The sequence below is a fragment of the Paenibacillus sp. GM2FR genome (genome assembly GCF_002803325.1).
GTDB classification, from domain to species: Bacteria; Bacillota; Bacilli; order Paenibacillales; family Paenibacillaceae; genus Paenibacillus_AQ; species Paenibacillus_AQ lautus.
Window position 1 is genome coordinate 288,358 of the sequence record NZ_MKZM01000011.1, and the last position, 115,343, is coordinate 403,700.

At 52.1% G+C, this 115,343-nt stretch carries 102 protein-coding genes and 1 pseudogene (2 of these 103 only partly in view); 39 read left to right on the forward strand and 64 right to left on the reverse strand.

What is annotated here, in order from left to right; translation table 11 throughout:
• The 6 genes from PAEVO_RS29635 to PAEVO_RS33585 form a co-directional block, all read left to right on the forward strand.
• Positions 1–272, forward strand: the 3' end of a protein-coding gene (locus PAEVO_RS29635; protein WP_100541358.1) for a PhoX family protein. 1,354 nt of this gene lie to the left of the window's left edge; 272 of the gene's 1,626 nt are visible here — the last part of the coding sequence; its start codon lies beyond the left edge, outside the window; it ends in the stop codon at positions 270–272.
• Positions 273–296: 24 nt separating this feature from the next.
• On the forward strand, positions 297–518 hold the full coding sequence (tatA, locus tag PAEVO_RS29640; RefSeq protein ID WP_096775768.1) for a twin-arginine translocase TatA/TatE family subunit: 222 nt from the start codon (positions 297–299) through the stop codon (positions 516–518).
• The gene (gene tatC, locus PAEVO_RS29645) at positions 475–1,248 is read left to right on the forward strand and encodes a twin-arginine translocase subunit TatC (protein WP_100541066.1); all 774 of its coding nucleotides are present in this window, start codon (positions 475–477) and stop codon (positions 1,246–1,248) included. The genes tatA and tatC overlap by 44 nt, the downstream gene beginning before the upstream one ends.
• Positions 1,249–1,610: 362 nt before the next feature.
• A complete protein-coding gene (locus PAEVO_RS29650; protein ID WP_100541067.1) occupies positions 1,611–3,188 on the forward strand; it encodes an amidase in 1,578 nt (525 codons plus the stop codon).
• A 435-nt stretch (positions 3,189–3,623) separates the two neighbouring features.
• On the forward strand, positions 3,624–5,921 hold the full coding sequence (locus tag PAEVO_RS29655) for a helix-turn-helix domain-containing protein (protein ID WP_100541068.1): 2,298 nt from the start codon (positions 3,624–3,626) through the stop codon (positions 5,919–5,921).
• A 25-nt stretch (positions 5,922–5,946) separates the two neighbouring features.
• Positions 5,947–6,156 carry a hypothetical protein gene (locus tag PAEVO_RS33585; protein WP_133120362.1) on the forward strand — a complete coding sequence of 70 codons (210 nt, stop codon included), beginning with the start codon at positions 5,947–5,949 and terminating at the stop codon, positions 6,154–6,156.
• 91 nt (positions 6,157–6,247) lie between these two features.
• On the opposite strand, the gene PAEVO_RS29660 is transcribed toward PAEVO_RS33585, so the two are convergent.
• The 8 genes from PAEVO_RS29660 to PAEVO_RS29695 form a co-directional block, all read right to left on the reverse strand.
• Positions 6,248–7,294 carry a glycoside hydrolase family 18 protein gene (locus tag PAEVO_RS29660; RefSeq protein WP_100541069.1) on the reverse strand — a complete coding sequence of 349 codons (1,047 nt, stop codon included), beginning with the start codon at positions 7,292–7,294 and terminating at the stop codon, positions 6,248–6,250.
• A gap of 21 nt (positions 7,295–7,315) precedes the next feature.
• Positions 7,316–9,934 (reverse strand): transglutaminase domain-containing protein, encoded by a 2,619-nt coding sequence (locus tag PAEVO_RS29665; protein ID WP_100541070.1) that lies wholly within the window; start codon positions 9,932–9,934, stop codon positions 7,316–7,318.
• A 7-nt stretch (positions 9,935–9,941) separates the two neighbouring features.
• Positions 9,942–10,964 (reverse strand): carbohydrate-binding family 9-like protein, encoded by a 1,023-nt coding sequence (locus PAEVO_RS29670; protein ID WP_100541071.1) that lies wholly within the window; start codon positions 10,962–10,964, stop codon positions 9,942–9,944.
• Between the two features lie 63 nt (positions 10,965–11,027).
• Positions 11,028–12,314 carry an alpha-L-fucosidase gene (locus PAEVO_RS29675; RefSeq protein WP_100541072.1) on the reverse strand — a complete coding sequence of 429 codons (1,287 nt, stop codon included), beginning with the start codon at positions 12,312–12,314 and terminating at the stop codon, positions 11,028–11,030.
• Positions 12,315–12,378: 64 nt separating this feature from the next.
• On the reverse strand, positions 12,379–13,764 hold the full coding sequence (locus PAEVO_RS29680; protein ID WP_100541073.1) for an alpha-L-fucosidase: 1,386 nt from the start codon (positions 13,762–13,764) through the stop codon (positions 12,379–12,381).
• A 148-nt stretch (positions 13,765–13,912) separates the two neighbouring features.
• Entirely contained in the window at positions 13,913–15,523 is a 1,611-nt protein-coding gene (locus tag PAEVO_RS29685) for an extracellular solute-binding protein (RefSeq protein ID WP_071218757.1), read from the reverse strand.
• Positions 15,524–15,566: 43 nt separating this feature from the next.
• Entirely contained in the window at positions 15,567–16,475 is a 909-nt protein-coding gene (locus PAEVO_RS29690) for a carbohydrate ABC transporter permease (protein ID WP_071218756.1), read from the reverse strand.
• A 15-nt stretch (positions 16,476–16,490) separates the two neighbouring features.
• Positions 16,491–17,462 (reverse strand): ABC transporter permease, encoded by a 972-nt coding sequence (locus PAEVO_RS29695; RefSeq protein ID WP_100541074.1) that lies wholly within the window; start codon positions 17,460–17,462, stop codon positions 16,491–16,493.
• A gap of 421 nt (positions 17,463–17,883) precedes the next feature.
• Here PAEVO_RS29695 and PAEVO_RS29700 point away from each other — a divergent pair, with 421 nt between their 5' ends.
• On the forward strand, positions 17,884–18,948 hold the full coding sequence (locus PAEVO_RS29700; RefSeq protein WP_100541075.1) for a glycoside hydrolase family 18 protein: 1,065 nt from the start codon (positions 17,884–17,886) through the stop codon (positions 18,946–18,948).
• Between the two features lie 433 nt (positions 18,949–19,381).
• Here PAEVO_RS29700 and PAEVO_RS29705 read toward each other — a convergent pair whose 3' ends face one another.
• Positions 19,382–19,600: a DUF378 domain-containing protein gene (locus PAEVO_RS29705; RefSeq protein ID WP_100541076.1), complete on the reverse strand. Its 219-nt coding sequence runs from the start codon at positions 19,598–19,600 to the stop codon at positions 19,382–19,384.
• Positions 19,601–19,764: 164 nt separating this feature from the next.
• Entirely contained in the window at positions 19,765–20,661 is an 897-nt protein-coding gene (locus tag PAEVO_RS29710) for a LysR family transcriptional regulator (RefSeq protein ID WP_100541077.1), read from the reverse strand.
• A gap of 159 nt (positions 20,662–20,820) precedes the next feature.
• On the opposite strand from PAEVO_RS29710, the gene PAEVO_RS29715 reads away from it, so the two are divergent.
• The gene (locus PAEVO_RS29715) at positions 20,821–21,864 is read left to right on the forward strand and encodes a YeiH family protein (protein ID WP_100541078.1); all 1,044 of its coding nucleotides are present in this window, start codon (positions 20,821–20,823) and stop codon (positions 21,862–21,864) included.
• Between the two features lie 307 nt (positions 21,865–22,171).
• Positions 22,172–23,641: an alpha-amylase gene (locus PAEVO_RS29720; protein WP_100541079.1), complete on the forward strand. Its 1,470-nt coding sequence runs from the start codon at positions 22,172–22,174 to the stop codon at positions 23,639–23,641.
• A 128-nt stretch (positions 23,642–23,769) separates the two neighbouring features.
• Here PAEVO_RS29720 and PAEVO_RS29725 read toward each other — a convergent pair whose 3' ends face one another.
• Together PAEVO_RS29725 and PAEVO_RS29730 are read right to left on the reverse strand one after the other, a co-directional pair.
• Positions 23,770–24,669: an ABC transporter permease subunit gene (locus tag PAEVO_RS29725; protein WP_100541080.1), complete on the reverse strand. Its 900-nt coding sequence runs from the start codon at positions 24,667–24,669 to the stop codon at positions 23,770–23,772.
• 19 nt (positions 24,670–24,688) lie between these two features.
• A complete protein-coding gene (locus tag PAEVO_RS29730) occupies positions 24,689–25,597 on the reverse strand; it encodes an ABC transporter permease subunit (protein ID WP_100541081.1) in 909 nt (302 codons plus the stop codon).
• Positions 25,598–25,863: 266 nt separating this feature from the next.
• On the opposite strand from PAEVO_RS29730, the gene PAEVO_RS29735 reads away from it, so the two are divergent.
• Positions 25,864–26,340, forward strand: coding sequence for a glutathione peroxidase (locus tag PAEVO_RS29735; RefSeq protein WP_009592987.1), 477 nt, complete (start codon positions 25,864–25,866; stop codon positions 26,338–26,340).
• A 176-nt stretch (positions 26,341–26,516) separates the two neighbouring features.
• Here PAEVO_RS29735 and PAEVO_RS29740 read toward each other — a convergent pair whose 3' ends face one another.
• The gene (locus tag PAEVO_RS29740; RefSeq protein WP_100541082.1) at positions 26,517–28,490 is read right to left on the reverse strand and encodes a glycoside hydrolase family 127 protein; all 1,974 of its coding nucleotides are present in this window, start codon (positions 28,488–28,490) and stop codon (positions 26,517–26,519) included.
• A gap of 138 nt (positions 28,491–28,628) precedes the next feature.
• On the opposite strand from PAEVO_RS29740, the gene PAEVO_RS29745 reads away from it, so the two are divergent.
• Complete coding sequence (locus PAEVO_RS29745; RefSeq protein ID WP_100541083.1) at positions 28,629–29,453, forward strand: helix-turn-helix transcriptional regulator; 825 nt, start codon at positions 28,629–28,631, stop codon at positions 29,451–29,453.
• A gap of 170 nt (positions 29,454–29,623) precedes the next feature.
• On the opposite strand, the gene PAEVO_RS29750 is transcribed toward PAEVO_RS29745, so the two are convergent.
• The 4 genes from PAEVO_RS29750 to PAEVO_RS29765 form a co-directional block, all read right to left on the reverse strand.
• Entirely contained in the window at positions 29,624–30,025 is a 402-nt protein-coding gene (locus PAEVO_RS29750) for a VOC family protein (protein WP_100541084.1), read from the reverse strand.
• 29 nt (positions 30,026–30,054) lie between these two features.
• Positions 30,055–30,552 (reverse strand): SRPBCC family protein, encoded by a 498-nt coding sequence (locus tag PAEVO_RS29755; protein ID WP_100541085.1) that lies wholly within the window; start codon positions 30,550–30,552, stop codon positions 30,055–30,057.
• 85 nt (positions 30,553–30,637) lie between these two features.
• Complete coding sequence (locus PAEVO_RS29760; protein WP_100541086.1) at positions 30,638–30,982, reverse strand: ArsR/SmtB family transcription factor; 345 nt, start codon at positions 30,980–30,982, stop codon at positions 30,638–30,640.
• A gap of 154 nt (positions 30,983–31,136) precedes the next feature.
• Positions 31,137–31,877, reverse strand: a complete 741-nt coding sequence (locus PAEVO_RS29765; protein WP_100541087.1) for an HAD family hydrolase — start codon at positions 31,875–31,877, stop codon at positions 31,137–31,139.
• A gap of 201 nt (positions 31,878–32,078) precedes the next feature.
• Here PAEVO_RS29765 and PAEVO_RS29770 point away from each other — a divergent pair, with 201 nt between their 5' ends.
• Entirely contained in the window at positions 32,079–32,963 is an 885-nt protein-coding gene (locus PAEVO_RS29770) for a class I SAM-dependent methyltransferase (RefSeq protein WP_100541359.1), read from the forward strand.
• A gap of 306 nt (positions 32,964–33,269) precedes the next feature.
• Here PAEVO_RS29770 and PAEVO_RS29775 read toward each other — a convergent pair.
• The 9 genes and pseudogenes from PAEVO_RS29775 to PAEVO_RS29815 all read right to left on the reverse strand — a co-directional run.
• Positions 33,270–33,468 (reverse strand): annotated as a pseudogene (locus PAEVO_RS29775) (glycerate kinase); the annotation flags it as partial.
• A gap of 19 nt (positions 33,469–33,487) precedes the next feature.
• A complete protein-coding gene (locus PAEVO_RS29780; protein WP_100541088.1) occupies positions 33,488–35,026 on the reverse strand; it encodes a solute symporter family protein in 1,539 nt (512 codons plus the stop codon).
• Positions 35,027–35,164: 138 nt separating this feature from the next.
• On the reverse strand, positions 35,165–36,676 hold the full coding sequence (locus tag PAEVO_RS29785) for a solute symporter family protein (RefSeq protein ID WP_100541089.1): 1,512 nt from the start codon (positions 36,674–36,676) through the stop codon (positions 35,165–35,167).
• Between the two features lie 6 nt (positions 36,677–36,682).
• The gene (locus PAEVO_RS29790; RefSeq protein WP_009593006.1) at positions 36,683–36,982 is read right to left on the reverse strand and encodes a DUF485 domain-containing protein; all 300 of its coding nucleotides are present in this window, start codon (positions 36,980–36,982) and stop codon (positions 36,683–36,685) included.
• A gap of 189 nt (positions 36,983–37,171) precedes the next feature.
• Positions 37,172–37,969, reverse strand: a complete 798-nt coding sequence (locus PAEVO_RS29795) for a LytR/AlgR family response regulator transcription factor (protein WP_100541090.1) — start codon at positions 37,967–37,969, stop codon at positions 37,172–37,174.
• Positions 37,956–39,722 (reverse strand): LytS/YhcK type 5TM receptor domain-containing protein, encoded by a 1,767-nt coding sequence (locus PAEVO_RS29800; RefSeq protein WP_100541091.1) that lies wholly within the window; start codon positions 39,720–39,722, stop codon positions 37,956–37,958. The genes PAEVO_RS29795 and PAEVO_RS29800 overlap by 14 nt, the downstream gene beginning before the upstream one ends.
• Positions 39,723–40,040: 318 nt before the next feature.
• On the reverse strand, positions 40,041–40,520 hold the full coding sequence (locus tag PAEVO_RS29805) for a threonine/serine exporter family protein (RefSeq protein ID WP_076323830.1): 480 nt from the start codon (positions 40,518–40,520) through the stop codon (positions 40,041–40,043).
• 23 nt (positions 40,521–40,543) lie between these two features.
• Complete coding sequence (locus PAEVO_RS29810) at positions 40,544–41,299, reverse strand: threonine/serine exporter family protein (RefSeq protein ID WP_100541092.1); 756 nt, start codon at positions 41,297–41,299, stop codon at positions 40,544–40,546.
• Positions 41,300–41,498: 199 nt separating this feature from the next.
• The gene (locus PAEVO_RS29815) at positions 41,499–42,482 is read right to left on the reverse strand and encodes an aldo/keto reductase (protein ID WP_100541093.1); all 984 of its coding nucleotides are present in this window, start codon (positions 42,480–42,482) and stop codon (positions 41,499–41,501) included.
• Positions 42,483–42,702: 220 nt separating this feature from the next.
• Between PAEVO_RS29815 and PAEVO_RS29820 the strand changes: the two genes are divergently transcribed.
• From PAEVO_RS29820 to PAEVO_RS29835, 3 genes are all read left to right on the forward strand, one after another.
• A complete protein-coding gene (locus PAEVO_RS29820; protein ID WP_100541094.1) occupies positions 42,703–43,227 on the forward strand; it encodes a PadR family transcriptional regulator in 525 nt (174 codons plus the stop codon).
• Between the two features lie 486 nt (positions 43,228–43,713).
• Positions 43,714–45,015 carry a serine--tRNA ligase gene (serS, locus tag PAEVO_RS29830; RefSeq protein ID WP_100541096.1) on the forward strand — a complete coding sequence of 434 codons (1,302 nt, stop codon included), beginning with the start codon at positions 43,714–43,716 and terminating at the stop codon, positions 45,013–45,015.
• Positions 45,016–45,459: 444 nt separating this feature from the next.
• Positions 45,460–46,497 (forward strand): LLM class flavin-dependent oxidoreductase, encoded by a 1,038-nt coding sequence (locus PAEVO_RS29835; RefSeq protein WP_100541097.1) that lies wholly within the window; start codon positions 45,460–45,462, stop codon positions 46,495–46,497.
• Between the two features lie 69 nt (positions 46,498–46,566).
• On the opposite strand, the gene PAEVO_RS29840 is transcribed toward PAEVO_RS29835, so the two are convergent.
• The 7 genes from PAEVO_RS29840 to PAEVO_RS29870 all read right to left on the reverse strand — a co-directional run bounded on the left by PAEVO_RS29840 (position 46,567) and on the right by PAEVO_RS29870 (position 53,231).
• Positions 46,567–47,325, reverse strand: coding sequence for an SDR family NAD(P)-dependent oxidoreductase (locus PAEVO_RS29840; protein WP_100541098.1), 759 nt, complete (start codon positions 47,323–47,325; stop codon positions 46,567–46,569).
• A gap of 105 nt (positions 47,326–47,430) precedes the next feature.
• A complete protein-coding gene (locus PAEVO_RS29845; protein WP_100541099.1) occupies positions 47,431–48,183 on the reverse strand; it encodes an SDR family NAD(P)-dependent oxidoreductase in 753 nt (250 codons plus the stop codon).
• A 19-nt stretch (positions 48,184–48,202) separates the two neighbouring features.
• Positions 48,203–48,634 (reverse strand): MarR family winged helix-turn-helix transcriptional regulator, encoded by a 432-nt coding sequence (locus PAEVO_RS29850; protein ID WP_100541100.1) that lies wholly within the window; start codon positions 48,632–48,634, stop codon positions 48,203–48,205.
• Between the two features lie 586 nt (positions 48,635–49,220).
• Positions 49,221–49,862 carry an NAD(P)/FAD-dependent oxidoreductase gene (locus PAEVO_RS29855; protein WP_100541101.1) on the reverse strand — a complete coding sequence of 214 codons (642 nt, stop codon included), beginning with the start codon at positions 49,860–49,862 and terminating at the stop codon, positions 49,221–49,223.
• Positions 49,863–49,948: 86 nt separating this feature from the next.
• Positions 49,949–52,381 (reverse strand): heavy metal translocating P-type ATPase, encoded by a 2,433-nt coding sequence (locus tag PAEVO_RS29860; protein ID WP_100541102.1) that lies wholly within the window; start codon positions 52,379–52,381, stop codon positions 49,949–49,951.
• A 36-nt stretch (positions 52,382–52,417) separates the two neighbouring features.
• Positions 52,418–52,618, reverse strand: coding sequence for a cation transporter (locus PAEVO_RS29865; protein ID WP_100541103.1), 201 nt, complete (start codon positions 52,616–52,618; stop codon positions 52,418–52,420).
• 289 nt (positions 52,619–52,907) lie between these two features.
• A complete protein-coding gene (locus PAEVO_RS29870) occupies positions 52,908–53,231 on the reverse strand; it encodes a metal-sensitive transcriptional regulator (protein ID WP_100541104.1) in 324 nt (107 codons plus the stop codon).
• Positions 53,232–53,442: 211 nt separating this feature from the next.
• Between PAEVO_RS29870 and PAEVO_RS29875 the strand changes: the two genes are divergently transcribed.
• Both PAEVO_RS29875 and PAEVO_RS29880 read left to right on the forward strand, forming a co-directional pair.
• Positions 53,443–54,141, forward strand: coding sequence for a response regulator transcription factor (locus tag PAEVO_RS29875; protein WP_100541105.1), 699 nt, complete (start codon positions 53,443–53,445; stop codon positions 54,139–54,141).
• Positions 54,134–55,237 carry a HAMP domain-containing sensor histidine kinase gene (locus tag PAEVO_RS29880; protein WP_100541106.1) on the forward strand — a complete coding sequence of 368 codons (1,104 nt, stop codon included), beginning with the start codon at positions 54,134–54,136 and terminating at the stop codon, positions 55,235–55,237. Before PAEVO_RS29875 ends, PAEVO_RS29880 begins: the two co-directional genes overlap by 8 nt.
• 243 nt (positions 55,238–55,480) lie before the next feature.
• Here PAEVO_RS29880 and PAEVO_RS29885 read toward each other — a convergent pair whose 3' ends face one another.
• The 9 genes from PAEVO_RS29885 to uxaC form a co-directional block, all read right to left on the reverse strand.
• Positions 55,481–56,014 (reverse strand): hypothetical protein, encoded by a 534-nt coding sequence (locus tag PAEVO_RS29885; protein ID WP_100541107.1) that lies wholly within the window; start codon positions 56,012–56,014, stop codon positions 55,481–55,483.
• Between the two features lie 211 nt (positions 56,015–56,225).
• A complete protein-coding gene (locus PAEVO_RS29890; RefSeq protein ID WP_100541108.1) occupies positions 56,226–58,310 on the reverse strand; it encodes an alpha-glucuronidase family glycosyl hydrolase in 2,085 nt (694 codons plus the stop codon).
• A 43-nt stretch (positions 58,311–58,353) separates the two neighbouring features.
• Entirely contained in the window at positions 58,354–59,370 is a 1,017-nt protein-coding gene (locus PAEVO_RS29895) for an endo-1,4-beta-xylanase (RefSeq protein ID WP_100541109.1), read from the reverse strand.
• Positions 59,371–59,458: 88 nt separating this feature from the next.
• Positions 59,459–60,394: a carbohydrate ABC transporter permease gene (locus PAEVO_RS29900; protein WP_100541110.1), complete on the reverse strand. Its 936-nt coding sequence runs from the start codon at positions 60,392–60,394 to the stop codon at positions 59,459–59,461.
• A 52-nt stretch (positions 60,395–60,446) separates the two neighbouring features.
• Positions 60,447–61,487: an ABC transporter permease gene (locus tag PAEVO_RS29905; RefSeq protein ID WP_100541111.1), complete on the reverse strand. Its 1,041-nt coding sequence runs from the start codon at positions 61,485–61,487 to the stop codon at positions 60,447–60,449.
• Positions 61,488–61,579: 92 nt separating this feature from the next.
• The gene (locus PAEVO_RS29910) at positions 61,580–63,268 is read right to left on the reverse strand and encodes an ABC transporter substrate-binding protein (protein ID WP_100541112.1); all 1,689 of its coding nucleotides are present in this window, start codon (positions 63,266–63,268) and stop codon (positions 61,580–61,582) included.
• A 240-nt stretch (positions 63,269–63,508) separates the two neighbouring features.
• On the reverse strand, positions 63,509–65,251 hold the full coding sequence (locus PAEVO_RS29915; protein WP_100541113.1) for a sensor histidine kinase: 1,743 nt from the start codon (positions 65,249–65,251) through the stop codon (positions 63,509–63,511).
• Positions 65,248–66,855 carry a response regulator transcription factor gene (locus tag PAEVO_RS29920; RefSeq protein WP_100541114.1) on the reverse strand — a complete coding sequence of 536 codons (1,608 nt, stop codon included), beginning with the start codon at positions 66,853–66,855 and terminating at the stop codon, positions 65,248–65,250. Before PAEVO_RS29920 ends, PAEVO_RS29915 begins: the two co-directional genes overlap by 4 nt.
• Positions 66,856–66,967: 112 nt before the next feature.
• Positions 66,968–68,371 carry a glucuronate isomerase gene (uxaC, locus tag PAEVO_RS29925; protein WP_100541115.1) on the reverse strand — a complete coding sequence of 468 codons (1,404 nt, stop codon included), beginning with the start codon at positions 68,369–68,371 and terminating at the stop codon, positions 66,968–66,970.
• A gap of 87 nt (positions 68,372–68,458) precedes the next feature.
• Here uxaC and PAEVO_RS29930 point away from each other — a divergent pair, with 87 nt between their 5' ends.
• The 3 genes from PAEVO_RS29930 to PAEVO_RS29940 all read left to right on the forward strand — a co-directional run bounded on the left by PAEVO_RS29930 (position 68,459) and on the right by PAEVO_RS29940 (position 71,285).
• Entirely contained in the window at positions 68,459–69,136 is a 678-nt protein-coding gene (locus tag PAEVO_RS29930) for a GntR family transcriptional regulator (RefSeq protein ID WP_100541116.1), read from the forward strand.
• A 119-nt stretch (positions 69,137–69,255) separates the two neighbouring features.
• Positions 69,256–70,353, forward strand: a complete 1,098-nt coding sequence (gene uxuA, locus PAEVO_RS29935; protein WP_100541117.1) for a mannonate dehydratase — start codon at positions 69,256–69,258, stop codon at positions 70,351–70,353.
• A complete protein-coding gene (locus PAEVO_RS29940; protein ID WP_100541118.1) occupies positions 70,350–71,285 on the forward strand; it encodes an SDR family oxidoreductase in 936 nt (311 codons plus the stop codon). Before uxuA ends, PAEVO_RS29940 begins: the two co-directional genes overlap by 4 nt.
• A gap of 186 nt (positions 71,286–71,471) precedes the next feature.
• On the opposite strand, the gene PAEVO_RS29945 is transcribed toward PAEVO_RS29940, so the two are convergent.
• The 6 genes from PAEVO_RS29945 to PAEVO_RS29970 all read right to left on the reverse strand — a co-directional run bounded on the left by PAEVO_RS29945 (position 71,472) and on the right by PAEVO_RS29970 (position 78,504).
• Positions 71,472–72,344 (reverse strand): RNA polymerase sigma-70 factor, encoded by an 873-nt coding sequence (locus PAEVO_RS29945; protein ID WP_165789779.1) that lies wholly within the window; start codon positions 72,342–72,344, stop codon positions 71,472–71,474.
• Positions 72,322–73,623 carry a phytoene desaturase family protein gene (locus tag PAEVO_RS29950; protein ID WP_100541120.1) on the reverse strand — a complete coding sequence of 434 codons (1,302 nt, stop codon included), beginning with the start codon at positions 73,621–73,623 and terminating at the stop codon, positions 72,322–72,324. Before PAEVO_RS29950 ends, PAEVO_RS29945 begins: the two co-directional genes overlap by 23 nt.
• A 192-nt stretch (positions 73,624–73,815) precedes the next feature.
• Positions 73,816–75,132: a 6-phospho-beta-glucosidase gene (locus PAEVO_RS29955; RefSeq protein WP_100541121.1), complete on the reverse strand. Its 1,317-nt coding sequence runs from the start codon at positions 75,130–75,132 to the stop codon at positions 73,816–73,818.
• Between the two features lie 65 nt (positions 75,133–75,197).
• A complete protein-coding gene (locus PAEVO_RS29960) occupies positions 75,198–76,181 on the reverse strand; it encodes an N-acetylglucosamine kinase (RefSeq protein WP_100541122.1) in 984 nt (327 codons plus the stop codon).
• Positions 76,182–76,290: 109 nt separating this feature from the next.
• Positions 76,291–77,187 carry an AraC family transcriptional regulator gene (locus PAEVO_RS29965; protein WP_100541123.1) on the reverse strand — a complete coding sequence of 299 codons (897 nt, stop codon included), beginning with the start codon at positions 77,185–77,187 and terminating at the stop codon, positions 76,291–76,293.
• Positions 77,188–77,427: 240 nt separating this feature from the next.
• A complete protein-coding gene (locus tag PAEVO_RS29970; protein ID WP_100541124.1) occupies positions 77,428–78,504 on the reverse strand; it encodes a branched-chain amino acid aminotransferase in 1,077 nt (358 codons plus the stop codon).
• A gap of 122 nt (positions 78,505–78,626) precedes the next feature.
• Between PAEVO_RS29970 and PAEVO_RS29975 the strand changes: the two genes are divergently transcribed.
• A complete protein-coding gene (locus tag PAEVO_RS29975; protein ID WP_100541125.1) occupies positions 78,627–79,517 on the forward strand; it encodes a LysR family transcriptional regulator in 891 nt (296 codons plus the stop codon).
• A gap of 69 nt (positions 79,518–79,586) precedes the next feature.
• Here PAEVO_RS29975 and PAEVO_RS29980 read toward each other — a convergent pair whose 3' ends face one another.
• The 4 genes from PAEVO_RS29980 to PAEVO_RS29995 form a co-directional block, all read right to left on the reverse strand.
• Positions 79,587–80,405 (reverse strand): GNAT family N-acetyltransferase, encoded by an 819-nt coding sequence (locus PAEVO_RS29980; RefSeq protein ID WP_100541126.1) that lies wholly within the window; start codon positions 80,403–80,405, stop codon positions 79,587–79,589.
• Positions 80,406–80,861: 456 nt separating this feature from the next.
• Positions 80,862–81,398, reverse strand: a complete 537-nt coding sequence (locus PAEVO_RS29985) for a GNAT family N-acetyltransferase (protein WP_015737925.1) — start codon at positions 81,396–81,398, stop codon at positions 80,862–80,864.
• A 328-nt stretch (positions 81,399–81,726) separates the two neighbouring features.
• The gene (mphI, locus tag PAEVO_RS29990; protein ID WP_100541127.1) at positions 81,727–82,653 is read right to left on the reverse strand and encodes a macrolide 2'-phosphotransferase MphI; all 927 of its coding nucleotides are present in this window, start codon (positions 82,651–82,653) and stop codon (positions 81,727–81,729) included.
• Between the two features lie 510 nt (positions 82,654–83,163).
• Positions 83,164–83,454, reverse strand: coding sequence for a DUF6509 family protein (locus PAEVO_RS29995; RefSeq protein ID WP_100541128.1), 291 nt, complete (start codon positions 83,452–83,454; stop codon positions 83,164–83,166).
• A gap of 199 nt (positions 83,455–83,653) precedes the next feature.
• Between PAEVO_RS29995 and PAEVO_RS30000 the strand changes: the two genes are divergently transcribed.
• On the forward strand, positions 83,654–84,286 hold the full coding sequence (locus PAEVO_RS30000; RefSeq protein ID WP_243390989.1) for a hypothetical protein: 633 nt from the start codon (positions 83,654–83,656) through the stop codon (positions 84,284–84,286).
• A 94-nt stretch (positions 84,287–84,380) separates the two neighbouring features.
• Here PAEVO_RS30000 and PAEVO_RS30005 read toward each other — a convergent pair whose 3' ends face one another.
• Both PAEVO_RS30005 and rlmN read right to left on the reverse strand, forming a co-directional pair.
• Complete coding sequence (locus PAEVO_RS30005) at positions 84,381–84,851, reverse strand: DUF3052 domain-containing protein (RefSeq protein ID WP_100541129.1); 471 nt, start codon at positions 84,849–84,851, stop codon at positions 84,381–84,383.
• Positions 84,852–85,000: 149 nt separating this feature from the next.
• The gene (rlmN, locus tag PAEVO_RS30010; protein ID WP_100541130.1) at positions 85,001–86,062 is read right to left on the reverse strand and encodes a dual-specificity RNA methyltransferase RlmN; all 1,062 of its coding nucleotides are present in this window, start codon (positions 86,060–86,062) and stop codon (positions 85,001–85,003) included.
• A gap of 311 nt (positions 86,063–86,373) precedes the next feature.
• Between rlmN and PAEVO_RS30015 the strand changes: the two genes are divergently transcribed.
• Together PAEVO_RS30015 and PAEVO_RS30020 are read left to right on the forward strand one after the other, a co-directional pair.
• Positions 86,374–87,855 (forward strand): NAD(P)/FAD-dependent oxidoreductase, encoded by a 1,482-nt coding sequence (locus tag PAEVO_RS30015; protein WP_100541131.1) that lies wholly within the window; start codon positions 86,374–86,376, stop codon positions 87,853–87,855.
• Between the two features lie 57 nt (positions 87,856–87,912).
• Positions 87,913–88,518 (forward strand): TetR/AcrR family transcriptional regulator, encoded by a 606-nt coding sequence (locus tag PAEVO_RS30020; RefSeq protein WP_100541132.1) that lies wholly within the window; start codon positions 87,913–87,915, stop codon positions 88,516–88,518.
• Between the two features lie 293 nt (positions 88,519–88,811).
• On the opposite strand, the gene PAEVO_RS30025 is transcribed toward PAEVO_RS30020, so the two are convergent.
• Positions 88,812–89,771 (reverse strand): metallophosphoesterase family protein, encoded by a 960-nt coding sequence (locus PAEVO_RS30025; protein ID WP_100541360.1) that lies wholly within the window; start codon positions 89,769–89,771, stop codon positions 88,812–88,814.
• A gap of 191 nt (positions 89,772–89,962) precedes the next feature.
• On the opposite strand from PAEVO_RS30025, the gene PAEVO_RS30030 reads away from it, so the two are divergent.
• The 3 genes from PAEVO_RS30030 to PAEVO_RS30040 all read left to right on the forward strand — a co-directional run bounded on the left by PAEVO_RS30030 (position 89,963) and on the right by PAEVO_RS30040 (position 92,495).
• Entirely contained in the window at positions 89,963–90,736 is a 774-nt protein-coding gene (locus tag PAEVO_RS30030; protein WP_100541133.1) for a DeoR/GlpR family DNA-binding transcription regulator, read from the forward strand.
• Positions 90,736–91,587: a DMT family transporter gene (locus PAEVO_RS30035; RefSeq protein WP_100541134.1), complete on the forward strand. Its 852-nt coding sequence runs from the start codon at positions 90,736–90,738 to the stop codon at positions 91,585–91,587. Before PAEVO_RS30030 ends, PAEVO_RS30035 begins: the two co-directional genes overlap by 1 nt.
• 104 nt (positions 91,588–91,691) lie before the next feature.
• Positions 91,692–92,495, forward strand: coding sequence for an alkaline phosphatase family protein (locus tag PAEVO_RS30040; RefSeq protein WP_100541135.1), 804 nt, complete (start codon positions 91,692–91,694; stop codon positions 92,493–92,495).
• A 100-nt stretch (positions 92,496–92,595) separates the two neighbouring features.
• On the opposite strand, the gene PAEVO_RS30045 is transcribed toward PAEVO_RS30040, so the two are convergent.
• Together PAEVO_RS30045 and PAEVO_RS30050 are read right to left on the reverse strand one after the other, a co-directional pair.
• On the reverse strand, positions 92,596–93,126 hold the full coding sequence (locus PAEVO_RS30045) for a cysteine hydrolase family protein (RefSeq protein ID WP_100541136.1): 531 nt from the start codon (positions 93,124–93,126) through the stop codon (positions 92,596–92,598).
• Between the two features lie 159 nt (positions 93,127–93,285).
• Positions 93,286–93,765 carry a MarR family winged helix-turn-helix transcriptional regulator gene (locus PAEVO_RS30050; RefSeq protein ID WP_100541137.1) on the reverse strand — a complete coding sequence of 160 codons (480 nt, stop codon included), beginning with the start codon at positions 93,763–93,765 and terminating at the stop codon, positions 93,286–93,288.
• A gap of 351 nt (positions 93,766–94,116) precedes the next feature.
• Between PAEVO_RS30050 and PAEVO_RS30055 the strand changes: the two genes are divergently transcribed.
• The 5 genes from PAEVO_RS30055 (at position 94,117) to PAEVO_RS30075 (ending at position 101,685) form a co-directional block, all read left to right on the forward strand.
• A complete protein-coding gene (locus PAEVO_RS30055; RefSeq protein ID WP_100541138.1) occupies positions 94,117–95,211 on the forward strand; it encodes a GntR family transcriptional regulator in 1,095 nt (364 codons plus the stop codon).
• A 33-nt stretch (positions 95,212–95,244) separates the two neighbouring features.
• Positions 95,245–97,437 (forward strand): GH92 family glycosyl hydrolase, encoded by a 2,193-nt coding sequence (locus tag PAEVO_RS30060; protein WP_100541139.1) that lies wholly within the window; start codon positions 95,245–95,247, stop codon positions 97,435–97,437.
• Positions 97,438–97,675: 238 nt separating this feature from the next.
• A complete protein-coding gene (locus PAEVO_RS30065; RefSeq protein WP_100541140.1) occupies positions 97,676–99,343 on the forward strand; it encodes a spore germination protein in 1,668 nt (555 codons plus the stop codon).
• Positions 99,344–99,373: 30 nt separating this feature from the next.
• Positions 99,374–100,483, forward strand: coding sequence for a spore germination protein (locus PAEVO_RS30070; RefSeq protein ID WP_100541141.1), 1,110 nt, complete (start codon positions 99,374–99,376; stop codon positions 100,481–100,483).
• Positions 100,480–101,685 (forward strand): Ger(x)C family spore germination protein, encoded by a 1,206-nt coding sequence (locus PAEVO_RS30075; protein WP_100541142.1) that lies wholly within the window; start codon positions 100,480–100,482, stop codon positions 101,683–101,685. The genes PAEVO_RS30070 and PAEVO_RS30075 overlap by 4 nt, the downstream gene beginning before the upstream one ends.
• A gap of 43 nt (positions 101,686–101,728) precedes the next feature.
• Here PAEVO_RS30075 and PAEVO_RS30080 read toward each other — a convergent pair whose 3' ends face one another.
• On the reverse strand, positions 101,729–103,144 hold the full coding sequence (locus PAEVO_RS30080; RefSeq protein WP_100541143.1) for a hypothetical protein: 1,416 nt from the start codon (positions 103,142–103,144) through the stop codon (positions 101,729–101,731).
• A 195-nt stretch (positions 103,145–103,339) separates the two neighbouring features.
• Between PAEVO_RS30080 and PAEVO_RS30085 the strand changes: the two genes are divergently transcribed.
• From PAEVO_RS30085 to PAEVO_RS30105, 5 genes are all read left to right on the forward strand, one after another.
• Positions 103,340–104,041 carry a response regulator transcription factor gene (locus PAEVO_RS30085; RefSeq protein ID WP_100541144.1) on the forward strand — a complete coding sequence of 234 codons (702 nt, stop codon included), beginning with the start codon at positions 103,340–103,342 and terminating at the stop codon, positions 104,039–104,041.
• Positions 104,038–105,048: a sensor histidine kinase gene (locus PAEVO_RS30090; protein WP_100541145.1), complete on the forward strand. Its 1,011-nt coding sequence runs from the start codon at positions 104,038–104,040 to the stop codon at positions 105,046–105,048. The genes PAEVO_RS30085 and PAEVO_RS30090 overlap by 4 nt, the downstream gene beginning before the upstream one ends.
• 465 nt (positions 105,049–105,513) lie before the next feature.
• A complete protein-coding gene (locus PAEVO_RS30095; RefSeq protein ID WP_100541146.1) occupies positions 105,514–106,284 on the forward strand; it encodes an ABC transporter ATP-binding protein in 771 nt (256 codons plus the stop codon).
• Positions 106,259–108,190: an ABC transporter permease gene (locus PAEVO_RS30100; protein ID WP_100541147.1), complete on the forward strand. Its 1,932-nt coding sequence runs from the start codon at positions 106,259–106,261 to the stop codon at positions 108,188–108,190. The genes PAEVO_RS30095 and PAEVO_RS30100 overlap by 26 nt, the downstream gene beginning before the upstream one ends.
• 2 nt (positions 108,191–108,192) lie before the next feature.
• Positions 108,193–109,281 carry a DUF418 domain-containing protein gene (locus PAEVO_RS30105; protein ID WP_100541148.1) on the forward strand — a complete coding sequence of 363 codons (1,089 nt, stop codon included), beginning with the start codon at positions 108,193–108,195 and terminating at the stop codon, positions 109,279–109,281.
• Here the strand turns inward: PAEVO_RS30105 and PAEVO_RS30110 are convergent.
• The 4 genes from PAEVO_RS30110 to PAEVO_RS34765 form a co-directional block, all read right to left on the reverse strand.
• Positions 109,276–109,965 (reverse strand): hypothetical protein, encoded by a 690-nt coding sequence (locus PAEVO_RS30110; protein WP_100541149.1) that lies wholly within the window; start codon positions 109,963–109,965, stop codon positions 109,276–109,278. The genes PAEVO_RS30105 and PAEVO_RS30110 overlap by 6 nt on opposite strands.
• Before the next feature lie 244 nt (positions 109,966–110,209).
• The gene (locus PAEVO_RS30115; RefSeq protein WP_100541150.1) at positions 110,210–111,016 is read right to left on the reverse strand and encodes a phosphotransferase family protein; all 807 of its coding nucleotides are present in this window, start codon (positions 111,014–111,016) and stop codon (positions 110,210–110,212) included.
• A gap of 22 nt (positions 111,017–111,038) precedes the next feature.
• Positions 111,039–111,494, reverse strand: coding sequence for an SgcJ/EcaC family oxidoreductase (locus PAEVO_RS30120; protein WP_100541361.1), 456 nt, complete (start codon positions 111,492–111,494; stop codon positions 111,039–111,041).
• 38 nt (positions 111,495–111,532) lie between these two features.
• Entirely contained in the window at positions 111,533–111,661 is a 129-nt protein-coding gene (locus tag PAEVO_RS34765; RefSeq protein ID WP_279300490.1) for a hypothetical protein, read from the reverse strand.
• 15 nt (positions 111,662–111,676) lie between these two features.
• On the opposite strand from PAEVO_RS34765, the gene PAEVO_RS30125 reads away from it, so the two are divergent.
• A complete protein-coding gene (locus tag PAEVO_RS30125) occupies positions 111,677–112,555 on the forward strand; it encodes a MerR family transcriptional regulator (protein ID WP_100541151.1) in 879 nt (292 codons plus the stop codon).
• A gap of 181 nt (positions 112,556–112,736) precedes the next feature.
• Positions 112,737–113,501: an SDR family oxidoreductase gene (locus PAEVO_RS30130; RefSeq protein ID WP_100541152.1), complete on the forward strand. Its 765-nt coding sequence runs from the start codon at positions 112,737–112,739 to the stop codon at positions 113,499–113,501.
• Between the two features lie 182 nt (positions 113,502–113,683).
• Here the strand turns inward: PAEVO_RS30130 and PAEVO_RS30135 are convergent, their stop codons facing one another.
• Positions 113,684–115,264, reverse strand: a complete 1,581-nt coding sequence (locus PAEVO_RS30135) for a sigma-70 family RNA polymerase sigma factor (protein WP_481856507.1) — start codon at positions 115,262–115,264, stop codon at positions 113,684–113,686.
• A 66-nt stretch (positions 115,265–115,330) separates the two neighbouring features.
• A protein-coding gene (locus PAEVO_RS30140) for a hypothetical protein (protein WP_100541153.1) crosses the window boundary here: on the reverse strand, positions 115,331–115,343 show its 3' end. The gene runs 962 nt beyond the window's last position; the window shows 13 of its 975 coding nt (coding positions 963–975); the start codon falls outside the window, past its right edge — the gene reads right to left on this strand; it ends in the stop codon at positions 115,331–115,333.

Below are 115,343 nucleotides of genomic sequence, written 5' to 3' on the forward strand. Positions count from 1 at the left end.
TTCACAAATCCTTTATGAACAACGGACTGTTTGTGATTCCAACCAGCGGACCGGATCAAGGGGTCGCACTGCAATTCGCCTCCGGCCCGGTGGAATCCGAGCTTACAGGTCCTTTCTTCACCCCCGACGAGCAGACGCTCTTCCTGTCCGTTCAACACCCGGGCGAGAATACGGAGGACCTCAGTAAACCAACCAGCACATGGCCTCACCGCTCCGGCGAGAACATGGCGCGCTGCGCCGTCGTGGCGATTAGCGGCTTCAAACTGGAATAATACCAATCGAAAGGAGCGAGGATCATGCCGTTTGGCAATATTGGAATCGGTGGTTTAATTCTTATTTTGATTATCGCACTCATCATATTCGGTCCCTCCAAGCTTCCCGAGCTCGGTCGCGCTTTCGGGCGGACCTTAAGCGAATTTAAGGGCGCAACCCGCGGCTTGATGAACGGAGACGACGAGAATGGGAAAAAAGACGATGCTCCGCAAACTGCTGCAGCGGTCAATAAGCAGCACAGCTAATCCGAACGACCAGAGCGCGATCGAGCATCTGGAAGAAATGCGGAAGCGCCTGATCCGCACCCTGCTTGCGTTTCTCGTCGCGATGGTGGCCGCCTTCATCTACGTCGAGAAGATCTACCACTGGCTGGTACGAGGCATGGACAAGCAGCTCGTTCTGCTCGGTCCCTCCGAAGTAATGTGGGTGTATATGATCATTGCGGGCGTTGTGGCCGTCACCGTCACACTTCCCATTGCCGCTTATCAAATATGGCGGTTTGTGCAACCGGCGCTGCCTGATGGGACTCACCGCTCGGCTGTGCTGCTCATTCCCGTTATCAGCGTATTATTCATTGCTGGCATCTGTTTTGGATACTTCGTGCTGTTCCCGATGGTGCTGCAGTTCATGCAGCGTATGGCCGAAGGGACATTCCAAACGATGTATACCGCGCAAAAATACTTCACGTTCATGATCCATATGACCGTACCGTTCGGATTCCTGTTCGAAATGCCCGCCATCGTCGTTTTTCTGACGAAGCTCGGCATCGTGAATCCGCATCGGCTGGCCAAGATGCGCAAATCAGCCTACTTCCTGCTTTGCATCGTGGCTGTCACCATCACGCCGCCGGATATCATGTCCGATCTGATCGTGATCGTCCCGCTGTTCCTGCTGTACGAAATCAGCGTTTCGATCTCCAGATTCATCTATCGCAAGCAGCTGCAGCTCTCTCAAGCGGAGGGCAGCGCAACCTAATCCACGTCCGTTTCCCCCGAAGCTGGACGGAACCTTCAAGAACCCGTGACTAGACAGCCTAAGCAAGCAGGTTGTCATGAACACGGGTTCTATTTTGTGTAAGATTATCTAACATAATATTTTATAAAAATCTCATAAAACGATTGACACCTTCAAAAAAAACCATTAACTTTACTAATTAACAAAGAATTCAACACCATCTTGTCATTAATATGTTATGAATCAGGAGGTGAAATGTTCTAAACCACTTATAATTTGTCATATTTATGTTATAAACACTTACATTCACACGGTTCAGTTCCTTGATAGCCTCTAAAACCGCATGGGAGATGCGAGAAAACGACGAATGGGGGAAATGATGAATGATGAAAAAACAAACCAAGATGTTCAAACGCGTGTTGTCCATGGCGCTCCTGCTTGGATTGGCCATGAACAGCATAACCACTGCGGCAGCTGAACGGTTTGCCTATGAAGAAATTACATTGAAAGAGCTTGAGAAGGGTTACACGGAGGGAACGTTCAAGACCGAAGAGGTTGTGAAGGCATACCTCGACCGGATCGGCATCTACGAATCCAATTACAATGCGTTCACCATGATGAATGCCGGCGCGCTTCAGGAAGCCCGCGAGGTTGACCGGCGCCGGGCGGCGGGCGAGAAGCTCGGCCCCCTTGCAGGTGTGCCGATTGTCATCAAAGAAGCCGTCGACGTCGCCGGCTTCCCGTCCACCTTCGGCTGGGCTCCGCTCAGCAAGGAGCTCGGCGGAATCGAGCTGATCCCGGAGAAGGACGCCCCCGTCGTTGCCCGCTTGAAGGCGGCCGGCGCCATTATACTGGGCAAGACCAATATCCCGGCATTCAGCTCCGACGGTACGCGCGCCAGCTCCAGCTGGGCTGGCGACACCTATAACGCCATTGATCGGAAGCTGGTCCCGGGCGCCAGCAGCTCCGGCACGGCGATGTCCATATCAGGCAACTTTGCCGTGCTCGGCATTGCCGAAGAAACCGGCGGATCGATCCAGAATCCGGCGGCAGCGCAAGCGCTGGTCGGCATCAAGCCAACCTTCGGATTAGTGCCAAATGCCGGGGTCGTCCCTCTCGCGGGAAGCACCAGAGACGTTGTCGGCCCGCATGCCCGGACGGTTCACGACGCCGCCGTCATGCTGGACGTCATCTCAGGCTATACGGCCGAGGATGCCAAGACCGTTGCATCGATCGGCAACATTCCCAAGAAAGGCTACACCTCCAAGCTGAATCCGTTGGGCCTCAAGAACAAACGCATCGGACTCTATGGCCCGGGGTGGCTTGGCGAAGAACTGACGGCGGAGACCCAAAAACTATATGACCGAGCCGTGAAGGAACTGGAGAGTCAGGGAGCCATCGTGGTCACCGATCCGTTCGCCGATACGGAATTCGCCGAATTTGCCAAGTCGTCAGGCTCCATCGGCATTGAATCGATCGTGTACGATATGGAGCAGTATCTGAAGCACCTGGGTCCGAATGCCGCCATTCAGTCGGTGGATGAGCTGATCGAGAAGACGGGCGAGACCCCATCGGCGCTCGCCAGGTATCCGGAAGCCTTGAAAAATCCTGGTGCCGTCCCTGATCTCTCAAAATTCACGGAAATCCGAACGAAATATCTCCATATTTTTAACGATGTGATGGATCAACACAATCTGGACGCACTTGTATTCCCTCAAATGTATAAGGAAACGCCGCTGCTTCACAGCGAGGACAAAATCGCTGACACTACCGTTCCCGAGATCAACATCGCGGGCGTTCCTCTCGTCACGGTGCCAGCTGGATATTATAAGAGCGGTTCTCCGTTCTCCATCGCCTTTGTCGGCAAAATGTGGAGCGAAGCCGACTTGCTCGGCATGGCCTACGATTACGAGCAGGCGACGAAGCATCGCGTCGCCCCAACGCTTGTCGCCAAGCCTTAAATGCCTGCCTTCTAAGCCTAACCCAAATCAACCGGAGCCGCAGCGGCTCCGGTTTTTTCAAGCAACGTATGCAATGATAAGACAAGCCCGTCCATTGAGGCAACCCGGCAACGGCATGCATTACCTTTGTTATTTACATTCCGATTTTGAATTTTTGGCATGTTTCCAATTAATTTTAGCAATGATCCATTGATTTATTAGTCAAGTTCTCCTAGTATTTTCATTAGGAACATCCGGCGGCTATTTATGAAAGCTACAGCCTTGCCTTTATTTATGATAGCGCTATCAGAAGGTACAAAAGGTCAAACGTCTATCGACGTACCTTCACAGATGATAGACTTATGCCCAGAGGAGTTTTTCTTGCGATTATCGAATGGTTCAGCTTCGCTGTAAACTTATCATTCCATAATCTTAAAATACCGGGAGGTTGCAGATATGAAATGGAATCACTTCAAGTCCAAGCTTCTGCTTAAATACACACTGTCCTACATATCCATTTTCCTGATACCTCTTGTTATATTAACCATCATCATTTACCACAATGCCGTGGATACGCTCCGTTCCGAGATTGAGCAGACCAACGTCAATCAACTGACCCAGGCTAAAACCGTCATCGACGAGCGTATGAAAGAACTACAGGACATCGCCTTTCGAATCGCCTATGACGAGCAGCTGACCCGCTATTGGACTCACCATCCTTACTACAGCCGGGAATCCATCGGAGCCTTGGTCAAATACAAAGCCACCAGTTCCATCATCGATGAGCTATTCCTGTTCTTCCGCGGAGATAACAGCATTTACTCGTCCCAGGGCTTTGAGAATCTGAACGTCTTTACCGACCGCTACAAATTCAAGAGCTGGAACGAAACGGAGATGGTCCGGGATTTAAACTCCGTCCAGATCCCGACCATGCGTCCGGCGGAACAAGTCGTGCAAGGGACCAAAACCCAGAATTCCATGCTGGCATACCTTGTGCCGATCGCACCCAACAATACGCCGGCTCACGGCACCGTCATGTACTTTATCCACGAATCCAATCTGACGGGATTGATCGACTCCATCCTCAGCGATTATCATGGGATGACTTATATTTTCGATAATTACGGACAAGTCCTGGCTGCCAATTACAAAGGAGAGACCATTACCGAGCAGGAAGTCAACGCGCTGTTCTCGCTTGAGCCGGGAACGCACAGCCTTTCGTTGAACCAAGAGCCCCATTCGGTTGTGTCCGTCAAATCCGACACGGGCTGGACTTATGTCACCGCGATGCCAAGCAACCAATTTTTCGGCCGCATCGTTCATATTCGCACTTTTATCGTTCTGGTATTCTCCTTCGTGGTGATGATGGGCACCATTCTGGCGATTATGCTGGCCCGCAGGCAATACCATCCGATTTCGGATTTGATGGAATTCATTCGCTTGAAGAATGATCCCGAACCGTCCACACCCAGTAACGAGCTGGAATGGATCAAGAAGACGCTGCATGATTACAGCCAGCGCGTCGATCTCCAAGAGCCCTATGCCCGAAATCATATTCTGCTCATGCTGCTGAAGCACGGCCATACCGGGGAGTTCCCGGCCGAGTATACGGAGAAGCTGGGCATTCGCTTCAGCCGCTCCCATTATTTTGTTGTAACCATGGGCTGGGAGGCGCACGCCCTTCCCATTGGTGACAATCCGGAACGGCGGCCTGTCATGCAGCTGATGAACGATGTGGAGCTGACGGCATTTTCCGCATACGCCTATGGAGTGGAGCTGCCGCAGCCTGATCAGCTGGCCCTCATCGTCGGATTTGATGCGGAAACCGGGCATGAGGCGAGCCTTAACGCCCGGATGGAGCCGATCGCCCTGGCCCTGCAATCGATCGCTGCCGAGCACACCGGCGTCTCTCCCGCGATCGGGGTAGGCAACCGCTACAGCTACCCGGAGCAGTTGAATCAATCCTTCATTGAGGCAACGACCGCGCTGGAAGCATCCATGCTGCATGGACAGGGCAGCAGCACCTTCTTCAACGCTCTTTCGGGTTCCGGTGCGCAGGATTCGTCCTTCTGGGTCCCTAAGGATGTGCTGCTGAAGCTGGTTCAGAGCTTGAAGCAGGGCAGTTACGATGTGGCGGTTCAGATGGTATCCACCGCATTGAATAACCTGAAGACGGAAATGCCGTCCGTACCGCTGCTGCGCTGCATTTGCTTCGATATTCTGAATACGATGCTGAAGACCGCGTCCGAGCTTGGCATCCATCATGTAGTCAATCAACTGCCACGGGTCACTTCCTATGACTCGCTGGAGGATTTGGAGAAGAAGCTGGCAGGCCTTGCCGCGGAAATCTGCGCCCATGTCGAGGCGAAAAGCGAGACGGAAGAGAGCTCCCTGATGGATGAAATCGTCGCTTATATCGACGCTAATTTCACCGATTACGACCTCAGCCTGGGCACGATCTCGTCCAAATTCTCTATCTCTTCATCGTATTTCAGTCGCTCCTTCAAGGAGAAGATCGGCATGAATTTCACCCAATATATCTGGCAGAAACGAATCGATGAGGTCATCCGGCTGCTGCTGCACACAACCGATCCATTGAAGGATATCATCACCCGGGTCGGTTACCTGGATACGCCGAACTTCATTCGTAAATTCAAGAAAGAAACAGGTTACACGCCTGGCCAATATCGCAAAATGCACAGCCCCAACGCTGCCGACTCCGCGGATGATGACGACGAGGAGTACATCGGATAACGGTTTCCGACGTTGGCGTCGAGGAATGCGTCGGATAACGACTTCGGACGTCGGCGTCGTGGAGTGCGTTGGATTACGGCTTCGGACGTCGGCGTCGTGGAGTGCGTTGGATTACGACTTCGGACGTCGGCGTCGTGGAGTGCGTTGGATTACGACTTCGGACGTTGGCGTCGTGGAGTGCGTTGGATTACGACTTCGGACGTTGGCGAATAAGAGTGCCGGTTTTGCCGGATAAAACAGAAACCTCCCCTGAGCAATCAGGGGAGGTTTTCGTATGTTTTAAACTCATATCGAGCGATCCGATGATCACGCACCGCCAGCTTTTCCTATTTCCCAACAGGGTTGCTCTGAAGTCCTTGATGCATAGCGCCCAACAGGCGATGGGTCGGGTCGCATCCGTATTCCCAGAACATAATCCCGGCCAAGCCTTGTTCCTTCACATAATCGCATTTGCACCGAATCGATTCCTCATCGTCATAAGAAATCAGGCTGGAGCCATTAAAGAGGTACGGTGCACAGGCTTCCTCATCCCAATAACGAACGTAGCCGTTCTTGTTGATGTAATCCGCAGTCAGCTCGGCAAAGGCCGGACCATAGCCGCCCGTGCTGCCGGCCATTTGGTGAAGGCCGTTGTTCCGGTCCGGCACTTCATTCCATACGCGGGAGTAGAATGCGGCACCGATGACAATCTTCTCCTTAGGGACACCGGCACGGACGAACAGGTTCACGGAAGCATCCGTACTGATTCGGAACAGATCACCGGTTGGCGTGTACAGATTCGTATGATGTCCGGTCAGGACCTGAAATCCGCCTCGCATATCATAGGTCATCAGCTGTACAAAATCCAGGTACCGCTGCACCTCGGCCATCTCTGTGCCATCTACATAGTACTGGTCAGCCCCCGCCGCAATCGTAAGCAGATAATGCCGGCCATCCTGGGAGCCCTTGGCATCCAGCGCCTCCCGGATCGTCTGGAGCAGCAGGGTGAAATTCCGTTTATCGTCCGGGCTGGACGCTATGCCGGCCTCGCCGTAACAAGGATACTCCCAGTCCAGGTCGATCCCGTCAAAAGGGTATTCCTCCAGCACCCGTATGGCGGAAGCGGCCATGCTGCCCCTTCCCGTTTCGGTTGAGGCAGCTTCCGAGAAACCGCCCGCACTCCAGCCGCCAACGGACAGCAGCACTGTAAGATCCGGGTGCTCCCGTTTGATGTTCCGGACAACCTCGCCATTCCTCAGATGCTCGGTCGTGATTTCATCGTTCTTGACATGGCCGAAAGCCACGTTCAAATGCGTCAACTTCGATAGATCCTCATGCGTCATGTCGGGAAGAACCGAATCGACGGCGTATCCCGCCGTAATATACTTCGTCATTACTCTTCACTCCGATCCCTTCTAGGGTTGTAATATCGCGGATGCAATCTGCAGGGCTTCCTTCCCGGTGCCGATCTTGTATCCGGAAGCCGTATAACGGATTTGCTCCTGACGGTCCAGGACGAACAGATGAGGATAACCGGCTTCATGGGCTGCAGGATTCGGGATGAAACCCGACAAGGAAGCGTAACTGGAATCCCGTACAAACATGGTGCGTGCCGGCAGCTTCGGATAGCTTGCCGGATCAAAGGAAGCCGTCCATTCCGCATCCCCGATTACCAGCACAATCGGCAATCCCAGCTTATCCAGCGGCTCGGCCAGCTCGCTGAGCTCGCGGAACAGATGCTTGGTCGGCTCCCGCTCCGGTTCGATCCAGGCAGCGATAGCGCCCTCGGACCCCAGAAGATCCTTAAGATCCGCTCCCGTTCCGTCTAATCGGGTAAGCGTACTGCCCGGCGCCAGTTTGCCCAGCACCGGAATGTCGACCGCCGTCTCACGATAGGTCAGCGCCACGCGCGTGGTGTCTCCGGCACGAACGGTAAAGTACGTGAAGCGCACTCTTACCGTTCCGTCCTTCAGCCGGATGCCCGACGTTAGACGGTACGAACCCGGCTCAACCTCATACGGCTCGTCGTAAACGTCGGTGCTGCCATAAGGATACACCAGCGTTTTGTACACGCCGTCTTCCAGGCGGGCGAAGGTAAAGTTCTCGGCATAGGATGCGGCCGGCGTATCCTGCGAAACCTCCGGATCCCTGAGAAGCTGCAGCATCCCCCAGCTTGAGCTCTCCTGATTCCGAGGGGAGTCCAGACGGAAGGCTGCATCTTCCCAGCTTCCATCACGTAAGTACTGCGGCTTCTGCTCGCTCGGATGCAGTCGGGCGGGAATCCCCAGACTACGGCATACAGCCACAAACAGAATGTCCAGCGACTGCTCGTCTCCCTTCATGAGACTGTACGTGCCTGCCGGATTTCCCTTACCCTTCAGGTTGGGAAGGTCCTCAGCATAGGCATAGCCCTGCTCCAAATGCCCGGCAACCGTAGAAGGATCCTTCCTGAATGCCGCAGTCTCCGCCTCCGTAAAGGCATCAACGAATACACGGCGATACGGAACCAGCATTTCATAAGAAACCCGCGGACACAGGATGTACTTCACGAAGGTATCCTCATCCCACTGTCCACGCTGTGAGAGGGCACCCATCAGATGATCATCCAGCGTAGGCCGGAAGGTATCAATCAAATCCTTTTCGTTCAGCGACTCCAGCAGCCGCAGCGGCCACTCGCCATATTCGCCGGAACGCTCCTCCAGGAACGCGGCGATTTCCTTGCTGTTGCCTCTGGCTTTTCGAAGGACGTCCCACACCCGCTCGGGAGGCAGTCCTGATGACTGGGCTAGTGTGAACGCCTCTTCTTCGCTCAGGAATGTACCCTCATATTCAGTCCGGACCTTCGTCCCTTCCTCCAGACGGTGGTTATGAGCCTGGCTCTTCTCCTCGGATAACGCCGTCGCGGCGTCCCCTTCTCCTTCCGGTGGAGGAACCATATCGAAATCCACGATCCCTGACGGCTGTTCGGATGAATCAAGGACAAGTTCGATATGTCCGCCGTCCTGGGCCTTGAACAGGACTTCACTCCACTTGCCGCCGCTGACCGCACGAACCAAGAGGTCGCCATAACCGGTCTTAAAGGAAGCCTTCCCTTGCTCATCGGTCTTGATTTCGGCAATCGGATAAAACTCAGCCATATTATACAGCTCAAATCGAATGCTTGCGCCGGATACAGGCCCTCCCTGCTTATCCTTCACGCTCACGTAAAGGGTTCGAGCCGGTGCATAGTTCTCCAGCAAATTAATCTCCGTAAACCCCTTTTCGCATAGGGTAATATCCTCCGGACCGGGGTAATCGGCAAAAATTCGCGTATTGATCAGCATCGCCCTGCGTGCCGGCGGACTGAACCAGCCTTGATTCAAGCGGGCTTCCGGTTCGCATGCCCCGATGTAATACCACTGGCCGTCTGCCCATGCTTCCACCCAGGCATGGTTGCTGTCGCAATGAGCCCAGCGCGGCGTATAGACCTGACGCGCGGGGATGCCGATGCTACGAAGCGCGGCCACCGCCAGGGTGGACTCCTCGCCACAGCGTCCGCGTGCGTTCCGGATCATCGTCAGCGGCGAAATGGTTCGCAGATCGCTGCCGATGTAGGTTGCCTTCTCATGGCACCAATAATTGGTTTCCAGAATGGCATCCGCCATCGATAACTTCGCCGTCCGTTCGGCCAATTCGTTGTAGAGAATACCACGGTAATCCTCAATATTCTCCGTATTAACCCGGTAAGGAAGCACAAAATGCAGGAACAGATGATCCGGCACGCGCTCGCCCCAAGGCACGCGCTTACGGATGTCCAGGGCTTGGCGCACATGATTCAAGAACAATTCTCCATCATAGTCGGCCATGTCGTTCACCGGCATGTAAGCAAACAAATATTTCAGGGCCCAAATCTCTTCATCGGTCAGTTCCTGCTCAAAAACATGAAACAGCTTATCCTTGCGGGCTTCCGCAAAAATGATCTTCTCCTGAAACTTGTGCTCGATCCGCTCCAGCGTCTGCGAATCCAGCGAGAACACCATGGTTTGGCTGGTCATCCTCCGTTCACTCCCTCCATAACTTTCCGTCTTCCCGAATGCAGATTATAGCCGTTCCGTCCGATGAAGGCGCGCTAATCTGGAACAGGCTCCGGGTCGTTTCAATCACGGGCTGGATGCTCCATGAATCCTCGCCCATGAGCTGCTTCGTTTCCTGCGTAAATTCACCATGGGCTTCATAGTAATTACGCTGCCGGTAATAGAGCCTGCGCAGCTCCCATTTGATCCGTTCGTCCTCCGGAAGCTTAAACGGCTGGTGCCCCTCGCCATCGGCGAATACGACGTAACCCCACAGCTCCGGGTAATGCATATTGATGATGCCCATCGGCGACCATACCCAATTATCCTCCGGATAAGGCTTGCCTGTCTCCGGATTCAGCACCTTGCGATATTCGCCGTCCTGTACCTCGGTCTGCCATTCCACGCGCGAGAAGTTGACGCGCCAGAACTCACCCGGCGCAGGACGGCGGCCGCCTTCGGCACATTCCTTGAGACTAGCCCAAGGAATCGCCACCTCCACGCTCCATTTCCGGTTATCGGCGCCCGGTCGGTTCAACTCCCCGTCGATAAACACCGCCGTCTTAAGACCGCTGATGTCCCAGCCGTTGACCGGAGGTCCGCCATCCCGGTACGGTTTCACGAGCAGCAAGTCCCACACGGTGTTCAAGGCATTGATCTCGAATTCATAATATTGATGGCTGTCTCCGTCCGGATCAATGAATATTTCAAAGTCATTATCATAGAAAATAACCGAATCGCGTTCCGTCAACGTCGCCCATATCTGATCCTCGATCAGCTCGGCGGCAAAATAAAAATAGTCGTCGTCCCACAGCATTTTGACCCGGGTCCGTTTTCCCGGCTTCGGACGAAGATCCCCTTCGATATCAACGAAATCGTCGGTCCACTCCGCCGCATCCCAGAACGCCTTATCCACGCGGCCGTCCAGCACGAGCGGCTGCCCCGCACGCTTGCATATATAATGCTTGGGAGCATACTCAATCCTCGGCTCCGGCACTCCACTTCTGTTCATGTCATTCTCTCCGCTTCATGAGGGAGGAATGCGCACTTATCAAGCGCTCCCTCCCCGTGATGGTTAGTTATGCGTGACTACGGCTCCCGAGCCGCCGTACATCTCCAGCTCTTCGTCAAACTCCAGCTTAAGAACCGTCACCTGCTCATGCGCGTCTTCAGGAGTCATCTTGATCCACGTCGTCCCCGGGATATTGAACCAAGGCACACCCCCATGGATCTCGTGGGTAAGCTCTTTGCCGGAATGCAGCACGGTAATTTTCTTGATCGGGTTGCACAGCCCCTTGATGCACACATTCTCTTTCGGATCGTCATAAACAAACAGGTACAATGTCTTTCTGTCCTCGGAAATCGTGCTTCCCCCCAGATAATAGCGGGTCATAATGCCCTCGCCCGTTCCGAATACGGCCTCCTCATGGGTCCGGATCCATGCTCCCAGCCCAAGCAGAATGTCCTCCTGCCTTGGATCGATGGTGCCGTCCTCGCGCGGACCGATATCCAGCAGCATATTGCCGCCCATCGAGATGCAGTCGCAGAACATCCGAATGATCTGGTTCAATGATTTGTATTTATGATCGGTCGGCACATAACCCCACGAACTGTTGATTGTCGTGCAGAATTCCCAAGGTCCCTCCGGTCTCGTGATCGGAATGCCCTGCTCCGGCGTTTTATAATCACCGTGGCCCTGCAGGCGCGAGTTGATAATGATGTCCGGATTGAAGGATTGCAGGTAATGCTTGAACTCCGGCAGATTCCACTGCTCGGCACTCCGTTCCCAATCGCCGTCGAACCACAGCAGATCCACCTTCCCGTAATTCGTCAGGATCTCCCGCAGCTGGTTGTTATTAAACTCCAGGAATTTCTGCCACTTCTCCTGATCCTGAACACCGTCCACGGGACTGGTGTGCGGGTTGACCCCGCTGAGATCCTCCGGTACCCTGCCTCCTTCGAACACGCTCGGATAATCCGGATGCGACCAATCAATCAGAGAGAAGTACATGCCCAGGTGAATCCCCTTCTCCCTGATCGCTTCCGCATACTCCCGCACGATGTCCCGATTTGCCGGCGTCCGCTTGACCACGTTGAGATCGCTGTACTGCGTATCCCACAGCGCAACGCCATCATGGTGCTTCGTTGTCAGCACGGCATACCGGGCACCGGATTTCTCGATCAAATCCGCCCATTTCTCCGCATTGAATTTCGATGCCGTAAAACCGTCCAGCTGCTTCATGTACTCGTCGTAAGTGATCCTCCCATTATAGAAGGACCAGGATTCCGAGACCCCCTCCACAGCATAAATGCCATAGTGAATGAAGATGCCCAGCTTGGCTTCTTCGAACCATTTCTGCATTTTTTGTCCACACCTCTTCTTAAAGTCCTTGGTAAGTGAAAAATACGTTTATATAAACCGCTTCTTAACGAAACCGCAGTACGTGCGCAATCGGCGCCGGCCCCTGACGTTCCTGATCCGGAAGACGAACCGCAACGCCACCGTCCGTGCGACGATAATCCAGCGCCTCCTGACCCCCGACCAGATCAATGCGGCTGAACGCCGTTTGAATTGGAATGTGCAGCTCCTCAGGGACGGCTTCTTGCTCATTTCGATACAGATAGATGGCGTAGGTCGTATCGCCTTTTTGGGTAAACTGGACCGCGCCGGAGGAATACGGCTCGCAGATGCGCGTGCCATAAATGGCTTCTCCATAAACTTTCAGCCACTCTCCCATGCCCTTCATTCGTGAAATGGCTGTCTCGGGCAGCCTTCCGTCCGGCTGCGGACCCACATTGAGCGCGAGGTTTCCGCCTTTGGCCACGATCTCGACCAACAGATGAATGAGCTGACGCACCGTTTTATAACGATCTTCGTAGCGGAAAGAGAAGGAAGTTCCCATCGTGATGCAGCTCTCCCAAGGCACATGAAGGGCTCGCTCAGGGAGGGTCTGCTCCGGCGTAATCAGATTCTCGTAAGGCCCGCCGACCGTACGGTCCGCCGAGAGGAGCCAAGGCTGAATCTCACGCGCCTTCTCTACCACTTCGCCCAGCCGGATATTCTGGTCCCGGTAATCGTTCACCCAGCCTGCATCCAGCCACAGCACATCGATGCGGCCGTAACGGGTCATCAGCTCCATGATCTGCTCATGGGTAAACTGGACAAACTGTTCCCACAGCCACGGGTATTTCTTCGGGTCGTAGCTTGGACCGCGTGACGTAAAGCTTCCGGCCTCCATTCCCGGGGCCCAGTAGTATGGCGTATGCCAGTCGGCCTTCGAGAAATAAGCGGAGATGCCGAGTCCCTTGGCACGAAATGCCTCGAACAGCTCCTTCGTGATATCGGCGTATTTATGCCTATGGAACGGACATTCCGTTCCGGTGACACGGTAATCGGTTGTATGCGTATCCCACATGCAGAATCCGTCATGATGCTTGGTGGTAAAGTTCAAATATTTGAAGCCGTTATCGGCTGCCAGGTCAGCCCACAGATCAGGCTGAAAGCGAAGCGGGTTGAACGTCTTGTTCAGGTCGAAATACTGCCGCTTAAGCTCCTCCGCTTCGATATCCCAGTCAATGCCGTCACGCGACCAATCCGCGTCTTTATCACTCAGTGCCCATGATTCAACAAGGCCCAGCTGGGAATACGGTCCCCAATGCATCATCAGGCCCAGCTTCTGGTCCTTGAACCATTCCAGGCGTTCCAGGAGCAGCGGATCCTCCGGCTTGACCCATTTGTCCTCACTGCTGAAATTGTGCACGCCCTGCTCCACTACCGCTTGTTCTTCCTCTACCAGCTTGTTCTCCGACATGGTGTACCTCCAATAGTCATTTGTTGATAACGATATCTTTGAAGACCGTTGGAACGGGCCTTCGCCTGCCCCCTAAAAACAATAGCCAACCCCCGGTCATGAATCGACCGGGATACGTTGGCTCTTTGTTTTTCATCTATGCATCTGATTATTGCTCGGCATTCCAGCGATCATATGCGCCTTGATAAAGCTCGACGAGACGGTCGCTGCCCATTTTCTTGACTTGTGCTACGTATTTATCCCAATTTTCAAGCGGCTCTTGGCCTGTCACGAATTTGGCTTCCATCTGTTTCACGTACGTTTCCAAATCGGACAACAGCGCGGTTGCCTCGCTTTGCTCTTCATTCGTCAAATAAACGTTAGGGAACGGCGATTTACCGATCGGCACCAGCTTCTCTTGATTCTGCTGATCGATCCACTCATCAAATTCGGTGCGAAGACCTTTCGCAACATCCGGATCATTGACGCCAGGCGTCAAAATACCGTAGTTCGGCGTGATTTTGCCGCGATATTCTTCACGATCTCCGCCGCCTGGCACTGGGAGCCATTCTTTCACGCGGTTTGCCTCATCCTTGAATTTCCACAATGTGCCTTCAGGCCCTTGGTTAAACAGCGTGGCGCCTTCATAGCTGTACAGGTAATCGATCCAGCGCATGGTCGCTTCCGGAGCCGGGTTGCTGCTCGAAATGGCGAAGGTGCCTCTTGCCGACATACCAGGGTGCATACCGTATACAGGAGAGTCGGCGATTTCACTCTTCACCGGCGTCATGAGCGGATGCTCGCTGCTCGGCTCGCCACCGAGCGTGAAGTACGCATGGTAGTCGTTAAACAGGGCCAGCTGATTGTTTTCTCCCTTGGCTTTTTTCTGATCGCCTGTTTGCGAGAAGGTTTCATGATCCAGCAGTTCTTCCTTCCACAGACGGTTCATGAACGTCAGATAGCCTTTATAGCCTTCTTCCTGGTAAGGATAGTGCACTTTTCCGTCCTTGTCGGAATAGATGCCTTCGTTGTACATTCCCCAGAAGCCGAAGAAGTACATACGCAGGTCATCCAGCTTGACCGAAGTCAGCGGAATTTCGTCTTTCTTTCCATTTCCGTTAGGATCTTCTTCCTTGACGCGTTTCAAGAATGTATATAATTCCTCGGTAGTCTTAGGTTCGGACACGTTTAACGCTTTTAGGAACTTGCCGTTGTACCACATCGGGCCTCTGTACCATACGGCAGCCTTATCGACAAACGGCAGGGCATACATATGCCCGTCCGGGGTCGTAAAGGACTTGCGGACATCCGGATTTTCATCCAAAATCTTTTTGATGTTCGGTGCATAGCCTTCGTCAATGTACTTCTCCAGCGGAATGAGGATGCCTTGGCTGCCGTAAGTTACCTGCTCAGCCGGCTTCAGATCCGCCGCATAGAACATATCGGGCAAATCGCCGCTCGCAAACACCAGATTTTTCTTCGTTTCAAAGCTGTCAATCGGAGAAAGCTGATATTCCAGCTTGATGCCTGACAATTTCTCCATCTCTTGTAGTACGGGCATCGTATTCCAATCGGCTACACCGGCATCCTGTGACATGACCGTCAGCGTGATCGGCTCATCCACAATCGGGAAACCTTCCTTTTTTACCCCTTCCGTACTGGCCGTCCCGGACGGTGCTGTAGCAGCGCCGTCTCCTTTCGGTGAACCACAGGCTGCAAGCATGGTTGCTGAGAGGGTGAGGCAGAGTAAAATAGATGATGCCTTGCGAAGCTTTTTCATGACAACAACTCCCCTTTTTTGGTGTGGATTGTATGGTTTAAGATCAGCCCTTAACGGAACCAATCATAACACCCTGCACAAAGTAACGCTGAAGGAACGGATAAACCGCAATAACCGGAAGTGTCGCAACGATAATGACCGCATATTTGACCAGTGCGGCAATTTCCGCTTTGGAATTCATCGCTGCTGCGGATGAGGCGTCAATCGCCCCGCCGCCCTGTGCCGCCATCTCCTGAAGAACCAGGATTTGACGCAGGAAGAGCTGCAGCGGGTACTTCGCGGCATCGTTCAGATAAATCATGGCACTGAAATAACTGTTCCAATGTCCGACGCCGTAGAAAAGTGCCATGACGGCAATAATCGGCATCGAGAGCGGCAGTACGATTTTGATGAATAACCGGAAGTTCGTACAGCCGTCGATATGGGCCGCTTCCTGAAGCTCCTTCGGAATGGTCGATTGGAAGAACGTCCGGGACACAATGATATTCCATATGGACGCAGCTCCCGGCAGAATAAGCGCCCACATGCTGTTGACCATGCCAAGATCTTTAACGAGCAGGTAACTCGGAATCAGTCCCCCGCCGAAAAACATCGTAACCAGGAACACCGCCATAAAAAATCCTCTGCCTACAAAATCGGAGCGGCTTAGCGCATAGGCTGCAGGCAGCGTGACAATCAGATTCACGATCGTACCTATCACTGTATAAATAATCGTGTTCTTGTAGCCAATCCAAATGTTGGCATTCTCAAACACCCGGGCATATCCATCAAACGTGATCCCTTTCGGAATCAACCACATTTCACCTGAGCTTACGTACTTCGGATCACTGATGGAGGCGCTGACAATGTACAGCAGCGGGTACAGTACGATAATCAGTGCAATCGTCAGATAGATGTAGTTGCATAGCAGGAATAATTTATCCCCTTTGCTTTCCCTTACCGTGGATGACATATGTTATTCCCCCTTCTACCACAGGCTGTTTTCGCTGGTGCGACGAGCGATTTGGTTCACCGCAATCAGCAGAATCGCATTAATGACCGAATTGAACAATCCGACGGCGGTAGAGAAGCTGTACTGTGCGTCAACCAGACCGGAGCGATAAACAAAAGTCGAGATGACATCGGAAGAGCTCATATTCAGCGGGTTCTGCAGCAGCAGGATTTTCTCGAATCCGACGCCCAAAATGCTGCCCATGTTCAGAATCAACAGGATGGTGATCGTAGGTACAATCGCCGGAATGTTAATATGCAGAATGCGTTTGAATCGGCTCGCACCGTCCACGACGGCAGCTTCATGCAGCTGCGGATCGACACCCGACAATGCAGCCAGATAGATAATGGTACCCCAGCCCGCGCTCTGCCAGACGCCAGACAGCACGTACACAGTCTTAAACCAAGCGGGATCTGTCAGGAATTGCGGCGGCTGAAAGCCCAGCATTTCCACAAAATTTACGATCATGCCGGACGAAGGCGACAAGAAGGTAATGATCATACCGGACATAACCACGACGGAAATAAAATGCGGCGCATACGTGACGGTCTGTACCGTACGCTTGAAGAATGAATCCTTCACTTCGTTGAAGGCCAATGCCAGAATGATGGGCAGCGGAAATCCGATGGCCAGCTCATACAAGCTGATGCTGAGCGTATTCCAGAGCAAGTCCCAGAAGTAATAAGAGTTAAAGAAGCGTTCGAAGTGGTCGAATCCGACCCACGGACTTCCCGTTATTCCCAACGTCGGGATGAAGTTTTTGAAGGCGATTTGGATCCCGTACATCGGACCATAATGGAAAATGACAAAATACAGAAATGCCGGAGCTATAAACAAATACAGCTCCCAGTTTCGAATCATCCTCCTCCATAATGTATTTTTCTTACGATTCGGCATCGTGTTAACCGATAAGCTTTGCGACAGGGCGGATTGACCATCTTGCTGCATAGGTTGCCCCCTCCTTTTCTAATGAAAATCCGGCCATTTTGTTCGGAAAAGCACCCCTGTTTAATGTATAAGAAAGAGCCTTCCTGACCACTCCTCAGCGTGCGGCTTTCGCCCGCTTTATAAATGTTAACGCTTACATCCCAAGTGTATGGACCGCGGCACCATCCGTAAATATGTCATTTTCAATGGTCTACTCGAAATGGCTCTATGCATTGATATGACGGGCTTTTCACGCCCTTCCCACTCTTGTCATTGTCGTTTTCGGGTAAGAAAACATGTGGTTTTTGACCCCGTTTCCTACGGTAAATTGTCATCTAGACTATTGGGATGATCCTTGACAGATGTCAAATCTGACCGTAAGTTGGAAAAATAAGCCGTAAAAGCAAAACTGACATATTCTAAAAGAAATGAGGTATTACGCATGCAGCCATCATCCTGGTTTTTAGCCGGCTACGCTGGACGCAAGATCTTATCCGAGATCACGGCCGAAGATGCCAAGCGGCTCACTCACTTGAACATCGCTTTCGCCCATATCCAAGAAGACAAGATTACGTATACCGATACGAACACCATTCACGAGATCCAACGCCTGAAATCCATCAATCCCGAATTAACCATACTATTGTCTGTTGGCGGCTGGGGCTCCGACGGATTCTCGAAAGCTGCAGCTACTCCGGAAGGAAGAGAAAGCGTATGTGAATCGGCGATCAAGCTGCTGCAAGAGTTTCCATTCGACGGCATTGACCTGGATTGGGAGTATCCATGCTACTCGATCGCCGGAACGGCGGCATCGCCAAGCGACAAGGAGAACTTCACGCTGCTGCTGAAGGAGCTCCGGGAAACGCTGGATCAATACGGACGGGGCAAGAAGCACTATCTGTTGACCATCGCGGCCGGAGCCGATCAATATTATATCGATGGCACCGAAATAGGCGACATCCACCCCTATCTCGACTTCATTCAGCTGATGACGTACGACATGCGCGGCAATTTCCAGACGCTGACGGGCCACCACACCAACCTGTACACCTCCACCGGCGATCTGTTCCGAATCAGCGTTGATGCTTCCGTCCGTTTGTTTACCCTAGCCGGTGTGCCGCCCGAAAAAATCGTGATCGGCGCCGCATTCTACTCCAGGAAATGGAAGGATGTGCCGGATGTGAACAACGGCTACCTCCAGCTCGCTCCATCCTCCGGTGGTTATGGCCCTACCTATACTCAGCTCGCTGCCGAATATCTCAATAAACCTTCATATAAGCGGTACTGGGACGACGAAGCCAAAGCGCCTTATTTATTCGACGGCAGCAGCTTCATCACTTACGATGATGCCGAGTCCCTGACTCATAAATGCAAATACATACAGGAGCAGGGACTGGCCGGCATCATGTTCTGGGAATACAGCTGTGATGCGACGCACAGCCTGGTGGATGCCATGTACAAAGCATTCCGCGCTCCTAAACAGAGCGGGAACCTGCCTGAGTCGTAACAGCCTCACTCCCCTCCATCATCTCTCTTTATCTAGCTAATCGTTCCGGACTCTTTCCTAATGGTGAAGGAGTCCTTTTTCACTGCTCACGCAAAAAAGAGGCTGACGACAGGTGACGTGTTATGTTATCTGTCATATCATTAACTTCTGATGCTTGCGCTGCAATGGCTTGGCTTTATTTTATGAGTTCCTTCCGAACTCCGTAAATATGTCGTTTTTATCTTTAACTATAGAGCATGCAAAGCCTTATAAACACTGGAAATTTCATACTGTATATGTTGATCTTGCACCTTACATGAGAGTTCCAACTCACCGACAATCTTGGAATTTGACAGAAAAAAAGCCGTTCCCGAATACGGAACGGCTTTTTTTCATCTATGAGAGTATGGATTTTTCTCTTTACTTATGTCATTTATATGTCATTAAATGTAACTTATCTGGCTGTATTTCGATCGTCATTCGTAACATCACCAAAGAAGCGGATCGAGTACAATGCACACAGACCGACAATCGTATAGATAATGCGGGAACCTACGGAGCTCTGTCCTCCAAATAATGCAGCTACCAGGTCGTACTGAAACAGGCCGACCAAAAGCCAGTTAATGCCCCCGATAATCAATAACAGCAAAGCAATTGTATTAAATGTTCTCATCGTTTAACCCCCCTTACGTCCGATTTTCACATCATTCGTTACATGGTTTGTTTTTCTAGGATTTTAGTATCTATTTTTAACCAATTATTGCGTTTGTAATCATGTCCGAATAAAAAAACATCCCCTTAATGGGGATGCTCTTGCACCGAGATCATTCTCTCTCTTTAGACTTCTTTGGGGAAACCGCGTTTATGGTGCAAAAGCTCGAGAAATACCTCAACGGCCTTGGTATGATAAGGTGTCCTCTGTGTAATCCAGGAGAACTGCCGGGCCACCGGCTTGCCGTTCGGTACCAGCATATGCAGCGTCCCAAGCTGAACCTCCTTGCGCACCGCCCATCGAGACAGCAGCGTTACGCCAAGGCCTGCCTCCACGGATTCCTTGATCAGCTGGGTGCTTCCGAACTCCACGATATGCTGAGGGTGAATATGATACCGTGAGAACATCCGCTCCGTTGCCTCGCGGGTGCCTGATCCGGCTTCCCTGACAATCCAGGTCTCATTCGCAAGCTCGGACAGCGGCAGCTCCTGGAGATGGTCATACCGCCCGTCTCGGGGAACCATCACCACCATGTCATCCTCTGCAAAAGCTTCGATATGCAGCTTCTCATCCTGATAATCCCCCTCCACGATCCCGATATCCGCCTCATGGCGCAATATCATCTCCGCCACCTCCGTGGTGTTCCCGATCGTGATCGATGGGCGGATCAAGGGATAATGCTCCCTCATATAAGCGATCATATGCGGCAGCATATATTCCCCGAAGGTGTAGCTGGAGCCAATAGACAGATTGCCGCTTGCCCGATGCATCAAATCGTCCACAAGCGTGTTCATGCGGGTGTACAGACCCAGAATGTCCTTCGCATGATGATACACAATCTCACCGGCTTTCGTCAGCCGGACATATTTATTGGTTCTCTCCAGCAGCTTGGTGCCGACGGACCGCTCGAGCGCTTGGATATATTGACTTACCGCGGGCTGTGTCATCAGCAGCTCCTCGGCTGCACGGGTAAAATTCCCCTTCTCTACCACCGTAACGAATACCTCCAATGGTTGATCCACGCTTTTGGCCTCCTTCGTTCGCAATATTCACGAATGGTTAAGAGTTATATTATCATAACTTTTTACTTATGATGATCATCATAATGATTTATTTTTCTTATCCAATGGAATGAGCTACGATGGGATCATACCAACCGAACGAATCGGAGGTTACATCTTATGACAGAGCCAGCCTATTCCAATTCACAAGAACACGTCCATCGCCTGATCCGATGGACACAGCATACGCTGCCCGCCGCCGCAGGCGGCATTGCCTTTACCTTTGTCATCGCCCTTATCGGTTACGTATTAGCAAGCGTGCCGGGCCTTGGCTACCTTGGCCAGCTCGCCTGGGCGATTCTCATTGCCGCGTTATACCGGCAGCTGCGCGGTTACCCGGAGAGACTGCGCATTGGAATCCAATTCACGGCCAAACGGCTGCTGCGCCTAGCGATCATTCTATATGGCTTAAAGCTGAATATCGGCATCGTGTTCCAGCAAGGCCTCGGTTTAATGATGAGGGATGTAATCAGCGTCGTATTTGCCATCGCTCTTACCCTGCTGATTGCCAAATGGCTGAAGGCCGATATGTCCCTATCCCTCCTGCTCGGCATTGGAACCGGTGTATGCGGTGCGGCGGCCATTGCTGCCGTGTCCCCGATCCTCAAGGCAAAGGAGAAGGACACTGCGCTTGGGGCAGGGCTGATTGCCTTTCTTGGAACCATTGTTGCTATCGGTTATACCGTCGTTCAGCCGCTGCTTCCCTTAACAGACACCCAATACGGCGTGTGGTCGGGCGTAAGTCTTCATGAAATCGCCCATGTGGCACTCGCAGCCGCTCCGGCAGGGGAGGACGCCCTTGCGATTAGCCTGCTTGCCAAGCTGGGACGCGTATTTCTGCTCGTACCGCTCAGTATTGCGCTCATGGTCTGGATGAAGCGTACCGGGCGCTTACAGAGTCAAACACGGATGGAGTTTCCCTGGTTTCTGCTGGGCTTCATGGCAGCGAGTGTACTGGGAAGCTGGGAATTTACCGGACAACCGATCATTCCCCTGCCGATCAAGGATTGGATTTCTCAGGCGGCCTCCTTCATTCTTGCCATGGCCATGGTCGGACTTGGCCTGAATGTCCACTTGAAGGATGTACGCGGTGCCTGGCGTCCGCTGCTGGCCATGTCCATCACCACCGTGCTGCTGATCCTGCTTACTTATGCCATGGCATAAACAAGCGGGATGCGCGGTCGGTATTGTACCAACAGAAAACCATCCCCTGCGTCGGATTCCCCGGCTGGGGATGGTTGTTTGTGATGAAAACCGATGCCCCATTCCTATCCTCTAACGCTGGACCCAAGCTATTTTAGGATGGCTGCCAATACGACAATCCCTGTCTTTTTCTTTCCATTTTAGGGTAAAACTAAATGTATGCGGTCCACCCATTCCAGGTGGAAGGTTTAGCTCCCCTGCTTTCTTGGGTATTTGAGCTTAGTATGCAGTAAATATGCAGAGCTATCATGATAGAGGAGATGGAAGTATGCAACGAAATCATACGATTATGCAATTCTTCGAATGGCATGTTGCAGCCGATGGCTCGCACTGGAACCGACTCAAGAACGCAGCCCCCGAGCTGAGCAAGGCTGGGATCGATGCGGTATGGATTCCTCCGGTGACAAAAGCATCGTCCGCCGAGGATAATGGTTATAGCGTATACGACCTGTATGATCTGGGAGAGTTCGATCAGAAGGGAACGGTTCGCACGAAGTATGGTACCAAGCAGGAATTGATCGATGCCATCGCGGCCTGCCACAAGAACGGAATTGCCGTCTATGTGGATCTGGTCATGAACCATAAGGCGGGTGCTGATGAAACCGAGCGGTTTCGGGTTGTGCAGGTCGACGAGATGGATCGGACCAAGGATATATCCAAGCCATTCGAGATTGAAGGCTGGACCAAGTTCACCTTCCCTGGCCGAGGGGATCAATACTCCTCGTTCCTATGGAATTTCACTCATTTTAACGGTACCGATTACGACGATTTCAGCAAACGTTCCGGCATTTACCGGATCGTCGGCGAGAATAAATCATGGAGTGATAACGTTGACAATGAATTCGGCAATTACGACTACCTGATGTTTGCCAACATTGATTACAGTCATCCGGATGTACGCAAGGAAATGGTTGCTTGGGGCAAGTGGCTGGTGGATACGCTGCAATGCAGCGGATTCCGGCTGGATGCGATCAAGCATATTAACCATGACTTCATTAAAGAATTTGCCACCGCCATGAAGAAAAAGCGCGGAGATGATTTTTACATCGTGGGCGAGTTTTGGAATCCCGAGCTTCAAGACTGTCGAAACTTTCTGGATACGGTAGATTACAAGATCGATCTGTTTGACGTGTCTCTTCACTATAAACTGCAAGCCGCTTCCAAAGCCGGCCGTTCCTTTGATCTGCGGACGATCTTCGACGATACGCTCGTGCAATCACACCCGATGAATGCCGTCACGTTTGTGGACAATCACGACTCGCAGCCGCAGGAATCGCTGGAATCCTGGGTGGAGGATTGGTTCAAGCAGAGCGCTTATGCGTTGATCCTGCTGCGAAAGGACGGTTATCCTTCCGTCTTCTATGGCGATTATTACGGAATCGGCGGCGAGAAACCCATTCCCGGCAAAAGGGAGGCGATCGACCCGCTGCTGTATGCCAGAGCGAATCGGGCGTATGGCGAGCAGGATGATTATTTTGACCATCCGAATACGATAGGCTGGGTTCGCCGCGGCATCCCGGAAATCGAATGTTCCGGCTGCGCGGTGGTCATTACCAATGGCGAAGCCGGCGATAAGCGGATGTTTGTCGGCGAGCATCGAGCCGGAGAGGTATGGGTGGATCTGACCCGTACCCGGAAGGATCGCATTACGATCGGCAAGGATGGTTTCGCTCTTTTTCCGGTGAACGGCGGCAGCGTGTCCGTCTGGGCACACCCGGATATTCCCGTAGAAGCGTAAACAGCGGCATTTTACATGAACAAAAAAAGGCCGGAAGGATCGGTTTCGCCAGGCACTCCTAATGTGTAGGAAAACACCTGCGAAAGCCCTCATCCTTCCGGTTTTTCGCGTTAATGGACACGCATCGATCAGCCTTTAACCTGATAACGGCGGCGCAGACCCTCGCCTAACAGGTTAAACGTGATGATCAGCAGCATCATGGCAAATGCCGGATAGACCACGAATTGGAACTTCCCTAGCCAGATCTCCGCCCGATGCTTGGACAGAATCGTGGCCCAGTTATACCCGGTCTCCACGAATTCCATGACATAATAGTTAACTTCCTTCCACTCATGACCAAGGAAGATGTTCACGATCGCAAGCTGGCCAAGCAGGAGCATGACCTTTCCCATATCCAAACAGAAGTTGACGATCACTTCGGGGAACATGACCGGGATATAGTAATTCTTCGTCAACGTCCTCGTGCGAAGACCTAACGCGGTTCCGGCCTCCATATAAGGCTCGCTTGCCATCTTGTGGGCCTGCTGCTGAATCGTGATGGCCACTCGCCCGGCCTCGACGCTGGCCAGAATCAGAATGGCCCAGCCCATCCGCTGCTGAGAGAAGAGAAAGAACGGAAGCGCAAGCAGCAGGGCCGAGGCAAAGACCGGCGGCAAATAGGAGCACAACTGGTTCCAAAAGGTGATGAGCCGGTGGGTGAACCCCTTTTTCTTGCGGGCAATCAATCCCAGGGGCACCCCGATCGCATATCGGACAGCCGTAATCGCGAGCACCAGCAGGATCGTATCCTTGGCGGTCACAACCAGCTTGCTCAGGTTATCGACCCCCCTCTTATCCGATCCAAGCCAGTTCTTTGAGGAAGGCTTATAGGGCGGAAGGGTCAGCTTCTGCTTCCCGTCCTTCATCACCCATCTGGAGGGTTCATTCTTCAAATCCTTATCGATGAAGGGCATGTAAGGCCCCGCCAGCATAACGAAAACGAAGAAAGCAAGCAAAATACCGCCTATCCATAATGGAAAGTTCTTCAAGACGACTCACCTCGTATCTTTATCGTGGATCAAAGTACTTGCGTGCCGAATGACTGATCCATTGGACGATCATGAACAGCACCATGAAGGAAAATGCGATATAAATAATGACACCCGGTTCATAATTGCCGCCAGTGCCGCTGAACGTATTAAAATCCAGTGCCAGAAACAATCTCCACGCCGCCCCTGGATAGTTGCGGTAATATTCCACCACGAGCAGGTTGGACAAGATGAAGACAAGCAGGCCCGGAAGATGGGTCAGGATGGTCGCGATGCCGTTGCGCAGCATATGTTTGTAGACAACCTTTCGGTCGCTCAGCCCTTTGGCTTTAGCCAGCAGTATGTACATCTTGCCTTCCTGTGCAAGCAGCGAGGCCGACGTGATTCGGGCAATGAAGAAAATCGGGTAAATCGAGACAAGCAGCGAAGGCAGCACGAAGGCCTCCCAGCCGTCAACCGCAAAATAACGGATAGCCGGAACATGCCTAACGAGCACCCACTGCGCGATCAGCATCAGAAAAAAATCCGGAATGGACTGGAACAGCCATGTCGTCCAGTGCCCCAGCACGCTGAATTTGGTCTTGGACAATTTGTAGTCCAGGACTCCCTTCAGAATGCCAAACACGAATCCTATGAGTAAAGCGGATACAATAACGAGCAGGCTTTTGCCGACGGCTCCGAAAGCGGCCGCTTCCGAGGACTGGCCGATATACCGCGTTTCTCCCAGCGTCCCGTTCTGAATGGCATTTGCAAAATAATCGCGAATATACGTAACATACTCACCCAGATCAAAGGAATAGTTTGCCACCACTAAATAGCCGTCCACCGACAGATTCAAATCCCTCGGCACCAGGACGATGAGGACGATGAACATAAAAGCCAGCAGGCTGGTCACCGTCGTTTTGAGCATTTGCGTTTTTAATCTCATACCGTCCTCCCACACATGATTTCAGCAGTACCCCTCTTGGTTCATTCGATTAAGCACTTATTCTACTACTATCATACATCTCCTGAATAAGTCCAGATGAAAATACAAAATTTTACTTTTGATATTTCCGCATCAGGTATTGAAATTCATATATGGCCATGTACCTGCACTCATAAACCCTGGATGTCGCCCTATCAAATTGCAATCCGCCGTAAAAGGATATACTCTGAACGTAATACATCTCATTGGAGGAGGTTTCTACGGCGATGTCGATCTATGAATATGAAGTAAAAACGATACGCGGCGAATCCCAAACGTTGGAATCTTATAAAGGCGATGTCATGCTGATCGTCAATACGGCGACCAAATGCGGCTTTGCCCCTCAATTCGACGGTCTGGAGAAGCTGCACCAAACCTACCGCGACCAGGGATTGGCCGTTCTCGGCTTCCCCAGCAGCCAATTCATGAATCAAGAGCTGGAGGAGGATGCCGCGATCGAAGAGGCCTGCAAGCTCAATCACGGCGTAACATTTCCGCTGTTTTCCAAGATTGATGTGAACGGCACGAACGCTCATCCGCTTTACAAATATCTGACCAGCGAAGCCCCCGGCGCACTGGGCATCAAGGCGATCAAATGGAACTTCACCAAGTTTCTGGTGGACCGCAGCGGCAAGGTGATCAAACGCTTTGCGCCGACGGATACTCCAGAGAAGATGGAAGAGGATATCAAGAAGCTGTTATAAAAGCAGCTTAACACACATCCCATATCCTTTTCGGCTAAAAAAGGGCTTGCCCGAGGTCCATCGACCTTGGGCAAGCCCTTCATGTTATGCGGTTCGGCAGTCAAGCTTTGCCATTGCATCCTTTGTATGCTGGCTGCTCTGCCAACTCCCTATTCGGGGAGCAGACTGTACGATCTTCATACCGTGTGCGGCAGCTCGCGCACCCAGACGGCCATTTCATTCTCACCGCGGTTGCCCCATAAATAGTACGGAATGGCCTTTAATGCCGCGGGAAGCACCTTTTTCGGAGAGGAACGATACAGCTCATCACCCCAATCATCAGACTCTTCAAGCCATCCATCCCCTTCAATGACAACGGCCCCGCCGAGAAGATTCGGATCGAATCGCGAATGAAGCTTTGGATCGCCTGCGAGTGACAGCGAGGATACCGGCGCTCCATGATCGACGCTCTCCAGGCAGTATACGAGCGGCCCGCGCTGAATCGCGGCCTTGCCGGCATTCCCCCGAATGTGGGGATTGGCTCTTACTTGATGGATCTCCATGGAGAAAACCAGTTCCACGGTGTCTCCCGGTGCCCACACTCTCTTCACGTAGGCATAACCGTCTTGGGTAATATCCTCCACGATCACCTCTTGCCCGTTCACCCGCATAATGGCTTTGCCGCGCGACCAGTCCGGAATACGGAGAGCGACGGTCCACTCGGCTGCCTGCTCAGGCTCAATCGTAAGCGTAACATTCCCGTCCCATGGCAGCGCGCTGGTCTGGGTTACCTTCACCGGCACGTCCCCGAACCGGATCTCCGATTCACCGCCGATATACAAATGGGTATACAGCGTATCGTCATTCATCGTATACACGTATTCACCCAGCGACGACAGCAGTCTCGCCACGTTCGGCGGGCAGCAAGCGCAGGCGAACCATCCCGGCCGAACCGGCTTCACATGGAACTTGCCCGGATTATGACGGCAGGCTGTAGGCCATACCTCAAGCGGATTCACATAGAAGAAATGCCGTCCGTCCTGAGCCATGCTGCCAATGACCGTGTTGAACAGCGCACGCTCCATCACGTCCGCATACTCCGATTTGGGTGACAACTGCAGCATACGCTGGGCAAAAAAGATCAACCCGATGGATGCGCAGGTCTCGGAATATACGGTATCGTTCGGCAGATCGTAATCCGTCGTAAACGCCTCGCCATGATGAGTGGAGCCGATCCCACCGGTAATATACATCTGTTTATGGACCATGTTGCGCCACAAGTTATTGCAAGCCTCAAGCAGAGCCGGGTCCTTCGTTCTGGCGGCCAGATCCGCCATCGCCGTGTACATATATACGGCCCGGACCGAATGCCCGACCGCCTCCTTCTGTTCCCTGACCGGCAGGTGGCTCTGATGATAAGCCAAATGCGGTGCGTTCAGTACCGAGCGATAGAAGGATTTCTTCCCTCGCTGTTCCCACTCCTGAAGGAAGAAGTGGGGTTCTGTCCCACGCTCATCTATGAAATACTGACTCAGACTCAAATATCTCGGCTCTTGGGTTACCTCATACAATTTGACAAGTGCCAGCTCAATCTCCTGATGGCCGTCAAACCCATGGATTTTCCCATCCTCGGGTCCAAAGACGGTATCGATGTAATCCGCCAAGCGGCACACCACATCCAGCAGCTTCCGCTTGCCCGTCGCCCGGTAATGCGCAACTCCGGCTTCTATCATGTGGCCGGCGCAGTACAGCTCATGGCAATCCGTCAGATTGGTCCAGCGCTTCTCCGGCTCCTTTACCGTAAAATACGTATTCAGATAGCCATCCGGCTGCTGGGCAGCGGCCACAAGATCGATCAGCTCATCCACCTGCTCCTCCAGCTTCGGATCCGGATGAATGGCAAGCGAATACGCCGCAGCCTCAAGCCATTTCGCGACATCGCTGTCCTGAAACACCATACCGCCAAACTCCCCCTCGTCCCTGCCGGCAGCAATTCGAAAATTGGACACGCCATAACTCGGCTCCACGCCCGGAATTCGATCATGGAGGGCTTCATATTGGTATGGGATTACCACTTCCCTTACCAGCTCTATGTAACGGGACCAGAAAGGATCCGTCAGTTTCACTTGCTTAAGGGGGACGGCAGCTGAACGCGAAGTAAGAGTTATCATCTTGGATACACACTCCTTTTGGAATTCGATAGGATAAAGCCTCGACACTTCCCATTCTACGTTCTATGATAGGATGAAAACGATAACAGAATTGACCTAATTTCTTATACGATTTCACACTTCCCTGGAGGTGTCACTATGACGGAACGGAGTGTTCTTACCTTTCCTTCGCCGCCGCTCCCCTACTTCCTTGAATGCGGAAAAACGCATTATATGCCAGGCGAGTCGCATCCCAACCGGAGAAACCTTGGCGTCTTCGACCTTATCCTCGTTCAACGCGGCTGCTTGTTTCTGGGTGAGGAGGACATGCAGTGGGCACTGCGTGCCGGGGATATGGCCGTATTGATGCCGGACGCGCACCACTACGCTGTACAAGGGTGCCAGGAGGAAACCTCCTTTTATTGGCTGCATTTTCAGTCCGCGGTTTCGAGCACTGCCGATCATGAGTCGATCTCACACAATATCAAGCTGCCAAGACAAGGCCCTGTCCCTTATCCGGAGCAAGCCTATCATCTGTTCGATTCCCTGCACCTGCTGGCAACGGAACCGAGATCCACGGCATTTTGGCGGGAACAAACGCTGTTTATCGAGCTGCTGGAGCTGCTGGACCCGTCGAGATCGGATCAGGAACAATCGCGGGTACGTAAAATCGCGGAGCAGGTGGAGTCCTATATCAAAATGCATTACCGTGAGCCCATCAGCAACGCACGTTTATCGTCCGACCTCCATTTCCACTACAATTACCTGACACGCTGCATGAAAGAATCGCACGGCTTGACGCCAACGGAATACCTGCTGCAATACCGCCTGGACCAGGCGAAGCGGCTGCTGCTGACCACCCAGTGGTCCATGGCGCGTATTGCGGAGCATGTGGGATTTCAATATCCGCCCTATTTCTCGCGCCGCTTCTCCGCGCGTTTCGGCCTATCGCCGCTGCAATTCCGAAAGCAGTACACGGAATAAGAAGCCGTATGGGACCTCGGTCTGCGCCATTTGCAATATTCTGCCGTTCGGTTGACTTTAGGATCCGCGGGGCCTTGAACGCGGAGCAGTGGGCTAGCGATGCGTTATCAGCGCAAAAAGAGACGGATCCCTCGCGGGCCCGTCTCTCATGGATCGATGACGTAACGTTATTACGCTTCATTCGGCAGATTAAGCTGCCAGGATACGCCGAACTTGTCCGCGATCCAGCCGAATTTTTGGCTAAAGCCATAGTTGTCCAGCGGCATCATCGCACCTCCGCCATCCATTAATGCCCCGTACACCTTCTCGATCTCCGCTTCCGATTCGCAAGTCAGATAGATGGAGAAGGAAGGCGTGAACGTGAAATCATGCTTCACATTGCTGTCGATGCACATAAACGTTTGCCCCTTCAACGAAAAGGCGGCATGCATAACGCTTCCCTCAGCTCCCTGCTGATTGGGGCCATAACGGACAATGCTTGTAATTTCGGAATCCTCGATAATGGAAATGTAATGGTTCATGGCTTCTTCGGCATTACCTTGAAACATTAAAAACGGGGTAACACTCTTCATGGCAAAACACTGCTCCCTTGTTCATCAGATTAGGATGGGTAGTTTATCTTTCCTGTCTCAAGCAGCTGCTTCAATCCCTCAAACATATAACCCCATCCATGTTCGGTCTGAGTATGATACTCCGTCAGCGCCTTCTCGATATCCTCTGCGGTCCAATCTTCCTCGTGAGGGACAACGATCTCTTGCGTGAATGTCATTTCGCATCCTGCGTCCACGGCTTTGAACTCGACCGTTATTTGGTCCACAGTTTCGCTGAACTGGGGCATCCTGAAGGTAAGCACCAGCTTGTGGGGCCGATCGATTACAAGATACTCCCCAATGGCCCGGTACTCCTTGCCTTCCCGAACGTCAACAATCTCCCAGGTTCCGCCTACCCGAGGATCATTACGGGCGATCTTGTTCGTCGTTTCCAGCGTAAACAACCATTTGCGCATCATGTCGGGGTTTAACCAGGCATCAAATACTCGTTCCGGCGCTACCTCAAACAAGCGTTTCATGACCAGCGTGGTTGTAGAGGCATTCTCCAATGTTAATCATCCTTCTCATATTCAAAGTGGTATTCCGTCTGTTTCCCTACGTTATCATCGTTGTCCAGTATGTCCAGCCGTATTCCTAATGCTCCTCCTTCTTCGCTTTGTTCAGCTCGCGTTCCAATACATCAAATTGCCGGGTCCAGAATCGTTCGTAGAATTGCAGCCATTCCAGCGCCCTGGACATGACGCCCGGATTGAGGCGACAGGTATGTGTCCGCCCCTGAATGGATCGATCCAGCAGGCCGGAGCGCTCCAGCACCTTGATATGCTTGGAGGCTGCCGCAAGCGACATGTCAAACGGCTCGGCCAGCTCGGATACGGTCATCTCCCGCGCAGCGATCATGCGCACCATCTCTCTTCGGGTCGGATCAGCCAGCGCGTGGAAGATGTGATCCAGTTGTTCTTCGTTATTTTGTTCAACCATATGGTTAACTATAATGAACGGAACTCAGAAAGTCAACCAATCGGTTGAATATTAAGCAGCAAAAAAGCCAAGCCCTCCATTTAAAGGGCATGGCCACGATAATTCTTTAACTTAGTCCTGCTCCGGTAACACTTTACACTCGCCGCAGCATTTTTTATTCGATAACCTCATCAAGCAGCCGCTCCAGCTCGCCATAACTCGTCACGGTATGCTGTGGTTGATGCTCCGATTCCGGCCCTACGCTCCGGTGATTGAACCAAATCACATGCCAGCCCGCAGCCAGGGCGCCAACCACATCATTGCGCCATGAATCCCCGATGTAATAGGAGTCCTCCGGCACCGTTCCGGTCAACCGATTCACATGGTGGAAGATCCGCGGATCGGGCTTGTCCCAGCCCACCGCTCCGGATACGAATAGACGCTCCTCCGGTATGAGATCACCCAGCTGCATCGCTGCGATTTTGTTCATCTGGTGTTCTGCCGGACCATTGGTAATCAAGCCAACGACATGCCCGGTATCCGCCAATTTCTTAAGAAGCTCCCGGGCGCCTTCAAACATCGTGATGTTATACTGCCGGTCCAGATAGGTCTGCTGTACCGCCTCAGCCTCCTCGAGGGTCAGCTGTATGCCGAATTCGGCCAACGCGAATTGGAAACGACGCCTGCGCATATCTTCAACCGCTTCCCCGTAAGCAGCCGTGCCAGCCCCTCCGAGCTCTACGGACAGCTTGTCGCTGTAATAGCGCATCCGGTGATAGGCGGCTTCATAAGGAAACGCGCCATCAGGGCGGGCAACCTTCTGAACGGCATCGCGAAAAGGCGCCAGATGGTCATACAATGTATCATCCACATCGAAGAATATCCCCTTCGGTGATATTGGTGTCTTCATATGCATCCCTCTTCCTCATTCGATCTCTCTATTGTACCCGCATCGGCACTACCCGGGTCAAGCCTATCTGTTAATAAGTTCCTTTCCTATGATATGATGGCATTAAAGAGGCAGGATACATCAACTGGAACGTGCTACTTACCTACGCCAGCCAAGACCTCCAATTGTAATGCCCGATTATGTACCCGGATAAGGAGATGAATAATGATGACCAAGGATATGACCGAAGTGTGGAGTAAGGATTTCGTTCCCGAGGGTAACCGTGCCAGCAACGTGGATCGTTTCACCGGCTTTGAGGATACCTATGATCAGCATCGCCCCGAAGCTCCCCAGGAGGTTGTCGCCCTGCTGACAGGCTATTTAGAGCGCAAGCCTTCTCTCGTTGTCGACTTGGGATGCGGCACGGGACTGTCCTCGTTTGCATGGAAAGACGCAGCGGACCAAGTCATCGGCGTTGAGCCGAATGACGATATGCGGGGCAAGGCTATGGCCAAACTGCAATCGCTGCAGCAAGAGGGCGATGCCACTCACGGTGTGCAGCTTGCCGACATCAAGTTCGTCTCCGGCTACTCGAACCAGTTAGCGCTCCCGGATCAGTCAGCGGACATCATCACCTGTTCCCAGTCCTTTCACTGGATGGACCCGGCCAGCACGTTGAAGGAGGTTTCCCGCGTTCTGCGTGAGGAAGGGATATTCGCGGTATATGATTGCGATTGGCCGCCGAGCCTGACCTGGAAGGTCGAGCAAGCATACCAAGAGCTGATTGAACGGGCAGAGGCTATCATCGACCGCCATGTGGAGACACAGGAGAAGGCTTATAAAGGGAATAAGAACGAGCATCTGAAGCATATCCGGGAGAGCGGGGTATTCCGGTTCTCCAAAGAGATCGTATTCCATCATATGGAGCCGTTCACCGCCGAACGTTATACCGGCCTTGCCGTCAGTCAAGGCGGTATCCAAACCGTGTTCAAGCTGAAACAAACCGAATTGAACGATAAAATCGCACAGTTCCATGCCCTGGTCGAGGAGCACTTCCAAGGGCGGACTCTTCCCGTGATGCTCAGCTACCGTATGCGGCTTGGCATTAAATAAAGCAAGAAGCATCGAAAGGGATAATCCCGAAGTCCTCGCGCATCCTGCGGGGGAAGGGATATGAAGTATAACCGGCGTGTCTGAGAGGTTTGAGGTTCACCGAACCAACTCAGCGCGCCTTTTTCGTTAGCGAATAGGTCAGCCCTTCCCGCATCTACTCCCTATTAAGAATGATTACTTGCACAAGGAAATCATGAGACGGACGATATGCCCCGACGTTCTCTCCACGTTTAGCTGTTCGTTGTCCAGCGCCTCCGCTAGCGTAACAGCGCCTGGCACGATGCCAAAAATAGCGTCTATCCCTTGATCAACCAGGGACTGCATCGTACCCTCACCGCCGTCCGCCATGGGCACATGGATACAGGTCGCCTTCGGATTTCCCTTCTTACATGCCGCGTTCCATCGACTCACAGACTTCTTTGGCGGTCATGCTCTCCTTAAATGATTCGGGCGCGAGTACAATTACACAATCCTGCTTCAGCGTTATCCCCTGCCTCTCATTCATCATTCTTATGTAGGAAACGTTATCCCGGCTCGCGGGTATGAATCTCATCCGGGGCCATATGGGCAATGGCCTGCATCGTCTCAAACTGGCCGCTGGAGCCGACTTTGCCGGATAGCAGAGTACCGAGGATGCCGCCCGCGAAACCAATTGGAATGGACACGATGCCCGGATGCTTGAGCGGGAAGATCGCTTCCGCCCGGATCCAGCCGGCCCCGGGATCCATCACGTTAGGCCCCACGGCCATGAGCAGTAAGGAAGATATCAATCCGGCCGCAATGCTCGACATGGCCCCATACGTATTAAATCTCCGCCAAAATAGCGTGAACAGCAGCACCGGCAGGTTAGCCGAGGCAGCAACCGCGAACGCAAACGAAACGAGGAACGCCACGTTCAGCTTCTGCGCGCCGAGTGCGAGCACAATCGAAGCGGTGCCAACCACGATGGCCGAAAGCTTGGCCACTCTCATCTGCTGTGCCTCGGTCGCCCGTCCCCTTCGGAAAATGCTGCTATAGACGTCATGAGCAAATGCGGAGGATGCCGTCAGCACAAGCCCGGAGATCACGGCCAATATGGTTGCGAAGGCAACAGCCGATACAAAGGCCATTAAGAATTCGCCACCCAAAGCGCTTGCGAGCAGCGGCGCTGCCAGCTCAACACGCTCCGACAAAACGGACCAATCGACGAAGGCAGCCGCCCCAAAGCCAAGAAAAATGGTCATGGCGTAAAAGATGCCGATCGTAAACGTTGCCGTTTTTACCGATGAACGGACCGTACGCGGGTCTCTTACCGTGTAGAAACGCGCAATAATATGCGGAAGTCCCGTTGTCCCTAACACCAGCGCCATATTAAACGACAGCATGTCCAGCGGATGGTCGAACATATTACCCGCCATCAGAAACCGCTCCTGCAATGGGGTCGCCCGCTTCATGGATTCGAATAAGCCGAGCAGATCCCAATCGAACCTTGCCAGTACGATGAGACTCACGATAAAAGTACTGCTGACCAGCAAAATAGACTTGACGATCTGCACCCAGGAAGTCGCGAGCATGCCGCCGAACGTGACGTAGACGGTCATTAAGCCTCCGACCAGCACGATGGCTAGCGACGTTTCCAGCCCGAACAGCAAATGGACGAGCCACCCGGCACCAACGAGCTGGGCAATCATGTAAAAGACGGTGATCATCATGTTGTTGACGGCGATACATCCGCGCAGCCGTTTCTCGCTGAACCGGACCGCCACCGCATCCGCCATCGTGTACCTGCCCAGGTTATGAAGCGGCTCGGCGATGATGTACTGCACGATCACATAGGAGGCAAGGAAGCCGATCGAATAGAAAAAGCCGTCGAAGCCGTACACCGCAATGGATCCCGCGATGCCAAGGAAGGACGCCGCGCTCATATAGTCACCGGAAATGGCCAAGCCGTTTTGCAGCCCGCTCAGGCGATTGCCCGCTGCATAGAAATCATTCGTGCTTGTTGTTCGCTTGGCGGCATAATACGTAATCATTAACGTGCCGACCACAATCGCCAGAAAAAAAACGATGCCGGATATGTTCATGTGGCGTGCATGCCTCCTTCCGCCTCAGCCTGAAAGCCTGTTATTCCTTTATTTTACGATAAAATGACAAAAAAAGGGCGGTCCCTGCGCCGCTAAGCAGCTGGATACACCCTTTTTGGTCAAAGAATTAGATCCCGATTACGCGCCCGTATTGGCCTTGACCAGCACTTCGGCATACTTCGCTTCATCCTTGGAAGAGGATAACAGCGTGCCGATATAAGCTGCCAGGAAGCCAAGCGGAATGGAGATGATGCCCGGGTTGCTCATCGGGAAGATCGGATCGCCAATCAAAATCGCTTTGCCGGCCGGATCCCATATATTCGGACTAAGCGCCACAAGAATCACCGTGCTGATTAACCCTGTCAGCATCCCGGTAACCGCGCCTGTCGTATTAAACCTCTTCCAGAATACCGTGAACAGGATAACCGGTAAATTCGCGCTGGCCGCAACGGCGAAGGCGAGCGAAACAAGGAATGCCACGTTCATCTTCTGGGCAAACAACGCGAGCAGAATGGAGACAATGGATACGCCAATCGATGCGTACCGTGCCATCTTCAGCTGCTCCTTCTCCGACGATTCGCCGCGGCGCACGATCTGACCGTAGAAATCATGGGCGAAGGCCGATGCGGCGGACAGCACAAGGCCCGTCACCACCGCAAGGATCGTCGCGAACGCAACCGCCGAGATGAGCGCGAACAGGAAGTCGCCGCCAATCGCTTTGGCCAGGAGCGGCGCAGCCATGTTGCCCGCTTTATCGACCTCGGTAATATCCGCCGCGCCTACGAAGGCGGCAGCCCCGAAACCGAGAAAGATCGTCATGACATAGAAGATGCCGATAATCCAGGTAGCGTAGACCACGGAGCTGCGTGCCGTCTTGGCATCCTTAACGGTAAAGAAACGGGTCAAAATATGCGGCAGACCTGCCGTGCCGAGTACGAGGGCAAGGTTGAGCGACAGCGTCTCCAGCGGGATTTTGTATTTATTCCCAGGGTTGAGGAATGCCTCCTGCAGCGGCGTGGCCGTCTTCATATGATGGAACATCTGGGTCAGGCTGAAATCGAATTTGGCGAAAACGATCAGCGAAATGATGAACGTGCCGGCCATGAGCAGCACGGCCTTCGAGATTTGAACCCAGCTCGTGGCATGCATGCCGCCAAAGACAACATAGATGGTCATGAGCACGCCGACAATCAGAACGGACGTGACATAATCCAGTCCCAGCAAAAGCTTAATCAGCGCACCTGCTCCAACCAGCTGTGCGATCATGTAGAAGATGGAGATGGAAATCGTGTTCAACGCTGCAACGCCGCGTACTTTCTTGTCGGAGAAACGAGCGGCAATCATGTCCGCCACCGTATACTTCCCGAGATTCCGCAGCGGCTCGGCGACAAGGTACAGCACCACCAGGTAAGCTACGAGGAAACCGATGCTATAAAAGAAGCCGTCAAAGCCGACTAACGCGATCGAGCCTGCGATACCAAGAAAGGAGGCAGCAGACATATAGTCGCCGGCAATGGCTGTCCCATTCTGCCAGCCTTTAAGCCCTCCACCTGCCGTATAGAAATCGCTGGTGTTGGTTGTTTTCTTGGCAGCGTAATACGTTATAATCAGCGTGAGCATTACAATTCCGCAAAACAACGCGATAGCCATAGTCGATTACGCCCCCATATCCTTTTTAATATCGTCTACCATACGGTCAAACTGAGCCGCCTTGCGGGAGTACAGGATGCACAAGACCCATGTCATGACAAACTGCGCGAATGCAAATACCCATGCCCACGTGATCGGGCCGATCGCAGGGTGGTTCAACACGTCGGTGTACGAAGTGAGAATCGGCAGCGCAAAGTAAAACAGAAGAAAAAAGACGGTCATCGGAATAATGAACCGTTTCTTGCGGGAGAGCAGCGTTTTGAATTTTTCGGAATGCCATACTTCGGTATAGCTTTTTTCTTCCATTGCCTTTCCCTCCATTAACGATCAGGATCTATTGCGTCTCCCATGAATGAAAGCGCTTTAGAATGATTATATACAGGAGGACTGCCTGCGACCACAGCTCCTGCGCGAAACGTCCGATAGGGTGCGCGAAAGGGCGGATATGCCGCCTGAACGGGGAGACGCTCCACCGTTCCCCACGCGTGCTTCTCCCTAGGCCTCTCGAAGCAACCGGAACAAATCCCGGGCGGCCTCGCGAGACAAGGGAATCATCGTCCGCTGCTCATCCTTTAACACGATATTGTAAGCGCCGTTCTGCCAAGGGGACAGCTCCGCAATCCGGTTCACGTTAACCAGGTAACTGCGATGAGGCCGAAAGAACGAGTAACCCGCAAGCTTCTCCTCGAGCTCCTGCAGCGTGCTCTTGCTCGTAATCCGCTGGCCTTCGGCCGTCCATATGCGAATAACCCGTTCCTCGCGCACCGCGTACAGGATCGCCTCAGGATCGACGAGCACATGTTTGTCCCCATCATCGAATAGCAGTTTGCCGCGCATGCTGCGAGGAGCAGCCTCAGTAGAAGGATACGAAGCTGCCTGGAGGGCGACATCATAGGCTTCCTGCTTTGGGGTGGCTTGCCCTTCTTGAACCCTGCTGCGAATTCGCTGCAGCGTTTCCTTTAATCGCATATGGCTGTAAGGCTTTAGCAGATAATCAATCGCATTCAGACCAAACGCCTCGACAGCATACTCGTCATAGGCTGTCGTAAAGACAATGAAAGGCGAGACCGGGGAGGCCTTCAGCATTCGCGCAGCCTGCAATCCTTCCAGCTCCGGCATATGAACGTCGAGAAAGACGACATCCGGCTGCCGTAAGGGAACAAGCTCGAGCAGTTCCCGACCGTTCGCTGCATGAGGAAGCAGCTCGATATCAGGCTCCTGTTCCAGCAGGTAAGCCAGCTCCTCCCTTGCCAATCGTTCGTCTTCCGCTATCATCGTTTTAATTCGCTTCACGGTACCGGCTCCCTTCCGATAGACTGCAGGGGATGCTGAAGGATATGCTGCATCCGCCCTCTGCAAGATTCTCTACGATGAGTCTGGCTTCTTTGCCAAACATGCTGATTAAACGCTGATTGATATTGTAAATGCCGTTTCCCGTGCCCTCGCTGCCGATGATCGGCTGTTCACCGAGGCTGTCCAGCACCTCAGGCGAGATGCCAGCCCCGTTGTCCAGCAGTTGTACAACCGCCATATCGCCCGCCCGCTTTAGGGTCAACTGGATGAGGCCCCCGCTCGCTTTATCCCGCAAGCCGTGCTTGATGCTGTTCTCCACCAGCATTTGCAGCGTCGCGGGCGGAATCATAAGCTCGCCAAGCACCGGATCCAGCTGGCACTCAAACGTGAACTGATCCTCGAACCGGATTTGAATAATGTCCAAATAGGCATTCAATAGCTCCATTTCCTCACGAATGGTTGTTCTGCGGGAGGCCATGACCTTGACGTTCAAGCGCATGAACGCCCCCAGCTGCATCGTGGCATGTCTTGCCCGCAGCGGATCGCTCCGGATCAACGAATGGATCGCATTGAGCGTATTGAACAGAAAATGCGGGTTGATCTGCGCCTGCAAAAGCTTAAGCTCCGCCTCTTTCATTAAATGGCTCATCTTCTCGTGGGCCGTGGCCCCGAGCTGATAGGAAATCAGCTGTCCAAGCCCTTGGGCCATGACCAGCTCTACGCGCCGTATATCCTGCGGCCGCTTGAAGTAGAACTGAATGACGCCTACGATCTGGCTACCTTCGATCATCGGGACCAGAATGGCCGCACCGAGTGCCGGATGACGGGGTTGAATATCTTCCGCATTCTCTATGATCCGAAGCTCGCCGGTCGCGATGACATTCTTGGTCAAGTCGGATCTGATCTCTTCTCCGGGATCAATGGTACGGCTCGCGGCGCCGGCATGGGCCAGAAATCGCTCCGTATCCGTAATGGCGACTGCCGTTGTTTTCAGCTCGCGCAGCAGCAAGGTCGCCACGGCCTGAGCCGTTCGGTACGTCAAGCCCTGCTTCAGATGCGGCAGCGCCGCTTCTGCGATATGGAATGCCTTCTCCGTCTCGTAAGCCGCTGCCCGCTCTTCCTCGGTAAGCGCAACCCGCAGCATCGTCGTGAAGATCGCAATGGATATGCTGTTGGTCAGCACCATCGGCAGACCGATCAGGTTGACCAGCTCCACCGCGCGGTCCGGCTCATCGGCACAGATCAAAATAACGCCCATGTGCAGGATCGGGGCGAACATGCCGACGAATAACGCTTTTGCCGGCGAGATCACCCGCTCCTGCGAGAAGAATCGGGCTACGCCCCCGGCCAGGGCACCCGTAAGCGGTACGGCGATAGCTCCTGCCAGCCCCGTGTAGCCGCCGATATACAGGAGATGAGCTCCCGCCAGAAGCCCGCCCCCGATGCCGACGCGGGGCCCGCCGATTAGCCCGCCGATCACAACGCCGACCAAGGCGGAATGGGCCAGCGCCTGTTCCCCGGTCAGCCGCACCAACCAGAAGGAGGAGCTCGACTCGCCATTCTCTACGACAACGCCTGCATACGCTCCGAGGATGCCGAAGAGTCCAAACAGGCAGGAATAGATGAACATTCGCGTGCCGGACATCTCTTTGCGGTCCAGCAATTGGCGGAACAACGGAATTCTCGTCAGTATAAAAGTCAGGATGAGCAGCATGCCCATCCGTTCGAACAGATGCAGCGTCAACTCCTGCATGGACATCCCTCTTCTTTGATGGAGTAGGAATCTTCATCTGACGGTCAGTGGACGGTATGGATAAATAGGATAAGTGTGAATGCGGTTTCATTTCATGCAGTAAAGATTATATAGTACAGCGATGATTTGGACAATAAAAAGGAATAACATGAAACTTATGTAAAAACATTCAAGCGGAGATCCTATCCTAACGGGCACTCCAAAAAACCGTATCCCCGCGGTTAAGCGAACGATACGGCCAGTAAACAGCTGCAAGCCAAAACAGCCAAACATCTCCCCTCATTCTGATGTGTAAGGTCACTTTGGAATCACGAGGCCTTACGAGCCGGTCGAATTGGGTTTTCCAGCTCTTCTCCGGGATATCGACCACTTCCGAATGATCTGATTCGTTACCTCCGATAGCAGCAAACCCAGCGCGATGGCACCTGAAATCATGAAGGCTTGCGCCCCTAGCTGAACAGCCTGATCAAATTGATTCTGGGCGACATGCCGAAGGGCATTATAGGCGACTCCGCCCGGCACCAGCGGAATAATCCCCGACACGCTGAACACGATAATAGGCGTCTTGTATTTTTTGGCGAAAAAATGGCTGATGATCGTTACGCAAAAAGCCGCAAACACGGTGGCCGTCACCGGCTCAACCATCATGTTCTGCAGCATGATGTAGAGCAGCCAGCCCACCATGCCGGCAAACCCGCACTGCAGCAGTGCTTTTTTGGGTACGTTAAATATGATCCCGAAGGCCGCCGAAGCAACAAAACTCGTGATGAGCTGCTGTATATAAAAGGTTGCCACCATCTTCACCTCCACTCACACATCTCTTAGAATGACAACGTAAACGCAATGCCCGCGCCGATGGCAAAGGACGTAACAAAAGCCTCCGCGCCTTTGGACAAGCCGGATATCAGATGCCCCGCCATTAAATCGCGGATGGCATTGGTGATCAGCAAGCCCGGTACGAGCGGCATCACGGAGCTGATAATGATCGTATCCAGCTGATGGCCGAATCCGTATCTGACCATCCATACGGAGGTGATGCCGATGACCAGCGCTCCCGAGAATTCGGCGAAGAATCGCACCGGTATGACCCGATGCATGAATACAAAGCAGGAGAAGCCAAGACCGCCCGCAATGGCAGCCGGTACGAAATCCGGCCAGATGCCGCGAAACATAATGAGGAAGCAGCCGCTGGCAATCGCTGACAGGAAAATCAGCAGCCATGTCGGATAGATCGCCTGCTCATGCTCGATTTTCTCAAGCGCCCTATGAGCCTCTTCAATCGTCAGCTCACCGAGGCTTACGCTCCGAGACACGCTATTGACCTGATCGATCTTATCGAGATTGGTTGTCCGATCTGAAATACGAATGAGCCGCGTAATATGCTGAGGCTCCTCCACCGAGAAGATAATCCCGGTCGGAGTCATATAGCTGTGGCTGTTCTCCACGCCGAAAGCCGCGGCGATCCGCATCATCGTATCCTCGACCCGATAGGTCTCCGCACCGCTTTGCAGCATGATTTTGCCTGCTAACAAGCAGACTTTGATGATGTCATGCTCCCGCTTCAACAAGTCATTCAAAACGACAATCCTCCTGCTGAACACATTCCGATTCAGAATCTTTGCCTATATTATAGTATCATTGCCATGATAAAGCATAGGATATGCTTTAAAGCAGCACTGCAGCAGCTGCAATCGTTCTGTTCCATGCCCATCATCGACCACAAAAAGCCCCCCGAACGATCGGGAGGCTCCTTTACGATTTATCCTTCGAATCGGCTTAATAGGCACCGCGGATGTGCATGGCTACCTGCTCCTGATAGAAAAGCGCAAGGCGTTCTTTCTCCTCCATGCTGAACGAAGGCACGTCCAGCGTGCCTAGGTTGTCTTCGATCTGGCGGACGCTGCGGAAGCCGGGAATCACCGCAGTGACCTCCGGGCAATCCAGAATCCAGCGCATGGATGCACGGGCCATGTCGCCTCGGCCCTCGGCAATCCAAGCGAGCTCTCTGGCGAGCTCGACACCCTTTTCGAACGGGAGTCCGGCAAAAGTCTCGCCCACGTTAAACTGCTCGCCGTTGGCATTGAAATTCCGATGATCCCCTTCGCTGAAGGTAGTGCTCTCCGTAAATTTCCCGGTTAAGAGACCGCTGGCAAGCGGCAAGCGCACCAAAATGCCCACACCCGACGCTTTGGCCTTCGGGAGTAGCTGGACCAGCGGTTTTTGGCGGAACAGATTAAAGATAACCTGCAGGGACCTCACCCCCGGTACCCCCAGGCAAAACAGTCCTTCCTCCACCGTTTCCACGCTGACGCCATAATGCCTGATTTTCCCCTCGTCCTGCAGCTTGTCCAGCGCTTCAAACACTCGCCCGTCCTTCAACACCTCAAAGGGAGGGCAGTGAACCTGATAAAGATCAATCCGATCCCGCCGAAGCCGCTTCAGGCTGTTCTCGCAATAAATGCGAATCGACGCCTCCGAATAGGTCTGAAGATCATGAATATCTCCGGCACGGCAAAACTTGGTGGCGATATGCACCGAATCCTCCCTGCCTTTGGTTGCGCGTGCAAGCAAATCCTCCGCATGCCCATCTCCATATACGTCGGCCGTATCGAAGAAGTTCACACCTTCGCCAATGGCGCGATCCAAGCCCTTCAAGGCTTCCTCATCGTTGGTCTGCCCCCATGAACCTCCGATCGCCCAAGTGCCGAAGCTGACCTCGCTAATGTGAAGCTCCGTATTTCCCAATTGTCTGTAGTTCATCGACGATATAGCCTCCTCATCCAACTGCCATACTAGTTCACACTACTAGACTAAACGTTAAATCGCTTTCATTCAATCCATATATGACATTTACCTATTTTTCCGCGGGTTGTTGACAATTCATTCCATCGCTCCTATAATACAATCATCAGATATCCAACGTTGGATATCCAGTTGTGAAATTCACCTTCACATACACATCCTAAGGAAGTGACCCAACATGACCAACCTCATCCTGCTCTCATTCCTGCGCCAGCGTCCGATGCACGGCTATGAAATTCAGCAGCTTATTCAGGCCAGCCGCATGGACCTATGGACGAATATTCTGTCCGGCTCCATCTATTATGCACTTAACAAGATGGAAAGCGACGGTTGGATAGCAGCCACCGCTGAAGAGCGGACCGGTGCAAGACTTCGCAAAATTTACAGTATTACGGATGAAGGCGAGAAGTTATTCCAGAAGATGATCCGCGAAACCTTGACGCTTCCTCCCCACACCGTCAAATCCGACTTCTCTCTTGGTTTGGTCTGGATCGAGAACATTCCGAAGCAGGAAGCGGTGGAATTGCTGCAGCAAAACCTTAAACAGGTGGAAGAATCGCTGGCACAATGGCGTTCAGGGAAAGAAATCAAGGGACAGTACGGCTTATCCAAGGTCGCCCTAGCTACCTTCGATAATGCAATCTCGATCCTGGAACAGGACATCGCCTTTCTCAACAAAATCATAATACTCGTTCAAGAATAAGCCTCAGCATCAGCTGCGGCTTTCCTTTACGGTAAATACCCAACATTGGATATATAATATAGGTTAGATTGACGCAGCCGCATGTACCTTCCGCCCGGATGCGGAGCAGCCTGCCGTATGGAAGCAAGGAGCAACGAAGAAAGCTGCATCGATATAACGTCGTACAAAATCCGATAAGCCCCTTGTATAAAAGACATCTCATGCGGTATACTGAACAACAATATCAACATCAGGCCGATGAAGAGCTTCCAACTCCGAGGCGTTCTCGTCAAGGGGATCCGATCCTACAACCGATCAACGATCCTCCTAAGTTAACCGGACCCGCCCGTTACCGCGGAATCAAAGTGGATTGAACACGGACCCGACTGTTTTGTGATTAGGTTACGGTTCAATCAATTTGGGTGGCACCGCGAGCGCATAAGCGTCCCTCGTCCCATATGGACTAGGACGCTTTTTATTTTTTTCAGAAGAAGGAGCGCGGTGATTATGCTAGATATGAAATGGATCCGAGAGAGCACAGAGAATCAGGAAGAACTGCAGCGAGTGGCTGACCAGAAAGGGATCGCCCTGTCGGTTGCCGAACTTGTCCGGCTGGATGACCAGCGTCGGACGCTGCTGCTCGCCGTGGAGGGCTTGCGGCAGCAGCGCAATGCCATCTCGCAGGAGATCAGCACGCTCGTGCGGCAAGGCAAACAGGAAGAAGCCGAACGGATGAAACAGCAGGTCAAGGACAGCAACGATCAGTTGGGCAAGCAGGAAGAGTTATACCGGGAGGTTGACGACGACTATAACAAGCTGCTCATCCTTGTACCGAATATCGTTTCGCCGGATACGCCGGTCGGAGCTTCGGATGAGGACAATGTAGAGATCAGACGCGTTGGCGAGCCCCCCGTGTTTGATTATGAATACAGGGATCATGTTACGCTCGGCGAGCTGCACCGGATGATCGACATTCCCCGCGGCGTCAAAACCGCCGGCACGCGCAGCTACTACCTGACCGGCATCGGCGCAATGCTGCATCGAGCCGTTCAGCAGCTGGCGGTGGATATGCTGGTTGCCAAGGGTTTCACCCTTATCGACGTGCCGTTAACCGTAAGGACGGAGGCCATGCAGAATACAGCATTCTTCCCGCTTGGTCAGGATCAGGCTTTTCAAATAACGGAGCAAGATAAGTGGCTCGTCGGTACGTCGGAAGTGCCGTTGGTATCGTTCTATAGCGGTGAAGTCGTCGATGTGGCGCAGCCGATTCGCCTGGCTGCAGCATCGCTGTGCTTCCGGAGCGAGGTCGGCTCGGGCGGCCGGGACGTCCATGGCTTGTACCGGGTGCATCAGTTCGCGAAGGTGGAACAGGTCGTTATCTGCGAAGCCAGCGCGGAAGCCTCGGAGCTGCTTCTGCAAGAGATCACCGCCAATGCCGAGGAGCTGCTGCAGAAGCTCGAATTGGCTTACCGGGTCGTTGCCGTCTGTACCGGAGATATGTCGCAGAAAACGTACAAGCAATACGACATCGAGACATGGATGCCAAGCCGGAAGGCTTATGGGGAGACCCACTCGTCGTCGAATCTGCTCGACTTTCAGGCGCGTCGCTCGAACATCCGGTACCGGGACGCAGAAGGCAAGCTGCGCTACTGCCACACCCTGAACAATACGGCCGTGGCTTCGCCGCGAATTCTTATCCCGCTGCTGGAGAACCACCAGCAGCCCGACGGCTCGATCCTCATTCCGAGGGCGCTCAGACCTTACATGAACGGGATGGAGCGGATTGAGCCTCCACACACAACGGAATGAAGACATCATCAACCTATATCTGACGTTCAACAACGCAGCCATTGAATGGCTGCGTTGTTTTGGGATTTCATTTTGTAAGTGAAGTACTTGCCTCCGCTCCGTCACTATAAATGCATGAATCGGGTTTAACCGATACTTAGACCAGCATAAAAAGCATATACTATGAAGTACATTTTTCTTTAGATTATCGAAGCTGTAAGTTTTCAGCGAAGCTGAACCCTTCGATAATCGCAAGAAAAATTTCCTCTAAATGCGGTCTGGCTTCTGCGAAGGTGCATCGATGTATATTTTTCTTATGGATTAAGTAGGTATATAATGTTCGTTATATAGGGATACCAACTATCGATAAATAGATTTCATTTTTTTCGGCATCCACTTAAACGGATGTCTTCTCCCTATATAAAAACTTTACCGTGCCGCGCACGAATAAGGAGGTCATACCCTATGACAGAACCTAATCTTGATCATACAGCGCCCAAAACGCTTCGCGATATCCCTATTTCCATCCTGGATCTCGCCCCGATTACAGCGGGCAGCACCGCTGCACAGTCGCTGCGGAATACACTTGATCTGGCCCAGCATGCCGAGAAGTGGGGGTATAACCGCTACTGGCTTGCCGAACACCACAATATGCCGGGGATCGCCAGCTCGGCCACTTCAGTCGTCATTGGCCATGTCGCCGGAGGCACGAGCAAAATCCGCGTCGGATCCGGCGGCATCATGCTGCCGAACCACGCTCCGCTGGTCATCGCCGAGCAGTTCGGGACCCTTGAATCGTTGTATCCCGGCCGAATTGATCTCGGTCTTGGCCGTGCGCCGGGATCGGATCAGCTCACATCCCGGGCGCTCCGCCGCGGTCCCGGCAGCGACGGCCAGGATTTCCCGGATCGTCTCGGCGAGCTGCGGAATTACTTCCAGCCTACCTCCGGGTCGTCCATGCGCATCCGGGCGATTCCCGGTGAAGGCCTGCATGTACCGATCTGGCTGCTCGGCTCCAGCGGTTTCAGTGCGCAGCTGGCAGGACAGCTGGGGCTTCCGTTCTCTTTTGCGAGCCACTTTGCTCCGGATTATCTGATGGCCGCGCTTGACCTGTATCGAACCAGCTTCCGTCCTTCATCGGAGCTGAGTAAGCCTTATGCCATGATCGGCGTGAACGTGATCTGTGCCGACACGGATGAGGAAGCGCAGCGCCTGGCTACCTCGCCGTACCAGCAGTTCCTGAATATCATCCGGGGCCGTACCGGCCAGCTGAGTCCACCGGTGGACAGCATGGATGATCTGTGGAACCTGCAGGAGCAGGCCATCGTGAAGCGCCAGCTCAGCTTCTCCGCCATCGGCAGCCCTGCAACCGTCCGCGCGCAGCTGGAGCAGTTCCAGCAGTCGACGAACGCGGACGAAATCATTGTCGCGGCCGCCATCTACGATCATGAGGCGCGCTTGCGTTCTTATGAGCTGCTGGCGGATGTTGTCGGCATCAAATAAATGTTATACCAAAAAGACCAGACAAACCCGGTATTCCGGTGCTTGACTGGTCTTTTTTTCAAATATATATTACAGCGTCAATCCGCCATCAATTGTAACCAGCGAGCCTGTCATGTAGCTGGAGCCCGGAGAAGCCAGGAAGGCAACCACGTTCGCGATTTCATACGCCTCAGCCGGACGGCCCATCCGCATGTTGCCCACTTCCTCAGGCACGTAGCCGCCTTCCATGAAGGACTTGGCCACCGCTGCCGTAAGCGGCGTCTGAACGCCGCCCGGGCAGATGGCGTTCACGCGAATGCCCTGCTTCACGTATTCCAGCGCTGCTCCCTTCGTCAAGCCCACCACCGCATGCTTGCTTGCCGAATAAGCGGCCGCACTGTGCTCGCTGCGGATACCTGCCGTAGAAGCGGTATTAACGATATGTCCGCTGCCCTGCTCCTTCATGACTTTCAATACATACTTCATGCCGAGAAAAGCGCCCTTGACGTTCACGTTCATTTGACGGTCAAATTCGTTCTCGTCGATGTCGTCCAGCATCGAGAACTTCTGCACGATACCCGCATTGTTGAAGAAAAAATCGATTCTGCCATAGGCCTTAACCGCCTGATTCACGTAGTTCTGGACATCTTCGGTTTTGGTCACATCCGCTTGCACGAAGATGCCCTCACCGCCCTGCTCCTTGATTAAACGCAGCGTTTCCTCGCCGGCTTCCTTGTTGAAATCAACGAGCACTACCGCTGCACCATCCTCAGCCAATTTCAAGCTGCTGGCTCTGCCGATCCCGCTGGCTGCCCCGGTAATGACAGCGATCTGTTTGTTATCGGACATGGAACAACACTCCCCTTGATGGAAAAATAAAATTAGGCCCGACCGAGTTGTATCACGATCATTTCTGCCGTCTATCGCTTATAGACAAGCCATTGGAAGGATGAATTACTTCGCGAAATATCCGCCATCGATCGGCAGCTCAACGCCTGTAATGTAAGAAGACTCATCCGAAGCAAGGAACAATACGCCGCGTGCGATATCTTCCGCTTTGCCCAGGCGTGGAAGCGGAGTCTGGGATTGGAACCACTGCATCATCTGCTCATCCTTGAAGAGATCCACGGTCATTGGCGTTTCGATGTAGCCAGGGTGAACCGAATTGCAGCGGATGTTATGCTTCGCAAAGTCAACGGCCGTGGCTTTGGTCAGCATGCGTACCGCGCCTTTGCTTGCCGTGTAAGGACCGGCGCCGCTGCCGCCTGTCAGGCCGGCAATGGAGGAGATGTTGACGATGGAACCACCGCCGGCTTCGATCATATGTGGAATAACATATTTTTGGCCGAGGAATATGCTCGTAACGTTAATCGACATGGTCTTCTCCCAGCCTTCGACCGTCAAATCCATGAACGGCGTTGCATTGGAGACACCGGCATTGTTGACCAGGATGTCGATTTTGCCGAATTTTTGAACCGTCTCATCTACGACACGAACCCAATCTTCCTCTGAAGCTACGTTGTGCTTGAATCCGATCGCTTCGCCGCCAAGCGCTTCAATCTCGGCTACGACGTCTTTGATCTTGTCTTCCTGAAGGTCCGTAATCGCAATCTTGGCTCCCTCCTGCGCAAACAAAAGAGCGTCGGCTTTACCCATACCACCTGCTGCACCTGTAATGATGGCTACTTTATTGTCCAATCTCCCCATGAGAATACCTCCTGAAATATTAGTCGTTGGTTTGGCTATCTTCATTGGACCGCCCGATCTTAAGCTGCAGATGTTCAATCATCTTCTCGTATGAAGCGATCAACACATCCATCTCCTGATCGGAGAAATCCGACCATAAGCCTTCATTCAATTCACGGTACTTCGCAATCATCCGGGCTTCAACTTCACGGCCCTGCTCCGTAATCTTAAGATAGACCTGACGCCTGTCCTCGCTGGACGCCACCCGTTCAATATAACCCTTACTGACCAGCTTGTTGCTCAAGTTGGTCACGGCCGACAGCGTAACATTCAAGGCGTTGGCAAAATACGAGCTGGTCTGCTGCCCCTCATACGCCAAGGTCTGCAGCACGTAGTACTGAGGGCCGGTCAAATCATTGTCCAGAATCTTGGCATAGTTCGCCACAAGCGTCATCATCTGACGGGCTACCATGTTAGATAATTGTTCCCTCTTATCCAGTTTCATCACCTCGATGCCCAACGAAGTCTACACATTTATTACAAATTTAAATAGTTAAAAGCTTTTAACAATCTAAATTGTATACCCTTGCACATCGCTCGTCAACCACGATAAAATGCCCGATCTGGTTGTTATTCCCACCGTCGCAAGCAGTGAAGGCAAAATGCACTCAGAGTGGATCTCGCTTGATCGAACCAAGCAAAGATTCCAATGGATAGCACGTTTTATCTATAGAAAAAAAGAGCACCTCAGGTGCTCTTGAAAGTATATCCATCCTCGTTTCGGCGTATCCCGTTAAGAGGAATAGCCGGTATATTCTAAAGTATCGTAGTCGGCGCGAGCCGAGCTTTCCCTGCTATTCCCGGTAGTGTAGGGCGCGATCAGCGCTAGGATAAATCCCATTCCGATCGGACGAGACGATGGCGGCTGGGGCAGATGCATTCGAATCATCGGGTGCCGACTACGTCACCAAACAGGGAATCACACGAAATGGGAGATCCCTAATACGCGCGTTGGTGATAAAAAAAGGCACCACCCTAAGGTGATGCCTTCCAAGTCATTATCCTGCCGTATCCATCCGCGCATCCAGTGTGAGTTGACGCAGTTGATCGAGCGTCATGCGATCTACGAAGCGCGAGAACTTCTCTTTTTTCTTGCCATGCTCCTGATAGATAGTGATCAGCTTCAGGATGATTGGAGCCAGCTGCTGCGGCGTCAAATCCGTATGCAGTTGCTTGGCCAGAGCAGCCTTCAACCCTCTCGGCTCTCCACCTACATAGATATCGTAGGTATTCCGCATCTTAATAACAGCAATATCCTTCAGCAGCGGTTCACTGGTGCCGAGCGCACAGCCCGCGTAACCGATCTTTAGCGGATTGGGTACAGGATGATCGGCGATTACTGCATCCAGCATCTTTGCAACGTCCAGTCCCGAATCCTCCGCCCCCCGGCAGAAGTTGCAGGTGATCAGGCTCTTGGAGACAAAGCCCGCGGGATGAACCTGAAGTCCGGCGGCTTCCAGCTTTGCCTTGGCTTCCACCACCCGATCTGCATCCATCTCCACGTACAATTGCTTAAAGGTTGTCATCTCAATGCGGGCATCCTCGCCTACGATAGACCCCAAGACCGCCAGCTGATCCGGGCGGAACAGCGTTCCGCCCACCTCAAAGCCGGGTGTCACTGCAAATTTTTGCGATGCCAATGTCTACACTCCCATCAAGTCGCCCTTATTATCGTTTCCTTGCTAGGTTTGATCCACGTTATATATGAACGGTCTCTTTGCTTCCGTTATACCTTCATCCGCTGCAGGCGAAGGGCATTCAGCACAACCGATACGGAGCTCAGTGCCATGGCGGCCCCGGCCACCCAAGGTGCCAGAAGACCGATGGCGGCAATCGGAATGCCCAGCGAGTTATAACCCAGCGCCCAGAAGAGGTTCTGACGGATGTTGCTCATCGTCTTGCGGCTCATGTAGATGGCATCCGGAATGCTGTTCAGATCCCCCTTCATCAGTGTCACGTCAGCGGCTTCCATTGCCACATCCGTACCTGTACCGATAGCCATGCCGATGTCGGCAACCGCAAGTGCCGGCGCATCGTTAATGCCGTCGCCAACCATGGCGACCTTCTTGCCCTGCTGCTGGAGCTTCTTCACTTCTTCCGCTTTGCCTTCCGGCAGTACCTCGGCCCGCACATGGTCGATACCAACCTGCTTCGCGATGGCCTGTGCCGTGCGTTCATTGTCACCGGTAATCATAATGACTTCGATGCCCATTTCTTTCAATCTTGCTACGGCAGCACGGGACGTCTCCTTGATTGTATCCGCCACAGCCACAAGACCTGCATATTGGCCGTCTACAGCCGTTAACATGGCAGTCTTGCCCTCGGTTTCAAGCTCTGACATTCTGCCGAGGATCGCATCTATCGGCACGTTATGCTGTGCCATCAGCTTACGTGTACCGACCAGCACCTCGTGTCCTTCCACGCTGGCACGGATGCCATAGCCTGGAATGGCTTCAAAATGCTCAGCTGCCGGAAGCTGCGTTCCTTTGGCCTCAATTCCGGCCACAATCGCTTCAGCAAGCGGATGCTCGGAGCTCCTCTCAGCAGATCCGACCAGACGAAGGAACCGCTCTTGATCAAAGTTATGAACTTCCACATCGGTCAACTCGGGTTTGCCTTTGGTGACCGTCCCTGTTTTATCCAGAATAATGGTATCGATTTTATGGGTGGACTCCAGATGCTCTCCGCCCTTGAACAGAACACCCAGTTCTGCAGCGCGGCCCGAACCCGCCATGATCGAGGTCGGTGTAGCCAGACCCAACGCACACGGACAAGCAATAACCAGAATCGCAATAGCGATTTCTAACGATTGAGCGAAATTACCAGGCGTTACCCAGAAGTACCACACGAGGAAGGCAGCAATTGCAATGCCGACCACGATCGGAACGAAAATGCCGGAGATGACATCAGCTACCCGCTGAATCGGAGCTTTGGAGCCTTGCGCTTCCTCAACCACCTTGATAATTTGGGCTAGAGCGGTCTCCTTACCCACTTTCGTCGCTTCCAGCGTCAAGCGTCCGTTCTTGTTTATGGTGGCGCCGATAACAGCATCGCCCGCTTTTTTCTCAACCGGAATGCTTTCACCTGTCAGCATCGACTCATCTACCGCCGACGTGCCCTCCACGACTTTACCGTCCACCGGGATTTTCTCACCCGGCTTTACCAATACGAGATCACCCACCAGGACCTGCTCCACCGGAATGGTCATCTCCTGACCGTCACGAACGACCAGCGCCGTTTTGGCTTGAAGGCCCATCAGGGTTTTAATAGCCTCCGACGTACGGCCTTTAGCCAGGGATTCGAACAGTTTCCCCATAATGACCAGCGTGATCAGCACCGCACTGGTTTCATAGTACATTTCGGGCCCATGGTGTACATTGGCTCCTGCAACGGCCCAATCAATTGTTAAATACAGACTGTAGAAATAGGCTGCCGACGTACCGAGTGCGACCAGAACGTCCATATTGGCGCTTTTGTTGCGAAGAGCCTTATAGGCACCCACATAGAACTGTTTCCCGATAAAAAACTGCACCGGCGTTGCCAAGATCAGCTGGAACCAAGGGTTCATAAACAGATCCGGCATCCAGATCCAAGAGGTGAAGGAGAAATGGCTCACCATGGCCCAGAGCAGCGGCAGAGACAGAATCGCCGACAGGAGCAGCTTCCGCTTTTGCTTGGTGATGGCCTCCTTGCGGTGACCTTCCTGATCAAGCGTCTCCTGTTTGGAAACCGCCTGATACCCAAGCTTCTCTACACGCTGTTGAATATCGCTGAGGCTTACCTCTGCGGGATTGAATTCCACCCGGGCCGTCTCCAATGCAAAATTGACGTTGGCCTGATTAACACCTGGCATCTTGCTTACCACTTTCTCGATTTTCGAAGCACAGGCAGCACAGTACATGCCAATCAGCTGCAGGTCCACGGTTTCCTTTGCTGTTCCGTAACCCAGCTTTTCAATTTTCTCTTCCATCTGCTGGACGGAAACCACATTCGGATCAAATGTAACCGACGCTTTTTCCAGCGCAAAATTCACATTCGCTTCCTGGACGCCCTCCATTTTGCTTAGACCCTTCTCAATCCGATTCGCACAGGCGGCACATGTCATACCCGTTAACTGCAGCGACGTTTTCTTCTGTTCCATTGTTGCTTCTGCTCCCATCTTCTCCTCACCCCTCTTCATCCTCGTGCCGTTTAGTTAAACTACGTTGTATCCTTGTTCCTCGATAATTTCTTTGATTTTATCCAAATTGACTTGGCCTGCGTCGTATTTAACGGAGACCGTGCCTGCCTTCAGGTCCACATGACCCTCGATGTTCTCATTCTTTAAAGCTCCTTCAATGGAATTCACGCAATGCATGCAGGACATACCTTCTACTTTTATGGTTACCTGTTCCATGTTCAATCTCTCCTTTTGGATTATGTTTTATTGTGAGCAGCCCTTCTAAAAGCATGCCCGGAATAAGTTTTGAACGGGTTGTGCTCGTTTCTTGATGTTAGTATACCCCCCTACCCTATATTTAGTCAATGGGTTTTCTCACTTTTTTTGAAAAAATGTCCCCCGCTATGCTTTAACCGCTTAACCGTGCGGTATTCTTCACCTTGAATAAACACCAACTGCCACCTTTAGAAGGTGGCAGCTCCATGGACACTCATCATAACCAGACCGTCTCCAGCCAGGAATTCCATTATTTCATTAACTTGTTCATGGTTGTTAACAGCTCGGTAATAACATCGTCGTCACCTTCCTGCAGGCGTTCCACCACACAGCTCTTCATATGATGCTCAAGCAGCAATTTGCTGACGCCGTTCAAGGCCGACTGGATCGAGGAGATCTGGTTTAATACATCATCACAGTACGTATCCTTCTCAATTAAGCCCTTTACACCGCGAATCTGTCCTTCAATCCGGTTCAACCGGCTGACGAGATTGCTTTTCGTTTTGTCGGAATGATGGCTCTTCCGTTCACCGGTTACTGCGCACGCATCATGTACATGGTTCTCGATTGTCATACCCATTCCCCCCTTGATCACGTTACTTCATCTTATTCTAACCCTATTTCCATTATATCATATAGCCCCCCACCCTATAAAGCCCAGCTTATGGAATAAAGATTGAAGCCATAGCCGGATGTACAGCGGGATCGATTCAATTATTGAGATTTTAGAACGATTCATATAACATGGTCAAAAGGTTAATCATCATTTTACGGGAGTGAACATAATGAGCCGTATCACCATATTAATCGCGGATGATGAGTCCGAGATTGCCGACCTGATCGAGCTGCATTTAAAAAAAGAGGGTTACCAGTGCATTAAGGCACGCAATGGCCAGGATGCCATTCATGCGGTTCAAACGTATCCGATTGATCTGGCTATTTTGGATATTATGATGCCCAAGCTCGACGGCTATGAGGTAACAAGGCAAATTCGCGAAAAGTTTTTACTGCCTATTATTTTTCTCAGTGCCAAAATTTCGGACCTCGATAAAATCGAGGGATTGGTGCGAGGGGCGGATGATTATATGACCAAGCCGTTCAACCCCATGGAATTAGTAGCTCGCGTGAACGCCCATCTCAGGCGTACCAAGCAGTTGAGTCAGTCGGCAGTGGAAGTGAATAAACCTATCGTGGAGATCGGGGGCGCCGTCATTTATCCGGATCAGCGAGTGGTCGAGCTCTACGGTAAGCCCATTGAATTGACGCCAAAAGAATTTGATATCTTGTATCTGCTCGCCAGGCATCCCAAAAAAGTCCATAGTGCCGAACATATATTTCAGCAGGTATGGGGCGAAGACTACTATGAAGGCAGAAACACGGTGATGGTGCATATTCGTACGCTGCGGAAAAAGCTCGGGGAAGATACCAACAAGCATAAACTGATCAAGACGGTATGGGGAGTAGGTTATACCATCCATGTCTAACATGATATTTAGCTTTCGGACTAAAATGATTCTGCTGCTCATGGCCAGTATGCTTGCATCCGGCGCTATTACCTTTGGGATCTATAAAGCTCTCCAGCTGTACTATCGATCCGAAGTTTTGTTTGAGAATCCGTTAACTCGAATTCGATATTTCATGAGGTACGAAATTGGGGATGTGAACTCGTTTTTAATTATTTTTGTACCGCTAGCCATCATGTTTTTCTTCTTGTTCACCAAGCCTTACGCAAAGTACTTCAAAGAGATCTCCAAGGGGATCCATCAGCTCGCAACCGGCAATTTCATTGATCGGGTCCATATTACGTCCAAAGATGAGTTCGGTACGATTGGGCGAGATATTAACTTAGCCATGGATAACCTGCGGGAAGCGGTAGAACGGGGCGACTCTGCTGAGAGCAGCAAGGATCAGCTGGTTCTAAACCTGGCCCATGACTTGCGCACACCGCTGACCTCCGTTATCGGGTATCTGGATTTCATTCTTAAAGACAATCAGCTGACTCCGGAGCAATCCAGGCATTATGCCCATATCGCTTACACCAAGTCTCAACGCTTGGAGAAACTTATCGATGAGCTGTTTGAAATCACCCGAATGAACTACGGCAAGGTCCAGCTTGAGAAGAACATGATCGATCTCGGCGAGCTGCTCAACCAACTGAACGAGGAACTATATCCTATATTTGAAAAAAACGGCCTTACCTCCAGAATGAACATTGCAGAGCAGCTGATTATAGGCGGAGATGGAGATTTACTGGCGCGCGTATTTGAGAATCTCCTCACCAATGCGATCCGGTATGGGAATGATGGCCAATTCATCGACATTCACGCATATGTGGATGCCGATGAGGTTGTCGTTCAAATCATCAACTATGGGGATTGTATTGAACCTGAGGAGCTTCCGCATATTTTCGATATGTTTTACACCGGCGACCGGGCACGAAGCCATCAAACGGGAAGCACGGGGCTCGGGCTCTTCATTACCAAAAACATTGTGGAGCAGCATGGTGGAACCATTTCCGCACAGAGCAGCATGATCCGCACACTCTTCGAGGTGCGTTTGCCCCGAAGTGACCGCCAATAGGCTTCGTACAGCAACGACGATTCAATTATTTAAGAAAAATTTTAGAAATAGCCTGCTTCTTTTTTAATTAGTTTCCCCTAACCTTAAGAACATAGAACTGGGAAAGCAAAAATAGGAAGCAGGGTTATTTAACATAACGAATACGTTCTTTTTACTCAAACCATTTTATCCTATTGTACAAACCCGAACCTCCAGATCGGTGCGTACCGTATCTCCAGAATCCTAGCATCGCCAAGTCTTGAATCATTTGCCGGAGGACGCGTAATAACTATCAAGAAACAGAAAGGTGTCCGCTTGCCCTTTATGGAACATGGATGAAAAGATAAAAATATCCGACGATTCTGTTTTAGGACTCTTCTCGAGGAACTTCCCCTTCTTATTGTCATAGAAATACTCCAGGATGTCATCGGATGGTGATGGATCGTATTCTCCATATCGTTTCTTGATCTCGCCAATTTGCATTCCTATTTCAGCGCCGCGCGTTGTTTGATAATGACCTTTCGATTCTTCCTCCATCCTGATCGCAACAACGGCATCATCTCTGTAGAACACCGCGATCCCGAAATCGTAGTCAAATACACCCCTGGCATGCTCTTGTCCCGTGCCAAGCACTTTTTCAGCATCCGTACGATTCATGCCGTAGTGTACCTTTTGGCCATTATCTATGCGCACGATCCCCATGTCTTCTTTGGTAAACTTCTCCGTTGGCTCACCGCCGCCGTTACAGCCTCCTAAGACCAGGATCAATACTATCAACAAGCAGAAGTATCTAACCATGTAATCCTCCTCCTCTAGAGTTTTTTTCCAATATTTTACCATATAATGCTTTATAAAGGGCACTATTTCTACCTGGGCGTGCATCAAAAGTACATGCTCACACAAAGATTCGGCATTCGAAAAGTATCCATCCATAAAAAAAAGGATGCCCCATCAGATCCAACATCTGATGGGGCATCCCCTAATTTCCACGTCCAGTTATAATATGAACTTAGTAAATCGTCCGCCCCTGCTCATCCGGCACGCCGGATTTACGGAAGAAGTACGTGTTGATCACATCTCGCCAATGCTTCGCATGCTCAGCCTGATCGGCCAGGCGCTCGGTTACTTGAATGAAACGCACCGGATCGACTTTATCCTCTAGCGAGGTCCATGCGTCGAGCAGTCCAGCCGCTGCCTGCGCCCCGGCAAAATGTGAGTCATAAATATGCTGAATCACCGTTTTACCGGATTTCAACACATGGGAATACGGCACATGATGGAAGAACAGCAGCAGCTCGTCAGGACAATCCGCCAGCGAATCATATCGAGCCTTATTCGGCTCGAAATACTGTGCGGTATAACCCGTGCCTGTCGCCACCGTGCGATCGACGCCCATCCCGTCCCGATCGGCAAAATGGTACGTACCCCACCTTGAATATTCATAGCCGTCGACATCCGGGCCATAATGCGTATGCGGCGTAATCATCCAGCCCACCCCGAGCGGGGAGGTGTAGCTTTCATAGATCGGCCACGATTGCATCAGCATGTTGCATACCGTGTCGACCACCGGTGCAACATTGCCGAAGGTTAACCTCGTCCATTCTTCCGCGATCCTCTCCGAGGACAAGTCCGGATCCCAGATCAGGCGTCCGAAGCCATACAGATTCGCCTGCGCCAAGGTGTGACCCGTCCAGTTCTCATCATTTCCGATGTTGGAAACGGCGGCAATCCCGCTGTATTTCATGCCGTGCAGGGAACCGTTGACAATCTTCTTCACCTCGGACCCGGATCCATTCGCGCAGGTATCGAAATCCAGCACCTCTTTCCACTGCGGCACCAAATAGCATACGTGACGCTGCTGGCCTGTATACTCCTGGGCGACCTGAAACTCCAGCACTTGATTGGTCTCTCTCATGCTGCCGAACAACGGGGACACCGGTTCCCGAACTTGAAAGTCCATCGGCCCGTTCTTGATCTGCAGCAGCACATTGTCCTTAAACCTGCCGTCCAGCGGGGTAAAATGATCATAGGCCGCCCGCGCTCGGTCCGTGCTGCGGTCGCGCCAATCCTGCATGCAGTTGTAGACGAAGCAGCGCCAGATGACGAGCCCGCCGTGCGGCTCCAGTGCCTCGGCCAGCATATTGGCGCCATCGGCATGGTCCCGCCCATAGGCAAACGGGCCGGGGCGGTGCTCCGAATCCGCCTTCACCAGGAAGCCGCCGAAGTCCGGGATATGATCGTAAATCTCATCCGCCGTGTCCTTCCACCACTGCCGAACCTCTTCGTTCAGCGGGTCGGAGGTGGACACGCCGCCGATATGCAGCGGAGCCGCAAAGTTAATGCTCAAGTACAATGTCATGCCATAATCCCGGAAGATATCCGCGACCTTCGCAATCGTCGGCAAATATTCCGCAGTAATGAATTTCGTCTCGATCTCGTGCACATTGACGTTATTAATGGAGATGGCATTCATGCCCACGGAAGCCAACAGGCGGGCGTAGTCTCTTACCCGATCCAGGTTTTCGGTGAACCGTCCATTTTCGTAAAAAATCGAGTGGCCCGAGTACCCGCGTTCCACCGAGCCGTCGGCATTGTCCCATTGATTGATCATCCGCAGTCCGTTCACTGGCTGCTCGGTCACCTTCAGTCCGGTTAACGGTTGGTGGGAGGCCAGCAATCTCAATAAATGAAACACCCCATATAATACGCCTTTACCGGATCCACCAGTCAGTACCAGCTTCTCCTGCTGCCCTTGAATTGAATGCTCCAGCTGAAAGCCTTCTGCGCCTAGCCGGGCTGCCACCTGGCCCTTATCCCCGCCTGAGCCGACCCCATCCCCCATGCCCTGTTCGGCTGAAGCCGCATGAATGCGAACCTCAAGATAGGACGAAGCCGGTGCCTCGGACGTGATGACCGGTACGATACCGAGCATGGATTGGCACGCCCTCTTCAGTTCCTCCATGGCCGCGTTTGCAACCCGCGACTGCTGAAGGTCCGCAACAATCGTGCCGAGCAGCCTGCCGTATCCGGCAGCAAGCTCGCGGTCCTTCACGGGCGCATACTGCAGCCAAGCTTTATATAAAGTACTGTTCAATGTCAGTTCCTCCTTCTTCGACCGTGATCCGAGCCAAGACGGATTACACCTTGGCTGTACTCTCGACCAATCGGTTAAACGCCGGTTTCGGCTGATGCCGCTCATCAAACAGGAAGGGCCAATTCTTTCGCCCCCGTACCGGGAAATCGTCCAGCCAAGTGTAATCGTCGGCTGCGCCCCAGAAGGTAACGGACGTAATATGACCCCGGTACTCCTTCAGAATGCCGAACATCGCCTCATACCGCTTAGCCTGAGCCTCCAGAAGCTCTTCCGGCGCTTCGGTCAGATCCTTCCGCTTGTCGTCAAACCGGAACATCGACACATCGAGCTCCGTAAGCTGGAGCTGCAGGCCGAGCGACGCGTACTTCTCGATCGCCGCCCGGATATCGTCAAGACCCGGGTCGTACAGATTCCAGTGCGCCTGCAAGCCTACGCCATGGATCGGCGTTCCTTGATCCAGCAGCGACTTGACCAGCGTATGGATTTTGTCCCGCTTGTTCGGATGAGACTCATTGTAATCGTTATAGAACAAGAGGGCCGACGGATCGGCTTCATGAGCATACTCAAATGCCTTGGAGATAAAATCGGGACCCGCAATGTCCAGCCATTTGGACGGACGAAGAAGTTCGGCACCTTCATCGGAGATTACCTCGTTGACGACGTCCCAGGCGTAAATATCGTCCTTGTATCGCTTCACGACCGTGTCGGTATGCGACTTTAGCCGTGCGTACAGCGTAGCTTTATCCACCAGGCTCCCGTTCTTGTCCTCGAACAGCCAGTCGGTCGTTTGGTTATGCCATACCAGCGTATGGCCGCGCATCTTCATTCCATGCTTGCGGGCGAAGGCGGCAAGCCGGTCCGCGTCCTCGAACGTATACGTATCCTCCGCCGGATGCACGCTGACAAACTTCATTTCATTTTCCGCTGTAATGCTGTTGAAATGGTACGATAGCAGTTCCTCCTGCGTTTCGATTGTCCGCGGGTTCACAGCCGCTCCGATGAGAAAGTCATCCGCGAACATTTCCTTAAGCCTCGGTTCATTTCGATGCGTGTTGGACACTTCCAGTCCCTCCTTGAATTAGAGATAACAGCATGTATTGATGGTTTATGATCGTGATGACACCAGCAGCGGTAGCAGTTCCTGCAGATTAACCTTTCACGCCGCCAAGGGTCATCCCTTGCACGAAGTATTTTTGCAGGAACGGATACACGAGAATGATTGGCACGCTGGCCACAATGGTCATCGTTGCCCGAATAGAGGTCGGCGTAACCTGATTCGCGCCGCTCTCGGAGCTAGCAAACTGGCTTGCATAGTCGTTGCCCGAGTTCATCGAGGAGTTCGAATTCTGGAGTATTTTCATCAGCTCATACTGAAGGGTGCTTAATTCGCTGTATGAGGAATTGTATAAGAATACGTCAAACCAGGAGTTCCACTGGGATACCGCCGTAAACAGCGATACCGTAGCAAGCACGGGCACGCACAGCGGAAGCACGATTTTCATGAAAGTCGTGAACTCGCCAGCGCCGTCGATCCGGGCCGATTCCAGAATTCCCTCCGGCAGTCCTTCAATGAAGGAACGAATGACAATCACGTTAAACACGCCGATCAGGCCCGGAATGATGTACACCGAGAAGGTGCCCAGCATGCCCAATTCGCGAATCAACAGGAAGTTCGGAATTAAACCGCCGCTGAAATACATCGTCAGGATGAAAGCAATCGATACGAATTTGCGCAGCACATATTCCGGTCGGCTGATCGTATAGGCGACCATGGCACAGCAGAATACCGAGGTGATCGTTCCGATCACCGTACGCAGAACCGAGATGAAGGTCGCCTGAAAGATCGTCGCTTCGTTAAACACATATTTGTAATTCTCCCACGTGAAATCTCGCGGCCATAGATAAATGCCGCCTTTCACCGAATCCGTCGCATTGTTGAAGGATACTGCGAGCGTATTAATGAACGGGTACAACGTGATAATCATGAGACAGATCATGAACAAAATGTTAAAGGTATCGAATATCCGGTCCGCAGGAGACTTGAACCGGGCATGAGCTCGTGGTGAATCTGATGTCTTCGCCATATGAATCCTCCTGTACGTTTTCTGATAGAGAACGGCCCTCGCAAGCTTTCGCTTAGAACAATCGATCTTCGCCAAGTCTCTTCGCGATATGGTTAGCCGTGAACAAGAGTATGAAGCTGACGACCGTCTTGAACATGCCGGCTGCGATCGAGAGCGAGAAGTTGCCCATCTGAATACCATATTTGAGCACGAAAATATCCAGGTTCTCGGAATAATCCACGTTCATGCCGTTACCAAGCAAATATTGCGGTTCAAAACCGGATTCGAGCAGGTTTCCGATATTCATGATCAGCAGGATGATGAATACCGGTTTCAGACCCGGCAAGGTAATGTTCCAGATCCGTTGAAAGCGTCCGGCGCCATCGATTTCCGCCGCCTCGTACTGCGAGGGATCGATCATCGTCATGGCTGCCAAATATATAATGGTGTTCCAGCCGACATTCTTCCATACCTCCGAAACACCGAGTATTCCCCAGAAATATTCCCCTTCCCCAAGCCATAGGATCGGTTCCTTAATGATCCCGAACCACATGAGGAGTTCATTGATTATCCCGCCGTCTGCCGACAGGGCTGTCGAAATAATGCTCGCAGCCACAACCCAAGAGATGAAATGGGGCAAATAACTGATCGTCTGCACGACCCGCTTAAACATCAAATTACGGAGCTCATTGAGCAGGATCGCTAACACAATCGCCGTAACAAACCCCAAGACGAGATTAATGAAACTCATGGCGAGCGTGTTGCGCATGACCCGAAGGAAGTGTTCGTCCTGAAACAGGAAAGCAAAATGCTGCAAGCCCACCCATTCCTGATCGAAAATCTTCTTGGCCGGTTTAAAATCCTGAAAAGCGATCGTCCAGCCCCATAAAGGCATGTACTTAAAGACAAACAACCATATCAAAAAAGGAATCGACATGAAGACCAGCGCCTTCTGTCGCAGCAGCTTCTGGAAGAAGCTTTTTTCGCCTGTTGGCGGTCTATTGTTTAATTCAGTATCGTTTTTCCGTTGTTTATTGAAGAAACCTTTCGATACCGCCGGCGTTTCGCGTAACGCCGTAGTCTCTGCAGGTCCAATCGGGTTCGCTTTATCCACGGTTTCTTCTCCTTCCTATCCAGGCCCTAGAAGAGGAGGGACGGATCTCGGCCATTTCGGCGGTCCGCCCTTGTTCGCCTCTCCTTCATCTATTATTGTCCTTGGGCATTTGCGATTTTCTTGGCTACTTCCTCGGTGATCAGATCCTCGTATCCCTTCACGTCCAGCTTGCCGAACTCGCCCACGTATTCGTTCCAGATACGGTCAAACTCTGCAGGGCTGGCAAGAACCAGTTTCGGGAAGTATTTGCGCTGCAAATCGCTTTTCTTCTGCGTGAAGATTTGGGCCGGCGAGCCCTGATCGATCGGAATGCTCCAAGCCGGGTACCAAGGACGATCGTCCGGTGCCGCAAACAATTGCGAGAAGGAATCGATGTCGTATGCTTCAAGCAATGTCTTGTCCGGTTCGGAGTAGGACATTTTGGCAACCTCAGGCTGGCGTCCCGCACCCACGGAATTACCGTCAGGAAGCGTAGAACCGTTGCCGTAACGAGGCCAGTTGTATTCAAAGTACTTGAAACCGAACGACTCGCGGAAGGCTTCCGTATTGGTCTGTGCAATCTGCTCTTCCGTACGGTAGAAGCGGCCGTTCTCATCTACGGAATACGTCTCGTCCTTGATGCCCCAGTTCGACAGAATCTGGTTCTCGTCCGTCAGCAGGTTATTGAAATACTTCACAATGCGTTCCGGGTCCTTCGCGCTGACGGAGATTCCTACGCCGCGGTTGTTTACAAAGGATGGCGGATCCAGATACTGATCCTTGGTATTCTCATCGTATACGATCGGCAGCGCCATGTATTCGAGATCGTCGTTACCCGATTTATTGGCTGTTTCGCGCAGGTTGTTCATCGCTTGGCCTACCTGCCATCTGTAATCGAAGAAGCCGAGCACCTTACCGGAAGTCAGTTTGGCAAGGTATTGATCATAGTTGTCCACGAAAGAGGATTTATCGAACAGGCCTTCCGCATTCAGCTTGTTCAGCTCTTGCAGGTACCGCTTCGTAATGTCGTCGTCCGCGTAATCATTCGCTACGTGAGTCTCCATGTCGATGATGATCCCGCCATCGTTCGGATAGCCGGCCAAATGCATCGGGGCATTGGTCAGAGCAAAAAATTTATCCTGCGTCGTCAGCGCCAGATATCCGGTCAAGCCTTCCTCCGGATGTTTCTTCACGTAGTCGCGGATCAGGGCCAGGTACTCGTCGAAGGTCTTGATTTTCGGATAACCCGCTTCCTTCAGGACGCGGCGTTGGATCCAGAATGCGCCCTGTTCAATGTTGGGAGCCGATGTGTATTCCCCTACCACCGCGCTCAGCGGCAGGAAGTAGATGTTGCCGTCCTCGGCCTTCATGAGGTTATAATACGGCTCGTACACACGCTTGATATTGGGACCGTACTTATCGATCAGGTCATTCAGCGGGATGAAGGCTCCAGCGCCTACCAGCTTGTCGATCGAGTTCCCCGGCACGATGACGTCGGGGTAATCGTTACTGGCAATGAAGGTTCCTACCTTCGTGTTCTCGTCCCCTACCAAATGCTCCATTTTAAAGTTCACGCCGGTTTGGTCTTCGAAAATTTTACCGATGATGGTTTCGTTCGTATTTTTGTCTTTACCTGCTGCTGCGTTGAAATACGTGAAGGTGACCTTCTCTTCTTTCTTCTCGCCTTCGCCGCCAGCAGCCGGTGTGGTTTCCGCTGCATTATCTTTACCGCCGCCGCAAGCTGCTAGAAGCGATACCATCATGACCACGGTCAGACAGCTCAGCCAAAATTTCTTGTTCATGCTCTTGACCTACCCCTTTCGGTCTCGTTAATTTGTAAGCACTTTCATTATAAGAGAGCTCATGAGCGATTTTCACCCGTCAATCTTTAGGTGATACTTAGAAAACTATAGAACCGTTTCTTTTGTTGTGAAAAATGGCAGCTTCCAGCTCCGCAGCCTTCCTGCTGGACTCCTGCCGACTAACGAACAAATCCTGCTGTAGTCACTCCGAATCGGAATGCCAAGCAGGATTTGCCGTCGTTATGTTTCGATGGGGATGGACAGCCTGACCCGGGTGCCTTGTCCGGGCGAGCTGTCGATGTCAAACCGGAACCGGCTGCCGTAGTACAGCTTCAACCGGTATATGACATTCTGAATGCCGATCCGCTCGCCCATCTCGTCCTCGGTATTCAGATAACGGCGGATGCGTTCTACCTTCTCCGCGGACATGCCTGCCCCGTTATCTTGGATGGTACAGATTAGGGATTGGCCCTCGCGCACAATCTGAACTTCAATGCGCCCCCCGTGTTTGATCGGCTCGATGCCGTGAATGCTGGCATTCTCCACAAACGTGACGATGGCCATCTTCGGTATTTGCAGGTGTCCCTCTTCGGCTGGCGCATGGACCGAATAATCGATTTTGTCGCCAAACCGGTATTTCTGGATCTCAAGGAAACAATGGATAAACTCCACTTCTTCCTTGAGCGTCACCATGTCTTTTTTCCAAACGAGCGAATTGCGGAAGATCTTCGCCATATTATGAATGATTTTTGCCGTCTCATCCTCATCCTTCATCAGGCTGCGCATGCGGATCGTCTCCAAAGCGTTAAAGAGGAAGTGCGGATTAATCTGGCTCTGCAGGGCATTTAATTGCGCGTGCCTCCGCTGCAGCTCCAAGTTCTTCTTCTGGATATCCGCTACGTACACGTCATTGATCAGGCTCTCAAGCTGCAGGGTCATCCGGTTGAATTCACCCGTCAGCTGACCGATCTCGTCACGTGCTTCAGCCTCTTGGATCGTGTCGTAATTTTGGTTCTTGACCTTTTTCATATGTTTGAGTATCCGTACCAGACGTACGTTCAGGGACCGGCTGATCCAGACAATCACCAGGCTCGGAAGCAGGAAATTGAGGCAGGTCAGCACAATGACGAACCGCAAGGACTGATGCACGTCACGCAGCACTACATCCTCCGGCGTCACCGCCATGATCGTCCAGGTGTTCAGATTGTTGGTCGTGAACGTATCGGTATGAAACTCCAGAAACTTCTCACCATGTGCGATGCTGCTGTACGGTACGGAGCCCTGCATGATATCGACCTTGGGATCCGTGGTATATTCAATATTCCCGGCGCCGCTCAGCAGGTATACTTTGCCCTGCACATTCAGATTGCTCATGATCTGACGGATTGAGGACATCCGCATATCAATCTTGAGATACTTGGTATGGTCATCCTGCGAGCTGAAATAATTCATGCTCCGGATGATGCTGAAGCTGTCCAATTGGCCGTTGTTGCCCGTGCGCATCACGATCGGCTGGGTAACGTTCTTGCCCGCGATCGCCTTGTACCAAGCCTCTTCCTTCACCTGGCCATCGATATAATTAATGCCGCCGGAATACAGCAGGGTCGGATTGTCCACGTATACCGTAATCTCGCTGACCGAATTGTACACGGCGCTGCCCGAGTTCAAAATGCGGCGGAGATAGGTATCGTAAGCCTCGATATAATCGGCCGGATGATCGTACACCGTCTCCACGATCTCGTTCAATTGAACGTCCGTGTAGAAGACCGAGGAGATCTCCAGAGCATCCTCGACTTCTCGGCGGAACTCGTTCTTCATCTGCTCCAGCGCTACGGTTATATCCTGGATCCGCTGCTCCCTCACGCTGCCGGATGTCACGTTGTAGAAGATGAGGTTGGTAATCAGGATCGGTAAAAATACAGCCAGGAAATACAATAGCAGCATCTTGTCCCGCAGACGGACATTATTTAGGCTCGGCTTCATGCATTCGTCCCTTCGGACGCGGCCTCCCTCATCAAGCGGCTCCGGTACTCGCTTGGCGTCATCCGTTCCATCTTCTCGAATTGCGTAACGAAATAGTCCGGATTGCCGAAGCCGACCCGCTCCGCCACCTCATAGATGCGCAGATCCGTCTGGCGCAGCAGTCTCTTCGCTTCGTTCACGCGCAGCTGCAGCAGGAAATCATTAAAGTACATACCGTACGCCTTTTTGAACAGTTGTCCCAGGTAAACCGGGTTCATATAGAATTTCCCTGCAATGCCCTTCAGACTGATGTTCTCATGATAATGGGCCTCAATGTAAGCCCGGATCTTCTGGATTCCGCCCTTGTGCTGCTCCTTGCGAAGCTGCGCGATATAGTTCGCGCTTTCAATCGCAAAATCCGTAAACAACCGCTTCAGCCCATGGAGCGACAAGTTTCGGTCATGCCACTCGGTCATCGGCTCCAGACTGGACAGCCGGCTTTGATCCCCATCCATGCTGCTGAGCACCCGGACCACGCCCAGCACGCATTGGTTGATCGCCGTCTTCACCGCTTCGGGAGCATACAGCTGCTCCTGAAAGGATTCGAACAGCGAGCGAATCGTCCCCTCCAGCTTCTCGAAATGCAGCTCCTCGATCTGCTCCAGCAGCTGCTGGTAAAGACGCTCCTCCAGCCCGATATATTGCAGATCATGCACCGAGGCTTCCTCATGGATCACCATGCCGCTCTCATCATAGATGTACTTGTATAGGAGCGCTTCCTTGGCCGTTTCGTAGGCGTCCTGAATGAGGGAAAGTGTCGAAACCGGCCGGCCGAAATAGACGAAGATTCGTTCTTGCTCCGAATCGGCGAGTGATTGCTGAATGCGCCTAGCAAATCCCCGCTGACACCCCTGGAACGATTGCAGGATGCTCCCCGGAACGATGATGCCGATTCGATTACGGTGCTCATGCAGATAGAAGGGCTGTTCCCCATTCGAGATCGCAAGAAGGGCCGCTTCCACCCTGTCCTTGAATTCGCCTCTGCCCCCGTCATTGTCGTTAGCCGAAGCCAGCGGATGGTCATTCCGTTCGACAAAGACATAGAACAGACGATCTCCCGGCAGGAGCTCAAGGCGTTGCTCCCATTCGTATAGCAGCGTCTCATCGGCTTCCCCTATAATGAGCGATTCCATCAAGGCTCCGGACAACAGCCTCTCTTCTCGCACGCGAGCCTCGCGGTCTGACTCCAGCCGTTCGCTGAGCCGTACCAGCGCATGGCTGAATTCCGTCTCGTCAATCGGTTTCAGAATGAAATCATGCACGCCGTAACGAACAGCCTGCTGGGCATAGTTAAAATCATCGTATCCGCTTACAATAATGAAATACGGCTTCACCATATCGTCCGTAACGACACGCCTGATCAGCTCGAGTCCATCCAGCACCGGCATACGGATATCGGTAATGACCACATCCGGCTGAAGCCGTTCAATCAGTTCCAGCGCATCTTCTCCGTTATCCGCTTCATCCACAATTTGAAAGCCGCAGGCTTCCCAATCAATCAGCTTCAGGAGCCCTTTGCGCGTAAACACCTCGTCATCCACCAATATCGCCCGGTTCCATTGCACGGTATGTCCCCCTCGCCTATTCGTGCACATCTGCCTGTCACAGATCTTCTATCCATCCACCAGCAAACGCTTTCATATAGTAAGTCTATTGTTCATGCTCCGCACGGAATTGTCAATGGATTTGAAAATAGCGCTCGGCATTGTGGTAGCAAATATCCTGGATAATGGCACCGATATATTCATAATCCGCGGGCAGTTCCCCTTCCTTGATCCAGTCCCCGAACAGGCGGCACAGCACTCTGCGGAAATACTCATGCCTCGGAAACGACATAAAGCTCCTGGAATCGGTCAGCATGCCCACAAAGGTGCTGATCAGCCCCATGGAAGACAACGCGGTGAGTTGCTTCAGCATCCCTTCCTTCTGATCGTGGAACCACCAAGCGGAACCGAGCTGAAGCTTGCCCTCGACACCAGCGGACTGGAAATTCCCGATCGTGGTAGCGATCATTTCGTAATGAGAAGAATACAGGCTGTACACAATGGTCTTCGGCAGCTGATCGTTTCTGTCGAGCCTGCTCAGAAATCCGTTCAAGCTTTCCGCCAGATGAAAATCGAGAATCGAGTCATACCCGCTGTCCTTGCCGAGCTTCGCGAACATGCGCGCATTATTGTTCCGGATCGCTCCAATGTGCAGCTGCATGGTCCAGCCCTTGGCGTGGTACATTTCTCCGAGCTTAAGCAAGGTGTAGGTGCGATATTTCCGTTCCTCAAGGGGTGTTAAGCTGCCACCGCTGATCGCTTTGCCGTAAATGTCCGCAACCTCTTTTTCATCGGCTTGTTCGCAAGGAAACGCGCCAAAGCCGTGATCCGACAGGCGGCAGCCATGATCGTGGAAATACTGAATCCGTTCTTGCAGTGCATCCAGCAGCCCTTGATAGGTATCCACGGCTAAACTGGCCGTCGTTCCTAAAGTCTCCACATAGGAGGTGAAGTCCGGGTTCGTGATATCCAGCACCCGATCCGGACGGAATGCAGGGGCAACGACGGTGGACAGCTCCCCATGATCGCGAATGGCACGATGAAACTCCAGCGAATCAACGGGATCATCTGTCGTGCAGGCCACTTTGACTTTGAATTTTTCCAGAATTCCGCCTGCCCGCAAGGCAGGAGCCTTCAGCTTCTCATTGCAAGCGTCCCAGATCTCCTTGGCATTCTCCGCGGTCAACCGCTCCTGAATCCCGAAGTAACGGGTCAGCTCCAGATGGGTCCAGTGATAGAGCGGATTGCCAACCAATCGCGGAACGCATTCCGCCCAAGCCATAAACTTCGCTTCGGCGCTTGCGCTGCCGGTAATCAGCTCTTCGTCGACGCCAAGCCAGCGCATTGCCCTCCACTTGTAGTGATCTCCCTCCAGCCATAGTTCCGTCAGGTTATCGAACTGTCGGTTGGTGGCAATATCCTTCGGGTTTAGATGGTTGTGATAATCGAATATCGGCATCCCTTCCGCATAATCATAAAAGAGTTTCTTCGCGCTGTTGCTGTTTAGCAGCAGATTTTCCGTGTCCAAACGGCTCATGTGATTGCCCTCCGATTCTTATTTAGATTTTCAGTTCCATACTACCATACAAGTATGGTAGTATGGAATACATTAGGAGGTGATGCAGTGGTAGAATCTTTGCGATTACAGCCGGGTTCGGCCGGAAATATCGTGTACTCCCGGCTTAAGCAGCAGATTGTCAGTCTGGAGCTCCCGCCGGGAACGGCTCTGTCCGAGAAGGAGGTTTCCCTATCCTTCGAGGTCAGCCGGACGCCGGTGCGGGAAAGCTTCGTCCGCCTGGCCCAGGAAGACCTTGTGGTTGTGCTTCCCCAGCGGGGCACGCGCGTTTCGCTCATCGATTCGGAGCTCGTCGAGGAAGCGCGCTTCATGCGTGAACAGTTGGAGAAAGCCGTAGTCCGGCTTGCCTGCGAAAGCTTCCCCGAGGACAAACTCGCCGAGCTGGAGCGAAATCTGTCCGAGCAGCGCGAGAGCATCGAGAAGCATGACGGCAAGCATATGTTTGAGCTGGATGAGGCCTTCCACCGTATTTTGTTCGAAGGCTGCCGCAAGGTCGGCACTTGGAACGTGCTGCAGCAGATGAACGCTCATCTGAACCGGAGCCGGATGTTATGGCTGTCCGCGGATCCGAATTGGACCAACCTGTACGAGCAGCATCGGGAGATCGCGGACGCGATTTCACGTCATGACGCCGATCATGCCGAACGGGAAATGCAGGCACATCTCAGCCTGATCATCTCCAATCTGGCCGTGCTGAAAGAGAAGCATCCCGATTATTTTAAATAAGCCTATGCCGACGGATGGCTTTATCCGTTCGCAGGCTTCCAGCTTGGCGGTGCACTCGTAACTGCAAAATTTCCATCAGCTTTGCGTTAACTCCTTAAACTTGTAAAGGCGGTGAAGAAATGCGCATGGTATTCAGATGGTTTGGCGAGGGCAACGATACGGTCTCGCTGGATCAGATTAGACAAATCCCCGGCGTGGAGGGCATCGTATGGGCACTTCACGATATTCCCGTCGGCGAGGAATGGCCGATGGATCGAATTGAGGAAATTGCGGACCAAGCCAAAGCGTTCGGGCTTCATATTGACGTCGTGGAAAGCGTGAATGTGCATGAGGATATCAAGCTTGGACTTCCCTCACGGGATCAGTACATAGCCAACTACATCCGGACGATTGAGAAATTAGGCCAGGTCGGCGTCAAAGTCATCTGCTACAATTTCATGCCGGTGTTTGACTGGGCTAGAACCGATCTTCATAAACAGACGCCTGATGGTTCGACGGCGCTCTTCTTCGAGAAGGCCAAGATCCACGGCATTGATCCGATGGAGCTGGTACAGACGATCAACCGAAACAGCACGCTTACGATGCCAGGCTGGGAGCCGGAACGTTTGGCGCATCTGACCTCCCTGTTCGAAGCATACCGCGGCGTTACCGAGGACGATCTGTGGCGCAACCTCGAATATTTCTTAAGCGCCGTCATCCCGGCTGCCGAGAAGAACGGCATCCGAATGGCCATTCACCCGGATGATCCGCCATGGCCGATCTTCGGTCTGCCACGGGTCATTACCAGCCAGGAGAATCTGCGGAGATTCCTCAAGCTATATGATAGCCCGGCTAACAGCTTGACCCTGTGCAGCGGTTCGCTTGGCGCCAATCCGGACAATGACATCGTCTCCATGATCCATGAGTTCCATGACCGGATTCCATTTGCGCATATCCGGAATGTACGCGTCTACGAGAACGGCGATTTCATCGAAACGTCCCATCGTACCGAGGACGGTACCGTCGATATTTCCGGCATCGTGCAGGCCTATCATGACAACGGTTTCACCGGATATGTAAGACCCGACCACGGGCGGCATATTTGGGGTGAGCAGTGCCGTCCGGGTTACGGTCTGTATGACCGCGCCTTAGGCATCATGTATCTCTGGGGGCTGTGGGACGCTTACAGCCGGGAGCGTGCAGGAAGCGCAGCTCAGTTGAAGGAGGCTGTTCAATGAGTGAGGTAAATCAACATGCAGCGGGTTCATCTGAACCCGGATCGAGTGGAGCTTCTCATGAATCCACGCCGCAAGGGGCCCTATCTCTTCCCATTCATCCGTCATTAAACGGGAAGACGGTTGTCATCACGGGCGGCTCCGGGGTGCTGTGCCGGGCAATGGCTTTGGAGTTGGGCCGGCAAGGTGCCAAGATCGCCGTCTTGAATCGTACGGCCGAGAAAGGGCAGCAGGTGGCGGATGAAATTACGGCCGCCGGCGGAACGGCGATTGCCGTTCCCTGCGATGTAACGGATACGGAAAGCGTCCGACAAGCCGAGAAAGCTGTGCGTGAGTCTTTCGGACCCTGCGATATCCTGATTAACGGAGCCGGCGGCAACCGGAAAGACGCGAATACAACCAACGAAATTTTCCGTCCGGAGGATGTGGGGCAGCCGGATCTGACCACCTTCTTCGGGTTAAGCGTGCCGGGCTTCCGCAGCGTATTCGATTTGAACTTCATCGGCACGCTCATACCGACGCAAATCTTTGCGGAAGGGATGCTGGGGCGTCCCGGGGCCGTCGTGCTGAATATCTCGTCCATGAGCGCACCTAGCCCGATGACCAAGGTTCCGGCTTACAGTGCAGCCAAAGCAGCCATCAACAACTTTACGCAGTGGCTGTCCGTGCATCTCGCGGAATCCGGCATTCGCGTGAACGCGATCGCGCCAGGCTTCTTCCTGACCGAGCAGAACCGCAATCTGCTGACCCATAGCGACGGTTCATTAACCGAGCGCTCTCATAAAATCATCTCCCATACCCCCATGAGACGGTTCGGTGTGCCGGAGGATCTGCTCGGCACCCTGCTCTGGCTCGTGGATGATCAGACCTCCGGATTCGTCACGGGAACGGTGATTCCCGTAGACGGCGGCTTCATGGCTTATTCCGGCGTATGACGGATTACTATGCAACAGCCAGTTGGCGTCAAAAGCTTGACTGGCTGGGTCATATAAAGCTATGACTAAGCAGGTGAAATGCTGAAATGACCTCCATTAGGGGAGTCTCCTGTTCATTCCTTAACCTGATACAGCAGCAGGGCCGACTTAAGATCCATGATCTTAAACCGGCCCTGCTTTTTTTGTCTACGGTAACTGAATATGTCTGAGCTTATCCGGATTCGCAACACTATAAATCGTTTCGATTCGATGGTTCTTAAAGGCAAAAGAATAAATAAATTGGACACCGTGATCTAACTGGATCCGCATTCCCGGCAGACCATTGACGGTAAGATAAGAGTACACATATTGTCCTTCATACATTTTAAGCAGGCTCAAATGCAAGTGGATCACTTTATGGACTCCAACCACAGGAATTTGCGCCGCTCTGACTTTACCGCCGCCGTCCGAGTAGAACACGACTTTTTCGCTTAGCAGCTCCAGCAGCTTATTCGTGTTCCCCTGTAAGAGGGAGTCCACAAATTCTTTGATTTGCGCCTCCGCCATCGAAATCGATGGACTCTGATCAGGATCAAAATGAATGCTGCCCTTCGCACGGCGGAAGATTTGACGGCAATTGGCACTGTTTTTTCCCAGGATTTCAGCAATTTCGTCATAAGAATAGTGGAAAATCTCACGCAGAAGAAAAACGGCTCTTTCCACCGCGTTGAGCTGCTGAAGGAGTAACAGGTACGCTGTAGAAATCGACTCTTGCTGCTCAACGATATGAGATGGGTCCGTCTCTGACGCCATATTCTCGATCAGGGGTTCCGGCAGCCAGGGGCCAACGTACAGCTCGCGCTTTTTGGCAGAAGAGCGCAGCAGATCCAAGCAACGATTCGTTACAATTTTGTACAGAAACGCTCTCTCATTACGGATTTCTTCGGGATGGGGCAATTGATTATAGCTGATGAAGGCCTCCTGTACGATATCTTCCGCATCCATCACACTTCCCAGCATTCGGTAAGCTAACGAGAAGAGAGCGGATCGATAGGTTTTATACAATGACTCTGTGCTCATCATTCGGGATCCTTTCCTCACTTTCAAGCGAGAGTATATGCTGTACAGCCCGCTTGGCGCTTGCGGTTGCAGCATCAACCAAGAGTTCGCCATGCGCTGCCCATTCTCCCGCTACATATAGCCCAATGATTTCCGGGACGGCTGGACCCGGATTCTCTTGGCGGTTCACGTGCATAAAATCGTGGCAGACCGTAATGTTAGGAAGGTATTGCTTCTCAACGAGCTCGCTGCGCCAACCCGGCTGCACCAAGTCTAAGGTTTCTTCTAATTCCTGCAAATCCCTTCTTGCATCCTTCTCCTTGCCCTGATACTTAAGCAAGGTTATGACTTGTGCCCCATCATCACTCAGGTAAGCCGCACGGGACTGATTCGAGAGAAAGACGGTTTGATCGAGGCCGTACACAAACTGCTGCTTCGGTTCCGGAAGACGACGCAGGGCTACATCCAAGCAGGCCGCTGTCACTTCGACCGCCTGCTCCTTCCAAGTATGAAGGGCGGTTTCTTCTGCATGGGGCACCAGTTCGTGAGCGACAGCTGGCGGCGTGGTAAGAATAATGTGGTTGGCTTCTATTTTCATGCCATCACCGCAAAGGACGTGCCGTACCTTTCCCTCGTGATGCTCAACCGAAATGACTTTATTCTTCGTGACGATTTGGACTCCCTGCTCCAGAGCCTTTTGTTTTAATTCATCGACCATGGCCCCCCAGCCCCGATCCAGATACAACACGCCCTTCAGCGCATGCTTAAGCTGCTGCAGTACAGGACCGGCAGCCTGCAGGTCAGGGGCTACCACATAACTCGCTGTACGCAATAACGAATAGAATAAATTTCGCACCATGGGATCCTGCACGTTACCTTCAATCCATTCGCGCACACTTATGTTATCGTACAGCTGTGTATCCAGTTTACCTAGTTTCGCAAGCCAGGCACCGAGCTCCATCTTGCCCTTCCAGGTTAATAGAGGGGTGGTGAATAGGGATTTCACGCCCATGGGTAACGGACTAAGTTTTCCTTTCCAGATCCCGTACCCGTCAATCGAAGGTTGACCCCCCGGCAATTGGAGCCCTAATTCGCGAAAGGTTGAAAGGGCATCTCCATGATATAAGGCATGCCCGCCCAGATTGAAGTAGGCTCCCTTCTTCTTATGGGTCATGGCCCGACCACCTAAACGCTCCTGTTTTTCAACGAGTATCGTTTGCTTCCCGGCTCTTGCCGCATAGATTGCAGCTGTTAAGCCAGCTACGCCTCCACCTACAATGGCTACGTCATATTTTAGCATCCCTCATCATCCCTTTTTCGTTTTATACAGGTATGACGGGGGAGGGCATCGGGATGTGACAGGAATGAAGCTCAAATCCGAAAATTCATATCATCATGATTTCGGAATTCCTACATAAAACCCCTCTTCAATACGAAGAGGGGTTTTGCATAGCTTTTATTTCATAACTGCACGTTTGAACTTCATTCCGGTTTACTGCACGGTCTCCGGCTTAAAAAAAGCAGGCAAGTACTTTTTGTTCGCCTCCAGCATTTCACCCAGCAGCTGCTTCGCTACACTAACGGAAGGCACCAGCGGATGGTGAACCAGCGCTTGCAGCGCAATTCCGCGATCGCCGGTAATGGCCGCTTCAATCGTCAATTGTTCATATACTTTCACCGCATGCATCAGCCCTTTCACATGGGAAGGAACGTTCTGCGGTGTAAGCGGAATCGGCCCTTGGCCTGTTACCACGCAGTTGATCTCGATGCTGGCATCCGCAGGCAGGAAGTCATAGATATTGCCGTTTGCGACATTCAATGTCTGGATGTCATGACGGTCATTGTAAATGGATGTCATCAGGTTGACTGCTGCTTCGGAGTAATAAGCACCGCCCCGCTGCTCCAGCTGCTTCGGTTTCACGGCCAAATTCTCATCCTTGTAGAGCTCAAACAGCTCCTGCTCTACCCGGCTGACAACATCCGCTCGGGTTCCGTCCTTCTCCAGCGATGCCTTCATATCCGCAAACATCGTATCGGTCATGTAGAAATATTTAAGATAATACGTCGGGATTGCCCCCAGCGAGCGGATAAAGTCCGCATCCCAGCCGAAGGTCGGCACGTTCTTCGCCGTATACGATTTCCCGCCATCCAGCAGCTCCGGCAGCTTCTCTTCCCCGTTGACGATCGCCGACGTCACCCAGTGAAGATGATTGATCCCGACAAACTCAGCCAGAACGTCCTTCTCCGACACGCCATACTCGGCCGCCAGGAACTTCTGAAAGTTAATCGGCGAGTTGCACAAACCAACAGATTTCACCTTACTGTGCTTCGCAACCGCCTCCGTGACGATACCCGCCGGATTCGTGAAGTTCAGCATCCACGCATTCGGTGCCAGCTCCTCGATATCTCGGCAAATGTCCAGAATCACCGGAACCGTGCGCAGCGCCTTTAGCATGCCGCCCGGGCCCGTCGTCTCCTGCCCGATAACGCCGTGCATAATCGGAATATGCTCATCCTGTTTACGTGCCGCGAGCAAACCGACACGCATCTGGGTCGTCACAAAATCGGCACCCGCAATCGCTTGTCTGCGATCCAGCGTCAGGTGAACCTCGATCGGCAGGCCGGACTCTTTGACCATCCGTTTGGCCAGATTGCCTACAATCTCCAGCTTATGCTTGCCCTCTTCAATATCAACGAACCATAGTTCGCGAATCGGCATTTGCTCATAATTGCGAATGAAACCTTCAACAATTTCCGGGGTATAGGAGGAACCTCCCCCGATGACCGCTATCTTCAATCCTGCTGCCACGTTAATCGCCTCCAAGGTATGATATCATTCCGTATTTATCAGGTTCTATTCCAACGATAAACGGATCAGGCTGTAGTTACCTGCTCAAACGTAAATGCCTTCAGTTTGGCCTCCGTCGCTGCATCAATGGCATGATCGTCGGCATCCATCGCGCAGAGAAGCGCACCGGACACCGGATCGGATGTCAGTCTTACACAGGCTGCATGTGGTGCCCGGACCGCAACAATCCGTTCGATCGCATCCGTCAGGATCGAGCTGTTCGGCCTGTTCAGCACACTGCCGATATAGACAATGTCAAAGGTTTCATCCGTCATGTCCAGCCGCCGGATCAGCGTACATACCGCATTGGCCAGCTCTTCGCCCTCATTCTCAAGAATTCCGGTTGCCACCTCGTCACCTGCTTCAGCTGCCTGGAACAGGGTCTTCACCAGGCTTGGCGGAACCTTCGTCTTACCGTAAAGAACATCCTCATACATCGGTTCTACGGACGCGTATCCCATCTGCTCCAGTACGAGCGATGTCAATAAGGTTGCCGGTCCCCGCTCATCCCAGGCCCGAATGACTGCCCGGAAAGCCAGCGTGGCAAAACCGGAACCGCCGGCGTATCCATCTCCATACAAGAAGCCGAATCCGCCATACTGCAGCTCTTCTCCCGCACGGTTGCGGGCCGCGCTGTTGAAGCCCGTACCGCAGATCAATGCAGCGCCATACGGTCGGCTCGTTCCAGCCCGCATCCCGATAATGGTGTCGCATGCGATATCATGCTTAGGATAACCGAGGGCCCCGATCATCGGACGCAGGATCTCATAATCGGCTTCCCGATCTGCTCCGGCCAAGCCAAAATATGCATAACTGATATTTTCTTTGGCAACTCCAGCCTCTTGAAGAGCCGCATTACAGGCTTCCTCAATGTTACGGGCCGCATGTTCACGGTGAATCTGGTGATTGCCGTTCCCAGACGCTCCCTTGCCAAGAATGTTCCCTTGCTCATCGCAGATCACGGCGTGTGTCTTACTACCGCCGGCATCTACACCCAGATACAAACTCATGCACTTCACTCCTACCCGCCTTACAGCGGCGTCATGTGGTGGTATATATTTAAGATACCGCTTCCACTGACATCCATCTACTGTTATACGATCAAGGAGTGATACTATCTTACTGTTTCTTGGTTTTTGTAGTGGAGGGGATTACGGGAGTGCCTGCATAAGCACGCTCCCGAATTTCGCTTGGCGATGCGCCGACATGCTGCTTGAACAGACGATTGAAATTGGAAAGATTCCGAAACCCGCAGGATTCCGCAATCTCGATAATCTTCTGGTCCGTTGTCTCTAGCAAGTGCACGGCATGCGTCAAGCGCAGCTGAATCAGATAATGGTGCGGTGAAGTGCCGACCGCCTGCTGGAACAGAGCGCTGAACCGGGAAGGGCTCAGATGCGTTAAATCGGACAGCTCCTGCAGCGTCCAGCTGTAGTCCAGATGAAGCTCCATCGTGCGCAGAACTTCTTTTAACGCATGCATCCCCCTGCCCTTGATCGGCCTGTTCGCTTGTGTCGGAGTCGACAGATGACGGTTCGCTAAACTCAGGAAACGAATGAGATCCGAACGGATCAGGCTCATATAAGCGGTACCTCGGGCTTGATACTCTTCCATCATGCGCCCCAGCAGGCTGGCCAATTCATCGTGTACGGGGGACTGCCTGTCCATGTTTCCGAGCGAACGGAAGGGAGCCATCAGATCCGGATCGAACTTGAGGTCGATGGATAACAGCGAAGGCTCGAACATAATGACATCCATCACCAGGTTCTCGGTCTCATACGCCCGGTGAAGATCATTGCTGTTGATGAAAATAATATCCCCCTGCTGAAACTGGAGCTTCATCCCGTTGATCAGAATAAATCCGGTCCCGCTCTGAATATAATTGAGCTCCAAAGCATGATGCCAATGCAGGCGCTGGGCTCCGGCAAATATGCCGTGCGTGGTCGACGCGGTAAAAGGAAAGGCAGCGTTCGTAAAATCTATAGCATCAGGAACGACGCTCTGCGGACGATTCACTAAAAAAGCACCTCCATGCCTTCGTACATCAACGTGTCAACAATTTACCCTCATCGTAACATGTGCGCTTATCAGAAGAAAAACGTTTATCGATGTTTTTATCAGAAGATAGACCGCATGTAGTCAAAGTTTCCCTTGCGAGATAAAGAGGGTAGGTTACACCTGGAGTCTATACTTTCTATCTCTTTTAAAAAAAGGACCCTGCCTCAGTATGCCTGAGGCAGGGTCCTTAAAGGTGCATTAAGATAATGTAAGCTCAACCGTCCAGCCGAACGGATCCTCAACGGTTCCGAGCTGGATGCCTGTGATGGCATCATATACGCGTTTGGAGAGTTCGCCCGTTGCTCCCTCACCAATCTTCAATTGCTCATCCTGCCATTCCAGGGAACCAATCGGTGAAATGACCGCTGCCGTGCCGGTGCCAAAAGCTTCGGTCAACAATCCGCTGCGGTGAGCCTCCACGATTTCATCAATGGAGATGGCCCGTTCTTCTACCGGGATGTTCCAATGCTGAAGCAATTGAATGACGGAGTTCCGGGTAACTCCATCCAGGATGCTGCCATTCAGTGCCGGGGTTACGACCGTATCGCCCAGCTTGAAGAACACGTTCATGCTGCCGACTTCCTCGATATATTTGCGATGTACGCCATCGAGCCACAGCACCTGCGAGTATCCCTTCAGCGTTGCTTCATCCTGTGCCTTCAAACCCGCCGCATAGTTGCCAGCCGTCTTGGCATTGCCCACGCCTCCGGCTACGGCACGCACGTATTTCGGCTCCACGTAAATGCTGACCGGATTGATGCCTTCCGCATAATACGAACCGACCACCGACAGGATAATCATGAACTTGTATTGCAGCGATGGCGCTACGCCAAGCACGGGCTCGGTTGCGATTACAAACGGACGGATGTAGAGCGATGTGCCCGGCTCGGAAGGAATCCAGTCGCGATCCACGAGCACCAGCTGCTTGAGCGCTTCCATAACGAGCTCCTCGTCCAATGCCGGAATGCTCAGGCGCTGGTTGGACAGGTTCAGCCGCTGAATATTTTTGTTCGGGCGGAACATGAGAATCCGCTCATCTTCCGTCAAGTAAGCCTTCAAGCCTTCAAATACGGTCTGCCCATAGTGAAATACCTTGGCGGCAGGGTCCAGTTCGATCGGCTGATACGGAACGACACGCGGATCGTGCCAGCCTTTACTGGCCTCATAATCGAGAATAAACATGTGGTCCGTAAATACCGTGCCGAAAGCCTGTTTATGATGGCTCGGCTTTGTCTTCGGGGTGGTCGTTAATTCCACGGGTATCGCGTAAGTCATGTGCACACATCTCCTTATTTTGTAAACGTTATTAGTTGAATCATATCAATCGATGCCCTATATTAAAAATATCTGATTTATAGGGATACCATACCTTATAGGTATGGAGAGGGGGTATGAACATGGATATTCGGCAGCTGCGATATTTCCTGACCATTGCACAGGAAGGACAGATCACGCGTGCAGCGAAACAGCTCAATATGGAGCAGCCTCCATTAAGCCGTCAGCTGAAATTGATGGAGGAAGAGCTCGGGGTTCTGCTGTTTGAACGCAGTGGCAAACAGCTTCAGCTCACCCACGCAGGCGAGCTGCTGCAGAATAGAGCCGCGTCCCTGCTGAACCAGTTCAATGAAACGCTAACCGAGGTAAAGGAGATCCACGCGGGAATCCGCGGCATGCTCTCCATCGGCGCCGTCGTCTCCTGTATTTCACTTCTGCCGCAGCGCATCCATATTTTCCGGCAGCAATATCCCGAGGTCACCTTCAAGATTCGGGAAGGCGATCACTCCTTGCTGGCGGATCAGCTCGACAAGCGGAATATCGAGCTGGCGGTGACCCGACTCCCTTTCGAATCCAGCTTCGGGCCTGAGCGTTATGCCGTTCAGCCTCTGCCCTCCGACCCGTTCGTCGCGGTCCTTCCAAGCAGCTGGGAAAGTGTATCCTCCCTTACGGAAATCTCGATGCGCGAGCTCGCGGAATATCCGTTCTTGTCCTTAAAAACCGATCAGACGATCGGGATGCACGAGCGGGTAATACAAGAATTTAAGCGCGGCGAACTTGAACCGCGTGTCATATGCGAATGCTCCAGCGTTGCCATTATCGTTGCATTGGTAGCTGAAGGCATCGGCGCCACCATTTTACCCGAGTCGGTGATGTCCTCATTCGCGATCCCCAACATCCGGACACTGTCCATTACGAGCGCTGATTTCCAGTCGGACGTGGGCATTGTCTGGCTCAGGGATCATGTCCTATCCAACCGGGCCCGGCATTTTTTAGCTACCTTTATAGAATAACATTTGTTGATGCCCCTCGTCTTCCCTTGCTTTGTCCAAGCCGTGCCACTTTATGGATTCCATTATTCGTTATTCATTGTTAACAAACTTAAAGTCACGAATCGTCCCGCACCGGCTAAACCCGATATCTTGGTACAATCGATTGGAGTCCGGATTGGCCTGATCGGCATACAGCATGGGCACCAAACCGTCCTGCAGCAAGCGAAGTCCAAGGTCTGCTACCAGGGCGCTGGCATAGCCTTTTTTCCGTTCAGCCCTCGGCGTATATACAGCGTTGATGCGACCGTGCCTTGGCGACCGGTGTGCAGCATTGGCCATCGATACCGCTTTGCTGCCGGCTATCCATAAATATAACCCGCCCTGCTGGATGAGTCGCTGCGCTGTCTCGACCTGGCTTGCCGCATTCGCGCGGACCCCATAAGCATCCTCCGAGAATCCGACCAGAAACCGGGCCACCTGCTGCGTATCTCCAGCAGCGGCCTGCCTGATGGTGCCCTCGACGAATTGAGGGGGCTTCACGGCGGGGGCATGATAAGACTCCATCGTCATATGAAGACGGTAGGTCTCATGACGTTCCTCTGCATAACAGCGTGCAAACTGCTCGGCCACATCCGGCTCCCCGGTCACCCCAGGGTGGGTCACTCCCTCAAGCTCGCTTACCAGCTCTTGGAGCAGGTGCTGCCGCTTATCCCCGGAAACCTGCCGGGAAATCCATAACCATGCGTTCCCACGGGGAGACTGCGCAAAGATCATGCGTCCATCCGGCGATTTCAGCCCGATGTTCTGCGGTGACCTGGCAAGGAGATGAATCAGATTGTATGACACCTCATCCTGAATAAAATCTTCCTGGTACAGCACCTCGTCCTGAGGCATCAATTTCGCAAGCATTCTTACACTCCTCTCTTTTCCATCATCAATCTCTGTCCGTCCAAGCTCTGAACCAATCGAACGGGCATGCCAGCAAAAATGTCACCTAGGGTCCCAGGAACACAAAAAAGCCCCGTCCCTTGTAGGGACGGAGCCTTGTCTCCGCGTTACCACCCTGATTCGCACCGGAAAGCCGGTACGCACTCTCGTCATCATCCATCAATGATGCCCCATGATAACGGCAGGGAATACCCGGATGCGCCTCAAGTTATAAACGTTCGGCGGATCTGCTCCGAGGTGATGGCCATGCATCGCTGCTGACTGCTTCGCACCACCCAGCAGTTCTCTGATTCAGCTTCCTTGGCGACCCTGGCGTCCTCATCCTAGCATTTCCGAAAAATTTAACTCAGTTTACTCCCGGCGGCATCTCGCTGTCAAGCCCGATTCCCCATATGAAGAAATGCTTTAGACTCCATCTTATTTGTTATTAAAACGGAAGACCAGCATATCCCCTTTCTCCGGATGGACGCCATCATGCTCTGTATATCTTCCGCCCGTGTACGTGTTCAACGTTTTGCGCCAAAAAATCTGGGTACTCATATTGCGCTCGGTCGGATTCGTTTGCAGCTCCCATGCACCTTGGAACTGATCGAACACAAGCTCAGCCGCTCGTTGGGCTACACCTTGTCTTCGAAAAGTCCGAAGCACAAAAAAATCATTCAAGTAATACTGGATATTCGGCGATGGAATGTACGGGGTGGTGGCCACCAGGGCCAACCCTGCCGCAATGCCATCTACGGAGATTAGATAAGGAAAAAGAACCGATGGCTGCTCCCACCACACATCGAGCTGCTTGCTCTGTTCGCTTAGGGTCGGCACATCCTCTTTTTCAAATACACCGAACCGGTTAGGACGGACCCCCCATATCTCAGCAATGTCATGCAAGTACAGCGGATATATGTTATGCAGAATAAATGACTGTTCCTTCGGGCATAAACGTACCTCAATATTCACGGTCAATCCCCTCCCTAATGAATGATGTATGTAAGTTTAGTATGTCTAGGATAACATATTTACTCTTCCAAGAGGTTTACAGGTATGTAAATTGCGTTACGAATGTTGTAAAAATCCGTTAACCCTACTCCTTATTTCACCATGATTTCAGTATATGTCCTACAGCTCATCCAAAATAATGTTGAATTCTGTTAATTTATATCATGCAAAGAGCCAACCGATTGTATGCATCGGTTGGCTCTTCGTTTTCTCAGCGCTGTATTCAGTGCGTTTGCAGTCTTATCAAACGGGGATAAACCCCCTTGCCGCAATGCTCCTGCGAGGAAGCTTACTCCGTCAAACCCAGGGCATTCCGCGCCATCGTCATATATTCATCCTGACCTGTCAGAAGAGCGAACTGGGCGATCAGCACGGGATACGCGGCATGCTGCTCGACAATATGATCGAACATACGCGGCCACACCCTCCCTCCGGCTTGTGCATACCGGTCCAACAGGACACGGAGATTATGCTCGCCATAAATGGCGTAGTATAACACGAAGTCTTTGGCCGGACTTGCTACCTCGGATTCCGTCCAATCCAAGAGTCCGGTAACCTGCACGCGCTCATCAATCAAGATATGCGGGGGATGAAGATCCCCATGGATGAGGGCAGAATGCGTCGGCCAGTAGGAATCCTCCTCCAGCCATTTCTGCCATCTCTCCCACAGCGCATCGGAGACGCCCAGACGGTTTTTGATGTCTTCCATATTTTGCGCTGTCTCCACGCGAACCTCTTGGGGACTCTTCACCCGCAGGCCTGCCGCCCGCGCCGCATCATGATCGACGCCATGCAAGGCAACCAGCGTCTCAGCCAAGGAGCGGACAAATTCGTCACCCGGATTCTCATGATCCATATTCCATGCATAACCTTCCATGCTGACGGAAGCGGCAGGCTGCCCGCCAAGCAGCGGATAGGCGATGAGCTCCGGCGTGTAAATGCGCCAATCCGGCACATCTACCGGAAGATGGGACTGGATCAGCTTCAAGACCCGAGCTTCGTTGTCCGCCCTTTCCAGCACATCCGATCGTCTCGGTTTACGCAGAATCCACCGTGCTCCAGTCCCGGCTTCCTCAGCGAATCCAACAAGGAAATCCATGCCGGATTCATTCATTTCAATTCCCTCCGGATTCAATGTCACCCCGTGTTTTCCGGCAATCTCCAGCATCTCTTGGATAACTTGTGTATAATCATCATTTTGTTTTGCTATTGTCATAAGGAATCAATCCCCTTCCATATTTCATTGCATCATGGCAGTCATAACAACAAAAAAAGCACAGGCATCGAGCTGCCTGTGCTGGGTAACCGGAACGGGTCTTAGCTGTCCACCGTTCCTGGAATGTCTAATCTAAATACACATTCAAATACAACAGGAAGGTGAAAACACCGTTATCCCGTAAATGAAAAAACATGTATTCTATAGACATCTCATAAAAATGGGTTACGTAAAAAAGACGGACCCATCCCGATTACCCTGCATCTGTGCAGGTCTCTTTAGCGCTATTTCATTAGCCGCGAAAAGATCTCAATCGGGAATAATCCAACATACGTAACCCTCCGTTCGTCATAAGTTGTGTTTAACTTTACCAAAACCATTCATAGTTTGCAAGACCTGATTCGTAAAATTTTTCCACCTTCCAGAAAGAAGCTGCGATCCTTAATGATTCGGCACAAAATGACCAAGTCACCCCGAAAGTGCCTGCTTCTCGTCTTCCGGTCGCTCTATTTACGCTTCCTGCAAATGCTCTTTGCAAAAAGTCATGAGTTCTTCCTCTTCCTCCGGCTCCATGTCGAAGTCCAGGTACTGATCGGTTGTCCGCTCATAGAAGTCGTACTTTACAATGCGCGAACGCTCTTCATCATCCAGGTAAATCACTCTCAAATAGACGCCATGCTCCGAATAAAGCTCATCATCCTCCGGCACATCCAGATCACATACAAACTCAAAGCGTTTACCTGTCAGGATTCCAAACGGATCCTTTACCAATTCAACGCTGTATTCTTTGATTGTCAGCATATTCCCATCCTTTCTATCACTCTACTCATTATACACAACTGAGCATTCATTCTTGCATTCTTCTATTTATGAAAAAAGCCGTAGATAAAGGGCGGGGCCCTTCCCCATTTTCTACTCTATCAGCATATACCTCTTACGAGTGCTGCGTCATTCGCTTACGATATAGTTATGATTCCCATGTAAAAAGGAGATGAAGCGCGTGTCCCAAAAGGAACATCTGACCATCACGGTAGAGAAGGGCCAGCAACGCTTCTCCGTGACATCGCCTCTTGGAGGGGTTGGGCGGTTCGTCTTTGTGGTGAACGATCAGTTCACCAATGCCCCCAACACCACACAAATCGCCAGTGGTGCCGGAAAAAGCAGCGCCGCGGGCAACAACGCAGCCATCAAATCCCCGCACACGTATCAGCAACAGAGCGTTGGAGCTGGTGGAATCGCCAAAAATTTGGGATTAAAAGATCCCAAGGATCAGGACCATTTCTCCAAACATCATTCGAAACATCATTCGAAACATGGCAAGCATAGAAAACACCAAAAAGAAGTGGTATTCGTCATTAACAAGCAAGTCGTGAAGCTTCCGAAGGGAAGCAAAAATGCGTCGGCGACGCAAATTGCCAGCGGTGCCGGGAAATACAGCACAGGCGGCACCAACTCCGCCATTGAGAGCCGCGGCACCAGACAGCAGCACGCCGTCGGCGGCGGCAGCGGCAGCAAAGCGATTAACAAAGACATCCAGCATAAGGATCGGAAGTCCAAGCACCGCGACTGGAAGTCCAAGCATCACGAGTGGAAATCCAAGCATGACCACCGAAAAAAGAGCAAAACGTATTAAAAAGACAAAATGACCCTCGAAGGGTCATTTTTCTTTTGAGCCGGGCTGTAATTAAACTAAAATCGATCTGCCGTATGCCTATCGCTGTTTGTCATCATTGATCGTCCTCTTGACCCGTCCGTTCTTTCCCCTTCGCGGTAGCTGCGAACGATCTGGTCATGGACTTGATCAACTCCACTTTCCGGTAGCGCATGGCCGACCAATCCTCATCGACAGCGATTTGCCGAACGGGCTCATAGCCTTCGTCAGCAAGAATGCCCGTAATGCTCTCCCGGCTGCAATCGGAGTTCTTGTAGGTCTTGGATGATTTCTTGGGATAACACAGCCACAGCAGGCCGTTGTCAGTCACGGAGCTGGCTGCGATCTTCGCTAACCGCTGCAATTCCTCATTGCTTGTCCCGAAGGCTTGCACGAAATCGTAAGGTACTTGCTGAGGCTCCGTATGGACTTCCCCTTGCAGGGAGTTGATGACCTCATGATAGGCCTGTGGTGCGTTTAGCATCAGAACCGGCTGGCCGAGGTCATTGAATTGCAGCTTTTTGACGGTTGGATGTGTCTCCAGCATGTTTAAGTTTCATTCCTCTCGATTCGATTTTTATATAGTACATTTCAGACTTCTTATGAAGAAGAGCATACCCATATGAATGGGTACGCCCTTGCAGTTGGTCAATCCACACGGCGGATAAATCCTCTTGGGATTGCGCGTTATTCTTGTTACTGCGCTTTCTTAATCTGCTTGCTTCGCAGCTGCCCGCAGGCGGCATCGATATCGGTTCCATGCTCCAGACGAACGCTGCAGCTGATGCCCTGTTTTTTCAAGGTATCGTAAAAAGAGGTAATCGATTCTTTTGTGCTGCGCTGATACTGGCTGTGCTCATCCACCGGGTTGTACGGAATGAGGTTCACATTCGCCAGATTGCGTCGCTCGCCAACAAGCTCTGCCAGCTCGAGCGCATGCTCCCGCTGATCGTTCACATCCTTCAGCAGAATATACTCCAGCGTGATGCGGCGATTCGTTTTTTCCAGATAATAATCAATCGCTGCCATCAGCTTCTCGATCGGAATCGCTTTGTTAATCTTCATAATGCGGGTCCGAATCTCATCATTCGGCGCATGCAGGGAGATGGCGAGATTCACGCCCAGATCGCTGTCCGCGAACTCGACGATTTTGTTAGCCAGCCCGCTGGTCGATACCGTAATATGACGGGGACCGATGGCAAGCCCCTTATGATCCTTGATGACACGAATGAAATCCGACATGTTCTCATAGTTATCAAACGGCTCCCCGATCCCCATCACCACGAGATGGCTGACCCGCTCGCTTTTGCCTTTTTGATCCAAGTGAAGCTGAACCTGCATGACCTGCTCCACAATTTCTGCTGCGGACAAATCCCGGCTTTTCTTCAGCAAACCGCTGGCGCAGAAGCTGCAGCCGATGTTGCAGCCGACCTGGGTGGTCACGCAGACCGACAAACCGAATTTATGCCGCATCAGTACGGTCTCAATCAGGTTGCCGTCCACCAGCTTGAACAGGAACTTAACGGTTCCGTCCAGAGACTCCTGCTTGGTGTGCTCCTCCAAGGTCAGAATCGTATAATGCTCCGCGAGCAGCTGCAAGCATTCCGGATGCACATCCGTCATATCGGAAAAAGCGGTGACCCGCTTCCGATACAGCCATTCCCATACCTGTGTTGCCCGAAACTTTTTATGTCCACGCTCGCCAAGCCAAGCCGTCAACTGATCTAATGTTAATCCATAAATGGATGGTTTATTCATTGATTGTTCCTCTTTCTATTCATAGTCCACTCCTTATTGTCCCAAAATTCCGAAGCGAACACAAGGGGAGTTATAGGCAATTCACGCTTCTAGTACGTAAAACAGGATTGACATATCCAATAAATACCTTTATCTTATCATTGACTGACTTAATCAATCATAAATATAAATAACAGAAGGGAGACATCGGCTCGATCTTCAACGAAGTTCACCGCTTTTAGTCCTGCCCCTGTATTCCAAGTTTGAATTTCAGAAGGAGTTTTTGCGTTTATTATTGACTGACTAAATCAATCTATATCGGAGGTCTTCGAATGAAAACAAAAGGCAAAGCGCTCATTCTAGGTGGAGGCATAGCCGGACTATTCGCTGCAACCGTGTTATCCAAACATTATGAAGAGGTGATCATTACGGATCGTGATGAGTTTCCGGCAGGACCGGAAACTCGGGCAGGTACGCCGCAGGCCTATCATCCGCACCGTTTCCTTGAGCGCGGCAAGATGATCGTTGAACGTTGGTTCCCTGGCATAACCGAGGAATTACTTCAGCAAGGGGCTCATTCCCGAGGACTGAAATCCGTTAAAATGACCAACCGCTTCGGCACGCTGGAACTGCCCGATGAGCCCAATGCGGGATGCAGCCGATCCCTGCTGGAGTGGACACTGCGCAGCAGAGTGGCCAAACTGCCAAACGTTACTCTCTTACCGAAACGGACGGCGCAACAATTGCTGTTTGACCCCGACAAGAATGCCGTTACCGGCGTTGTGTTCCGGGACAGAAGCGTCAAGGAGCCGGCGCTCCTTCATATGAATGCGGATATCGTCGTGGATGCAAGCGGGCGTGGATCCAAGCTCGCTGATTGGCTGCAGAACCTCGGTTATGCGATACCGAAGGCAGAAAGGCTGCACATATCTCTCGGCTACAGCACGCGCCACTATAGAGTTCCGGAGGAAATTCAGACTGTGTGGAGTACCATCCTGAATGAAGGAGATCCCTCCCTTGGCATCGGTACGGCCGTATTCAATCCGATCGAGAACCAGATCGCGGAGGTGGTTCTATACCGCGCGGGAGGAGCTTCCTATCCGACAACCGACCATCAGCTGTACGACCAGGAAGCGCAAAATCTATTCGGTACCGCCATGGGAGATTTGCTTCAGCAGCTTGAACCGGTCTCGAGCCCGCGGGGCTACCGGATCGAGGAATGCGTGAGACAGCATTTTGAGCAGATGGAGGATTGGCCTTCAGGTCTGCTGGTGCTTGGCGATGCCTTCTGCAGCTTCGATCCGATATTCGGCCAGGGCATGACGGTGGCGGCCATCCAAGCAGATACGCTGGATCAATGCTTGCAATCGATGCAGAATGGAGTCCTGCTTGAGGAGGGATTCGAACGCTTCGCCCTTCTAAAGATTCAATCCGCCATGGAGCCTGCATGGTGGCTTAGCGCAGCTGCGGATCTCAGATGGCCGGGGGTGACATACGAAGGCCACCTGTCCGCCCAAGGGTTCTCTTTTGCCCAGAGCCTATTCGATATATGCCAAGAGCTGGCTTTTGGTCATCACGATATGGCCGTATTCGAACAGTACATGATGGTAACGGGTCTATTTGCCTCGCCGCAGGCTTTGTTTAATGCAGACTATATCACCTCGCTTGTGAATGCGGACCCATCGGGAAAAGGTAAAGCTTGGCTCCATCAAGTATTACAGGAGGCAAATTTGCCGCTGGAGGAATTATTGGGGCGGATCATCCCGGTCTTTAACAACGAATTTCTGCCCTTATCGATGGGATTGCCCGAATAAATCAAATGCGTTATTGTTGATATCAGCAAGAGAATACCATGATGAGGGATGGACGCAATGGCCCCGCTAAACGAAGAACAATTGCATCAAATACGCGACGAACGAAAAGAACAAATCATGCAAGCTGCCATCAAAGTATTTTCTAGAAGAGGTATTTTCGGAACCAAAATGAGCATGATCGCCAGCGAAGCCGGAGTCAGCCATGGCCTTCTCTATCATTACTTTAAATCCAAAGACGAGTTGTTCATCACGCTCGTTCAATGGTCGATGGAGGAGGCACGGCTGGCGCTCTCCGAAATCTATAACGTGCCCGGCACCCCTCTTGAGAAAATTACATTGCTAACCTCCATGATTCTCCAAGAGGATGATAATTCGCACTTTATGCTGATTCAGCAAGCACGTACCTCCGATGGCGTGCCCGAAGAGGCCAAGCGGATTATCGAGAACTATTCCATCCATGCCTTCGTTGACCAGCTGATGCCGCTGTTTCAAGCAGGGCAGGACGCCGGAGAGATCGCGGCTGGCGATCTGAGAGAGCTGGTGGCCTGTTATTTATCCGTGTTATCGGGATTAATGACACTGAAATCCCAAGGAGATCCGAGCTATACGCCGCCTAAGGCGGAGCTGCTGCTGCGCCTGCTTACGAACGGACAAGGGCAATAACGCAAACCAAACACACCTCCCATGAAACCAACCGGATCATTTCCGTACATTTCATAAGCGGTGTGTTTTTACATTTGCACCGGAAGGCCCGGCTGAATTCAAGATTCGATGCCGAGCTGCTTCCTGATTCGCTTCGTGTTAGATATAGAATTTATGAGTTATCAGTGGAACTGATAAAACTCTATATCGCAAGAAAACCTACCTATGCATCGCGGTCGCTCATCCTTGAAGTGGCCTCGATAGAATTTTTCTTATCAAAAGCGGACTTTTTGAACAACCTCTATTGTCGTATATCAGAGGGGCGCCCCGGGTTCATGCTTCTCCTGCTCTCGTATCTGCGAACCGTCGCTCAGCGTAATCCAAGTGTCGAACTGCCGCTGTCCTTCATGCAGGCGAATCACCCTCGCACCACGGAGCATGCCTTCCCGGCCATATGTGCCATAACCGGTAGCTCTCCCGTAACAGAGACGAATGCCGTGCAATTCACCCCAGTAATCATTGATATGATCATGACCAGCGAACGTCCCCATCACATCGCCCCGCTCCAGCATGGCCGCGAATAGTCCGGTGTTCACTTCGGGACAGCACACCCTCTCGAACTTGCTCCCGTAGCACGTTTTCCGTTCCCAGACTTCATGATACTCCGGCAGAGGGATATGAAAAAAAGCCAATGCGGGCAGCGGATTCCCTTCAGACTTGGTGCTGTAAGCCAAGGACGCCATTTCATACCAGCGGATCTGATCGCGCCGAATCCAATCATACCCCTGAACAGCAGGATGTTCGGACTCTCTCCCTGAATCGAAGAAATACAGAACAGCCGCCGTGTCTTTCCCATGACTGTCGTATAAAGGAATCGTATAATTACCAACCCCGTGAATTTCCGGCGAGCCGTGCTCTGCACAGTTGTAGGTGTGCTGCAGGGCTGCATTCATAAGTTCTTCCCGCGTGACATCCCCTTCTGTATCATGATTCCCGAATACGAAGGCCCAGCGTATTCCGCGTGATTCCACCGTCTTAACAACATCCTTGAAAGCCTGCACTGGATCCTGGCACCTTTTCCAGCCGGGATCCGCTTCCCCGGAATAAATAAGATCGCCCGTAAATACCACCAGATCAGGCTGCTCCAGGTCCAGTACCGTTTCCATACAGCGCCGGCTCATCTGGTCCTCCGGTTCCCCATTCTTCCAATGAATATCTGTGAACTGCACAATCTTGAAGGTATGATCGTCTCCGAATCGAAGAGTTGGCTTCAACATAACCGTCTCCTTTACATGGACATGTGGTTTTTTAATGAACTGTTGTGGTTTTATGTGTATATTAGAGGAGGAAACGCCGAAAAGTCAATGATTTTTCGTTGACAATATCGTTTTTTCAGCCTAATATAAGATCGAATCCACATCTTCGGTCAACATCAGTCATATACAATATTGAGGTGAATGAATTTATGTCTGTAACCTATGAGGAACGCAGGGGGAAGATCTTAAATCAATTGGAGCTTGAAGGCAAGGTGAAAGTCCACGCCCTTGCGGAGCAGCTGGAGGTATCCGCGGAAACGATCCGGAGGGATTTGGATCGGTTAGAGAAAGAAGGCAGGCTGCGCAAAGTTTACGGCGGCGCCGTTAAATCGCGTTCCGGGCATATCGAGCCGTCCTTTACCAGCCGTTCCCAGACCTGCGCAGAGGAAAAGGCCGCGATCGGTAAACTCGCCGCTTCCCTAGTCAAGGAAGGGGAGACCATTCTGCTGGATAACGGAACCACTACAATTGAAGTTATGCGTTATCTGAAGGACCGGTCTGATGTCACGGTCATCACCCATTCGCTGCCTATCCTGAATCTGGCAATGGAGATTTTTCAGGGGAAGATTATTTATATCGGCGGGGATATGGACCGGACCAAACAAGCCGCAACAGGTCCTCTGACCGAATTGCTGCTGGAACAGTTCAAGGTTAATAAAGCGTTTATCTCGGTCGGCGGTATTTCATTAACCGATGGCATTACCGACTATGATCTGGATGAGGCCTACATATCGCGAAAAATGCTGGAGCGTTCGGAGGAAGGCATCGTTCTTGCCGATCATACCAAGCTCGGGGTAACTACGTTCTCGAAGCTCGCCAAACTGGAGGACATCTCCATGGTTATCACAGATCCGGGCTGTTCACAGGAATGGGTGGATAATCTGTCCGCCCGCAGCATTGAAGTACTTATCGGACATTTCTGATGGAGCTGCTATCACTGCTGCTGGTGCTGTCTTCCGGTCTGACCCATGCCCTGTGGAATCTATTCACGAAGCGAAGCATTCATAAATCGGTGTTTCTGTGGTGCATCCATTCTGTCACCTTAATCCTCCTGATGCCTAATTTTCTCATGGAGATGTCAGGGCTGAAGCTGGAACCGCATATTTACGGACTTATGCTTCTGTCCATGACCATCCAGGGCTTCTATATCACGCTGCTCTCCAAAGCCTATACTCATGGCGATATGTCCCAGGTATACCCGTTTATGCGAGGGCTTGGCGCCATGCTGACTTCGCTGTGCAGCCTCGTGTTGTTCCATGAGCATCTAAGTGCAGCGGGTTATATGGGCCTGAGCATCATTATCTTTTCGTTGTTTGCTTTATCGGGTTTGAGATTCAGAGGCCCTTCCAGCCTGAACCCCAAAGCCTTAATCTATTCCTGCCTGGTCGGGCTTTGCATTTCCGGATATACGCTGACCGACAAGGCCGTTCTGGATGCGGGGGTCTCCCCTATCGCGCTAATCCAATTATCCAATATCAGTTATTTCTTCGCTCTGATCGTTCCCGTGATGCTGTCCAGACAGCTGAAACAGGAATGGTCGGTGAACTGGCGCACGATTCTGCTGGGCTCCATCCTGGCACCGGGCTCTTACTTGCTGTTCCTGTTCGCCATGCGGCTCACCCCGCTTGCCCACATCGCGCCGGTCCGTGAAATCAGCACGGTATTCGGCACCATACTCGGCATTATCGTTCTGCGTGAGCAGCAAGGCTGGCGGCGTATCATTATGTCCGTGCTCATCACGCTAGGTATCATGACCATAGCCTTATGGGGGTAGAAATCGCCATCCCATGTAAGCAATCCTGTACACATTTTGCATAATCGTCTTATTCAGCTTCAATACATAAAGATCAAATGGTTCTTACCGAGGAGGATGTATCGATGGCTAAACGTGTCGTTATTCTTGGAATTGATGGAGCAGGCAGGTTTGTTCAAGAAGCGGACGCACCGCATCTTCACGCCCTGCTGCAAGCAGGAGCATACTCTTACGATGCTCAGACGGTGTTTCCCAGCATCAGCGCTGAATGTTGGGGCTCGTTGTTATATGGCGTAAACCCGGGCCAACACGGTCTTGATAATGACCGGGCGATTCACCAGCATATTCCGGAGAGCTTCCCCTATGCGTCGCTATTCAAGCTGGCCCGCCAGCAATGGCCGGACGCTCCCCTGTCTGCATTCAGCTGCTGGGAACCGATCAACACAGGAATCATTGAGAATACGATCAACGTTCATATGGAATCTAAACCGGACCCCGAGCTAACGGAAGCCATTGTCGATTATATTCATCAGCAGCCCGACTTCAAACTGATGTTCATTCAGTTGGATCACCCCGACGGTGCGGGCCACAAGTACGGATTCGGTACCGATAAACAGCTGGAGCAGATTGCCGTTACGGATAAGTACGCAGGTATGATTGTCAAGGCACTGGATGATCAGCAGCTGCTGGAAGACACCTGGATCATTACGGTCACGGACCATGGCGGCGGAGCCGCTCATCCTAATGACCACGGCAGCGACCACCCGATGGACATGACCATCACCTGGGGGATTACGGGGCCGGGCGTAAAACCCGGCCTTCTCGATGCACCGATCAGCATCATGGACACGGCGGCCGTCATCGGTCATGTGCTGGGGCTGGGCGCACCGGATTGCTGGGAAGGAAAGATACCTGAAGGAATATTCTAATCCGGAAATCCGAGTTATCGCAAAAGCCCGTTCCAATTGATGAATCACTTTCACTTACCTATCCAATATACTTTCTGAGAGCTTAAAAAAAAGCCGGCGATTACACGCCGGCTTCTGTCGTTAAGACGATCTCTTCCGTTGTCTTTAGATCCGCAAACCATCTCAGGGTAGCGTTCACATGATCTATGATCTGCTGCGCGGTTAACACTGAATTGTTCCAGGTGCTGTGGGCATCCGTCACCAGCGTGACATCATAGCCCAAACTGGATGCTCTCCTGCACGTGGTATCTACACATAACTCACTCTGCATACCCGCCAGAATGACATGTTCGATGCCCTTTCGTTTCAGTTCTTCCTCAAGCGTTGTATTAAAGAATGAATCCGGTCTGGTCTTCTGAATGATGGTATCCGACATCGCAGGCGCAATCTCGCGGTTAATCTTCCACGCCTCCGACCCTGCCTTCAAGCCTTCGTCATTATGTTGTATGTAAAAGACTGGAATGCCGCCGCTTCTGGCTTTTGCGATCAGCTGCTTGAGATTGTGGAGCAATCGATCCCCTTCAAACACCGGATCATTCTCTTGAAACATCTCATTCTGCACATCAATGACCAATAGCGCACTCTTCTTCAACTACAACACCCTCCTGTACGATCAATTTACTCATCGACTTTATTATAGAACGAACGTTCCTGTTATGTATATGAAAATTTAGATCTCTCACCAAAAAATGGACCCGCTCCACGCCAAAAAAGGAATCCCTCTCTTAGGACTCCTCTTCGTCTCCTTCAGCTACTTTTCCTCGACGATATCCTCCGGGGTTGCCGACTTTTTCTTTACATTATACTGATGAAGCTTCCTCATCGTCTTGTAAAGCTGCTGCAACTCCTGTTCATCCAAAATGTCGAACATAGAGGTTTGGAAATCCGACAGCAGCGGGATAATTTCTTCCAGCAAGGCCTGTCCCTTATCGGTTAGCGAGATATACTTTACCTTCCAATCCTGCTTGCGGACAATCAGGCCCAGCTTCTCCAGTCGTTTCACCATATGGGAGACACCGCCGCCGCTAATGGAAAGATATTCGGCCAGCTCCTGCTGTGACAAAGGTTGGTGCGCGAAGACCTGGATCAAGACGTCGAATTGGGCAACCGTGATGCAGAACGGCTGTAAGAACTCATTCGAGAGGTGATTACCGATCTGTTGAAAACGGGTGATCCGAATCCAGGACAGCATGGCTAATCGGTTCTCCTGATGAAACCCCAATTGTTTCATTGACTCCCTTCACCTCCCCTACCATAATCACAGTCAATTTATCACTCAAGTGATGAACTGTCAAATCAACATCCGCAGGAATATTTGTTATACCAATAGATGGCTATATCCTTTTATTATATATATCATTTTTAATCACTTTAATCTATTGGTGCCAGGAGTGTCTAATCTTGAAATATAACCGTGGAGACGATACTATGAGCATAGAATCTTTGAACTAGATACACCACGAGCAGTGTATTCCCTTTTGTATATTCAAACATAACAACTGTAACTTTTTATCAAAAGTAGCATTAGACTTTGACATAAACGCCACAAAATGATATATCAAATTCAGAGAGGAAATCCGCTATGGAACAAATTCCACTATATCAACATATCGTAAATGCTCTAACGGCCAAGATTGAATCCGGGGAACTCCAAGCCGGAGATCAGCTTCCGACCGAAGCTGAGATTTCGAAAGAGTACAACGTCAGCCGAATTACCTCGAAGAGGGCGCTGACCGAGCTGGAGAATGCCAAGCTGATCTACCGGATCCAAGGCAAGGGAAGCTTCGTGAGCACAGACAAGGCACCTCACAGGCCCCTGGGCAAGACCAGTAAGGAGATCCTGCTGATTCTGCCGTTCGCCCATAACCCGGGACTTGGAGATTATGAAAAAGGCATCAACCAATTTCTCGCAACAACCGACTATACCTTGAATATTCAGTCCAATACGATTGTCGGACAGCGGAAGCTGCTGGAGTCCGCGCTTCACAGCACCAATTCGGGGCTGATTCTCTACCCGATCAGCAGCATCTCCGATCTTGGCATTCTGTACCAGTATCACCTGGCAAAGTACCCGCTGGTGACGATGGATAAATGCATTGAAGGCATTCCATTCCAGTCGGTTGTCTCCGACAACTTCGGCGGCGGATACCAGGCCTCCAAACATCTGATCGAGAATAATCATAAGAAAATCGCCTTTATCTCCTCTTTGAAGGTAGAGAACTCTTCCTCGATCCGAGAGCGGTATTTCGGTTATTTGAAGGCTCTATATGATTACAGCCTGATCGATTACAGCGTCAATGACTTGACCGACCGGTACTTAACCCATGACAACGACAACGGCAGAGAATACTATATTCAGTTTATTCAATCCGTTGTGACACAGGGAATTACGGGTATTGTTGCCGAGAATGACCTGATTGCGATCGAGATCATTCAGATTGCCAAAGAACTGGGCCTGTCGGTACCGGATGATTTCTCTATAGTAGGCTTTGACAACATTCATCTCGCGGGCTTCGTTGAACCCAAGCTGACCACCATATCCCAGGACTTCGAACAGATGGGATATCAGGCTGCGCGAAGCCTCATCACCCTGATCGAGAATCCCCTGGATCATCCTCATGAGAATACCGTGGTTCCCGTTCGTCTCATTGAACGTCAGACCGTGAAGAAGCTGTAACACCTATTTTTATGAACCAAAGGAGACTCTAACATGCTGAACTATATCGATACAAGGCAAGGAACCAACAACCAATACACCTATTCCAACGGGAATGCGCTCCCTTATACGGGTGTACCTTTCGGTATGAACCACTTTGTTGTCCAGACCAAAAACGAAGGAAGCTGGTTCTTCAACCCCAATGACCGCGTCTTCCAAGGCATTCGCCTGACACACCAGCCAAGTCCATGGATGGGAGACTTCGCCCACTTCCTGATGACTCCGATTGCGGACGACAAAATCAGAGGGTCCGTCTTCACCTGTCAAAGCTCCTACCGTCCCGAGGAAGCGATATTCAAGCCCCACTATCTCAAAGTGAAGCAGCAGCGTTATAACATCACCACAGAGCTGGCTCCCAGCACCTATGGTGCGGCACTGCGCATCAAATACAATTCCGGGCAGCAGGCAGGCTTCGTGCTGAACGTTCATAACAAAAGCGAGTTCCGCTTGGATGCAGCCCAGCGCAGACTAACCGGCTTTGTCAGCAACTTCGCAGATTGTCACGATAAAGAATTCCGTATGTACGTGGCCATGAGCTTCAGCAAGGACATGGATCTCTCCACGACAGGTTATTACGACGCCGAAGGCCAGTTCTTCCCTGAGGTTGCCTTTGGCAATGTGGACCAGCATGTCGTCATTCGCTTCAATGACTGCGAAAGGGGCACGCTGGATGTTAAGCTGGCGACCTCCTTCATCAGCCTGGAGCAAGCGGAGCTTAACCTTGCACGCGAACGGAACACATCCCTGGATGAGCAGAAGGAATTGGCGGCACAAGCCTGGAATCATTACCTGAACAAAATCCGGGTCACTCACTCGAACGAAGAATATATGCGCACCTTCTATACTTGCCTTTACCGTATGTTCCTGTTCCCGCAGAAGTTCTATGAGCTTGATGCCAACATGGAGCCGGTTCATTACGATACAACCGCCCGATCCGTCAAAAAAGGCGTTCTCTATACCAATAACGGCTTCTGGGATACTTACAAAACCGTATATCCGCTCTATTCCATCATCGCGCCGAAGGAGTATGAGGTAATGCTGGAAGGCTTCCTGAATTCCTACCGCGAGACCGGCTTCCTGCCGAAATGGCTGTCCCCGGATGAGCGCGGACTGATGCCGGGCACGCTTATTGACGCCGTCATTGCGGATGCAGCGGCTAAGGGATTGGCCCAGCATCTGCTGCCGGAACTACTGGAGGCCATGCTGACCGCAGCCACTACGCAGAGCGGGCAGAATTGCTATGGACGTCAAGGAACGCTGGACTACATCAAGTACGGTTACGTTCCGAGCAGCTATCACGAGAGCGTGAACCACACGCTGGATTACGCATACAGCGACTACTGCATCAGCCGCGTGGCCGACGTATTGGGCCGGTCGGATGTAGCCGAACAGTACAGACAAAGCGCGCTCAACTACAAGAATATTTTCGATGCGGAAACCGGGTTCATGCGAGCAAAAGATCAGAACGGCCAGTTCCGTCCGGATTTCAATGATACGAGCTGGGGTCTCGATTATGCCGAAGGAAGCGCCTGGCAGACCAGCTTTGCGGTATTCCAGGATTTCCAGGGCTTGATCGAAGCGCACGGTTCGAAGGAACGCTTTTTCGACAAAATCACCCAACTGTGCAATAAAGCACCGGACTTCGACGTGCGGGGCTATGGCTTTGAAATTCATGAGATGAGTGAGATGGCTGCCATTGATTATGGCCAGCTGGCGATTTCCAACCAGCCGAGCTTCCATATTCCTTATCTGTTCAACTATGTAGGGCAGCCCGCATCGTCCCAGGTTGTCCTCAAACAGCTGATGTCGAACCTGTTCAACAGCGGCTTTGACGGCTTCCCGGGCGACGAGGATAACGGCAGCATGTCCGGATGGTATGTGTTCAGTTCCATGGGCTTCTATCCGGTATGTCCGGGCAGCAATGAATATGTTCTCGGCATCCCGCTATTCGACAGCGTGAGCATTGAGCTGCCAAGCGGCAAACAGATGTTGATTCATACCGACAACAACAATCCACAGTCCAATTTCGTGGCAAACGTTCAATTGGAAGGACAGGATTACACCAAACTGTACATTACGCATGAGGATATTCTGGCAGGCAAGTCCCTTGAATTCCGCCTTGGACTGGCTCCAAGCTACCGTCATTACAGTGCGGAGGAACTGCCGTTCTCGATATCGAAAAAGTAAGAACTACAGCTTAACTTGCATAATAAGAACAAGGGGCATCCCATCAGGTCAACGGCCTGGGGATGCTCTTTTTTGTGCATCCATCTGTTTAGTCATTCTTTCATAATCGGGGGAGTCGGTCCCGTGGGTCCCCTTCTCTAATAATGAAAAAACAGGAATTTTCAAGATCACCTCGGGTAACAATACACATGATTCACATTATGATCCTATTGCTAAGAAATTGCGGGGTGATTTTCCGTTGTGGTCCGTCATTGTATCTCATATTCCGAAGTGGACGCTATGGGTTCAAGCCTTTCTACTCGTGCTGTTACCCATCCTCTTTCTGGTGTTGACCCATTGGTTTCGGAAATCTATTAATTCGAGTTACTCCCTCAAGCCGAGCGAGCCTTCTCCCCCCAAGAGGGAGGATAGTGTCTCGCCGCAAGTTCTTATTACAGGACTTTACGATACGGATTTAATGTCCGTCCGTAAAGCCATCGGTAACAATGCAGACGTGGAAATCAGGGAATTTACGATCCGGGGCACGGGAACGCGTGCAGCTATCGTTTTTGTTGACGGATTGATGGACAACGATCTTATGGACACCCATCTCATAAGACCCCTCATGTTGGGGGGAATTCCGGAAGCGGAGCAGGATAACTTCAATCATTCAAGTGACTCGATTAAAGCCTATATCAGCAGCCAGATGCTTCCTGTAAGTGAGATAAAGCATATCAGTGGACTATTGGAACTTGTACAAGCTGTTCTTGCGGGCACAACCGGTTTGTTGGTAGATGGAATGCAAGGAGCCTTTCTGGTTGGTTCAGCCAAGGGGAAGAGTCGAAGTCTGGAGGAGCCTCTATCCGAAGCCCTTCTTCGTGGTCCCCGTATCGGGTTTACCGAAAGACTGTCAGACAATACAGGCATGCTTAGGCTTCACGGAAAGAACGAAAGTCTTCAGCTCACCCGTTTCGAGGTAGGAAACCGGGTAAAAAAGGATCTGGTCATCGCCTATATGAAAGATATCGCCGACCCGAAGCTGATCGATGAGGTCGTGACGCGAATTCAGAAGATCGAAATTGATGATCCTCTGGAGTCGGGATACATCGAGCAACTGATTGAGGAAAATGTCATGAGTCCTTTTCAGCAAGTGCAGAACACGGAAAGACCTGACAGGGTAATCGGGGCTTTACTGGAAGGGCGGGTAGCTATCCTTCTCGACGGAACGCCGTTTGCCTTAATTGTGCCGGTCACGTTCAGTATGCTGCTGCAATCACCGGAGGACTATTACGAGAGATGGATCTCGGGGTCCTTTGTCCGCTTGCTGCGCTTTCTATCGGCGCTGTTGGCACTTCTTGCTCCGGCACTGTACATTTCGTTTATTTCGTTTCATCCCGGTCTAATTCCGACCAAGCTAGCGTTAACAATTATTGAAACTAGGCAAGGTGTGCCTTTTCCTTCACTTATCGAAGCGCTTATCATGGAGATTGCCATTGAAATATTACGGGAGGCCGGTATCAGATTGCCCAAACCAATCGGACCTGCCATGGGTATCGTAGGTGGTCTGATTATTGGCGATGCTGCTGTAAATGCCGGAATTGTCAGTCCGTTTCTCGTGATTGTCGTGGCCGTAACCGCGATCTCCTCCTTCACCATCCCGGTCTACAGTGCCGGCATTACACTGCGCGTTCTCCGATTTACCGCGATGTTCTTTGCGGCAGTGCTTGGACTGTTTGGAGTCGTTATGTTCTTCCTTCTTCTCTGCAGTCACTTGGTCAGATTGAAGAGCTTTGGCGTGCCTTACGCAAGCCCCATGGTGCCTTACGGCATCAGTGACTTGAAGGACTTCTTCATTCGGTTCCCGCTGAAAGTGATGAAGAAACGACCCCAAATGTTAAAGCCGAACGACCCTGACCGCAGAAATTAATCATCCTAAGCACGAAATGAGGCTAAGACCATGAGCAGCATTACTAACAGCACCCATGATCAGATCACCACATCTCAAGCGGCCGTCATGATCATTAACTACATGCTGGGTGCCGGTATCCTGACGCTACCAAGAACGACGGTCGAGGCTGTCAAAACGCCGGACGTGTGGATCTCAATCCTCATCTCCGGTTTGATCATCCTATTGGCAGGGTGGATCGTCGTGGCGTTATGCCGAAGATTTCAGGGAAAAACGTGGTTTCAGTTTGTGCCTGAGATCACCGGGAAATGGCTGGCTTTTGTTTTAGGTCTGGTGTTTATTGGTTATTTCATCACCATTGCCGCTTTTGAGATCCGGATTATGGCGGAGGTAACGGGGTTATACCTGCTGGAAGGCACACCCGTTTGGGCCATCGTGATGACCTTTATGTGGATCGGTCTGTATTTGACCACCGGGGGGATCAACAGCATCGCCAGAATCTGTGAGATCATTCTGCCGATTACGCTGGTTTTTTTCCTCATAGCGATCCTATTGAGCAGCACTATTTTTGACATCAAAAATTTAAGGCCGGTACTCGGCTCAGGGTTTATGCCCGTGATTCGGGGGTTAAAGCCATCTTTGCTATCTTTTACGGGTTACGAGATCATGTTCGTTGCCATGGCGTTTATGAAATCTCCCAAAAAAGGTGCAAAAGCCATGCTCGTTGGCATTACGGTTCCCCTGGCCATCTATTTAATCACCGTCATTATGGTGATTGGCGGGCTGTCCATAAACGGAGTTGAGACAAGAACATGGCCGACACTGGACTTAATGCGGAGTTTTGAAATCCAGGGACTGATATTCGAGCGCTTTGAGTCCTTGCTGCTTGTCATCTGGATCATGCAAATATTCTCGACCTTTGCGGTAACGCATTACGCAGCCTCGCTAGGATGGTCTCAGCTGCTGAAGACGAATATACGACCTTTTTTCTTTATTCTGCTTCCTGTCATCTTCCTCATCTCGATGATTCCGAAGGACGTTTCGGAAACATTCAAGATGGGAGATACCGTAGGCAACATGTCGATCTATTTATTCGGCGGACTGCCGCTCATACTATTACTGATCAGCATCGCCCGCAAGAAAGGTGTGAAGCCGAAATGAACAGATATGCACGATATGTGACGGCAGTAACGGCCAGCGTCCTGCTGCTGCTGACAACCGGCTGCTGGAGCAGCAACGAGATCGAGGATGTCAGCGTCTATGTAGGTTTGGGACTCGATGCAGCGAACGAATCCAAATTCGAACGGGATATCAACAAACAAGGGGCATCCTACCCCAAAAGGAAAGTGCTGACGGCAACGGTTCAGATTGTACCCCCGATTACGGGTAAGAACGAGAAGCAAGGCGGCTCCGGCTCGTCCTCGCCAAGCAAGGCCTATCTGAATGAACAATTAACGGGAGATTCCCTCATTCAGATCTTCCGCCAATTTTCACTGCGAAGAGACCGTCCGCTTATCGGCCATCATCTCAAGGTCATCGTGGTTTCGAGCGAATTAGCCAGAAAGTACAGCCTGGAACAAGTATTTGACTTTATTCTCCGCGATAACGATATACGCCCTAGCTGCCTAGTAGTAGTAAGCCACCGAAGCGCGTTTGAAGCTTTAAGCTCCACTGAACCCGGGGAAATCCCTGCCTTCTATTTAACGGGACTCGTGGATAACCGGTATCGCTCCAACAAGATCCTCCCCCCCGTGTCACTGATCAAACTCGACAGCAACATGCAATCAGGGGCGAGCTTTCTATTACAGAATGTCGTGACGGCCCAAAACGAGCATAAATTTTCGGGGGCGGCCATTTTTAAAGGGAAGACCAAAAAATGGATCGGGGAACTAAGCCAATATGATCTTGAAGGCTTATCCTGGATAAAGGAGGACGTGATGGGTGGGGCGCTGAAGACGTACGCGCATAAGACGGGGCATACCGTAACCTATGAGCCCAAGAATTCCCATAGCACCATCATTCCTAAGGTTCGGGGAGATGAAATTTCATTTCATATCAAGATCCATTCAGAAGGCAGATTAATCGAGGATTGGAGCTTTCCGGAAATCCCCTCATCCGGGCAATACATCAAAGAAATGGAGCGGCAGTTTGAAGATGAGGCCCGTAAACAGATCGAACAAGTCCTGAATAAAATGCAGCATGTCTATCATGTTGACGTAGGGGGCTTTGGAGAGGAGCTCCGGATCAAACATCCACAATTATGGAAGAAACTAAAATCGGACTGGGATGAAACCTTTAGCCATGTCCCGATTACGTATGAGGTCAGCATGAACATCACGGATTTCGGTTCCTCAACAGATTAAACGAGCGCTGACAACATAGTCAGCGCTCTTATTTTTGCTTAATTTACACCAGAAACATCGCAACAACCGTGGTAACGGCAAGGCCCAACAGCACCGGCTTCAGATTCCGCCTTGCCAGCTCGAACGGGCTGACCCCGCATATGGCTGCAGCAGGGATCAATGCCCATGGGATGAGCGTGCCGCCGCCTACCCAGATGGCGGCAACCTGGCCAAGCGCCGTCAGGGTAGCCGCCCCTGAACCGATGGCCGTTGCAAACAACTGCGCGATCGAGCCGGCAAGCGATATACCCGAGAAGCCCGAACCGTCAAGACCCGTTATAGCGCCGGTGATCGTCAATGTCACCGCACCCACCGCCCCGTTAAGCGGCACCGCATTCGCAAGGGCAACCCCCAGGTCGTTCACGATCCCATGGGATGCTTCCGGAAGCACGCTGCCGAACAAATCGGTGAACGCTGCATCCCCCAGATAGAAGAAAGCCGCAATGGGAATGACGGGACCGAATACCTTAAAACCAAACATAAGGCCCTCGATCAAGTACGAGGTGACCTTCTCCAATCCGCGGTTGCGATGAGCGACCAGCGTAATGATGCTGAGGATCAGGACGGCTGTTCCGCCTACCAGGGCCGTGGCGTCACCGCCTTGCAGCTTCAGGATGAACATAGCCGCCACGTCTGCCGCAAACAGGAGCAGGATCGCGATGGCCAGCCATTTTTTCATGCCGGGAGAAATGGGGGCCGCGGTATCATCCTCATCGGTACGCGTGGTCAACGCGTCTCCCGTTCTTTTGATGGTGACCAATCCATCTCTCCAGCTGCCGTTTTGCTGATCTCTTTTCATCATCCAAAATGCCGCCACGGTTGTCACCAGTCCCATCACGATCACGAGCGGCACACTTGCGGCCATGACGCTGGATACAGGCAATCCGGCGGCATCGGCAGTCAATTTAGGCGCACCCTGGATAATATAATCGCCCGATAGCGCGATGCCGTGCCCGAACAGATTCATCGCCACGGCCGCTCCCAGGGCAGGCAACCCCACCCGGATGGCAACAGGGAGCAGGACCGCCCCGATCAACGCCACCGCCGGTGACGGCCAGAAGAAAAAGGATGTAGCCATCATGATGATGCCGATGCCCCAGTATGCCATCGCGGGAGTACGGAGAAAACGAGTTAACGGGGCTACCATCGTCTCGTTGATCCCCGTCTTGATCAAGACCCGGCTCATCGCCACGATAATGGAAATGATCATGATTGTGCCCATCAGCTCTTTGGTCGCGTAGATGAATGAATGAAAGACACCGGAGACCGAGCCGCTCAGCGTTTCCGTTGCCAGAAGGCCAAGCGCGAATATTCCGGTAATGCAAATCAGCGTCGTATCGCGCCGCCGGATCAACAGCGTCATGATCAAGACGATAAACGCCAGGTACACCCAGTGAATCGCAGTTAAATGAATTCCCATATGAAGCCACGCCCTTTCCCAGGCAGCAGGTTTTATGTGACTACATCTTATGCATGGGCCTGGGCAAAGGTTAATTCAGATCGACCAAGTGGTTGCCTCCTATTCGGAATCTGGGACCACTGGATTTCCAACGTCATCTCCAATTCGGTATAGTAAGTACATGATGTAGTTTAGGAGTTAAAAGGAGCTGGAACCGTGTATACCATCCTGATTGTGGAAGACGATGAACGAATCGCGGATAAATTAAGATCGGCTATTTCCAAATATGATTTCAACGTACGGATTACCGAAGACTTCAGCCGTGTGATGGACATTTTTACGGATACGAAGCCGGACCTGGTTCTGCTGGACGTCAATCTGCCGAAATTCGACGGGTATTATTGGTGTAGGCAAATCCGTACCCAATCGCACTGCCCGATCATCTTCATCTCGGCACGCGACAGCGGCATGGATCAGATCATGGCGCTGGAAAACGGGGCGGATGATTATATTACAAAGCCGTTTGACATGGAGCTTGTTCTGGCCAAAATCCGCAGCCACCTGCGCCGTGCAGTCGGTGCCTATGCCTCCGGTCAGGAGGATGAGCAAACCGTCGAAAGCGCCGGTCTCATCATCTATCCAGAGCGATTCGTTGTAACTTATGGAGACGAGTCAGCCGAGCTTACCCAGAAGGAAGCAGCCCTGCTGACGATGCTAATGGAAAAAGACGGCCGTGTGGTCAGCCGCGAGCGGCTGCTGGACCTGATGTGGGAAGATCAGCACTTCATTGATGACAATACGTTAAATGTTTATATTACAAGGGTTCGCCGCAAGCTTCGTGAGCTTGGCGCCGGAGATCTTATCGAAACCGTCCGGGGAGCAGGCTACCGGTTCATGACAGGCAGGGAGCCCTTATGAAACTTTTCTTGCGGGAGCATCTCCCGCTCATGCTGTTTTTTACCGTTCAAATGCTGCTTGTCCCCCTGCTGTACTGGCTTACCGGTGAAGGCAGACCCTTTACTGTCGTGCTATACGGGGTGCTGTTAAGCAGTGTCGTGCTGCTTCTCTATCTTGCATACCGGTATCTTTCCCATCGCACGATGTATCAAGAGCTTTCTTCCGAGGAGCTCTCGAAGAAGGAATTCTCTAACCCTCCCCTGGGTGAAGCGCCGCTGCCGGAAGCGATCCACGAGCGGATCGGCCATTATGAGCGCTTATACCGCGAGCAGCTGCATCGGCATCAAAGCGGAACCGACCAGCACCTGGCCTTCGTCAACCGCTGGGTCCATCAGATGAAGACCCCGCTGTCGGTGATTCAGCTAACACTCGATGAAGTCGAAGAGGCACCCGCCGAACATATACGGGAAGAGCTTGATCGCATTCGCAAAGGCCTCGAAATGGTGCTGTATACCGCACGCCTGGACCGGTTCGAGCAGGATTTCAAGGTAGAAGCCGTCGGACTCCGTGCCGCGGTAAGCGAATCCGTCGTGGAGAACCGCAAGCTGTTCATTCGTAAAGGCATTACGCCGGTGTTCCAAATCGATGATCAAATCACCGTCTATACGGATGCCAAATGGTTCCGGTTCATGCTGGGCCAGATTCTGACGAATGCCGTGAACTACTCGGGCAGCCCCGGCAAGAAGATTCAATTAACCGCAGAAGCAGCGGGGAAGAACATCAAACTTCATATACGTGATGAGGGTATCGGCATTGCGCCGGAGGACATCAACCGGGTGTTCCATCCTTACTTCACCGGAGAGCGTGGTCGGCAATATCATGAATCCACCGGCATGGGCCTGTATCTTGTTCGTGAAATTGCCCATAAGCTTGATCACTCCGCTCAACTGGAATCCACGCTTGGTGAGGGAACCACCGTCACCTTGACGCTGCGGAAAGCAGTACATCAAGACACATCTCCAACTTAGGTGTGTCTTCATTTCATTTCGCGATATCCCCAGCATACGAACAGAATATGCGAACATAACCTTATGGCAGATGTAAGCTCCGGTTCACCTAAATCCATAGCACGGTCAAGTCAGTATACGATAAAGTTAGGTTACACTAAGATGTTGTTCAAAAAGTCGTCTTTTGATCACGAAGGGAGTCAAGAAGTAACTCGGCATCGAATCTTGAATTCAGCCGGGCCTAAGCAGATGCTTCCGAAGTATGTTTCCTGCGGAAACATTTCAGGTGCTCACGTACCCAAAACAAGCAGATGCTTCCGATGTCGTTTTCTGCGAAAACGTGTAGCTCCGCTCCTCACTCCCTAGCTTCATCCAACCTAAAGTGTTTTGAAAAAACGCACTTCGGAAGCATACGCTTCGGTGCTGAAAATCCGACTTTTTGAACTCGCACACTAAAGAGGTATACAGAAAGGGGCTTCCGGGTTTATGGATATTCTTGAAGTAAAAGCATTAAACAAAGTATATGCGGGCAAAGTGGCGACACAAGCTCTTACCGATATTCATCTCACCATTCAAGAGGGAGAATTCGTCGGCATCATGGGCCCTTCCGGCAGCGGTAAAACCACCCTGCTGAACATGGTATCCACCATCGATCGTCCAAGCTCGGGCGAGGTCAAGATCGGGGGCAAAAATCCTTATACCATGAAAAAAAGCGAGCTTGCCCACTTCCGCCGGAGACAGCTCGGCTTTGTGTTTCAAGATTTCAATCTGCTCGATACGTTAACGGTTGCCGAGAATATCGTGCTTCCGCTTACGCTGGACCGCCGTCCACTCAAGGACATGGAGTCAATGCTGCAGCAAACCGCTTCCCGTCTTGGCATCCGCGAAATTTTGAATAAACGCGTGTACGAGATTTCGGGAGGTCAACGACAGCGCACCGCGATTGCCAGGGCGATTATCGGCGCGCCTCTGTTACTGCTTGCGGATGAGCCTACAGGAGCACTCGATTCCAACTCCTCACGGATCGTGATGGAGTCGTTAGCCGAGATCAATGAGCGGGATCGCACCACATTGATGCTGGTTACGCATGATCCTCTGGCCGCAAGCTATTGCAACCGCATCGTCTTTATTAAAGACGGCAAGCTGGCCGCCGAAATTCACCGCGGAGAGAACCGGCAGGCCTTTTTCCAAAAAATCATCGATACGCTATCGTTCTGGGGAGGGAATACAAGTGAGCTTTCCTCAATTCGCGTTTAACAACGTCCGGCGTAACGCGCGTCAATATTTCGCTTACCTGCTTAGCAGCTCGTTCATGGTCATGATCTTCTTTACGTATGCGGTATTCATCTATCATCCGGCCATCGAGAATTCGCCTATGGGTACCATGACGCGTACGGGAATGACCATTGCCACCGTGATCGTCTATGTGTTTGCGTTCTTATTCGTGCTGTATTCGATCAGCGTCTTCCTGAAGTCGCGGAACCGCGAATTCGGCATTCTTACGATCCTTGGAGCGGAAGCCAAACAGATTAATTGGCTGATCTTCCTGGAGAACGTTCTGATTGGCGCCATTGCCATCGTAACGGGCATCGCCAGCGGAATGCTTCTATCCAAGGTATTCCTGCTCATCAGCACCAAAGTGATCGATATGGACGAGCTGCCGTTCTATTGGCCGTTCAAAGCCATGCTGCTGACAGCCGGTGCTTTCACTGCGCTGTTTCTCGTCATCTCGCTCTTCACCTTGTTGTTTATCCGGAAGAATCAAGTCCTGGAGCTTCTAAAAGGCACCAGCAAACCGAAAACCGAACCGAAAGCCAATCTATTCCTGGCCATCTTGGGCGTGGTGCTGCTTACCATCGGCTTTACCGTCCTTCGCGTCAAAGAGTTAGACCCTGTGGGACTGATGATCGCTGCGGTTACGGGAATCATGGGCACGTATTTCTTCTACTCCCAGCTATCCGTGTGGGTTGTCCGAATGCTGCAGCGAAACCGCGCGACAACCTGGAAAGGGACGAACCTGCTGTGGATTTCCGAAATGAGTTACAAGATCAAGGATAATGCCCGCATGCTGTTTTTGGTCACGGTTGTCGTAGCGCTCGCTTCCATGAGCACCGGCTTCGTGCTGGCCATGCAGCAATCAATCAAATCGGTATATCTGGATAATCCGTATGCGCTTAACTACAGCTACTATAGCAATACCGACGAGACGAAGGCGCAGGAAGAATTGGCCCGGATTGAAAATCGTCTGCAGGCAGAAGGGCTCAGTTATAAACGGGCGGGCGTCGAGACCATCTACTATCGCTTGTCTGCGAACGGGGAGGGCTCCTTACACATCATGCCGCAATCCCATTACGATCATCTGGCCGCCATCACGAATGCCAAGCCGGTTGGGTCACTCGGCGAGAATGAAGCCTTATTGGCGGAAACCCCGAATGCAGCGAAGAAGAGTAAAGGAACGCTAACGGAGACTGATATCGAATTATCCGGTCAGTCCTACTCTTTCAGCTTGGAGAACCGTACAGACCGGATTGCGGCTGTGGTATACAGCGGCAGGCTGCTGGTCGTGACGGATACCATGTTTGAAGAGCTACGGGGCGGGCCCAAAGCAGATGAAATCAGTGTGACTCATACGTATCCGTTTATTCTTCCCGATTCCCAAGGACTCCCCCAGAAGGATGATCCTGAAACCAAGCTCGGCCTTGAGCTGTCGGAATGGAACAGAAGTGCAATCAGTGAAGGTTATATAGAATCCAGGGCGGAGAACTATTACACCAATAAACAAGGATTTTCGTTATTCAGCTTTATCGGGGTGTTTGTCGCCTTGATCTTCTCGATCTCAACCGCAAGCTTCCTGTATTTCAAGCTGCATACGGAGCTTTCGGCCGACCAGGCGATGTATCGCTCCCTGTCCAAGATCGGACTGAGCGCACGGGAGATGAACATCTCCGCAACCGTTCAGATTGCCGTGCTGTTCTTTATTCCCATCCTGGTTGCAGCCTTGCAGTCCTTGGTCGTCCTCGACCCGATTCTCGGATACCTGGATGTTCCGAATGTAAACGGACCTGTATTGGCAGCCTCATCGGCATTCCTGGCCGCCCAAATGGTTTATTTCCTGATCGCCAGAGCCCGTTATATTAAATCCGTGAACAGGATGATGGTGTGATCATGCATGAAGGACAACACGGCACCGCAGCTCAGCATCGGCCTGCCATTGGAAAGGGACGATTACATTTTTTAGACCAGTTCAGGGGGTTTGCCCTGCTTGGTCTGCCGTTTGTTAACGTATTGGCGCTCTGGCTCATCGCCACGCCGGATACCGCAGCGGATTTTTGGCTGCAGCGAGGGCTTAACTTTTTCGTAGAAGCCCGATTCTACACCATCTTCACGTTCCTGTTCGGACTCGGGTTCTATATGTTCCTATCCCGAAGCGCTGCAACGGATGGACGGCCAAGACTTCGGCTGTATATTCGCCGGTTAGTCATTCTGGTTCTGATCGGCGTCATACATCAGTTATATCAATCGGGTGAGGCCTTGTTTTATTATGCGATTGTTGGTCTGCTGGCGATCCCGTTTTATGGGGCACCGCGGAAAGTTAATCTTGGTATCGGATTGGCCGGGTTTACGGTTGCGGCCGTCATAGGATTCAAGCTGCTTACCATCCCGTTTCTGATCCTGTTAGGGCTGGCCGCAGGCCAATATCGATTACTCGATGCGATCCACAATGGATTTAGATTACGCGCGTTGCGCATGATTTGGGTACTGTCTTTGCTAGGAACGATCATCGTCATCGCCACGATGTGGCGGGTGGCACCTTCCGAGCCTATGCCTTCCTTTTTATTCGAGGTAGAAGGCGTGCCGCCGTCACCAGCCATGGAAGCGGCCTTTACTCTGGCACATATCGGGGTGGCGACAGGCCCTCTCGTATCTGTATTTTATCTAAGCTCGCTCTTAATGCTTGAGCGTACCCGCCTAGGTGCAAAGATGCTGTATCCGTTGCAGGCATATGGGCGGACGGCGCTCACCAACTACATTGGGCAGACCGTCTTTCTGGTAGGTATTCAGCGCTTGATCCTAAACACCTCGCCCACCACGTATGTCGTATCCACGCTCGTTTCCTTAGGGATTGTGGTCTTCCAGATCATAGCCAGCAATCTGTGGATGCGTTGGTACCAATACGGACCTCTCGAATGGTTATGGCGATGCGGTACCTATTGGACCATCGTGCCAATTCGCAAAAAAACAGGAGTCCTATAGGGCCCCTGTTTTTTGGGTTTGTTGTTGCCGAGTGGCCATATAAATTCCCAATATCAGCGTCCATATAAAAACAGGACCCGAGGTGACCGGGTAGATGATAACACTGAGTTTTGGAAGCAGCAGTGCTACAGGTATTCCAAGCGCTCCCCACCCCCCTGCTCCTATGCCTACCCATGCCATAAACGGTTTCATACTACCTTCAGAGAGCAGCGACTTGCCAAGCAGGCTAATTCCGATCCAGGCCAGCATCATGGCAAAATCCCCGGCCATAATACCGAACGCAAATAACCCGACACCCAAGGCGGACGTTCCTGGATCTTGAACCGAGTCCCACTCCTTGGCCAGCATCGGGAGAACGGTTAATTCCATCGCAAGCACGAGCACCCATATCGTCATCGCCGCAATGAACAAGCGGGCAGCCATCATCGCAGCCGGGCGTCTACCGGCCACAGTCTCCCCTAAAGACAGTCCTCCAAGCCATAATAATATAGCTGTCAGCATCAGGCTGTGATCCCATTGCCAATAGGTCAGCATATCCGGAATCATAGAAATGACATGATGACCCGTCCACGGATCGGTAGCTGGAAGGTGCATAAGCGTAGCTATAACAAACAGCGCGCCGCCCAATAAAATGCTGATGCCTGCATAACGGCTAACTTGCGTATTTTCCTTCCATTTGCTCATGAGGGATTCCCGCCTCCTGCTTCGTCGTCTATCTATCCTTATACTTCCCGTTCGGTATTGAAACTAGAAGCTTGAGATATTTCAGCAACTTTGGTGAAAGGTGACCCTGCATAGCGCTCTTCTTATCCCTCCTGTTCCCTCCCGCTATTTCATCCTCCGCTCCAGGCGCCTGATCTCCTGTTCGATTACAGTCCAGACTGCGGACAGCCCAGGAAGTACAATATCTTATGAGTCCTGATCTTTATTAAGCATAAACACGCAGCCGATCATCAATGAGACCCAGCAGCCATGCTCTTTCTCCAGGGACATCCTCTCTCAGCCTGGCTGCCGCTACCGGCAGCATCCAGCGGTCGATCTCCTCCATCTTTGCATGAGATAATCGACGATATTCATTCAGGTATATTTTATTCCACAGGATTCGGGCCATCCGAAGCGGAATCGCCATAAGGCTCGACTGTTCGAGCGGATGAAAAGGAGATTGAAACATCAGGGATGTCCTGGCGACGTCGCATAGAGGGTCACCAATCGTGGCGTTATTCCAATCGATCGCCCGGTATCCGCTCTCCGCCACGATCACATTGTCCGGGTGGAAGTCGCCATGACAGATGGAGTCCCCCTCAGGATAAGAGTCCAGTACCTTGCATATGGCCTGCGCCTTTCCCTGCAGGATGCCGCTTGCATCAAGAATTGCATGCTCCAGCCTTTCCTTTTGCGGCGGCAGCAAGGTTGTCGTGCAGCCATGCATCGCATGTTGGAGCCGTGCCATCTCACGGGCGCACTTCGTGAGCTTGCGCGGTGACGATTGAACCTGATGCAGCATCGACGGTCCTGTCACCCGTTCATACACCAGTCCCGTTCGTCCCTCGATATCCACCATGTCAAAGACGGCAGGGGTAGGCACGCCCGCTTCCGCAACGATGCGGCCCATCTCCGCCTCATAGGTCACCCATTCCGGGGGGTACCCTTCATAATACAGCTTTAGAGCCTGAGACTCTCCCCATTCATACACCTCTGCGCTCCTGCCTCTTCCAATCTCTATACCCTTCTTCAAAGCATTTCCTCCGCTTCCTACGTCAGCTGGATTTTGATTTCGAACGCATCATCAACCGCTGAATCCAGCCTGGCCTCTGAATCCGGCAGTTATGAAATGCGGATATCTTCCATTCCCCGTTCACCTTGATCAGCACGTTGGTATTAATGGAAAAGCGGCCGGTGGGCGGCTTCTTATGAAATCTGAGCTGCACCGCTCCCGTAGCCTGGGCTATCGCAAGCTCCGGGGTCAGGAAACGCAGCTGGGTCGGGGTTGGTCCCGCAACCAGCTTGGAGTCTCGCAGCACCCCATCCCACAGCTTCTGATGAACCTCATCGATCTCTTTGCGGCCCTTCAAGTGTTGTCCGCTAAACGTGACGTAATCCGCATCATCCGTAAAACATTCCGCATAAGCCCGGCCATTCCCTTCTCCCCACGCCTTGGACAGCGAATCGAATAACGTTTGGATCGCCTGGCGATCCTCGTACGTTCCGTTCATCAGCCTCATCCCCATTCCTTTCTTGCTCTTAAGCGGGATCACGAATCTTCTTTGAACACATTGTACGATAATCCGACCGAATTGAATTCCCGCCACGGGATGAAAACCGGCTCGGTCTTGGGACCGAGTTGTTCCTTCAGATCCGGCGAGTTGCGTTCTTTACGCAAGCAGGAGCGCGAGATATGATATCGTTATCGACGAGAGACCGAATCGTAAAGGAGGTTGCAACCGGCATGATGAAGATTAGCGCTTTTGCCAAGGTCAGCGGCATTTCCATCAAAACATTGCGGTATTATGATGAGCTGGGCCTATTGAAGCCGGCCCATGTTGATGAACAAAGCGGATACCGTTACTATTCCGAGGAGCAGCTTCTGATCGTTAAGCGGATTGCCGCCTACAAGGAACAGGGGTTTACCTTGGAACAGCTCAAACCTTTTTTTGAAGAGGATATAGAAACCGATGTCGTCAAGAACAAACTTGCGGATAAAATGACGGAGCTTCAGCATGCGATGCGGAGCCTCCAGCTGCAGTTGGATGAAGTGAACAACAGGATGACGCGCTTGGAACGATCCGAAGCAGGGAATCCGGGTGGCCCCACTATCCGGGAAGTCCCATCCCAGCGTGCCGCTTTCATTCGTGACCAAGTCGCCCGCAGCCAGCTATGTCTCTTGCTGGATGAGATTACGAAATATGCTGCCTCTTATGGAGAAGAGGAAGCCAGGCAGCTAACCATTCTTTGGCATGACCACGGCAGCGGGAATGCCGACATCGCCGATATTGAGGTCGCAGTCCCCATAACTAGGGACATCCCTGCTAATGGGCGCGTTCGTGTGGACTTTCTACCGCAGCTGATATCTGCCGCATCTCTTGTACATCGTTGTGATCCATGCATCCATAGCTGCCCCGTTATACCCGAGCTCAAGGCATGGATTTCGTCCCAAGGCCTCGTTCAATCGGACCGGGAACCGATCCGCGAGATCTATCTCACCTCGGATAAAGATATCTATGGTAAGCAGCGCCCTGCGGAATTGCTTATCCCCCTACAAGGTAACGCGGAGTAACCCTTCCTTGCCGCGAGGGCTACCGAAACGAAAGTCGACCCATCCTCTATCCGTACTTGCAGCAGCGGTACTCCGGCATGTCTTTTTTTGCTGTTGAATAAAACGCTTCCCGCCCTCTTGACTCTCCCCTTAACAGGAGAGTGTACAGTAGCGTTAAATCGAACAAGAGGAGTGGGGTTTCATGAAACGATTAGAAGACAAAATCGCATTGGTTACAGGCGGAAGCCGAGGCATCGGCAAAGGAATCGCCCTTCGGTTAGCGGATGAAGGGGCTCTTGTCGTTGTGCATTACGGAACCCGCCGGGATGCTGCGGATCAGGTTGTCCAGACCATACAAGATCAGGGTGGGCGAGCTATCGCCCTAGGCGCCAAACTGGAATCGGTAAACGGAGCAAAAGGACTCATTCATTCGCTGGAGGAGGAACTTGTTCGCGTAACGGGGGACAACCGTTTCGATATTCTGGTGAATAACGCAGGCATCGGAACCTCCAACACCTTTGAAGAGACGACCGAGGAAAGCTTCGATGAGCTGCTTGCCGTCAATGTAAAAGCACCGTTCTTCCTGGTCCAACAGGCGCTGCCGCTCCTTCGTGACGGCGGACGCATCGTCAACATCTCCTCCGGTGTTACGCGTATCGCCTATCCGCATATTATGGCTTACAACATCACCAAGGGTGCCATCAATACGTTCACGTTGCATCTCGCCAAGCTGCTTGGTCCACGCGGGATCACGGTGAATGCGGTTCTTCCAGGCATCGTGGATACGGATGTGAATGCTTCATGGCTGCATACGCCGGAAGGGCAGCAGCATGCCGCGGAGATGTCCGCGCTTGGCCGAATCGGTCAGCCGTCGGATATTGCGGATGTCGTAGCGTTTCTGTCATCGAGCGACGGGCGCTGGGTGACGGGCCAAATGGTTGACGCAACCGGCGGCTCTCATCTGTAACTATAAGAAAAACGTCAATCGACGTACTCTCAAAGAAGACAGACCGCGTTTGGCGGTAGTTTTTCTTGCGATATCAGGCAGCAGATCCTCCGAAGTTTATACTTTCTGATATCTTAAAAAGAGGCGATCCTTGCCTGGCATCAACGCCAAGCAAGGATCGCCCTTTTTCTTGTTTCAGTTGTTTAATCGGTTTCGGCCATCCGCACAACCGACTTCCGCTCCGGGTTCCAGCGCCATAACGGATCCTTCCCCCTCACCTGCAAGCCTCCTACCCATTTATCGATGGTTCCGGTGCAGGCATAGTCGGCCTTCCCGGCTAGCACCTCATGCCCCAAACTCGTCACTTGCAGCACCCGATCTTGGAAATGGGGTACAGCCAGCTTAAAGTCGGGAAACGGTGCTGTACCATCGATAACCAGCAAAGAATCCGGCCCCTCCGTCATCTTCGCCAGGTAATACCAGAACTCCAGATCTCCCATTCCGAGTGTATGGAGCTTATCACCTACCTTTCGGAATAACTCATAAGGCTTATGGATTCCGCCCGCTACAGCCTCTAACGTCGTCTGCTCGATGATCCCGAGTCCATTGCTCACAGAGGGCAGCCGTGCCAGATGAGCCTCGAATGCATCGCTTGCAAAAGACAGTGCCGAGGAATCAACCTCCAGCATGCGCTGATGTTTCTCCGGCAGTTCCGAGGTATAGGCCTCCCACAACACGCTGCCCAGCATAAGCTCTTCTTCTCCAATCGTGTGCCATGTGCCCGATAACGTCTCGAGTTGCTCCGTGCTAAGCTGCCCCAGCCCGCGAAAAAGCTCGATGCCCGGGTATGCGCCAATGCACAGCAGGCTAAGCCTCGTATTTCCGAGTGGCCGATCCTTAAACCAATGCAGCAAATAAGACAGCATCGTCTGGTCAAATAGATCATGCTCAAACCAGAGCACAACTTCGTCATATATTCGAAAATCCTGGAGCTTCCTCTCCTGCGACTCGCAGGTTCCGATATATTCCTTCTGCGGAATTCCCAGCGTTTGCTCCAGATACTGAGCTCTTGCGCTCCGATGATCCGGCTCGTCCATCTTCGTGAAGACCGGACCAAACGAATAAAGCTCCCTCCACACCAGGATATCTCCTTGAACGTTCCCTTGCTTCAGCTTATCCCCTACTGAATCCCCGTTAACGATATGCAGCATACGCCTGCCTCCCTCATACAGATCGGTGAACACCGATACAAAGTCGGCTACATGAAGCGTGTTCTTCAGCTTCCGCCGGGCATCAAAAAGTCTCTTCTTCAAAGCCGTCAAGGATATATCCAAATATTGCGAGATCTCCCGCAGGCTGTAGCCTTGAAAATAATAGAGCTGGACCGCAATCCGCATGCCGGGTGGCAAATCCGCGATCGTGGCATGCAGCTGACCGATCATTTCTCTCTTTTCCACGACCGACTCTAAGCTTCGCTGATCTCCAGCCGGCAGCTCAACCTCATGCAGCGGTAACGTCTGAAATTGCTTGCGGCGCAAGCCCCTGTAACACTGCCGCTCCACGATCACTTTGAACCATCCGGGAAAACGCCGGGGATCCTGCAGCTTATGCAGATTCGCAAAAGCCTCCGTAAATGCCTCCTGCACGGCATCTTCCGCTAAATGGGGATCACGCAATTTATCGTAGGCCACAGCCAGCGCCATGCCGGTAAAATGCCGGACCAAGCTTTCCTGGGCCTCCGCACTGCCCCGCCGGGCTTCCTCAATCCACTGGAACACGTTCACTTAAACCTCCCTTCCCGGTGTCTCTAACACTTAAGTGCCGATTCGTATAAAAAAGGTTACCTCTCTTCAGGAAATGACC

What these genes read in the sequence shown, in the direction of transcription:
- tatA (WP_096775768.1), top strand. Translation starts at nt 297, where the DNA reads ATGCCGTTTGGCAATATTGGAATCGGTGGTTTAATTCTTATTTTGATT.
- tatC (WP_100541066.1), top strand. Translation starts at nt 475, where the DNA reads ATGCTCCGCAAACTGCTGCAGCGGTCAATAAGCAGCACAGCTAATCCG.
- PAEVO_RS29650 (WP_100541067.1), top strand. Translation starts at nt 1,611, where the DNA reads ATGATGAAAAAACAAACCAAGATGTTCAAACGCGTGTTGTCCATGGCG.
- PAEVO_RS29655 (WP_100541068.1), top strand. Translation starts at nt 3,624, where the DNA reads ATGAAATGGAATCACTTCAAGTCCAAGCTTCTGCTTAAATACACACTG.
- PAEVO_RS33585 (WP_133120362.1), top strand. Translation starts at nt 5,947, where the DNA reads ATGCGTCGGATAACGACTTCGGACGTCGGCGTCGTGGAGTGCGTTGGA.
- PAEVO_RS29660 (WP_100541069.1), bottom strand. Translation starts at nt 7,294, where the DNA reads ATGACGAAGTATATTACGGCGGGATACGCCGTCGATTCGGTTCTTCCC.
- PAEVO_RS29665 (WP_100541070.1), bottom strand. Translation starts at nt 9,934, where the DNA reads ATGACCAGCCAAACCATGGTGTTCTCGCTGGATTCGCAGACGCTGGAG.
- PAEVO_RS29670 (WP_100541071.1), bottom strand. Translation starts at nt 10,964, where the DNA reads ATGAACAGAAGTGGAGTGCCGGAGCCGAGGATTGAGTATGCTCCCAAG.
- PAEVO_RS29675 (WP_100541072.1), bottom strand. Translation starts at nt 12,314, where the DNA reads ATGCAGAAATGGTTCGAAGAAGCCAAGCTGGGCATCTTCATTCACTAT.
- PAEVO_RS29680 (WP_100541073.1), bottom strand. Translation starts at nt 13,764, where the DNA reads ATGTCGGAGAACAAGCTGGTAGAGGAAGAACAAGCGGTAGTGGAGCAG.
- PAEVO_RS29685 (WP_071218757.1), bottom strand. Translation starts at nt 15,523, where the DNA reads ATGAAAAAGCTTCGCAAGGCATCATCTATTTTACTCTGCCTCACCCTC.
- PAEVO_RS29690 (WP_071218756.1), bottom strand. Translation starts at nt 16,475, where the DNA reads ATGTCATCCACGGTAAGGGAAAGCAAAGGGGATAAATTATTCCTGCTA.
- PAEVO_RS29695 (WP_100541074.1), bottom strand. Translation starts at nt 17,462, where the DNA reads ATGCAGCAAGATGGTCAATCCGCCCTGTCGCAAAGCTTATCGGTTAAC.
- PAEVO_RS29700 (WP_100541075.1), top strand. Translation starts at nt 17,884, where the DNA reads ATGCAGCCATCATCCTGGTTTTTAGCCGGCTACGCTGGACGCAAGATC.
- PAEVO_RS29705 (WP_100541076.1), bottom strand. Translation starts at nt 19,600, where the DNA reads ATGAGAACATTTAATACAATTGCTTTGCTGTTATTGATTATCGGGGGC.
- PAEVO_RS29715 (WP_100541078.1), top strand. Translation starts at nt 20,821, where the DNA reads ATGACAGAGCCAGCCTATTCCAATTCACAAGAACACGTCCATCGCCTG.
- PAEVO_RS29720 (WP_100541079.1), top strand. Translation starts at nt 22,172, where the DNA reads ATGCAACGAAATCATACGATTATGCAATTCTTCGAATGGCATGTTGCA.
- PAEVO_RS29730 (WP_100541081.1), bottom strand. Translation starts at nt 25,597, where the DNA reads ATGAGATTAAAAACGCAAATGCTCAAAACGACGGTGACCAGCCTGCTG.
- PAEVO_RS29735 (WP_009592987.1), top strand. Translation starts at nt 25,864, where the DNA reads ATGTCGATCTATGAATATGAAGTAAAAACGATACGCGGCGAATCCCAA.
- PAEVO_RS29740 (WP_100541082.1), bottom strand. Translation starts at nt 28,490, where the DNA reads ATGATAACTCTTACTTCGCGTTCAGCTGCCGTCCCCCTTAAGCAAGTG.
- PAEVO_RS29745 (WP_100541083.1), top strand. Translation starts at nt 28,629, where the DNA reads ATGACGGAACGGAGTGTTCTTACCTTTCCTTCGCCGCCGCTCCCCTAC.
- PAEVO_RS29750 (WP_100541084.1), bottom strand. Translation starts at nt 30,025, where the DNA reads ATGAAGAGTGTTACCCCGTTTTTAATGTTTCAAGGTAATGCCGAAGAA.
- PAEVO_RS29760 (WP_100541086.1), bottom strand. Translation starts at nt 30,982, where the DNA reads ATGGTTGAACAAAATAACGAAGAACAACTGGATCACATCTTCCACGCG.
- PAEVO_RS29765 (WP_100541087.1), bottom strand. Translation starts at nt 31,877, where the DNA reads ATGCATATGAAGACACCAATATCACCGAAGGGGATATTCTTCGATGTG.
- PAEVO_RS29770 (WP_100541359.1), top strand. Translation starts at nt 32,079, where the DNA reads ATGACCAAGGATATGACCGAAGTGTGGAGTAAGGATTTCGTTCCCGAG.
- PAEVO_RS29780 (WP_100541088.1), bottom strand. Translation starts at nt 35,026, where the DNA reads ATGAACATATCCGGCATCGTTTTTTTTCTGGCGATTGTGGTCGGCACG.
- PAEVO_RS29785 (WP_100541089.1), bottom strand. Translation starts at nt 36,676, where the DNA reads ATGGCTATCGCGTTGTTTTGCGGAATTGTAATGCTCACGCTGATTATA.
- PAEVO_RS29790 (WP_009593006.1), bottom strand. Translation starts at nt 36,982, where the DNA reads ATGGAAGAAAAAAGCTATACCGAAGTATGGCATTCCGAAAAATTCAAA.
- PAEVO_RS29800 (WP_100541091.1), bottom strand. Translation starts at nt 39,722, where the DNA reads ATGCAGGAGTTGACGCTGCATCTGTTCGAACGGATGGGCATGCTGCTC.
- PAEVO_RS29805 (WP_076323830.1), bottom strand. Translation starts at nt 40,520, where the DNA reads ATGGTGGCAACCTTTTATATACAGCAGCTCATCACGAGTTTTGTTGCT.
- PAEVO_RS29815 (WP_100541093.1), bottom strand. Translation starts at nt 42,482, where the DNA reads ATGAACTACAGACAATTGGGAAATACGGAGCTTCACATTAGCGAGGTC.
- PAEVO_RS29820 (WP_100541094.1), top strand. Translation starts at nt 42,703, where the DNA reads ATGACCAACCTCATCCTGCTCTCATTCCTGCGCCAGCGTCCGATGCAC.
- serS (WP_100541096.1), top strand. Translation starts at nt 43,714, where the DNA reads ATGCTAGATATGAAATGGATCCGAGAGAGCACAGAGAATCAGGAAGAA.
- PAEVO_RS29835 (WP_100541097.1), top strand. Translation starts at nt 45,460, where the DNA reads ATGACAGAACCTAATCTTGATCATACAGCGCCCAAAACGCTTCGCGAT.
- PAEVO_RS29840 (WP_100541098.1), bottom strand. Translation starts at nt 47,325, where the DNA reads ATGTCCGATAACAAACAGATCGCTGTCATTACCGGGGCAGCCAGCGGG.
- PAEVO_RS29845 (WP_100541099.1), bottom strand. Translation starts at nt 48,183, where the DNA reads ATGGGGAGATTGGACAATAAAGTAGCCATCATTACAGGTGCAGCAGGT.
- PAEVO_RS29850 (WP_100541100.1), bottom strand. Translation starts at nt 48,634, where the DNA reads ATGGTAGCCCGTCAGATGATGACGCTTGTGGCGAACTATGCCAAGATT.
- PAEVO_RS29860 (WP_100541102.1), bottom strand. Translation starts at nt 52,381, where the DNA reads ATGGGAGCAGAAGCAACAATGGAACAGAAGAAAACGTCGCTGCAGTTA.
- PAEVO_RS29865 (WP_100541103.1), bottom strand. Translation starts at nt 52,618, where the DNA reads ATGGAACAGGTAACCATAAAAGTAGAAGGTATGTCCTGCATGCATTGC.
- PAEVO_RS29870 (WP_100541104.1), bottom strand. Translation starts at nt 53,231, where the DNA reads ATGACAATCGAGAACCATGTACATGATGCGTGCGCAGTAACCGGTGAA.
- PAEVO_RS29875 (WP_100541105.1), top strand. Translation starts at nt 53,443, where the DNA reads ATGAGCCGTATCACCATATTAATCGCGGATGATGAGTCCGAGATTGCC.
- PAEVO_RS29880 (WP_100541106.1), top strand. Translation starts at nt 54,134, where the DNA reads ATGTCTAACATGATATTTAGCTTTCGGACTAAAATGATTCTGCTGCTC.
- PAEVO_RS29885 (WP_100541107.1), bottom strand. Translation starts at nt 56,014, where the DNA reads ATGGTTAGATACTTCTGCTTGTTGATAGTATTGATCCTGGTCTTAGGA.
- PAEVO_RS29900 (WP_100541110.1), bottom strand. Translation starts at nt 60,394, where the DNA reads ATGGCGAAGACATCAGATTCACCACGAGCTCATGCCCGGTTCAAGTCT.
- PAEVO_RS29910 (WP_100541112.1), bottom strand. Translation starts at nt 63,268, where the DNA reads ATGAACAAGAAATTTTGGCTGAGCTGTCTGACCGTGGTCATGATGGTA.
- PAEVO_RS29915 (WP_100541113.1), bottom strand. Translation starts at nt 65,251, where the DNA reads ATGAAGCCGAGCCTAAATAATGTCCGTCTGCGGGACAAGATGCTGCTA.
- uxaC (WP_100541115.1), bottom strand. Translation starts at nt 68,371, where the DNA reads ATGAGCCGTTTGGACACGGAAAATCTGCTGCTAAACAGCAACAGCGCG.
- uxuA (WP_100541117.1), top strand. Translation starts at nt 69,256, where the DNA reads ATGCGCATGGTATTCAGATGGTTTGGCGAGGGCAACGATACGGTCTCG.
- PAEVO_RS29940 (WP_100541118.1), top strand. Translation starts at nt 70,350, where the DNA reads ATGAGTGAGGTAAATCAACATGCAGCGGGTTCATCTGAACCCGGATCG.
- PAEVO_RS29945 (WP_165789779.1), bottom strand. Translation starts at nt 72,344, where the DNA reads ATGAGCACAGAGTCATTGTATAAAACCTATCGATCCGCTCTCTTCTCG.
- PAEVO_RS29950 (WP_100541120.1), bottom strand. Translation starts at nt 73,623, where the DNA reads ATGCTAAAATATGACGTAGCCATTGTAGGTGGAGGCGTAGCTGGCTTA.
- PAEVO_RS29960 (WP_100541122.1), bottom strand. Translation starts at nt 76,181, where the DNA reads ATGAGTTTGTATCTGGGTGTAGATGCCGGCGGTAGTAAGACACACGCC.
- PAEVO_RS29970 (WP_100541124.1), bottom strand. Translation starts at nt 78,504, where the DNA reads ATGACTTACGCGATACCCGTGGAATTAACGACCACCCCGAAGACAAAG.
- PAEVO_RS29975 (WP_100541125.1), top strand. Translation starts at nt 78,627, where the DNA reads ATGGATATTCGGCAGCTGCGATATTTCCTGACCATTGCACAGGAAGGA.
- PAEVO_RS29980 (WP_100541126.1), bottom strand. Translation starts at nt 80,405, where the DNA reads ATGCTTGCGAAATTGATGCCTCAGGACGAGGTGCTGTACCAGGAAGAT.
- mphI (WP_100541127.1), bottom strand. Translation starts at nt 82,653, where the DNA reads ATGACAATAGCAAAACAAAATGATGATTATACACAAGTTATCCAAGAG.
- PAEVO_RS29995 (WP_100541128.1), bottom strand. Translation starts at nt 83,454, where the DNA reads ATGCTGACAATCAAAGAATACAGCGTTGAATTGGTAAAGGATCCGTTT.
- PAEVO_RS30005 (WP_100541129.1), bottom strand. Translation starts at nt 84,851, where the DNA reads ATGCTGGAGACACATCCAACCGTCAAAAAGCTGCAATTCAATGACCTC.
- rlmN (WP_100541130.1), bottom strand. Translation starts at nt 86,062, where the DNA reads ATGAATAAACCATCCATTTATGGATTAACATTAGATCAGTTGACGGCT.
- PAEVO_RS30015 (WP_100541131.1), top strand. Translation starts at nt 86,374, where the DNA reads ATGAAAACAAAAGGCAAAGCGCTCATTCTAGGTGGAGGCATAGCCGGA.
- PAEVO_RS30020 (WP_100541132.1), top strand. Translation starts at nt 87,913, where the DNA reads ATGGCCCCGCTAAACGAAGAACAATTGCATCAAATACGCGACGAACGA.
- PAEVO_RS30030 (WP_100541133.1), top strand. Translation starts at nt 89,963, where the DNA reads ATGTCTGTAACCTATGAGGAACGCAGGGGGAAGATCTTAAATCAATTG.
- PAEVO_RS30035 (WP_100541134.1), top strand. Translation starts at nt 90,736, where the DNA reads ATGGAGCTGCTATCACTGCTGCTGGTGCTGTCTTCCGGTCTGACCCAT.
- PAEVO_RS30040 (WP_100541135.1), top strand. Translation starts at nt 91,692, where the DNA reads ATGGCTAAACGTGTCGTTATTCTTGGAATTGATGGAGCAGGCAGGTTT.
- PAEVO_RS30050 (WP_100541137.1), bottom strand. Translation starts at nt 93,765, where the DNA reads ATGAAACAATTGGGGTTTCATCAGGAGAACCGATTAGCCATGCTGTCC.
- PAEVO_RS30055 (WP_100541138.1), top strand. Translation starts at nt 94,117, where the DNA reads ATGGAACAAATTCCACTATATCAACATATCGTAAATGCTCTAACGGCC.
- PAEVO_RS30060 (WP_100541139.1), top strand. Translation starts at nt 95,245, where the DNA reads ATGCTGAACTATATCGATACAAGGCAAGGAACCAACAACCAATACACC.
- PAEVO_RS30070 (WP_100541141.1), top strand. Translation starts at nt 99,374, where the DNA reads ATGAGCAGCATTACTAACAGCACCCATGATCAGATCACCACATCTCAA.
- PAEVO_RS30075 (WP_100541142.1), top strand. Translation starts at nt 100,480, where the DNA reads ATGAACAGATATGCACGATATGTGACGGCAGTAACGGCCAGCGTCCTG.
- PAEVO_RS30080 (WP_100541143.1), bottom strand. Translation starts at nt 103,144, where the DNA reads ATGGGAATTCATTTAACTGCGATTCACTGGGTGTACCTGGCGTTTATC.
- PAEVO_RS30090 (WP_100541145.1), top strand. Translation starts at nt 104,038, where the DNA reads ATGAAACTTTTCTTGCGGGAGCATCTCCCGCTCATGCTGTTTTTTACC.
- PAEVO_RS30095 (WP_100541146.1), top strand. Translation starts at nt 105,514, where the DNA reads ATGGATATTCTTGAAGTAAAAGCATTAAACAAAGTATATGCGGGCAAA.
- PAEVO_RS30105 (WP_100541148.1), top strand. Translation starts at nt 108,193, where the DNA reads ATGCATGAAGGACAACACGGCACCGCAGCTCAGCATCGGCCTGCCATT.
- PAEVO_RS30110 (WP_100541149.1), bottom strand. Translation starts at nt 109,965, where the DNA reads ATGAGCAAATGGAAGGAAAATACGCAAGTTAGCCGTTATGCAGGCATC.
- PAEVO_RS30120 (WP_100541361.1), bottom strand. Translation starts at nt 111,494, where the DNA reads ATGAACGGAACGTACGAGGATCGCCAGGCGATCCAAACGTTATTCGAT.
- PAEVO_RS30125 (WP_100541151.1), top strand. Translation starts at nt 111,677, where the DNA reads ATGATATCGTTATCGACGAGAGACCGAATCGTAAAGGAGGTTGCAACC.
- PAEVO_RS30130 (WP_100541152.1), top strand. Translation starts at nt 112,737, where the DNA reads ATGAAACGATTAGAAGACAAAATCGCATTGGTTACAGGCGGAAGCCGA.